General features: G+C 66.6%; 107 protein-coding genes, 1 tRNA gene and 1 pseudogene (2 of these 109 cut by a window edge). 43 read left to right on the top strand and 66 right to left on the bottom strand.

The window, feature by feature from the left end; genetic code table 11:
* From gatB to gatC, 3 genes are all read right to left on the bottom strand, one after another.
* A protein-coding gene (gatB, locus tag D103_RS0105185; RefSeq protein ID WP_018876030.1) for an Asp-tRNA(Asn)/Glu-tRNA(Gln) amidotransferase subunit GatB crosses the window boundary here: on the bottom strand, window positions 1-406 show its start. It extends 1,028 nt beyond the left edge of the window; the window shows 406 of its 1,434 coding nt (coding positions 1-406); its start codon is at window positions 404-406; the stop codon falls past the left edge of the window.
* A 10-nt stretch (window positions 407-416) separates the two neighbouring features.
* The gene (gene gatA / locus D103_RS0105180) at window positions 417-1,871 is read right to left on the bottom strand and encodes an Asp-tRNA(Asn)/Glu-tRNA(Gln) amidotransferase subunit GatA (RefSeq protein WP_018865859.1); all 1,455 of its coding nucleotides are present in this window, start codon (window positions 1,869-1,871) and stop codon (window positions 417-419) included.
* 81 nt (window positions 1,872-1,952) lie between these two features.
* Window positions 1,953-2,240 (bottom strand): Asp-tRNA(Asn)/Glu-tRNA(Gln) amidotransferase subunit GatC, encoded by a 288-nt coding sequence (gatC, locus tag D103_RS0105175; RefSeq protein WP_018865860.1) that lies wholly within the window; start codon window positions 2,238-2,240, stop codon window positions 1,953-1,955.
* Between the two features lie 140 nt (window positions 2,241-2,380).
* Here gatC and D103_RS0105170 point away from each other — a divergent pair, with 140 nt between their 5' ends.
* The 5 genes from D103_RS0105170 to rnd all read left to right on the top strand — a co-directional run bounded on the left by D103_RS0105170 (window position 2,381) and on the right by rnd (window position 6,531).
* Complete coding sequence (locus tag D103_RS0105170) at window positions 2,381-3,427, top strand: rod shape-determining protein (protein WP_018865861.1); 1,047 nt, start codon at window positions 2,381-2,383, stop codon at window positions 3,425-3,427.
* A 222-nt stretch (window positions 3,428-3,649) separates the two neighbouring features.
* Window positions 3,650-4,501 carry a rod shape-determining protein MreC gene (mreC, locus tag D103_RS0105165; protein WP_018876029.1) on the top strand — a complete coding sequence of 284 codons (852 nt, stop codon included), beginning with the start codon at window positions 3,650-3,652 and terminating at the stop codon, window positions 4,499-4,501.
* Window positions 4,498-4,989, top strand: coding sequence for a rod shape-determining protein MreD (mreD, locus tag D103_RS0105160; RefSeq protein ID WP_018876028.1), 492 nt, complete (start codon window positions 4,498-4,500; stop codon window positions 4,987-4,989). The genes mreC and mreD overlap by 4 nt, the downstream gene beginning before the upstream one ends.
* A 98-nt stretch (window positions 4,990-5,087) precedes the next feature.
* Window positions 5,088-5,390 carry a DUF1244 domain-containing protein gene (locus D103_RS0105155; RefSeq protein ID WP_018865864.1) on the top strand — a complete coding sequence of 101 codons (303 nt, stop codon included), beginning with the start codon at window positions 5,088-5,090 and terminating at the stop codon, window positions 5,388-5,390.
* Window positions 5,383-6,531 carry a ribonuclease D gene (rnd, locus tag D103_RS0105150; protein WP_018865865.1) on the top strand — a complete coding sequence of 383 codons (1,149 nt, stop codon included), beginning with the start codon at window positions 5,383-5,385 and terminating at the stop codon, window positions 6,529-6,531. The genes D103_RS0105155 and rnd overlap by 8 nt, the downstream gene beginning before the upstream one ends.
* Window positions 6,532-6,559: 28 nt before the next feature.
* Here the strand turns inward: rnd and D103_RS0105145 are convergent, their stop codons facing one another.
* Entirely contained in the window at window positions 6,560-7,006 is a 447-nt protein-coding gene (locus D103_RS0105145; protein ID WP_018876027.1) for a hypothetical protein, read from the bottom strand.
* Window positions 7,007-7,386: 380 nt separating this feature from the next.
* Between D103_RS0105145 and D103_RS13785 the strand changes: the two genes are divergently transcribed.
* Window positions 7,387-7,950: a SprT-like domain-containing protein gene (locus D103_RS13785; protein ID WP_231366510.1), complete on the top strand. Its 564-nt coding sequence runs from the start codon at window positions 7,387-7,389 to the stop codon at window positions 7,948-7,950.
* Between the two features lie 73 nt (window positions 7,951-8,023).
* On the opposite strand, the gene D103_RS0105135 is transcribed toward D103_RS13785, so the two are convergent.
* Window positions 8,024-9,286, bottom strand: coding sequence for a 3-deoxy-D-manno-octulosonic acid transferase (locus D103_RS0105135; protein ID WP_018876025.1), 1,263 nt, complete (start codon window positions 9,284-9,286; stop codon window positions 8,024-8,026).
* Between the two features lie 20 nt (window positions 9,287-9,306).
* Here D103_RS0105135 and lpxL point away from each other — a divergent pair, with 20 nt between their 5' ends.
* Complete coding sequence (gene lpxL / locus D103_RS0105130; RefSeq protein WP_255349393.1) at window positions 9,307-10,236, top strand: LpxL/LpxP family Kdo(2)-lipid IV(A) lauroyl/palmitoleoyl acyltransferase; 930 nt, start codon at window positions 9,307-9,309, stop codon at window positions 10,234-10,236.
* Between the two features lie 13 nt (window positions 10,237-10,249).
* Here lpxL and D103_RS0105125 read toward each other — a convergent pair whose 3' ends face one another.
* The 3 genes from D103_RS0105125 to D103_RS0105115 form a co-directional block, all read right to left on the bottom strand.
* Entirely contained in the window at window positions 10,250-11,212 is a 963-nt protein-coding gene (locus D103_RS0105125) for a mitochondrial fission ELM1 family protein (RefSeq protein ID WP_018876023.1), read from the bottom strand.
* 142 nt (window positions 11,213-11,354) lie between these two features.
* Window positions 11,355-12,437, bottom strand: a complete 1,083-nt coding sequence (locus D103_RS0105120; RefSeq protein WP_231366580.1) for a glycosyltransferase — start codon at window positions 12,435-12,437, stop codon at window positions 11,355-11,357.
* A 72-nt stretch (window positions 12,438-12,509) separates the two neighbouring features.
* Window positions 12,510-13,181, bottom strand: coding sequence for a 2OG-Fe(II) oxygenase (locus D103_RS0105115; protein WP_018876021.1), 672 nt, complete (start codon window positions 13,179-13,181; stop codon window positions 12,510-12,512).
* A gap of 115 nt (window positions 13,182-13,296) precedes the next feature.
* Between D103_RS0105115 and D103_RS0105110 the strand changes: the two genes are divergently transcribed.
* Window positions 13,297-14,406 carry a glycosyltransferase family 4 protein gene (locus D103_RS0105110; RefSeq protein WP_018876020.1) on the top strand — a complete coding sequence of 370 codons (1,110 nt, stop codon included), beginning with the start codon at window positions 13,297-13,299 and terminating at the stop codon, window positions 14,404-14,406.
* Window positions 14,407-14,414: 8 nt separating this feature from the next.
* Here the strand turns inward: D103_RS0105110 and D103_RS0105105 are convergent, their stop codons facing one another.
* Window positions 14,415-15,674: an O-antigen ligase family protein gene (locus D103_RS0105105; protein WP_018876019.1), complete on the bottom strand. Its 1,260-nt coding sequence runs from the start codon at window positions 15,672-15,674 to the stop codon at window positions 14,415-14,417.
* Window positions 15,675-15,872: 198 nt separating this feature from the next.
* On the opposite strand from D103_RS0105105, the gene D103_RS0105100 reads away from it, so the two are divergent.
* Window positions 15,873-16,700 carry a hypothetical protein gene (locus D103_RS0105100; protein ID WP_231366579.1) on the top strand — a complete coding sequence of 276 codons (828 nt, stop codon included), beginning with the start codon at window positions 15,873-15,875 and terminating at the stop codon, window positions 16,698-16,700.
* Window positions 16,701-16,762: 62 nt separating this feature from the next.
* On the opposite strand, the gene asnB is transcribed toward D103_RS0105100, so the two are convergent.
* The 5 genes from asnB to glnE all read right to left on the bottom strand — a co-directional run bounded on the left by asnB (window position 16,763) and on the right by glnE (window position 23,277).
* On the bottom strand, window positions 16,763-18,604 hold the full coding sequence (asnB, locus tag D103_RS0105095; RefSeq protein ID WP_026280273.1) for an asparagine synthase (glutamine-hydrolyzing): 1,842 nt from the start codon (window positions 18,602-18,604) through the stop codon (window positions 16,763-16,765).
* Complete coding sequence (locus tag D103_RS14280; protein ID WP_018876016.1) at window positions 18,605-18,763, bottom strand: hypothetical protein; 159 nt, start codon at window positions 18,761-18,763, stop codon at window positions 18,605-18,607.
* Between the two features lie 392 nt (window positions 18,764-19,155).
* Window positions 19,156-19,377: a zinc-finger domain-containing protein gene (locus D103_RS0105085; RefSeq protein WP_018876015.1), complete on the bottom strand. Its 222-nt coding sequence runs from the start codon at window positions 19,375-19,377 to the stop codon at window positions 19,156-19,158.
* Window positions 19,378-19,416: 39 nt separating this feature from the next.
* Window positions 19,417-20,337, bottom strand: a complete 921-nt coding sequence (locus tag D103_RS0105080) for a branched-chain amino acid transaminase (RefSeq protein ID WP_018865877.1) — start codon at window positions 20,335-20,337, stop codon at window positions 19,417-19,419.
* A 12-nt stretch (window positions 20,338-20,349) separates the two neighbouring features.
* Window positions 20,350-23,277, bottom strand: coding sequence for a bifunctional [glutamate--ammonia ligase]-adenylyl-L-tyrosine phosphorylase/[glutamate--ammonia-ligase] adenylyltransferase (gene glnE / locus D103_RS0105075; RefSeq protein ID WP_018876014.1), 2,928 nt, complete (start codon window positions 23,275-23,277; stop codon window positions 20,350-20,352).
* Window positions 23,278-23,429: 152 nt separating this feature from the next.
* Here glnE and D103_RS0105070 point away from each other — a divergent pair, with 152 nt between their 5' ends.
* From D103_RS0105070 to D103_RS0105050, 5 genes are all read left to right on the top strand, one after another.
* Window positions 23,430-24,467, top strand: coding sequence for a Fe(3+) ABC transporter substrate-binding protein (locus D103_RS0105070; RefSeq protein WP_018876013.1), 1,038 nt, complete (start codon window positions 23,430-23,432; stop codon window positions 24,465-24,467).
* A 181-nt stretch (window positions 24,468-24,648) separates the two neighbouring features.
* Window positions 24,649-26,415, top strand: coding sequence for an iron ABC transporter permease (locus D103_RS0105065; RefSeq protein WP_038028299.1), 1,767 nt, complete (start codon window positions 24,649-24,651; stop codon window positions 26,413-26,415).
* 11 nt (window positions 26,416-26,426) lie between these two features.
* Window positions 26,427-27,536, top strand: coding sequence for an ABC transporter ATP-binding protein (locus tag D103_RS0105060; RefSeq protein ID WP_038028334.1), 1,110 nt, complete (start codon window positions 26,427-26,429; stop codon window positions 27,534-27,536).
* 62 nt (window positions 27,537-27,598) lie between these two features.
* Complete coding sequence (locus D103_RS0105055) at window positions 27,599-29,431, top strand: autotransporter assembly complex family protein (protein WP_038028332.1); 1,833 nt, start codon at window positions 27,599-27,601, stop codon at window positions 29,429-29,431.
* 8 nt (window positions 29,432-29,439) lie between these two features.
* Window positions 29,440-33,579 (top strand): translocation/assembly module TamB domain-containing protein, encoded by a 4,140-nt coding sequence (locus D103_RS0105050; RefSeq protein ID WP_026280272.1) that lies wholly within the window; start codon window positions 29,440-29,442, stop codon window positions 33,577-33,579.
* Window positions 33,580-33,871: 292 nt separating this feature from the next.
* Here the strand turns inward: D103_RS0105050 and D103_RS0105045 are convergent, their stop codons facing one another.
* From D103_RS0105045 to D103_RS0105025, 5 genes are all read right to left on the bottom strand, one after another.
* On the bottom strand, window positions 33,872-34,372 hold the full coding sequence (locus D103_RS0105045; protein ID WP_018876009.1) for a thioredoxin fold domain-containing protein: 501 nt from the start codon (window positions 34,370-34,372) through the stop codon (window positions 33,872-33,874).
* Window positions 34,373-34,581: 209 nt separating this feature from the next.
* A complete protein-coding gene (locus tag D103_RS0105040; RefSeq protein WP_018865885.1) occupies window positions 34,582-35,223 on the bottom strand; it encodes an OmpA family protein in 642 nt (213 codons plus the stop codon).
* A gap of 427 nt (window positions 35,224-35,650) precedes the next feature.
* Window positions 35,651-37,315, bottom strand: a complete 1,665-nt coding sequence (gene groL / locus D103_RS0105035; RefSeq protein WP_018865886.1) for a chaperonin GroEL — start codon at window positions 37,313-37,315, stop codon at window positions 35,651-35,653.
* Between the two features lie 50 nt (window positions 37,316-37,365).
* Complete coding sequence (groES, locus tag D103_RS0105030; protein ID WP_017942807.1) at window positions 37,366-37,656, bottom strand: co-chaperone GroES; 291 nt, start codon at window positions 37,654-37,656, stop codon at window positions 37,366-37,368.
* A gap of 150 nt (window positions 37,657-37,806) precedes the next feature.
* Window positions 37,807-38,289 carry an FxsA family protein gene (locus D103_RS0105025; protein WP_018865887.1) on the bottom strand — a complete coding sequence of 161 codons (483 nt, stop codon included), beginning with the start codon at window positions 38,287-38,289 and terminating at the stop codon, window positions 37,807-37,809.
* A gap of 217 nt (window positions 38,290-38,506) precedes the next feature.
* On the opposite strand from D103_RS0105025, the gene D103_RS0105020 reads away from it, so the two are divergent.
* From D103_RS0105020 to ubiA, 7 genes are all read left to right on the top strand, one after another.
* Window positions 38,507-39,046, top strand: a complete 540-nt coding sequence (locus D103_RS0105020) for a thioredoxin family protein (RefSeq protein WP_018865888.1) — start codon at window positions 38,507-38,509, stop codon at window positions 39,044-39,046.
* A 35-nt stretch (window positions 39,047-39,081) separates the two neighbouring features.
* Window positions 39,082-40,458, top strand: a complete 1,377-nt coding sequence (locus D103_RS0105015) for a TolC family protein (RefSeq protein WP_018865889.1) — start codon at window positions 39,082-39,084, stop codon at window positions 40,456-40,458.
* 38 nt (window positions 40,459-40,496) lie between these two features.
* The gene (locus D103_RS0105010; RefSeq protein ID WP_018876007.1) at window positions 40,497-41,294 is read left to right on the top strand and encodes an efflux RND transporter periplasmic adaptor subunit; all 798 of its coding nucleotides are present in this window, start codon (window positions 40,497-40,499) and stop codon (window positions 41,292-41,294) included.
* A gap of 3 nt (window positions 41,295-41,297) precedes the next feature.
* The gene (gene cutA / locus D103_RS0105005) at window positions 41,298-41,639 is read left to right on the top strand and encodes a divalent-cation tolerance protein CutA (RefSeq protein ID WP_018876006.1); all 342 of its coding nucleotides are present in this window, start codon (window positions 41,298-41,300) and stop codon (window positions 41,637-41,639) included.
* A complete protein-coding gene (dsbD, locus tag D103_RS0105000) occupies window positions 41,627-43,957 on the top strand; it encodes a protein-disulfide reductase DsbD (protein WP_018876005.1) in 2,331 nt (776 codons plus the stop codon). The genes cutA and dsbD overlap by 13 nt, the downstream gene beginning before the upstream one ends.
* The gene (locus D103_RS0104995; protein WP_018865893.1) at window positions 43,954-44,520 is read left to right on the top strand and encodes a peroxiredoxin; all 567 of its coding nucleotides are present in this window, start codon (window positions 43,954-43,956) and stop codon (window positions 44,518-44,520) included. Before dsbD ends, D103_RS0104995 begins: the two co-directional genes overlap by 4 nt.
* Window positions 44,521-44,870: 350 nt before the next feature.
* Complete coding sequence (gene ubiA, locus D103_RS0104990) at window positions 44,871-45,740, top strand: 4-hydroxybenzoate octaprenyltransferase (protein ID WP_018865894.1); 870 nt, start codon at window positions 44,871-44,873, stop codon at window positions 45,738-45,740.
* Window positions 45,741-45,757: 17 nt separating this feature from the next.
* Here the strand turns inward: ubiA and D103_RS0104985 are convergent, their stop codons facing one another.
* A complete protein-coding gene (locus D103_RS0104985; protein WP_018876003.1) occupies window positions 45,758-46,318 on the bottom strand; it encodes a ComF family protein in 561 nt (186 codons plus the stop codon).
* 246 nt (window positions 46,319-46,564) lie between these two features.
* On the opposite strand from D103_RS0104985, the gene D103_RS0104980 reads away from it, so the two are divergent.
* The 5 genes from D103_RS0104980 (at window position 46,565) to D103_RS0104960 (ending at window position 50,681) form a co-directional block, all read left to right on the top strand.
* Window positions 46,565-47,023, top strand: a complete 459-nt coding sequence (locus D103_RS0104980; protein WP_026279170.1) for a hypothetical protein — start codon at window positions 46,565-46,567, stop codon at window positions 47,021-47,023.
* On the top strand, window positions 47,020-48,015 hold the full coding sequence (gene bioB / locus D103_RS0104975; RefSeq protein ID WP_018865897.1) for a biotin synthase BioB: 996 nt from the start codon (window positions 47,020-47,022) through the stop codon (window positions 48,013-48,015). The genes D103_RS0104980 and bioB overlap by 4 nt, the downstream gene beginning before the upstream one ends.
* 24 nt (window positions 48,016-48,039) lie before the next feature.
* Entirely contained in the window at window positions 48,040-48,792 is a 753-nt protein-coding gene (locus tag D103_RS0104970; protein ID WP_018876002.1) for a methyltransferase domain-containing protein, read from the top strand.
* A 10-nt stretch (window positions 48,793-48,802) separates the two neighbouring features.
* Window positions 48,803-49,981 carry an 8-amino-7-oxononanoate synthase gene (bioF, locus tag D103_RS0104965; RefSeq protein ID WP_018876001.1) on the top strand — a complete coding sequence of 393 codons (1,179 nt, stop codon included), beginning with the start codon at window positions 48,803-48,805 and terminating at the stop codon, window positions 49,979-49,981.
* A gap of 121 nt (window positions 49,982-50,102) precedes the next feature.
* Window positions 50,103-50,681, top strand: coding sequence for a glycine zipper domain-containing protein (locus D103_RS0104960; protein ID WP_018865900.1), 579 nt, complete (start codon window positions 50,103-50,105; stop codon window positions 50,679-50,681).
* Window positions 50,682-50,708: 27 nt separating this feature from the next.
* On the opposite strand, the gene radC is transcribed toward D103_RS0104960, so the two are convergent.
* Window positions 50,709-51,380 carry a DNA repair protein RadC gene (radC, locus tag D103_RS0104955; protein ID WP_018876000.1) on the bottom strand — a complete coding sequence of 224 codons (672 nt, stop codon included), beginning with the start codon at window positions 51,378-51,380 and terminating at the stop codon, window positions 50,709-50,711.
* Window positions 51,381-51,773: 393 nt separating this feature from the next.
* Between radC and D103_RS0104950 the strand changes: the two genes are divergently transcribed.
* Window positions 51,774-53,810: a methyl-accepting chemotaxis protein gene (locus D103_RS0104950; protein ID WP_018875999.1), complete on the top strand. Its 2,037-nt coding sequence runs from the start codon at window positions 51,774-51,776 to the stop codon at window positions 53,808-53,810.
* 112 nt (window positions 53,811-53,922) lie between these two features.
* Here the strand turns inward: D103_RS0104950 and ilvD are convergent, their stop codons facing one another.
* Window positions 53,923-55,776 (bottom strand): dihydroxy-acid dehydratase, encoded by a 1,854-nt coding sequence (gene ilvD, locus D103_RS0104945; protein ID WP_018875998.1) that lies wholly within the window; start codon window positions 55,774-55,776, stop codon window positions 53,923-53,925.
* Window positions 55,777-55,858: 82 nt separating this feature from the next.
* On the opposite strand from ilvD, the gene D103_RS0104940 reads away from it, so the two are divergent.
* The 3 genes from D103_RS0104940 (at window position 55,859) to argA (ending at window position 58,076) form a co-directional block, all read left to right on the top strand.
* Window positions 55,859-56,131: a heavy-metal-associated domain-containing protein gene (locus D103_RS0104940; protein ID WP_018865903.1), complete on the top strand. Its 273-nt coding sequence runs from the start codon at window positions 55,859-55,861 to the stop codon at window positions 56,129-56,131.
* 3 nt (window positions 56,132-56,134) lie between these two features.
* Window positions 56,135-56,608, top strand: coding sequence for a DUF192 domain-containing protein (locus tag D103_RS0104935; RefSeq protein WP_018865904.1), 474 nt, complete (start codon window positions 56,135-56,137; stop codon window positions 56,606-56,608).
* Window positions 56,609-56,708: 100 nt separating this feature from the next.
* Window positions 56,709-58,076 (top strand): amino-acid N-acetyltransferase, encoded by a 1,368-nt coding sequence (gene argA / locus D103_RS0104930; protein ID WP_081618367.1) that lies wholly within the window; start codon window positions 56,709-56,711, stop codon window positions 58,074-58,076.
* A 7-nt stretch (window positions 58,077-58,083) separates the two neighbouring features.
* On the opposite strand, the gene dksA is transcribed toward argA, so the two are convergent.
* A complete protein-coding gene (gene dksA, locus D103_RS0104925; protein WP_018865906.1) occupies window positions 58,084-58,509 on the bottom strand; it encodes an RNA polymerase-binding protein DksA in 426 nt (141 codons plus the stop codon).
* 161 nt (window positions 58,510-58,670) lie between these two features.
* Here dksA and D103_RS0104920 point away from each other — a divergent pair, with 161 nt between their 5' ends.
* The 3 genes from D103_RS0104920 to murU are packed head-to-tail and all read left to right on the top strand — an operon-like array spanning window position 58,671 to window position 61,129.
* Window positions 58,671-59,441 (top strand): phosphodiesterase, encoded by a 771-nt coding sequence (locus D103_RS0104920; RefSeq protein WP_018875996.1) that lies wholly within the window; start codon window positions 58,671-58,673, stop codon window positions 59,439-59,441.
* Window positions 59,438-60,433, top strand: a complete 996-nt coding sequence (locus D103_RS0104915; protein ID WP_018875995.1) for an aminoglycoside phosphotransferase family protein — start codon at window positions 59,438-59,440, stop codon at window positions 60,431-60,433. Before D103_RS0104920 ends, D103_RS0104915 begins: the two co-directional genes overlap by 4 nt.
* A 21-nt stretch (window positions 60,434-60,454) precedes the next feature.
* Window positions 60,455-61,129, top strand: coding sequence for an N-acetylmuramate alpha-1-phosphate uridylyltransferase MurU (gene murU / locus D103_RS0104910; RefSeq protein WP_018875994.1), 675 nt, complete (start codon window positions 60,455-60,457; stop codon window positions 61,127-61,129).
* Between the two features lie 45 nt (window positions 61,130-61,174).
* On the opposite strand, the gene D103_RS0104905 is transcribed toward murU, so the two are convergent.
* From D103_RS0104905 to D103_RS0104895, 3 genes are read right to left on the bottom strand one after another with little or no spacing between them, the layout of a single operon-like run.
* Window positions 61,175-61,663, bottom strand: coding sequence for a DsrE family protein (locus tag D103_RS0104905; RefSeq protein ID WP_018865910.1), 489 nt, complete (start codon window positions 61,661-61,663; stop codon window positions 61,175-61,177).
* A gap of 22 nt (window positions 61,664-61,685) precedes the next feature.
* Complete coding sequence (locus tag D103_RS0104900; protein WP_018875993.1) at window positions 61,686-62,510, bottom strand: hypothetical protein; 825 nt, start codon at window positions 62,508-62,510, stop codon at window positions 61,686-61,688.
* Window positions 62,500-63,063 carry an RNA polymerase sigma factor gene (locus tag D103_RS0104895; RefSeq protein ID WP_017942834.1) on the bottom strand — a complete coding sequence of 188 codons (564 nt, stop codon included), beginning with the start codon at window positions 63,061-63,063 and terminating at the stop codon, window positions 62,500-62,502. Before D103_RS0104895 ends, D103_RS0104900 begins: the two co-directional genes overlap by 11 nt.
* Before the next feature lie 148 nt (window positions 63,064-63,211).
* Here D103_RS0104895 and D103_RS0104890 point away from each other — a divergent pair, with 148 nt between their 5' ends.
* From D103_RS0104890 to D103_RS0104880, 3 genes are read left to right on the top strand one after another with little or no spacing between them, the layout of a single operon-like run.
* Window positions 63,212-63,670 carry a hypothetical protein gene (locus D103_RS0104890; protein WP_018875992.1) on the top strand — a complete coding sequence of 153 codons (459 nt, stop codon included), beginning with the start codon at window positions 63,212-63,214 and terminating at the stop codon, window positions 63,668-63,670.
* 3 nt (window positions 63,671-63,673) lie between these two features.
* Window positions 63,674-65,113, top strand: a complete 1,440-nt coding sequence (locus D103_RS0104885; RefSeq protein WP_018875991.1) for a glutamate-cysteine ligase family protein — start codon at window positions 63,674-63,676, stop codon at window positions 65,111-65,113.
* Between the two features lie 8 nt (window positions 65,114-65,121).
* On the top strand, window positions 65,122-66,135 hold the full coding sequence (locus D103_RS0104880; protein WP_018865914.1) for a M14 family metallopeptidase: 1,014 nt from the start codon (window positions 65,122-65,124) through the stop codon (window positions 66,133-66,135).
* A gap of 36 nt (window positions 66,136-66,171) precedes the next feature.
* Here the strand turns inward: D103_RS0104880 and D103_RS0104875 are convergent, their stop codons facing one another.
* From D103_RS0104875 to yjjJ, 8 genes and pseudogenes are all read right to left on the bottom strand, one after another.
* Complete coding sequence (locus D103_RS0104875; protein WP_018875990.1) at window positions 66,172-68,421, bottom strand: hypothetical protein; 2,250 nt, start codon at window positions 68,419-68,421, stop codon at window positions 66,172-66,174.
* A 211-nt stretch (window positions 68,422-68,632) separates the two neighbouring features.
* Window positions 68,633-68,842, bottom strand: coding sequence for a hypothetical protein (locus D103_RS0104870; RefSeq protein WP_018865916.1), 210 nt, complete (start codon window positions 68,840-68,842; stop codon window positions 68,633-68,635).
* Between the two features lie 589 nt (window positions 68,843-69,431).
* Window positions 69,432-70,346, bottom strand: coding sequence for a nucleotidyl transferase AbiEii/AbiGii toxin family protein (locus D103_RS0104865; RefSeq protein ID WP_018875989.1), 915 nt, complete (start codon window positions 70,344-70,346; stop codon window positions 69,432-69,434).
* A complete protein-coding gene (locus D103_RS0104860) occupies window positions 70,343-71,113 on the bottom strand; it encodes a type IV toxin-antitoxin system AbiEi family antitoxin domain-containing protein (protein WP_231366578.1) in 771 nt (256 codons plus the stop codon). The genes D103_RS0104865 and D103_RS0104860 overlap by 4 nt, the downstream gene beginning before the upstream one ends.
* Window positions 71,114-71,243: 130 nt before the next feature.
* Window positions 71,244-72,370 (bottom strand): annotated as a pseudogene (locus D103_RS13380) (Fic family protein).
* 634 nt (window positions 72,371-73,004) lie between these two features.
* Window positions 73,005-73,259: a type II toxin-antitoxin system RelE/ParE family toxin gene (locus tag D103_RS0104850; RefSeq protein WP_026280270.1), complete on the bottom strand. Its 255-nt coding sequence runs from the start codon at window positions 73,257-73,259 to the stop codon at window positions 73,005-73,007.
* Between the two features lie 26 nt (window positions 73,260-73,285).
* On the bottom strand, window positions 73,286-73,558 hold the full coding sequence (locus D103_RS0104845) for a CopG family ribbon-helix-helix protein (protein ID WP_018875986.1): 273 nt from the start codon (window positions 73,556-73,558) through the stop codon (window positions 73,286-73,288).
* 176 nt (window positions 73,559-73,734) lie between these two features.
* A complete protein-coding gene (gene yjjJ / locus D103_RS13375) occupies window positions 73,735-75,129 on the bottom strand; it encodes a type II toxin-antitoxin system HipA family toxin YjjJ (protein WP_018875985.1) in 1,395 nt (464 codons plus the stop codon).
* Window positions 75,130-75,349: 220 nt separating this feature from the next.
* On the opposite strand from yjjJ, the gene D103_RS0104835 reads away from it, so the two are divergent.
* Window positions 75,350-76,111 (top strand): SprT-like domain-containing protein, encoded by a 762-nt coding sequence (locus tag D103_RS0104835; protein ID WP_018875984.1) that lies wholly within the window; start codon window positions 75,350-75,352, stop codon window positions 76,109-76,111.
* Window positions 76,112-76,127: 16 nt separating this feature from the next.
* Here the strand turns inward: D103_RS0104835 and D103_RS0104830 are convergent, their stop codons facing one another.
* From D103_RS0104830 to D103_RS0104815, 4 genes are all read right to left on the bottom strand, one after another.
* Window positions 76,128-79,394, bottom strand: a complete 3,267-nt coding sequence (locus D103_RS0104830; protein ID WP_026280269.1) for a helicase-related protein — start codon at window positions 79,392-79,394, stop codon at window positions 76,128-76,130.
* A gap of 276 nt (window positions 79,395-79,670) precedes the next feature.
* On the bottom strand, window positions 79,671-80,831 hold the full coding sequence (locus tag D103_RS0104825; protein ID WP_018875982.1) for a Fic family protein: 1,161 nt from the start codon (window positions 80,829-80,831) through the stop codon (window positions 79,671-79,673).
* 1,091 nt (window positions 80,832-81,922) lie between these two features.
* Entirely contained in the window at window positions 81,923-82,171 is a 249-nt protein-coding gene (locus D103_RS0104820; protein WP_018158318.1) for a DUF4282 domain-containing protein, read from the bottom strand.
* A 169-nt stretch (window positions 82,172-82,340) separates the two neighbouring features.
* Window positions 82,341-82,571, bottom strand: a complete 231-nt coding sequence (locus D103_RS0104815; protein ID WP_018875981.1) for an EexN family lipoprotein — start codon at window positions 82,569-82,571, stop codon at window positions 82,341-82,343.
* A gap of 247 nt (window positions 82,572-82,818) precedes the next feature.
* Here D103_RS0104815 and D103_RS0104810 point away from each other — a divergent pair, with 247 nt between their 5' ends.
* Window positions 82,819-83,550 carry a metallophosphoesterase gene (locus D103_RS0104810; protein WP_018875980.1) on the top strand — a complete coding sequence of 244 codons (732 nt, stop codon included), beginning with the start codon at window positions 82,819-82,821 and terminating at the stop codon, window positions 83,548-83,550.
* Window positions 83,551-83,751: 201 nt separating this feature from the next.
* Here the strand turns inward: D103_RS0104810 and D103_RS0104805 are convergent, their stop codons facing one another.
* From D103_RS0104805 to D103_RS0104775, 7 genes are all read right to left on the bottom strand, one after another.
* Window positions 83,752-85,047 (bottom strand): hypothetical protein, encoded by a 1,296-nt coding sequence (locus D103_RS0104805; RefSeq protein WP_018875979.1) that lies wholly within the window; start codon window positions 85,045-85,047, stop codon window positions 83,752-83,754.
* Between the two features lie 256 nt (window positions 85,048-85,303).
* Window positions 85,304-85,654 carry a hypothetical protein gene (locus D103_RS0104800; RefSeq protein ID WP_018158287.1) on the bottom strand — a complete coding sequence of 117 codons (351 nt, stop codon included), beginning with the start codon at window positions 85,652-85,654 and terminating at the stop codon, window positions 85,304-85,306.
* A gap of 169 nt (window positions 85,655-85,823) precedes the next feature.
* On the bottom strand, window positions 85,824-86,822 hold the full coding sequence (locus tag D103_RS0104795; protein WP_018875978.1) for an SPFH domain-containing protein: 999 nt from the start codon (window positions 86,820-86,822) through the stop codon (window positions 85,824-85,826).
* Between the two features lie 18 nt (window positions 86,823-86,840).
* Complete coding sequence (locus D103_RS0104790) at window positions 86,841-87,329, bottom strand: NfeD family protein (protein ID WP_018875977.1); 489 nt, start codon at window positions 87,327-87,329, stop codon at window positions 86,841-86,843.
* 389 nt (window positions 87,330-87,718) lie between these two features.
* Window positions 87,719-87,795: transfer RNA gene (locus D103_RS0104785), tRNA-Met, on the bottom strand.
* A 65-nt stretch (window positions 87,796-87,860) separates the two neighbouring features.
* A complete protein-coding gene (locus D103_RS0104780) occupies window positions 87,861-88,166 on the bottom strand; it encodes a ferredoxin (RefSeq protein WP_018865917.1) in 306 nt (101 codons plus the stop codon).
* Window positions 88,167-88,263: 97 nt separating this feature from the next.
* Window positions 88,264-89,001, bottom strand: a complete 738-nt coding sequence (locus D103_RS0104775; RefSeq protein WP_018875976.1) for a YdiY family protein — start codon at window positions 88,999-89,001, stop codon at window positions 88,264-88,266.
* Here D103_RS0104775 and D103_RS0104770 point away from each other — a divergent pair.
* Window positions 89,000-90,298, top strand: coding sequence for a (Fe-S)-binding protein (locus tag D103_RS0104770; protein ID WP_081618366.1), 1,299 nt, complete (start codon window positions 89,000-89,002; stop codon window positions 90,296-90,298). The two genes, D103_RS0104775 and D103_RS0104770, sit on opposite strands and share 2 nt — an antisense overlap.
* Window positions 90,299-90,361: 63 nt before the next feature.
* Window positions 90,362-91,003 carry a 2-polyprenyl-3-methyl-6-methoxy-1,4-benzoquinone monooxygenase gene (gene coq7 / locus D103_RS0104765; RefSeq protein WP_018865920.1) on the top strand — a complete coding sequence of 214 codons (642 nt, stop codon included), beginning with the start codon at window positions 90,362-90,364 and terminating at the stop codon, window positions 91,001-91,003.
* Between the two features lie 58 nt (window positions 91,004-91,061).
* Here coq7 and speD read toward each other — a convergent pair whose 3' ends face one another.
* A complete protein-coding gene (gene speD / locus D103_RS0104760) occupies window positions 91,062-91,871 on the bottom strand; it encodes an adenosylmethionine decarboxylase (protein WP_017942843.1) in 810 nt (269 codons plus the stop codon).
* An 86-nt stretch (window positions 91,872-91,957) separates the two neighbouring features.
* Window positions 91,958-92,386, bottom strand: a complete 429-nt coding sequence (locus D103_RS0104755) for an OsmC family protein (RefSeq protein ID WP_018865921.1) — start codon at window positions 92,384-92,386, stop codon at window positions 91,958-91,960.
* A 233-nt stretch (window positions 92,387-92,619) separates the two neighbouring features.
* Between D103_RS0104755 and crp the strand changes: the two genes are divergently transcribed.
* Window positions 92,620-93,267, top strand: a complete 648-nt coding sequence (gene crp, locus D103_RS0104750; protein ID WP_018865922.1) for a cAMP-activated global transcriptional regulator CRP — start codon at window positions 92,620-92,622, stop codon at window positions 93,265-93,267.
* A 94-nt stretch (window positions 93,268-93,361) separates the two neighbouring features.
* Here the strand turns inward: crp and trpC are convergent, their stop codons facing one another.
* From trpC to purE, 13 genes are all read right to left on the bottom strand, one after another.
* Window positions 93,362-94,177 carry an indole-3-glycerol phosphate synthase TrpC gene (gene trpC / locus D103_RS0104745; RefSeq protein ID WP_018865923.1) on the bottom strand — a complete coding sequence of 272 codons (816 nt, stop codon included), beginning with the start codon at window positions 94,175-94,177 and terminating at the stop codon, window positions 93,362-93,364.
* Entirely contained in the window at window positions 94,174-95,208 is a 1,035-nt protein-coding gene (gene trpD, locus D103_RS0104740) for an anthranilate phosphoribosyltransferase (RefSeq protein WP_018875974.1), read from the bottom strand. Before trpD ends, trpC begins: the two co-directional genes overlap by 4 nt.
* 28 nt (window positions 95,209-95,236) lie before the next feature.
* A complete protein-coding gene (locus D103_RS0104735; protein ID WP_018875973.1) occupies window positions 95,237-96,415 on the bottom strand; it encodes a multidrug effflux MFS transporter in 1,179 nt (392 codons plus the stop codon).
* 32 nt (window positions 96,416-96,447) lie between these two features.
* Window positions 96,448-97,041 (bottom strand): aminodeoxychorismate/anthranilate synthase component II, encoded by a 594-nt coding sequence (locus tag D103_RS0104730; protein WP_018875972.1) that lies wholly within the window; start codon window positions 97,039-97,041, stop codon window positions 96,448-96,450.
* 142 nt (window positions 97,042-97,183) lie between these two features.
* A complete protein-coding gene (locus tag D103_RS0104725; RefSeq protein WP_018875971.1) occupies window positions 97,184-97,978 on the bottom strand; it encodes a triacylglycerol lipase in 795 nt (264 codons plus the stop codon).
* Between the two features lie 11 nt (window positions 97,979-97,989).
* Window positions 97,990-99,477 (bottom strand): anthranilate synthase component I, encoded by a 1,488-nt coding sequence (gene trpE, locus D103_RS0104720; protein WP_018865928.1) that lies wholly within the window; start codon window positions 99,475-99,477, stop codon window positions 97,990-97,992.
* Window positions 99,478-99,579: 102 nt separating this feature from the next.
* The gene (locus tag D103_RS0104715) at window positions 99,580-100,263 is read right to left on the bottom strand and encodes a phosphoglycolate phosphatase (RefSeq protein WP_018865929.1); all 684 of its coding nucleotides are present in this window, start codon (window positions 100,261-100,263) and stop codon (window positions 99,580-99,582) included.
* A gap of 23 nt (window positions 100,264-100,286) precedes the next feature.
* A complete protein-coding gene (gene rpe / locus D103_RS0104710) occupies window positions 100,287-100,976 on the bottom strand; it encodes a ribulose-phosphate 3-epimerase (RefSeq protein ID WP_018865930.1) in 690 nt (229 codons plus the stop codon).
* A 190-nt stretch (window positions 100,977-101,166) separates the two neighbouring features.
* The gene (locus D103_RS0104705) at window positions 101,167-101,490 is read right to left on the bottom strand and encodes a c-type cytochrome (RefSeq protein WP_026279172.1); all 324 of its coding nucleotides are present in this window, start codon (window positions 101,488-101,490) and stop codon (window positions 101,167-101,169) included.
* Between the two features lie 143 nt (window positions 101,491-101,633).
* Entirely contained in the window at window positions 101,634-102,299 is a 666-nt protein-coding gene (locus D103_RS0104700; protein WP_018875970.1) for an energy-coupling factor ABC transporter permease, read from the bottom strand.
* Window positions 102,300-102,301: 2 nt separating this feature from the next.
* Complete coding sequence (locus D103_RS0104695; RefSeq protein WP_018875969.1) at window positions 102,302-102,919, bottom strand: class I SAM-dependent methyltransferase; 618 nt, start codon at window positions 102,917-102,919, stop codon at window positions 102,302-102,304.
* Window positions 102,916-104,085, bottom strand: a complete 1,170-nt coding sequence (locus D103_RS0104690) for a 5-(carboxyamino)imidazole ribonucleotide synthase (RefSeq protein ID WP_018875968.1) — start codon at window positions 104,083-104,085, stop codon at window positions 102,916-102,918. Before D103_RS0104690 ends, D103_RS0104695 begins: the two co-directional genes overlap by 4 nt.
* Window positions 104,082-104,597 (bottom strand): 5-(carboxyamino)imidazole ribonucleotide mutase, encoded by a 516-nt coding sequence (gene purE / locus D103_RS0104685; RefSeq protein ID WP_026280268.1) that lies wholly within the window; start codon window positions 104,595-104,597, stop codon window positions 104,082-104,084. The genes D103_RS0104690 and purE overlap by 4 nt, the downstream gene beginning before the upstream one ends.
* 266 nt (window positions 104,598-104,863) lie before the next feature.
* Between purE and D103_RS0104680 the strand changes: the two genes are divergently transcribed.
* Together D103_RS0104680 and bioD are read left to right on the top strand one after the other, a co-directional pair.
* Complete coding sequence (locus tag D103_RS0104680) at window positions 104,864-105,760, top strand: phosphoribosylaminoimidazolesuccinocarboxamide synthase (RefSeq protein WP_018875966.1); 897 nt, start codon at window positions 104,864-104,866, stop codon at window positions 105,758-105,760.
* Window positions 105,757-106,461, top strand: coding sequence for a dethiobiotin synthase (gene bioD, locus D103_RS0104675; protein WP_018865937.1), 705 nt, complete (start codon window positions 105,757-105,759; stop codon window positions 106,459-106,461). The genes D103_RS0104680 and bioD overlap by 4 nt, the downstream gene beginning before the upstream one ends.
* Here bioD and D103_RS0104670 read toward each other — a convergent pair.
* The 6 genes from D103_RS0104670 to tkt all read right to left on the bottom strand — a co-directional run.
* A complete protein-coding gene (locus tag D103_RS0104670) occupies window positions 106,401-107,177 on the bottom strand; it encodes a lipid-binding SYLF domain-containing protein (RefSeq protein ID WP_018865938.1) in 777 nt (258 codons plus the stop codon). The two genes, bioD and D103_RS0104670, sit on opposite strands and share 61 nt — an antisense overlap.
* 104 nt (window positions 107,178-107,281) lie before the next feature.
* Window positions 107,282-108,346, bottom strand: coding sequence for a class II fructose-bisphosphate aldolase (fba, locus tag D103_RS0104665; RefSeq protein ID WP_018865939.1), 1,065 nt, complete (start codon window positions 108,344-108,346; stop codon window positions 107,282-107,284).
* Between the two features lie 78 nt (window positions 108,347-108,424).
* Complete coding sequence (pyk, locus tag D103_RS0104660) at window positions 108,425-109,855, bottom strand: pyruvate kinase (RefSeq protein WP_018875965.1); 1,431 nt, start codon at window positions 109,853-109,855, stop codon at window positions 108,425-108,427.
* Between the two features lie 38 nt (window positions 109,856-109,893).
* Window positions 109,894-111,072 (bottom strand): phosphoglycerate kinase, encoded by a 1,179-nt coding sequence (locus D103_RS0104655; RefSeq protein ID WP_018875964.1) that lies wholly within the window; start codon window positions 111,070-111,072, stop codon window positions 109,894-109,896.
* 139 nt (window positions 111,073-111,211) lie between these two features.
* A complete protein-coding gene (gene gap, locus D103_RS0104650; protein ID WP_018865942.1) occupies window positions 111,212-112,210 on the bottom strand; it encodes a type I glyceraldehyde-3-phosphate dehydrogenase in 999 nt (332 codons plus the stop codon).
* Window positions 112,211-112,251: 41 nt separating this feature from the next.
* Window positions 112,252-114,222, bottom strand: the 3' portion of a protein-coding gene (tkt, locus tag D103_RS0104645; RefSeq protein ID WP_018875963.1) for a transketolase. The gene runs 30 nt beyond the window's last position; only the last 1,971 of its 2,001 coding nucleotides appear in the window; its start codon lies beyond the right edge, outside the window; it ends in the stop codon at window positions 112,252-112,254.

The raw sequence follows: 114,222 nt of genomic DNA, 5'->3' as shown, positions 1-114,222 counted from the left end.
AGCCCTCGTGCAGGCTCTTGCCGGCGTCCTCCTCGAGGTGCGCGCGGGTCACCCCGATGCGCTTGGTCGTGCCGTCTTCCAGCTCGATATCCAGGTGCCCCAGGCCCACGATCGGCAGCTCGAACTGCGAGATCTGGTAGCCCTTGGGGAGATCCGGATAAAAGTAGTTCTTGCGCGCGAACACCGAGCGCGGGGTGATCTCGGCGTTGATCGCCAGCCCCAGCATCACGGCCCGTTCGACCGCGCCCTGGTTCAGCACCGGCAGCACGCCCGGCATGCCCAGATCCACCGGGCAGGCCTGGCGGTTGGGCTCGGCGCCGTAGGCGGTGGGCGCCCCGGAAAAGATCTTGGAGACGGTATTGAGCTGGGCATGAATCTCCAGCCCGATGACGGTTTCCCATTCCATGCGGCGATCCTCAGGCGAAGGCCGCCGGCACACGCGTGTGCCAGTCGGTCTCTTGCTGATACTGATGGGCGACGCCCAGAAGGCGCGCCTCGTCGAAGTAGTTGCCGATCAGTTGTAGCCCCACCGGCAGGCCGTCGATCTCGCCGGCCGGCAGCGACATCGCCGGCAGCCCGGCGAGGTTCGCGGCGATGGTGTAGATGTCGGACAGATACATGCTGACCGGGTCGGCCTTGGCACCGAGTGCGAACGGCAGTTCCGGGGTGGTCGGGGCCAGCAGCACGTCCACGTCCGCAAACGCGCGGCGGAAGTCGTCGGCGATGATACGGCGGACCTTCTGCGCCTTCAGGTAGTAGGCGTCGTAGTAGCCGGCGGACAGCACGTAGGTGCCGACCATGATGCGGCGCTTCACCTCGTCGCCGAAGCCCTCCCCGCGCGAGCGGGTGTAGAGGTCCATCAGGTCCTCGGGGTTCTCGCAGCGATAGCCATAGCGCACGCCGTCGAAACGCGCGAGGTTGGAGGAGCATTCGGCCGGGGCGACCACGTAATAGGCCGGCACCGACAGGTGGCTGTTGGGCAGGCCGACCTCGCGCACCTCGGCACCGCGGCCCTTGAGCACCTCGATGGCCGCGTCGATTACGCCGCGCACGCGCTCGTCGAGGCCCGCCTCGCCGAAGAACTCGGTCGGCAGCCCGATGCGCAGGCCCTTGAGGTCCTGGTTCAGACCGGCGGTGAAGTCCTCAGCCGGGCGTTCGACGCTGGTGGAGTCGCGCTCGTCGAAGCCCGCCATCGCGTTCAGCATCCGGCCGCAGTCCTCGGCGGTCGCGGCCATCGGCCCGCCCTGGTCGAGACTGGAGGCGAAGGCGATCATCCCGTAGCGCGAGACGCGGCCGTAGGTCGGCTTAAGCCCGGTAATGCCGCAGAACGCGGCCGGCTGGCGGATCGAGCCGCCGGTGTCGGTGCCGGTGGCCCCCGGCACCAGGCGCGCGCCCACCGCGGCGGCGGAGCCCCCGGAGGAACCACCCGGGACCCGCCCGGTATCCCAGGGATTGCGCACGGGCCCGTAGAAACTGGTCTCGTTGGACGAACCCATCGCGAATTCGTCCATGTTGGTCTTGCCCAGCATCACCGCCCCGGCGGCATTCATGCGCTCGACCACGGTGGCGTTATAGGGCGAGACGAACGGATCCAGCATGCGCGAGCCGCAGGAGGTGCGCACGCCCTCGGTGCAGAAGATGTCCTTCTGCGCGATCGGCACCCCCAGCAACGGCGCTTGCTCGCCCTGGGCCAGACGCGCATCGGCGGCGTCGGCCTGCGCCAGCGCCTGCTCGGCGGTCACGGTGATAAAGCTGTTCAGTTCCGGATCGAGGCGCTCGATCCGGTCCAGATACAGCTGGGTCAGTTCGCGCGAACTGATCTCGCGGGCCTGGAGCTTGCGCACCCAGCCGGACAGGGTTTCCTGGGCCATGGTTTCGGGGACTCTTGCTGGCTAGAAGCGTGACGGATTCAACAGAACGGTGACAACGTGGAGTGGATCACGCGCGGGGGATCACTCGATCACGCGCGGGACCAGATACAGTCCGCCCTCGACGGCCGGGGCGATCGCCTGGTAGGCCTCGCGCCGGTCCGGCTCGGTGACCGCATCCGGACGCAGACGCTGCTCGGCATCCAGCGGGTGGGCCATCGGCTCGACACCCTCGATGGCCGCCCCATCCAGTTGTTCGACAAAGGCAAAGATATCGCTCAGCCCTCCCGCGAAATCCCGGGCCTGATCGTCGTTCATGGCCAGACGGGAGAGATGGGCGATGCGCCGGACTTCGGAGGTATCGACGGACATGGCGGGAAGGGTCCTGTTGCGTTCAGTTCAACGGGCAAAACGGAGCGCAAACTTACCACAAAGCCGTTGTTGCCCAAACCCCGGGCGCTTGCTAGAGTCGACGGCTTTCCCGCCCGCCCACTCAAGCAGGTTTCTTCTTCATGTTCAAACGCCTCCTGGGGTTGTTCTCCAACGACATCTCCATCGACCTCGGCACCGCCAACACCCTTATCTATATGCGCGGCCAGGGCATCGTCCTGAACGAACCCTCCGTGGTCGCCATTCGTCAGGACCGCGGCCCGGGCGGCCCGCGCTCCATCGAGGCCGTGGGGATCGAGGCGAAGAAGATGCTCGGCCGCACGCCGGAGCACGTGGTAACGGTGCGCCCGATGAAGGACGGCGTGATCGCCGACTTCACCACCACTGAGAAGATGCTGCAGTACTTCATCAAGAAGGTGCACGAACGCCGGATCTTCCGGCCCAGCCCGCGCGTGCTGGTCTGCGTGCCCTGCGGCGCGACCCAGGTGGAACGCCGCGCGATCCGCGAATCGGCCTTCGGCGCCGGGGCGCGCAAGGTCTACCTGCTGCAGGAACCGGTGGCCGCGGCCATTGGCGCCGGCATCCCGCTGGACGAGGCGGTGGGCTCGATGGTGCTGGATATCGGCGGTGGCACCTCCGAGGTCGCCGTGCTGTCGATGAACGGCATCGTCTACTCGGAATCCGTGCGCATCGGCGGTGACACCTTCGACGAGGCCATCATGGCCTACGTGCGCCGCAACTACGGCGTGCTGATCGGCGAGGCCACCGCCGAGCGCATCAAGCACGCGGTGGGCTCCGCCTACCCGGGCAAGGAGCTGCTGGAGATCGAGGTCAAGGGCCGCAACCTGGCCGAGGGCGTGCCGCGCTCGTTCACCCTGAACTCCAACGAGATCCTCGAGGCCCTGCAGGACCCGCTGTACGGCATCGTCTCCGCCGTGCGTACCGCGCTGGAGCAGACCCCGCCGGAACTGGGCGCGGACGTTGCCGAGCGCGGCATCGTGCTGACCGGCGGCTCCGCCCTGCTGCAGCAGCTGGACCGCCTGCTGATGGAGGAAACCGGCATTCCGGTGGTCATCGCCGACGACCCGCTGACCTGCGTCGCCCGCGGCGGCGGCCGCGTGCTCGAGATGCTCGACGAAAAGCGGGTCGACTTCCTGGCAATGGAATAACCCCCACTCCGGCCACGGGAGCCCTGGCTCTCCCGCGGCCGGTGACTCGGGTTACACTCCGGACCGCAACTGGTCGGCAGGATCGCGGGTACAACACCCCGCAACCCTGCCTCGTCGACGCGATCCGCAACCGGAGGTCACGCCATCAGCAAGCCGCTGTTCAGACTGGGTGTCTCGCCCACTCTGCGCCTGCTCGCGGTCATCCTGCTGGGCCTGGCGCTGATGGCGCTGGACCACCGCGTCAATGAACTGCAGTTTGTCCGCAGCACCCTGGCCACCGTGACCTACCCGCTGCAGGTCGCGGTGGACGCACCGGTCCGGGCGGTCAGCCGGGTGTTCGAGTCGTTCACCCGCCGCGAGGACCTGATCACCGAGAACCGCATCCTGCGCAGCGAGAACGCCGAACTGCGCGCCCGCCAGCTGCGTTTCGAGGCCCTGCAGCAGGAGAACGACCGCCTGCGGGCCCTGCTCAATACCGCGCAGCAGGCCGAGGAACGCGTCGAGATCGCCAAGCTGCTGGCCGTGGACCTGGACCCCTTCCGCCAGCAGATCGTGCTCAACAAGGGGCGCGCGGACGACGTCTACGCGGGCCAGCCGGTCATCAATGCCGATGGCGTGATCGGTCAGGTCCTGTCCACCCGCCTGACCAGCTCCGTGGCCCTGCTAATCTCCGATCCCAGCCACGCCCTGCCGGTGCTCAGCGCGCGCACGGGCCTGCGGGGGCTGGTGGTCGGGACCGGCAACCCGCAACGCCTCGAAATGCGCCACGTCCCGCTGCAGGAAGACGTCGAACCCGGCGACCTGCTGCTGACCTCCGGGCTGGGCGGCCGTTTCCCGGCCGACTATCCAGTCGCCCGGGTCACCTCCGTCGAGCGCCCGCAGGGCCAGCCCTTTCTGAGCATCCAGGCCGAGCCACTGGCGGCGCTGGACCGTTCCCGGGAGGTCCTGCTGCTGTGGACCGAGGGAATCATGCCGGGCATCGCCCCCCTTGAACTGGATGAGGATGCGGAGGCAAGGCCGGGCGCATTCACGCCGGAACCCGAGCCGGACGACAACGCGCCGGCAACGCCATGACCCGCGCCATCGGCATCCCCTGGCCGGTGGCGCTGACCCTGCTGGCGGCCCTGGCCCTGGCCATCGTGCCAATCCCCGAGACCCTGCGCCCCGCGCGGCCGGAGTGGCTGGCACTGGTCCTGATCTACTGGGCCATGGCGTTTCCGACCCGCGTGGGCATCCTGACCGCCTTTGTCGCCGGCTTACTGCTGGATACCCTGATGGGGCAACTGCTGGGGCAGAACGCCATCGCCCTGGCGGTGATCATCTACATCGTGCTGCAGATCCATCCGCGCCTGCGGGTGTACCCGGTCTGGCAGCAGATGATGGTGGTCGCGATCCTGGTCGCCCTGTACAAGCTGCTGGCCCTGTGGCCCCAGGGGATTACCGGTTTTCCACCGGACCGGATTACGTACTGGGCCCCGGTGATCACCAGCGCCCTGCTCTGGCCGCTGATCTTTTTCCTGCTGCGCGACGTGCGCCGGCGCTGGCTCCTGCACCTGACCTGAGGGAGACGCCGATTCGTGCACATACCCGCGCCCGGCTCGAAGCAGCGTGAACGGTCACGCATACTGTGCCCCGCCAACCCGAAACAAGGAGCCCTGCCATGGACACGAACAAGCAAACCGAGATCGAGGCCGCCGTATTCCGCCGCCTGCTGCAGCATCTGGACGAGCGCAAGGACGTGCAGAACATCGACTTGATGAACCTGGCCGGCTTCTGCCGCAACTGCCTGTCCAAATGGTACGTGGCCGCCGCCGAGGAACGCGGCGAGTCGATCGACTACGAAGGGGCGCGCGAGATCGTCTACGGCATGCCCTACAGCGAATGGAAGGCGCGCTACCAGCAAGAAGCGACCCCCGAGCAGAAGGCGGCATTCGAGGCCAGCCAGAAATCGCACGATGCATGATCATGGCCTGATCGAGACCCCGGAGGCCCTGCAGGGCTTTCTCGACACCATTGCCGGGACCGACTGGATCGCGCTGGACACCGAGTTCATGCGCGAGAAGACCTACTACCCGCGCCTGTGCCTGATCCAGCTGGCCACCCTCGACCAGATCGCCTGTGTCGACCCGCTGCGGCTGGATATGGGCCTGCTTGAGCCCCTGCTGTTCGATGCCGGCGTGACCAAGGTCTTCCATTCGGCATCACAGGATCTCGAGGTCCTGTATCGCGAGCTCGGGCGCGTCCCCGCCCCGGTATTCGATACCCAGATCGCCGCCAGCATGCTCGGCTACGGCGAGCAGATCGGCTATGCCAACCTGGTCAAGGCGATCCTCGACCGCGACCTCGACAAGAGCCAGACCCGCACGGACTGGTCACGCCGCCCGCTGAGCGAACAGCAGATCCACTACGCCGCGGACGACGTGCGCTTTCTGGCCACGGTGTTCATGCGCCTGCTGCATGAACTGGAGAGCCACGACCGCATGCACTGGCTGCGCCCGGAGATGGAGGCGCTGAGCAACCCCGCCCTGTACGAACCGGATCCCGACGGTGCCTGGCAGCGCGTCTCTGGCGTCAAGCGGCTCAAGCCGCGCGAGCGCGGCGTGCTGAAGGCCGTGGCGGCCTGGCGCGAACGCGCCGCACAGGCGAGTGATCGCCCGCGACGCTGGATCCTGGCCGACGATATCCTGATCGACATCGCCCGGCGCACCCCTCAGGACACCGCGGCCCTGCACCAGCTGCGGGGCTTTCCCGACGGCATGAAGCCGCCGCGTCAGGAAGAACTGCTGGAGGCGATCCGCGAGGGCCAGGCCCTGCCGCGTGAGGAATGGCCACAGCTCCCGGAGAAGGCGAAGCTCACCGAGGCCGAGGAGGTCCTGGCCGACATCGGCATGGCCCTGCTGCGCGAATGCGCGCGACGCAACCAGATCACCGCCGCCGCGATCGCCCAGCGCAAGGATGTCATCGAGTTGCTGAAGGGGGACGGCACAACCGGCCGCCTGGGCAGCGGCTGGCGCCACGAGATCGCCGGAAAGACCATCGCCCGCTGGTTTGCGGGCGATGGCGAACTGGCACGTACGGAGGAGGGCTTGCAGATCCGCCCGTGAGCATCGAACGGGCGGATCTGCGGGGCGGTCAGGCCGCCTTGTAGATCCCGCGACGCGGCGAGCTCAGCCGGCCCTGGCGCTTCAGGTAGGCCAGGGTCTGGCTGATGTTCTTGGTATCCAGGCCGATCTTCTCGGCCTCGGCCTTGATCTCCTTGATACCCATCTCCGGCTTTTTCGCGACAATCTCGCACAGCTTCTGGCTGATCGACTCGCCTCCGGCGCGCCGCCCGCGACGACCACCGCCGGTGCTGGCGGCTCGGCCCACACGGCCGCCCAGTTCGCGGATCTGGCGCTCCAGCTCGTTGAGCTCCTTGCGGTGGCGCGCCAGCATCTCCTTGCGCTTTTCCATCAGCTTCTCGCGCTTCTGGCGGCGCTCGGCCTCCTTGCGCTCGGCCTCTTCCTTTTCCCGCTGGCGCGCGAGGGCGTAGAGTTCTTCGGCTGAAAGATCGGAGGCCTTCTTGTTATCCATGCTCATGCAACACTCCCGGATTCTGAAAATCGATTCAATGACAGGTCTGGGCCACAGGGGGTTCATAACCCCGCCCCATTCTCTAAAACTAGGGAAACACTGGTTAATGTACACGCTCACGTTGGCTCCCCAGGTTTTCCGAGCCAAGGCGCGGTGTGCAGCCGGTAGTGGTTCTACCGGCAAGGGCGGCAACGCAGGATTGGGGAACCTGGGGTGCCAACCCCGAAGGGGCTCGGCCGCTTTTGTGCGTGAACGGCGTTGCGGCTCCCTTGTGCAGAATGACTGCACGGCAGTCACCGCGCCTTGTTCGCACACAAAAGCGACTCGAGCGTGAGCGTGTACATTAACCAGTGTTTCCCTTGGCCACGGCAGAATAATACGAACCCATGGAACGATGCCAGAAAGATTATAAGAATACGCAGGAAATACAAGCGTCCGCTCGCACTCTTTCTCCTGAAAAGAGAAAGCAGATATGTGACGAGGTGGCACGGCTGTATCATTTGATCGAAGGCACACCGGGCAAAGACCTCCCGGCCATTCGATTTGATCTGAAAGGCCGGGCAGCCGGGCAATGGCGCCTGAGCAAGAATGCGGAAACCCTGCGCTTCAATCCGGAAGCCTTCAGCCTGGAATGGGATCAGCATTTTCCCGAGACGGTGGCGCACGAGGTGGCCCACTCGCTGGTCTACCGCGCCCACGGCATACGAAGGGTTCGGCCCCATGGCCCCGAATGGAAAGGGCTGATGCGGGCGCTGGGTTTCCCCAATCCGAGTGTCACGCATGCGACGGCGCTGACCACTCGCACGATGCGCCAGTACGACTATGTATGCGGATGCGGTCCCCAGCCCCTGAGCGCCCGCCGACACTTTCTCATTAACAAGCGCGGCTATCGGTACCAATGCCGCCAATGCGGCCAGTGGCTGCGACGCTCCGGCAGGAGTTGCAGCTGATACCGCGCGCACCCACGATCAAGCACACGCATCCGGGCGCGCCGGGATCATATGAAAACCCGGCACCCCGCCGTCATCGTCCCGGGAAGGAATGTCGGTTCAGATACTCCAGTAAACGCGCCGTTGCACCCTGATTCTCTGCAATAAAAGCGGTTGCGCGCTGCCGAGTAATCTCGCGTCGGGACTCATCCTCCCCCAGCCACGCAGCCATCCGCGCGACCGCCTCCTCGGCATTCCTTGAACGCCATAGCAGATCCGCGGCCTCCATGCGTTCCACCAGAAGTTCAAAGTTGTCGACATGCGGCCCCATGACGACCGGACAATTCCACAATGCGGCCTCCAGCGGGTTGTGGCCACCAACACCGACCAGTGACCCCCCAATAAAGGCGACATCGGCCAGGCCAAAGAAACGTTTCAACTCCCCCAGCGTGTCCAGCAGCCAGAAATGCGTGGCGGCATCCGGCACCCCTTCGCTGCGGCGAATGAAGCTTTGCCCGGAACGTTCCAGCAGGTCTGCCACTTCGGGAAACCGCTGCGGATGGCGTGGTGCCACGATCACCAGAAGGCGTGGATACTCAGCGCGCAAGGCGTGCAGCCCCGGCAGCAATTGGGCCTCTTCGTCGGCATGGGTACTGGCGAGAATCACCACCGGGCGCCCGTCAACCACCGGACGCAGAGACCGGACCTCCTGGCGATCGTCCTCCTCGATGTGGATGTCGAACTTGATATCGCCATTGACCGTCACGCGATCGGGCACGGCCCCAAGGGCGACGAAGCGCTCCCGGTCCAGCGCATTGCGACAGGCAATCCAGTCAAATCCGCTCATGGCCGGCGCGATCAGCCGCGGGATCCGGGCATAGCGTCGGGCCGAACGTCCGGACATCCGGGCGTTCGCCAGCACGACCGGCACCGCGGCACGCCGCGCCTCCGCCAGCATGTTCGGCCAGATCTCGGTCTCCATGACCACGATGGCGCGCGGTCGCACGGCACGCAGGAATCGGCGCTGCAGCCAGGGCAGGTCCAGTGGCAGGAAACGATGCATGACCTGACCGCCGAGCCGCTCCGTCAGCATGGCGGCACCGGTCGGCGTCGTGGTCGTCACCAGAATGCGCCGCGGGCCGGCGTCCAGCAGCCGGCGAATCAGGGCTTCCGCCGCCAGCACCTCGCCGACCGATACCGCATGAATCCAGATCTCGGCCGGCTCCGGCGCGCGCGCCCAGCCCATGACCTCGCCCAGCCGGACACGCACCGAAGCCCGACGGCTGCGCAAGCCGTGGCGGATCAGCAACAAGGGGGTCAGCAACGCAAGCAGCGCCGTGTAGACTACGCGGGTCATTCGCAGGGAGACTCCGATCCGTGACGGCACGGCCCGAACCATCGAGCGCGACCGAACGCCCACCCCGCGGTCCCGCCACCTGGCCCATGTGGGCGGTCATCGGCCTGGCACGGCTGGTCATCCAGCTGCCCATCCGCTGGCAGCAGGCGCTCGGCCGCGGCATCGGGCGACTGTTCTACCGTTTCGGCCGCGAGCGCCGTGCGATCGCCCGCACCAACCTCGAACTGTGCTTTCCCGACCAGCCCGGCGAACAGCGCGAACAGTGGCTGCGCGAGCACTTCGAGGCGGCCGGCATGGGGATCCTGGAGATGGCCATGGCCTGGTGGGGACGCGACACGCAACTCAAGGGGCATTACACAATCCACGGACTGGAGCATCTGGACAAGGCGCTGGAACAGGGCAAGGGTGCCCTGCTGGTGAGCGCCCATTTCACCACACTCGAGCTTTGCGGGCGCCTGCTGGGCCTGCACCGCCGCTTTGCCGCGATGTACCGGCCCAGCGAACGCCCGCTGATCAACCACCTTTTCAAGGTGAATCGCGACCGCCACACGGCAGGCGTAATCGCACGCGACGACGTCAAGGGACTGCTACGCACCCTGCGCAACAACATGCCCGTGTGGTACGCGCCCGACCAGGCCACCAGCGGGCGCCAGACCGAACTGGTCCCGTTCTTCGGCGAACCCGCCAACACGCAAACGGCCACCCATCGCATCGCCCGGGTCAGCGGCGCCCCGGTCCTGCCCTTTTTCGGCTACCGCCGGGAAGACGGCCACTATGTCGTGACCATCCACCCCCCGGTGGAAGACTTCCCCACCGAGGACGCCTACGCCGACACCCTGCGCATCAACCACATCATCGAAGAAGCCGTGATGGACGCCCCGGGCCAGTACTTCTGGACCCACAAGCGCTTCAAGAAGCGCGCGGGCATGCCCGATCCTTACGCGGGCTGAGGCTCGCGCGCGATCAGTCTTCCAGATCCAATTCGCGGCGGATATGCGCAGCCACTTTCGGCGTGTCATTCACCGGCGCGTAGGACCACTGATCGAGCGCCCCGGTAAACGGTCGGGTCACGCCTTCCGCCTCCAGGGCAGAGTGAAAGGCCTGCAGGCGACGGCCGAGCGGCCCCAGGGCCACCGTGTATACGGGGACACCGGTCGCCGCCGCCTCCGAGACCATGGACACGGAATCGGCACTGACCACGATATGGTCGGCTGTTGCCAGCATTGCCATAAAGGGGTTCTCGCCCTGCCCGTCCCAGACAAACCCGGGAACATCCGCCAACCCCTCGACCAGTCGTCGCGTGCTGGCCGCGCCCGTCCGCCGCGAGGGCGTGACCAGCACACTTCCCCCGGAGGCTTCTGCGGCCGAACGCAGGTCACGGATCAGGGCATCCAGTCGTTCCTGCCCCAGATCACCGCGCTGGGTAGCACCCCCGATCAGCACCGCGACCCAGGGCCGGGGAAACGCCGCCCAGGCGCCCCCCAGATCCGCGCGCGCCGACTCCAGCCGCTCGATCGTCACCCGGTGCAGGGCGCCACGCGTCGCAATCACGTTGGGGCCGGCCAGCCCATCGTGACGCGGCGGCACCACCCAGTCGAAATGGCGCGGAGAGATCTGCGGGTCCTGCACATGCACAGTCATGATGGCGCCACGACTGGCGCGCTTGAGGGCGACGGCAACCGTGGCGCTCCGCCGCCCGCAAGAGATCAGCAGGCGTGGCCAGGGTGGCTCCAGGGCATCACTGTCAGCGGTCAGTCCCCGCAGCACGCCCGGGGCAAAGGAGCCGGGCATCCAGCGCCAAGGGCGTCGCAGACCCACCGTCTTGTGCTCGTAGGGCAGTCCGACGGCCTCGGCCAGGCCACGGACCTGACTGGTCATCCCGGCCTCGCCAGTGGTCAGGGTCCAGCAATGCGGCGCGTCGATCATGGGGCAAAGTTCTGAAGCGAATCAGCCATTATCGATCCCCCTATGGGCACTCATCTCTTGCGCTAGCCTGCGGCTTTTCCGACCCAGCCTATCAACGCGGGCGAGACCACTTTTCCGCTCCATCTAGCGAGCCGAATCGGGTTCACGGATGCGAGGGCTCTTTGACACCATCGCGCCCGACGCTCGAAGCCTCCAGCATATCGGCGTACAAGCCGACAACTCGCGGCAGCACGGATCCCTCGAAATAGTTCTCGCGGTATCGGGCCAGTGCAGACTGGGCACGTTCTCTGGATTCAGCCGGCGACCCAGCTGCACTTCGCATTGCCCGCAACAGATCTTCCATGCTGTCGACTTCACACATAAAGGCATACGGTTCACCGAGAATCTCGACCGGCCCCTTCGTTTTCGTCGAGACGATCGGGACGCCGCACGCCATGGCCTCCAGGATGGCAATGCCGAATGGCTCGTCACGAGATGGCAATACGAAAACATCCGCCTGTTCAAGAAAGCTCCTGATGTCAGTCACCCACCCCGGGAACTCGACAGACCCTTCGATACCCAGATCCAGAGCCAGCGCTTTGAGCCGTTCTGCCTCTTCGCCGTCTCCAGCCAGCACTAATCGTGCGTCGGGATACTCGGTGAGCAAACAGGCAAAGGCCCGCAATAGCAGGTCAAACCCCTTCTTGGGTACAAAACGCCCAAAACTTGCCCAAACCTTTAGCCGAGAATCCGTCTTACCTTCTACACAATCCTTTGGTGGAAACGACGAGAAGTTCGGAATCACCCGAATGCGGTCCGGTTCGATCCCATGGCTCAGGAGGTAGTCACGCTGGCTGCAGGTGGTCACGTTGAACCAGTCGACGTATCGATAGTACTTGAGTTTCACATAGTTATGAAGCTTCGTGACGACAGGAAGTCCCAGCTGTCGTGCCGCACTTCCACCCAGCCAGGCACCCCGAGCCATATGGGTGTGCACCAACTCCGGCCCAAAGCGGCCGACCGCACGCCGAATCACTCGCCGGGCCAGTGGGTCCCAGGCCCCCAGAACACGAACGGGTTCGACGGCGATAGCCGCGTGCTTCGTCAGTTCGCCATGGGCGACCGATCCGTGCCTGCAGACAGCCAGCACGGAATAGCCGCGATCGGCGAGAGCGCGGCAAAGGTCCACGTAGTACCGCTCCGCTCCACCAAACCCCTGACTCAGCATAATCTGAGCGATCTTCATCGGCGCCCCCAACAAGACAGGCGTCGACGTAGAAGAAATCGCCGCCTTGAGCCATCCAGTCTTAAAAAGCGATCAAGCTGGTACACCCCGCTGAACGGGAGTATCCGGCGAGGCCAGCTCGTGGCGATTGCGCCACTCTTCGGTCACGTAGTTGATGATCAACGAGCGTCGCACGCCTTTCAGGGGACGAAGGTGGTAGCCATGCCAGGTGTTGTCCGCTGGCACGAATACCAGCGCGCTGTTGTAGGTGCCGGGCGCCGTCTCGTAATGCGTGTCTGCGTCCACGTACACGTCCGTGCCCCAGGCCTCGTAACCGGGGTCGGTCGACAGGTACAGCAGCATGGTGAATTTCTTCACGCCCAGGTCCGTGTGTGGTGCCAGCCAGAAACCCTCGGTATCCAGACAGTGCTCAATGCGCAGGTAATTGCCACTCACGTCCACGCCGCACACCTCAAAGATCGCATCCAGCACCTGCGGACTCTCGAAGGCCGCCGCAACGCTCTCGCAGACCTCGAAGGCCTTCCGATTCTCGGCGTCGAAGAAGCGCCGGGAGCTGTTGTGCGTCTCGCGCTTGCCCTCGGTATCGCCGATCGCCGGCGCTTCGAACGGCAGTGCCTCCACCGCTCGCGCCGCCGCCTCGGGCAGCACCGCCTGCGGATACCACCGCCGATACGGATACGGCTCGGACAGCGCCCCGCGCAACGACGCCTCAACCTGCTCTGCCACTTCGACCGCTGAATTCATTCAAGACACCTGAGGTTCCACTGGGATCATTGTATGCCCTTCGGAAGAGACGCCCAACCGCACCCATCCCTCGGCCGCCTGATAGACTCACTGTTTTTCTCCACCCGCGTGCGCCATGGCTACCGTCCTTCAGATCGTGCCCGCTCTGGAATCCGGCGGCGTGGAACGCGGCACCCTCGAGGTCGCGCAGGCCCTGGTCGAAAACGGGCATCGCTCTCTGGTGATCTCGGCGGGCGGCCGCATGGTGACCGAACTCGAGTCCCGGGGCAGCGAGCACTTCGCCTGGCCGATCGGGCAGAAGTCCCCCTGGACTTTCCGGCTCGTGCGCCCACTACGCCGTTTTCTGCAACAACAACGCGTGGATGTGATTGATGTTCGCTCGCGCATGCCGGCCTGGGTCGTCTGGCGGGCCTGGTCGCGGATGCCCGCAGTAACCCGGCCAAGGCTGGTGACCTCGGTACACGGATTCAATTCCGTTAACCGCTACAGCGAGATCCTCACCCGGGGCGAACGGGTGGTGACGGTATCCGAGACCCTCAGGAATTTTTTGATCGCCCGGTATCCACGGCTTGATCCTGAGCGCATTGAAGTGATCCATCGCGGAATCGACACACGCGACTATAACCCCGATTTCCAGCCCTCAACTTCCTGGGTCACCCAGTGGCAAACCGCCTTCCCGCAGCTTCAGGGGCAGTACATCCTCACGCTTCCGGGCCGCATTACCCGACTGAAGGGGCACTTCGACGCCCTGGACATACTGCAGGGCCTGCTACAGCGGGGAATCCCCGCGCACCTGCTGATGGCAGGCGGCACCGATCCGCGCAAGCAGGCCTATCATCGCGAACTGGAAGACCGCCTCTCGCAGCTCGGCCTGGAATCCCACGTGACCTTCACCGGGCAGCGTTCCGATCTGCGTGAAATCCTGGCGGTTTCGGATGCCGTGTTATCAATCTCCACCCAACCCGAGTCTTTCGGCCGCACGACTCTGGAGGCGCTCAGCCTGGGGCGGCCCGTGCTCGGTTACGATCACGGCGGCGTGGGCGAACAGCTCGCCGAACTGCTGCCCGAAGGACTCATACCCTCAGGACAAACCTCGGCCGCTGTTGAGCGTCTTGCCCACTGGGCGGGGGGCAACGCCCCGACCCCTCGATGGCCGCACGCGTGGGACCTGGACACCATGCGTCGCCGGACAATCGATCTCTACGAGGCACTCGCCGGCCGCTGACCGGCTGGTCAGCCCTGGCAACCGGCCGCCTCCCCTCGCACCAGGGGTACCAGCGCCAGCGCGACCACCAGCCACAACACCGCTGTCGTGTAGGAACTGTAGATCGTCCAGTGGACATTGACTGGATTCAGTGCCACGAAGATCGCCACGCCTCCAACGACGTAGAGCGGAAGAAGGTCTCGCTCGCTTCTCCTCGCGCGTCGCCACAATGCCAGGAGGATCGCCAGCAACACCCCCATGTAGGCCACCAGCCCGACGATCCCGGTCGAAACCAGCACATCGAGGAAATACAAATGGATGTGGGCAAAGGCCATATCCGTATAGCCGCGGGCTTCGGCCACAGGCTCAACACCGCGCACCCCCACACCCAGGATCGGCTCGTCCATCGCCACGCGCCAGGAAGCAAACCAGATCGTCCCGCGCTTCGCCGTCGCCTCATCAATGGCCTCGATGCTGAGCTCAGAGGCCTTCGAGACGACCGCCAGACGATCCCGAGTCTCGGGCGACACCCACAGCGCCACGACAATCCCCAGTACGAGGATGCTCAGGAACGCGCTCACCGTACGCATACGCAGCTGGTAATACCCGACGAGGAAGAGACCGTAGACGAACAGTACGATCAAGGTCGCCACCATGGCCGCCCGGGAACCCGAGAGGAGTATCGCGACGATCACGATCAGAGGCAGCAGGGCCGCCAGCCGATTGGTATAGGTCAGGCGCCGCGACGCCTCCAGAACAAACGGCAGGAAATGCGCCAGCACGATGCCTAACCGCAGGTTCGGATGAAACAGCCCGTCAATACGGCGTCCGTTGTACGGGTACCCCAATACGTTCGCGCCGGTGACAAACTGAAAGATCCCGTCCAGCGACCAGAAAACGGCCAGCGCGAGGACTCCATAGAGCAACGGCGTCGCTACATCACGATGCCGGGCGAACCAGAGCAAGGGAAGTATTGCCGCCGCAAAGAGCGGGTAGGTCAGGGCTGTACGCAGAGCGCGATCAAAGTCCACCGCCACGCTCAATGCCAGTAACTGGGGAAGCCATAATGCGAGCAAGAGCAACAATACCCACCTGATCCAGACCTCGGACCACAGCGCAGGCAAGCGAAAGGCCACAAGAGCGAGCCCCCCCAGGGCAAGCAGCGCCAGAGGAAGAAAGACCCCCGTGCCAAACGGCAGCACAAACAAGGCGAGCGCGGCCACCCCCACCACCAGCCAGTAGCCCTGGTGGCCGACAGATCTCCCTCTGACACCCCCGTTCGGAACCATCCTCAACTCCGACAATCGTCCAATAAGCGCGGAATATTACCGGACCGAGGCGACCTGCGGGGTGAGCTGCGTCGGATTCGACCTGACAGCAGTCCGACTTTGGGCGACAATCCAGCCGCCCAACAGTGGTCGTTGCAGGCACTCCGGAAGGTCAGGCTGGTCCTGGCTCTTCAACGCAATCGAAGAGGAAGAACCGCCATGGAACAGAGCGCGCAAACACCTGCCCACGGAGTCCGCCGCAAACAAGTTATCTGCATGAAATGGGGTTCGCTCTACGGTCCGGAGTACGTGAACCGGCTGTACGCTGCCGTTCGACGCCAAACGACAGGACCTCTTCGGTTCGTATGCCTCACGGACGACGCGACGGGCCTGCGACCGGAAATCGAATCGCATCCCTGTCCAGAGATCGATCTTCCGGAACCCTGGTGCAACACCGGCTGGCGCAAGATGACGCTCTACCTCGATCCAGCCTCGCTCTCCGGGCTGGAGGGCGACTGGCTCTTCCTGGATCTGGACGTGGTCGTCACGGACTGCCTGGACTCATTCTTCGAGTTCGAACCCGAGCATCCCTTCGTCGTCATGCAGAACTGGACCCAACCCGGGAAAGGAATCGGCAACACCTCGGTGTTTCGATTCCGCATGGGCGTGCACGGCTACCTGCTGGAACGGCTGCTCGGCGACTTCGACCACTTCCGCGAGCAATACCGCAACGAGCAAACCTTCATCAGCCGCGAGATCGACGCGCTGCAGTTCTGGCCGGATGCTTGGTGTGTGCTATTCAAGGTGCATTGCGTACCGGCCTGGCCCATGCGCCTTTGGCGCACTCCCGCGATCCCCGAAGGCGCAAGGGTGGTTGCATTCCCCGGCTCTCCGAACCCGCCGGACGCGCTCCAGGGCAAGTGGCCAGAAAAGCGCTGGAGGAAAAGGCTCTACAAGAAGATCCGGCCAGCCAGCTGGATTGATACCTACTGGACCCGCTCAGAAGAGTTTCTGGCCCAAGAATCCAGGGAATCGGCTGAAGACTGACCACCAACCAAGGTGCGATCTGGGTTTATAGCGAGCATTCACTCAAGGTGAATCGCCCGCCCTCATTCCAGCAGCCAGGCGAGTGGATCAACCTGCCTGGGCGGGGCTTCGCCCGCGCGCTCGATGAACAACCTGGACCATATCGCGAACTGCACGAGTGCAGCCAGGGGCTCAACCAGTCGTCTGTTGAGCGGCCCCGGGGCTTTCAGGCTGGATGCCAAGGCCTCCGGATCCAGTAGCGGCTGCAGAGCGGCTGACCGGGTCAGGGCCCGCAGTAGCTGCTTACGATCCAGGGACTGCACCCAATCCACGACGGGCACCGAGAACCCCCGCTTGCGACCCATCGCGTTCACGCCTGCTTGCGCCTGTAGCCAGGTACGGGGCACCTGCTTACCGGTCCGCCCCTGAATCTTCATAGAGGCCGGCAGGGACAAACCGAACAAGACCAGCTCGTGGTCCAGGAAAGGCACGCGGCCCTCGACACCCTGCGCCATCAACATCCGGTCGGTCTTGGTCATCAGGTCGTCGGCCAGCCACGTCTGCATATCGGTGATCTGCCGCTTTTGCAGGTCATCAAACCCCGGCGTCTCCCGCCAGGTTTGCCGAAAAGGCACTCGCCAGGCGTTGTTCATCTGCCGCCGCCAGCCCTGTCTCAACAAGGCCGCTGGCAGCGCCTTGTCAAATCGCCCGCGTGTGCGAAAGCCGCCGCTTCCCGGGGCGCGAAGCGAATACAGCCAGCGCTGCAAGCGCGGCATCCGGTAGCGCCCATAGCCTGCGAAGACTTCATCCCCGCCTTCTCCTGCCAGCACAACCTTGTGTGACGCCGAAGCCGCTTCCGCCGCCAGAAGCAGTGTCGGCAGGGAGGCAAAATCACCCATCAGCTCGTCTGCCGCCCAGGTCGCGTACACCAGATGATCAAACAGGGCGACCGGGTTCGCCCGGACCAGATTCAGCTCGATGCCGCAGGTCTGCGCGACTTCCGTCGCGGCCACTGCCTCATCCTGTACCGACTGGGTCTCGAACCCCATGCTCCAGGCCTTCGGCTGACCCGCCTGAGCGGGCTGCCGCGCCAGCTGCATCGCCAGGATGCTGGAATCGACGCCCCCTGACAGAAACAGGCCGACGGGAACGTCTGCGCGTAAGTGCTCGGTCACAGCACGATGCATCAACTGGTCAAAGCACTCGACGGCATCGGTCAGTTGCCCGGTGAATGCAGGCTGGCGAGCAACCTCGTCCGCCAGGCGCCACCAGGCCGAGAGCATAACCTTGCCGTGGGAATCGACAGTCAGGCGCCCACCCGGGGGGACGCGCTTGATCCTTCGGAATGCGGTCTGGTCCCCGCTTGCGAAGTTGACCTGAAGAAACCGCCCAACCGCGGCATCCTCGACTTCCGGAGCGCCCCCCAGCAGCGGCAAGAGGGCTTTCGTTTCCGAAGCAAACGCGATGCCGCCCGGCACCTCCATGTAGTACAAAGGCTTGATACCGAAACGGTCCCTCACCAGCGTCAGGCAGCGGGTTGTTTGATCAAACAACGCCAGCGCAAACATGCCTTTCAGGTGAGTGGCGAAGCCCTCCGGGTCTCGCTCGGCCAGCGGCAGGATCACCTCACAATCGGACTGGGTGGAAAACCTCACCCCTTGGGAACACAGGGACTGTCGCAGCTCCGGGTGGTTGTAGACCTCACCATTGGCCACCAGGATGCGCTCACGGCCCTGGCTGAAAAGTGGTTGGCTACCCCGTGCCAGGTCGATGATCGACAGGCGCGCATGCAACAGCGCTACATCCTGGTCGACAAAGTGGCCTTGCCCGTCGGGGCCTCGGTGCGCCAGCGCCTGCAACATCGGCATGACACCAGGCAACGAGACTGGACGACCTGGCGTATACACCCCGGCGATGCCACACATTCAGCGAAACCTCTCCAATAACTGCTGGTACAGGCCCTGATAGGCCTGCACAACCGCCCGCTCGCTAAAGCGCACATCCAGCGCGCGCAGGCCCTTCACGATCAGCAGCTCACGCTGGGAAGGCGCAGCCTGCAAGGTGGCCTGCATTTGCGCGGTCATCTGTCCGGAACCTCGATATCGCACAGCAAGCTCGAAACCCCATCCACGATGAGCTCTAGCGCACCAAGGGTACGGATTGAAGCGATCGGGCCACGATGCGCTCAGGCCTCAAGCAGAACATTGCCCAGCGGCTCATGCCGCGAGGGGCACACCAAAAGGTCCGCCAGATAAAAGCTGGGGCTCGGATTGTGTTACCAGCCCAGGCAATGGATCCGGCCGGCCGCTTCAGAATCTCTGGCCTGGGCCTGCAACTCGGTCTTCGATGGCCCATCTCCAGTCAGCAACAGGTGAACCGGCCGCCCCCTGATCAGAACGGGCGCTCACAGACGGTATCAGAGTGTGACGGCCTGGAGTCTGCCGCGGACAAACCACACGCAACAGCGACTGACTGTTTAATCGTCCTTCAGGATGAACTGGGTGCCGCAGTAGGGGCACTGGAAGCGGCCGTCCGGAGTCTCGTCGATCGGGAGGAAGACACGCGGGTGCGAGGCCCACAGGGCCATCTTGGGCGTGGGGCAGTGCAGCGGCAGGTCCTTGCGCGTGACCGTGATCTCGGTCTGCGCGTTCGGTGTCTGGTACTGGTCCTGATGGTGGGCGGTATCGGGATTCACCATGATTCTTCTCGCTTCCGGTTGACGGAAAATTCGGGCGCCTCAGACGAAGGTCAGCCAGCCCTCGTGGCGGCTGTCGCGCCCCTGCACCACGTCGAAGTAGCGTGACTGCAGGCGCTCGGTGATCGGGCCGCGGGTGCCGGTGCCGATCGGGCGATCGTCGACCTCGCGGATCGGGGTCACCTCGGCGGCGGTGCCAGTGAAAAAGGCCTCGTCGGCAATGTACACCTCGTCGCGGGTGATGCGCTTCTCAATGACCTCCAGCCCCTCCTCACGCGCCAGCTCGATCACCGTGCGGCGGGTGATGCCGTCCAGCGCGGAGGTCAGGTCCGGGGTAAACAGCACGCCGTCGTGCACGATGAAGATGTTCTCGCCACTGCCCTCGGCCACGAAGCCCTCGGTATCCAGCAGCATGGCCTCGTCGTAGCCGCAGCGGGTGGCCTCCTGCAGGGCCATCATGGAGTTCATGTAGTTGCCGTTGGCCTTGGCCTTGCACATGGTCACGTTCACGTGGTGGCGGCTGTAGGAAGAGGTGCGGATGCGGATTCCCTTCTCGATCCCCTCGTCGCCCAGGTAGCTGCCCCAGTGCCAGGCCGCGACCATCGCGTGCACCAGCAGGTTGTCGGCGCGCAGCCCCATGCCCTCGGAGCCGAGAAAACACATCGGCCGCAGGTAGGCGCTTTCCAGTCCGTTGTCGCGCACGGACGCGATCTGCGCCTCGTTCAGCGCCTCGGCGGTGTAGGGGATGGTCATCCCGACGATCTTGGCCGAGTTGAACAGCCGTCGGGTGTGATCCTGCAGGCGGAAGATCGCCGGGCCCCGCGCGGTCTTGTAGGCGCGCACGCCCTCGAACACCCCCATGCCGTAGTGCAGGGTGTGGGTCAGTACGTGGGTCTGCGCCTCGCGCCAGGGCACCATCTGCCCGTCCAGCCAGATCACCCCGTCGCGGTCGGCCATCGACATCGTCTTGTTCCTCTATGCGTTCTGGTTCGCGGCCGTTTGCGGCTCGCCGAACAGGTCATTCCAGGCTTCGATCACGCGATCGCGCACGGCGCAGAGCGCGTCGTCGGGCGCCTCGACTCGGGCATCCGACCCCGCCAGCGTGAGGCGGTGGATGCGATTGCGCAGATCCCGGTAGGCATCCGCCAGCGCCGCGCTCAGGCTCGCGTCGATCACACCCTCGCGCCCGAGCGCCTCCAGCGTGCGGATCTTGTCCGGCCAGTCGCAGACGGCGGGGTGCTCGTGCGCGGATACCAAAACCCAGTATTGAACCATGAATTCAATATCAGTGATACCGCCACGGTCGCGCTTGAGATGGAAGCCCTGGCCCTTCTTCGAGGCGTGTTCCGCCAGCATGCGATCGCGCATCTCGACGACCTCGGCCCGCAGCGCCCCGGCGTCGCGCTCGCGGGTCAGGACCTCGCGGCGCAGGGCGTGAAAGCGCTCGCCCAGCTCGGCATCGCCGGTCACGAAGCGGGCCCGCACCAGCGCCTGGTGTTCCCAGGTCCAGGCGGACTCGTCCTGGTAGCGCCGGAACGCCTGCAGGCCACTGACCAGCAATCCCGCCGTGCCACTGGGCCGCAGCCGGGTATCCACCTCGTACAGGCGGCCCGCCGGGGTAAAGGCCCCCAGCAGGTGCACCACCCGCTGGGCCACCCGCGCGAAGAACTCGGTGTTGTCGATCACCTTCGGGCCCGCCGTCTGCGCTTCGTCCCCTTCACTGTCGTGCAGGAACACCACGTCCAGATCCGAACCGTAGCCCAGCTCGAAGCCGCCCAGCTTGCCGTAGCCAATCACCGCGAAGCGCGCCACCCGCCGCGCGTCCGACGCCCCGCACTGCGGCTCGCCGTGGCGCTCGACCATCTTCTCCCACGCCAGTTGCAGCACCCGCTCCAGCAGGACCTCGGCAAGCCAGGTCAGGTGATCGGAGACCTTCATCAGCGGCAGGAAGCCCATGATGTCGGCGGCCGCCACGCGCAGCGTCTGCACCTGCTTGAACTGCCGCAGGCGGTCCAGCATCTGTTCGTGGTCCTGCTCGGGAAACTGCGCCAGTTCGGCCTCCAGCTCCTCGCGCAGCCCGTCGCGATCCGGCGGTGCGTAGAGCGCACGCGGATCCAGCAGCTCGTCCAGCAGCACCGGATGCCGGGTCAGCTGTTCGTTGATCCACGGGCTGGCGGCCACCAGCTTCACCAACCGGGACAGCGCCAGCGGGTTTTCCACCAGCAGCGACAGGTAGACCGAACGCCGGGCAATGGTGCGCACCATCTGCAGGGCCCGGGGCAGCACCGCATCCGGGGCCTCCATCTCCGCGATGGCCCCGATCAGCAGCGGCATCAGGCGGTCCAGCCGCTGGCGCCCGGTCACGCTCATCGCACGCACGCCCGGGCTCTCGCGTAGATCGGCGATGCCGCGCAGGGCCTCGTCCGCATGCTGGAAGTCCATCGTCTCCAGTACCGCGCGGGCGTCATCCTCCGGGAGCGCGCCCTGCCAGAGACGATTCAGCTGCTGCTCGCGATCCGCCTCCGGCGAGGCCTCCATGGCCGCCCCGTCCGCGCGCTGCGGGGCGCTGAAGACCTGCTCGAAGTGGGCATGCACCCGCCGCTGCTCGCGCAGCAGCGCCATCTCGAACGCGGCCTCGTCGTCGAAACCCAGCGACAGCGCCAGGCGGTGGCGGTCATCCCCGTTGGAGGGCAGGCGGTGCGTCTGCTGATCATTCAGCATCTGCAGGCGATTCTCCACGCGGCGCAGGAAGCGATAGGAACGCTCCAGCTGCTCGACCGCGTAGGCCGGCAGGAGCTCGCGCTCGCGCAGCACCCCCATCACGCCCAGCAGGTCGCGACGCTGCAGCGCCTGGTCGCGTCCGCCCCGGATCAGCTGGAACGACTGCGCGATGAACTCGACCTCACGGATCCCGCCCTCGCCGTGCTTCACGTCCTCGAACCGGCCGCGCCGCGCCGACTCGTCGTTGATCATCTGCTTCAGCTCGCGCAGGTTGGCGAGGGTGCCGTAGTCCAGGTAACGCCGATAGATGAACGGGCGCAGCCGCCGCATCAGCCGCGCGCCGGCCTCGGGGTCGCCCGCCAGCGGGCTGGCCTTGATCAGGGCGTAGCGCTCCCACTCGCGCCCGTGTGCCTGGTAGTAGTCCTCCATGGCGTCGAAGTGCATCACCAGCGGGCCGGAATCGCCGAAGGGACGCAGGCGCATGTCCACGCGATAGCAGAAGCCATCCGCGGTCACATCCGACAGCACCGCGATCAACTGCCGCCCCAGGCGCTGGAAAAACGCCTGGTTCTCGATCACCCGTTCGCCATCGGTCTCGCCCGCCTCCTCGAAGGCGAAGATCAGATCGATGTCGGAGGAGAAATTGAGCTCGCCGCCCCCCAGCTTGCCCAGCCCCAGGACCACCATGGACTGGGCCTCGCCCGCCGGCCCGCGGGGCTGGCCGTAACGCTCCTGCAAGTGCCGGTCCAGCCACTGCAGCCCGCCCTCGATCAGGGATCGGGCCAGCCGGCTCAGGTCGTGCATCACCTCGTCGAGGCCTGCCTGGCCCGACAGATCGCGCCAGGCCACGCGGATCATCTCGCGATGCCGGGTCTCGCGCAGCACATGCCGCAGCGCGGCCTCGTCGGCGGCACCCTCCAGTCGCGCCTGGAGGGTGCGTTCGAAAGCGGCATCGTCACAGGCCGCCACCCGGCCCTCCGGGTCCAGGGCCTCGAGCAGGTATTCCGGGTGCTGGCGCACCGTCTGCGCCAGGTAATGGCTGAAGGCCAGCGCCACGGGCGTCGCCGCGAGGAAGGTATCCGGCCAGGCGCATTTCTCATCCAGCTCGGCCAGCAGGTCGCGAACCTCCTGCTGCAACGACGCGGGCAGGGACGCGGGGGATTCGGGCAGAGGCTTGTCCATGTGCCAAGCCTATCAGCGTTGCACCCGATTGGGTGCCCGGCCCAGCGCGCCGCCGACCCAATGGGTATTGACACGGGATGAGAACACAAATAACAATCGTTCTCGTCTACTAGATACCAATACCTGACCATTGTTCAATGAGGAACCGCACCATGACGCTTCGTCCACTTGCCTGGCTGATCGGCACCGCCGCGGCCATCGCCGTCAGCATGCCGCTGGTCGGCTGCAGCCCCGCCGATCAGGACGAGGTCAACCTCTATTCGGCGCGCCAGGAGAACCTGATCAAGCCGCTGCTCGACGACTTCACCGATCAGACCGGCATTCAGGTCAACCTGGTGACCGGCGGTGCGGACAGCCTGCTCCAGCGCCTGCGCCACGAGGGCCGCAACTCCCCGGCCGATGTCTTCATCACCGTGGATGCGGCGCGCCTGCATCAGGCCCGCGAGGCCGGCGTGCTGCAGGGAATCGAGTCCGAGGTGCTGCACGAGAACATCCCCGAACGTTATCGCGACCCCGACGGGCTGTGGTTCGGCCTGTCCTCGCGGGCCCGCCCGATCCTTTATCACAAGGATCGCGTCGACCCCTCCGAGCTGTCGACCTACGAGGCCCTGACCGATAGCCAATGGGAAGGCCGCATCTGCATCCGTTCCTCCAGCAACGTCTACAACCAGTCGCTGGTGGCCGCGATGATCGCGACCGAGGGCACCGACGCCGCCCAGGAGTGGGCCAACGGAATCGTCGCCAACATGGCGCGCCAGCCGCAGGGCGGAGATCGCGACCAGATCCGCGCGGTGGCCGACGGGGTCTGCGACATCGCGATCGCCAACACCTACTACCTGGGCCTGATGCTGGACGGCGAAGGGCGTGACCGCGAAGTCGCCGAACAGATCGGCGTCTTCTGGCCCAACCAGGACGACCGCGGTACGCACGTCAACATCAGCGGCGCCGGTGTCACCGCGCACGCCCCGAACCGGGACAACGCGATCCGCCTGCTGGAGTTCCTCTCCGCCACCGAGGCCCAGGAGTGGTACGCCGAGGTCAACCAGGAGTACCCGATCCGCGACGACGTCCCGGCGAGCGAGATCCTTCAGGGATTCGGCGACTTCAAGGCCGACAACATCGAGCTCTACCGGCTGGGCAACCACAACGCCGAGGCCGTGCGCGTGATGGATCGGGCCCGCTGGCGCTGAGTCTGCCCCATCACACTATGTACCCCCACTCGCCCCCGGCCCTCCGGGGGCGTTTTGTTTGCACTCCGGAAGACATCGGAGACTCGGATGCAAAGAGCCCGCCATCGCGCCGGCGTTAATCCGCCAGTCCTGAAGCGGCCATAGTGGTATTCGAAACAAGAACCTTTACTATTCGCACTCCATGAGCGCACAGACGACCAGTACGGCCGCCCCAGCGGCACCCCACGCGACCCGCCGGCGCCTGCCGTCGAGTCCGTGGACGGCGATTGCCCTCGTCGTGGCGCTGACCCTCGCCCTGCCGATCCTGGTCATCTTCGGGCACGTATTCATCCCCGCCGGGGAGGTCTGGACCCATCTGCGCGAGACTGTCCTCGCGGATTACGTGTTCAATTCCCTGGCGCTGCTGATCGGGGTCGGTATCGGGGTCCTGCTGATCGGGGTGCCGGTGGCCTGGCTGGTCAGCGTCTGCGACTTTCCCGGGCGCGGCATCTTCCAGTGGGCGCTGATGCTGCCGCTGGCCATGCCGGCCTACATCATTGCCTATACCTATACCGGCATGCTGGATTTCAGCGGCCCGGTACAGGTGCTGATCCGCGACCTGACCGGCCTGGGCTACGGCGAATACTGGTTCCCCGAGATCCGCTCGCTCGGCGGCGCCATGGCCATGCTCACACTGGTGCTGTACCCCTATGTCTACCTGCTCAGCCGGGCCGCCTTCCTGGAACAGTCGGTGTGCGTTCTGGAGGTCTCCCGCACCCTGGGCGCCGGCCCGTTCGGCGGTTTTCGCCGGGTCGCCCTGCCGCTCGCGCGCCCGGCCATCATCGCCGGACTGACCCTCGCCCTGATGGAGGTCCTGGCCGACTACGGCACGGTCGCCTACTTCGGCGTCAGCACCTTCACCACCGGGATCTTCCGCACCTGGTACGGCCTGGGCGACCCGGCCGCCGCCGCCCAGCTGTCGGCCGTACTGCTGACCTTCGTCTTCGTGCTGATCGTGCTGGAACGCTGGTCCCGGGCTCGGGCACGCTTCCATCACACCAGCCGCCGCTACTCCACCCTTCCGCGCTATCAACTGCGCGGCTGGAAGGGGGCCGCGGCCTTCGTCGGCTGCCTGCTGCCAGTGCTGCTGGGCTTCCTGCTGCCGGCCCTCCAGCTCGGCCTGTGGACCATGCAGACCACCGACCACTGGATGAACCCGGCCTTCGGGCGCCTGGTCTTCAACAGCTTCTGGCTGGCGATCGCGGCTGCCGTGATCGCCGTCGCCCTGGCCCTGCTCCTTGCCTATGCCCGGCGCATGGAAGGCGGTCGTTTCACGAACGCCGCTGTACGCGTCGCCGGGATGGGCTATGCGGTGCCCGGCATCGTGATCGCGATCGGCGTGATGATCCCGTTTGCCGCCTTCGACAACGCCCTGGACGGCTTCATGCGCGACACCTTCGGGCTGTCCACCGGCTTGCTGCTGTCCGGCACGGTGTTCGCCCTGCTGTTCGCCTACACCGTGCGCTTCCTGGCGGTCTCGCTGCAGACGGTCGAGGCGGGGCTGGGCAAGATCCAGCCGAGCATGGATGACGCCGCCCGCTCGCTCGGGATGCGCCCCCTGCAGACCCTGACGCGGGTGCACCTGCCGATCATGCGCGGCACCCTGCTGACCGCGCTGCTGCTGGTGTTCGTCGACGTACTCAAGGAGCTGCCCGCCACGCTGATCCTGCGCCCGTTCGACTTCAACACCCTCGCGGTGCGCGCCTTCGAGCTGGCCGGCGACGAACGCCTGGCCGAATCCTCCTCCGCCGCACTGGCGATCGTGCTGGTGGGCCTGGTTCCCGTTATCCTGCTGTCCGTGACCATCGGCCGCTCGCGCCCCGGCCAGCAGGGCCCGACCCGCGCGGCGGACGAACAGCCGCCGCAGAAACCCCTCGCCATGCCCGCAGGCACGACGAATTCCCCATGACCCAGCCCGCCATGACCCAGCCCATCGACACCAGCCTGCAGGTGCCTCACACGCCGCTGATCGCCCTCGATCAGGTGGACATCGGCTACGACGGCACCGCCGTGGTACACCAAGTATCGCTGGCCCTGCCCAAGGGCCAGATCGGGTGCCTGCTGGGCCCCTCCGGCTGCGGCAAGACCACGCTCCTGCGCGCCATCGCCGGGTTCGAGCCGCTGATGGCCGGCAGCATCCAGCTGGACGGGCGCAGCGTCAGCGACGCCCGGGGCACGGTGCCGCCGGAGAAGCGCGGGGTCGGCATGGTGTTCCAGGACTTCGCCCTGTTCCCGCACTTGAGCGTGGCCGACAACATCGCCTTCGGCATTCGCCACTGGGGCCGCGAGGATCGCGACGAGCGCATCCGCTCGCTGCTCAAGCTGGTGGGCCTGTCGGGCTATGGCGAGTCCTTCCCGCATGCCCTGTCCGGCGGCCAGCAGCAGCGCATCGCGCTGGCCCGGGCCCTGGCCCCGCGGCCCAAACTGCTGTTGCTGGACGAGCCCTTCTCCAGCATGGACGTGGAGCTGCGCAGCGAGCTCGCGCGCGAAGTGCGGCGTATCCTGCGCGCGGAGAACACCACCGCCATCCTGGTCACCCATGACCAGCACGAGGCCTTCGCCTTCGCCGACCGCATCGCGGTCATCCACCAGGGCCGCGTGGCCCAGTGGGATACCGCCTACAACCTCTACCACCGCCCGGCGGATCGCTTCGTCGCCGACTTCGTCGGCGAGGGCACGCTGATCCCCGGCATGGTCTGCGCCGAGCATGTGGTGGATACCGCCTTCGGCGAGATCGAGGGCACCCTGTCGGAGCAGCTGCCGCCCGGCACGGCCGTGGATGTCCTGGTCCGCCCGGACGACATCGCGATCGACAACGAGGCCGGCACCATCCGCACCGAGATCCTCGACAAGGCCTTCCGCGGAGCGGACTTCCTCTACACCCTGCGTCTGCCGGACGGGCTCAGCGTGCTGTGCATGGCCCCATCCCACGACAACTTCGTGATCGGCGAACACGTACGCCTGCGTCTCGATTTCACCCACCTGGTGGTGTTCTCGCGGGGTAGCGGGGTGGACTGCCCGGCGACCTGATCCGCCGCCGGCGTAACGCAACGGCCGGTCGGGCGGGAACTCGCGTGAGTTGGCGCGTTCCGATCCTCACACGCGCCCCGCTTCGCAACCGCTATCATCGTTCCATGACCCGTCTCCGCGCCCTGTTCATTCGCCGGTTAGCCCTGTCGCGCGTCGGCGGGGTCGCACTGGTAATGCTGGCGCTCGCGGGCCTGGCGGGCCTGGCAAGCCCAGCCGCCGCCGAGAATGGCGCCACCCCGGGTCTGCAGATCGAGGGCGGAACCGACGCCCAGCGCGAGAACATCCGCAACAGCATCAACCTGGCGCGGCACCCCTGCGACCTGCCGGGGTTTCGCGAACGCCGGGTCCTGCGCGACACCGAGGAACGCGCCCGCAACGCCCTGCGCGCCATCGGCTTCTACGACGCCGAGCTGGAGCTGGACTTCGAGCGCGGCGAGGACTGCTGGGACGTCCGTATCACCCTGGACCCCGGGCCACCCACCACGGTCGAGCGGATCGATATCCAGATCACTGGCGAGGGGGCCGACGACCTGGGCTTCGAGGCCGTGCGCAGCCAGACCGAGATCCGCGTGGGTGACACCCTGCGCCACGACCGCTACGAGGCCCTGCGTAACCGCATGACGCGGATCGCCGCCGATCGCGGCTACTTCGACGCCGATCTCCACACCCGGCGCCTCGAGATAGACCGCGACGCGCGCGCCGCCACCATCCGCCTGCACATGGAGACCGGGGATCGCTACCGCATGGGCCAGGTCCGTATCGACCAGGACATCCTCGCCGACGACTTCGTCCAGCGCATGGTGCCCTTCGAGGCCGGCGACCCATACAGCTCGGCGCAGATCATCGCACTGCAACGCAACCTGAACGACAGCGGCTACTTCGGCGGCGTCCGCGTGCGCCCGCAGCGCGATGCGGCGGACGGGCTGGAAGTCCCGATCCTCGCGGAGCTGGAACCACGCAAACGCCACAGCTACGAGGCCGGCATCGGCTACTCCACCGATATCGGACCGCGCATCCGCCTGCGCTACGAACATCGCTACGTCAACACCCGGGGCCACCGCTACCAGGCCGAGATCGAGGCGTCCCCGGTGCGATCCGGCATCGGCTACAACTACGAGATCCCGCTGCGCGACCCGCTGCGTGAACGCCTGAACCTGTTCACCACCTACCGCACGGAAAAGACGGACACCCAGGAATCCGACCGCTTCCAGATCGGGGCCAACCGTATCCTGCAGCGCCGCAGTGGCTGGCAGACCACCGAGGGGCTGCGCTACGAATACGAGGACTACACCGCCGGCGAGGACGACAGCGGCCGCAGCCAGCTGCTGATCCCGTCCTACCGCATCAGCCGCATGGATGCGGACGATCCGATGACCCCGCGGCGCGGCTACCGCTTCGAGGCCACCGTGCAGGGCGCGCGCGAGGAGATCCTGTCCAGTACCTCGTTTGCGCAGGTACTGGCCAGCGGCAAGATCGTCCGCGGCCTCGGCCCCGGACGGGTACTGGCGCGCGCGGACGCCGGTTTCACCGAGGTCGACGCGGTGCAGGAGCTCCCCAGCTCCCTGCGCTTCTACGCCGGCGGTGACGCCAGTATCCGCGGCTACGGCTATCAGCGGGTCGGCCCGCGCAACGAGGACGGCGATGTGATCGGCGGGCGCCACAAGGTGGTTGGAAGCCTGGAGTACGACTACCCGGTCGTCGGCAACTGGAGCGCCGCGGCCTTCGTGGACGCCGGCAACGTGGTCAACGAGTGGGATGAATTCGACCCGGTCTACGGGGTCGGGATCGGCGTGCGCTGGCGCTCCCCGGTCGGTCCCATCCGCGTGGACCTGGCCCACGGCCCGGATTCGGAAGACGACTTCCGCATCCACTTCTCCATGGGGCCGGACCTTTGAAGTCCGTTCTGCGCGCCAGCCTGTGGGGGCTGTCCACGCTCCTGACCCTGGTGATCGTCCTGCTGGGGACCCTCGGCGCCCTGCTCGCCACCGAGTCCGGTACCCGCTGGCTGGCCGCCCAGGGCGAGCGCCTGGCCCCGGTCGAGCTGCGCATCGACCGGGTCGAGGGAACGCTGTTTACCGAACTGCGGCTGCACGGCCTGTACCTGGCGCTCCCCGACGGGCCGGAGATCGATCTGCCCGCGGGCCGCATCGGCGTCAGTGCCCGCAGCCTGCTGCGCGGGGAACTGAACATCCAGGTGCTGGCCGCCACGGGCATGCGCGTCGATCTCCCGCCGCCCGACCCCGAGGCGGTCTCCGACGATGAACCCTTCGCACTGCCCGAATCCATCCAGCTACCCCTGGCAGTGCGCCTGGGCCAGCTACTCGTCGAGGATCTGGAGATCCTTCAGACCGGCGAGCCACTGGCTACCATCACCCGCCTGACGGCCGGCGCCCGGGCGCGCGGTTCGCGGGTCGAGCTGCAGGCGCTGGAACTGGATATGCCGGAGATCCGCGCCCGACTGAGCGGGGCGATCGAGACCGACGGGGACTATCCGCTCGAGCTGCGCGGCCAGTGGCAGGCCCCCCTGCCCGAGACGGCCGCCGAGGGCCTGGGAACCGACGAGGCACACGGCGAGCTGCGGGTCACGGGGGCCCTGCGGGAACGCGTACAGGTGGACCATGACCTGCGCGCCGGCATCGAGCTGAGCCTGCATGCCAGCGCCCGCGAACTGTTCGCCACGCCAGAGCTGGAACTGACCGCGCAGTGGCAGCCCTTCGCCTACCACCTCGATCCGGAACAGCACGTCGACATAGAGGCCGGGCGCCTTGAGGTGCACGGCACACCGGAGGCCTGGGCCCTGGAGATCGATACGGCCGCCACCCTCGCAACCTGGCCGCGCATCGCCGTGAGCACCCGTGCACGGGGAGACCTCGAATCGCTGGAGCTTGACGGCCTCGAGATCGCTTCCGAAGCCGGTCGGATCGCCCTGTCCGGCCCGGTCCGCTTCGACGACGCCCTGGACTGGGACCTGGCCCTGGAGGCCCATCAGCTGACGCCGACGCCGCTGGGTCTGGACGTGGATGCCGGGATCGAGCATCTGAAGGCGCAGCTGCAGGGTCACCTGCCGCTGGGGACCGACGCCCCGCCCCTGGCCGCCCTGGAGGCACGCGCGAGCGTCACCGAACTGGAAGGACATTTCGAGGATCATCCGCTCAGCGGGCGCCTGAACGCGTGGGTGGCCGATGGCGAGGCCGGCATCGAGGACACCCGCTTGGCCATCCGCGACCTCGCGCGGCTGGATCTGGCGGGTGCGGCCACGGGCCTGGCCGGCGACCTGACCGATCCCGATCACCGCATCGCCTTCGACCTCGGGCTGGACCTCGCGGCCCCGGAACTGGCACGCCTGCACCCAGAGCTGGACGGCCACATCGAACAACTGCGCGTGGCACTGGACGGCGACTACGCACCCGCCAGCGGTGGCCTCGCCGCGCAGCTCAAGCTGGCCCCGCTGCAGGCCGGCCTGCGCGGGATCGACATCACGGGTGACGCCCGGGTCGCGCTGAGCGAGACCGGTGGCCAGATCGAACGGCTGCAGCTCGCTGCCGACACAGGTGCCCGGCTGGCCCTGAGCGGCGACCTCGACTGGACCGAAGGCCTGGCGTGGGATCTCGCGCTGGACGGCGAGAGGCTGGACCCGTCACTGGTGGCCGCCGAGCTCCCCGGCCAGCTCGCGCTGGCCCTGACCAGCGAGGGACACCTGGACGCCGACGGCCGCCCGCGCCTCCAGGCCCGACTACAGCGCCTGGAGGGCCGCCTGCGCGAACAGCCCGTTTCCGGTCAGGCGGAACTCGCGCTGGAGGGCGAACACCTGCGCGTGGACCGCCTGGACCTGGCGCTGGGTCGGAACACGCTGAGCGCCCGCGGCGAGTGGACCGACGCCCTCGACTTCGAACTGCAACTGGATGCACCGGAGCTGGACCGGGCCTGGCCCGACCTTGGCGGCCGACTGGAACTGGATGCGCGTATCGCGGGGGACCCCGAGCGTCCGCGCGTTGCGGCGCGCGGCAGCGGCGCCGGCCTGCGACTGGCGGACATCACCCTGGAACGGCTGGAATTGCAGGCCGATGCGGGCCTCGAGGTGGCCGCACCCGCCGAGATCGAGCTGCGCCTGACCGGGCTCGAACCGGGCGACGGTACGCGGGTGGAGTCTTTGCGGCTGGACGCCTCCGGCCGCGTGGATGAACACCGCGTCACCCTCGCCGCAGATGCGGCAGACCTGGGTTCGCTGGAACTGGCGCTGCGCGGCGGCCTGGACCCCGAGACCCTGCACTGGCGCGGACAGCTCGCACGACTGGACCTGGACCAGCCCGCCGCCGGGGCCTGGAGCCTGGCCGAGCCGGTCGCGCTGGAGGGCGGGCCCGAGCAGGCGCGGCTGGGGCGCCTGTGCCTGGCTCGGGACGACGCACGCCTGTGTACCGAGGCCCGCTGGAGCGCCACCGCAGGGGCGGAATTCGATGCCGACATCCGGGCCCTGGACCTGGCGTGGCTGGAACCCTTCCTGCCGCCGGAACTGGCCATCGCCGGCGAGTTGAACGCCGACGCCAGCGGCCGCCTCGACCCCGACGGCACCCTGGCGGCCGACCTGGCCGTGACCCCGACCGACGGCCACCTGATCGTGCGGGACGAGGACGGGGATCTCGAAGAGGTCCCCTATCGCGATGGGCGCCTGACCGCCCGGATACGCGACCGCGACGTGGACGCCGCCCTGCGCCTCGACTTCCTGGAGGGCGGAACCGCCCGCAGCGACATCCGCCTGCGCCCGGACGGCGAGGACCTGCGCCTGGACGGTGACTTTGTCGCGCGGCTCGAGGACCTGGCCTGGCTGGCCGCCCTGAGCCCCGAGATCCAGCGCCTGAGAGGGTCGCTGGACGCCCGCCTGGACTTTGGTGGCCGCCTCGACGCACCGCTGGTGGAGGGTGAGGTGGCCTTCCGCGACGGGGGCGTGCTGATCCCGGAGGCGGGTATCGACGTCGTGATCCCCGAGATCACGGCCCGCGTGGTGTCGGCCGAGGAGCTGACGCTCGCCGGGCGGCTGGAGTCGGGCGATGGCGGCATCGACCTCGACGGCCGGGTCGATCTCGGGGGCGACGGCCCGCGCGCCGAACTGAATCTGGCCGGCACGGACTTCCTGGTGGTCAATCGGGTGGACGCGGAGGCCCGCATCACACCGGACCTGCAGCTGGTCTTCACCCCCGCCGACGGCATTCGCGTGCGCGGCGAGGTGTTCCTGCCCTGGGCGCGCATCCGCCCGCCGGACCTGCCGCCGGGCGCGATCCGGGTCTCCGGCGACGAGATCATCCTCGGCGAGGAGATCCAGGAGGCCCAGGGGCTGAAGACCGACATCCGGATCCGGATCCGGCTGGGCAACGACGTGCGCTTCGACGGCTTCGGCCTGACCGCGCGCTTCGCCGGCGAGGTGGATGTCGAGGAGATCACCGGGCAGCCCACCCAGCTCTTCGGCGAGATCACCATCCCCGAGGGGCAGTACAGCGACTATGGCCAGGATCTGCGGGTGGAACGCGGCAGCCTCGTCTTCCAGGGGCCGGCGGAAACCCCGGAACTGGACCTGCGCGCGGTGCGCACCGTGCGGGAATACAACGTGACAGTCGGCCTGGAGATCCGCGGCACGCCGGACAACCTGCGCTCGCGGGTGGTCTCCGACCCGCCGATGGACGAGACCGAGGCAATGTCGTTCCTGCTGACCGGTCGCCCCCTGTCGGGCGCATCACAATCGGACGGCAACATGATCGCCGCCGCCGCGGCGGCCTACGGCCTGGAACAGGGTGCGGTCATCACCGAGCGCATCGGCCGCGAACTGGGCCTGGACGAGGTGGAACTGGATACCGAGGGCGGGCTGGACGAGAGCGCGCTGACGCTGGGTCTGTACCTCTCGCCAAGACTCCTGCTGCGCTACTCCATCGGGTTGTTCGACAACACCTCGAAGGTCCTGCTGCGCTATGAACTGACCCGCAACCTGAGCGTGGAAACCGCCTCCGGCACCACGGAACAGTCCGTCGACCTGATCTACCGCATCGAACGCTAGGAGACGCTGCGCCCTGTAAACCCGTTTTTTTCACCACGAAGCGCACGAAGGCACGAAGAAAAAGCGGTTCGGATGCAGGCATTAGCACACCAAGCTCACCGAAACACCGCGCTTTCTCGCAACGGCTGACCGACACTCGAATCACGACTACTCCCCGAGAATCTTCTCGAGGCCGGCGCTGACCGACCGGTCATCGCGAGGAGCGAAGCGACGTGGCGATCGGTGAGGCATCCACTCCAACGCGCCCACGTCACCACGCCGAACCGACACGGTGGGCGTCCAGAGTTCCCTGTTAGCTCGAGGCGTCGCGGGCCCCGTTGCGGGCGGCCTCGATGCGGGTGCGGATCTGGCTGCGGTACAGCTGCTCGTTGGGGATGCCCACCAGCGGCGTCCCGGCCGGACGACCCTCGGCATCGAAGGCCATGATGGTCGGCACGACGCGCACCCCGTAGTTCCGGCCGAGGCGATTCCCGGGCAGCGTCTCGCCATCAAAGTCGCGGACCTCGTCCCGGTCCAGCATCACCTTACGGATATGCACTCCGGCAAAGGCCGGATCCTCGGCCATCGGGCCCAAGTGCTGTTGTTCCGCCCGGTCACAGTAGGGGCAGCTACTGGAGGCGAACATGATCACGGTCGGCCGACCATCACCGTTACCGGCCAGGGCCCGCAGATCGGTCGCGCGTTCCACGCCGCCGGCGGCCGCGGGGGTCGTCAGCAGCAAGCCCGCCATCAGGGTAACGCCCCCCAGCAGGGCCGCGAACGGATTGCGTCTCGGGATTCGATGGATCGTCATGATGATCGGCCTCTCCAGATATCTGGTCCCAGTCTAGGGGCACAAGATTAACGCAGACTGAAGGGGGTTTCGCGCCAACCCGGCCAGCCCGGGAGCGGAGAGGGGTTCATCGGCGACCTGGCGGGGAAACTCGCACAAAAAAGCCCCGCTGGAGCGGGGCCTTGCACCGGCTCGCCGGCGAACCGGCGACCGGGGTGTTGCGAGCGACCTTAGTTGGCGCGCTGGCGCACGTCGGAGGTCACTTCCACGCGGCGGTTGGCCTCACGACCAGCCTGGGTGGAGTTGTCGGCGGTCGGGCGGTCTTCGCCGTAGCCGACGGTGCGGATGTCGCTTTCACGCACGCCTTCGCTGGCCAGGAAGTCGGCGACGGCCTGGGCACGACGCTCGGACAGACCCTGGTTGTAGTCGGCCGGGCCGATGGTGCAGGTGTGACCTTCGACCAGCACCGAGCTGTACTCGGCGTCGTCGGCGGTCAGGCTGCGGGCCAGGTCACGCAGGGCGGAACGGCCTTCGGAGCGCAGCTCGGCGCTGTCGAAGTCGAACAGCGCCTGGGCGCTCAGCGTGGTAGTGGTGAATTCCGGCTCCGGCTCCGGCTGCGGGGCAGCGGCGGGCTCGGGCTCGGGGGCTTCGGCGGTTTCCTGGATGTAGCCCGCGCACTGTTCGAACTTCACGTTTTCCGGGGCCCAGGAACGCGTGCGCACGCACTCGCCAGAGCGATCGACCACGACCTTGCCGCTGCGGTCAGTGACGTTCGCGGCCGGCGGTTCCTGCGCAACGACCTGCCCGGCGGCGCCCAGCACCAGCGAAGCCACGGACGCGGCCAGAAGATTCTTAACGAGCTTATGATTCATTGCATAGCCTCCTTGTAAAAACAATCGACGTCGGACCCCGTTTGCGGTCGTGCGGAAATCAGTAGTCGCACGCGCATCCGCAATCCAAAGCAGCGAGCTCCTTGCGCCAAGCCCTCTACAGTACCCTGATACTGGCACACAAGTTCTGGTTTTGCACGCAACGAGACGCAATTTTTGTGTCGGCATCACAACGCCGTCACATTCCGCAAACTGGCCGGGATCCAGCCACTTTCGGCCGGACTGTCACGTCATTGCAACAGCCCCTGCGGGGATCCCGCGTATCTCAAGGGACACACAGTCGCATTAAGGGTTCCCTGACGCGGCGCCGACCCACGAGACCACACTGGGGCCGATCGTCTCGCCAGACAAAAAGACCCCGCCGAAGCGGGGTCCCGGGTACATCGGCGATGTACGGAGAAGGCGCGGCTTACATCATGCCGCCCATGCCTCCCATACCGCCCATGCCTCCCATACCGCCCATGTCGTCGCCACCGGCGCCGCCACCGTCATCCTTCTTCGGGATGTCGGCGATCATGGCCTCGGTGGTGATCAGCAGGGCTGCCACGGACGCGGCGTTCTGCAGTGCGGAACGGGTCACCTTGGTCGGATCCAGGATGCCCATGTCGATCATGTCGCCGAACTCGCCAGTGGCGGCGTTGTAGCCGTAGTTGCCTTTGCCTTCGAGGACCTGGTTCAGGACCACGGACGGCTCGTCACCGGAGTTGTAGACGATTTGGCGCAGCGGCTCTTCCATCGCACGGCGGCAGATGTTGATACCCGCGGTCTGCTCTTCGTTGTCGCCCTTGAGCTTGGTGATCGCGGCGCAGGCACGCAGCAGGGCCACGCCACCGCCGGGGACCACGCCTTCTTCCACCGCCGCACGCGTGGCGTGCAGGGCGTCCTCGACGCGGGCCTTCTTCTCTTTCATCTCGACCTCGGTGGCAGCACCGACCTTGATCACCGCAACACCGCCGGCCAGCTTGGCCACGCGTTCCTGCAGCTTTTCCTTGTCGTAGTCGGAGGTCGCTTCCTCGATCTGCGCACGGATCTGGTCAACACGGCCCTTGATGTCCTTGTTGGTGCCCATGCCGTCGATGATCGTGGTGTTTTCCTTGGTCACCTGCACCTTCTTGGCGCGGCCCAGGTCTTCCACCGTGGTCTTCTCCAGCGACAGGCCGACCTCTTCCGAGATCACCTGGCCACCGGTCAGCACGGCGATGTCCTGCAGCATGGCCTTGCGGCGATCGCCGAAGCCCGGGGCCTTCACGGCGGCGACCTTCACGATGCCGCGCATGGAGTTCACCACCAGCGTGGCCAGGGCCTCGCCCTCGATGTCCTCGGCGATGATCAGCAGCGGCTTGTTGGCCTTGGCGACGCCTTCCAGGATCGGCAGCAGATCACGGATGTTCGAGATCTTCTTGTCGAACAGCAGGATGTAGGCATCCTCCAGCTCGGCGCTCATGTTCTGCTGGTTGTTGATGAAGTAGGGCGACAGGTAGCCGCGATCGAACTGCATGCCTTCCACGACATCCAGCTCGTTTTCCAGCGAGGAACCTTCCTCGACGGTGATCACGCCTTCCTTGCCGACCTTGTCCATCGCATCGGCAATGATCTCGCCGATGGCGGTATCGGAGTTCGCGGAGATCGAACCGACCTGCGCGATCGCCTTGTGCTCGGTGCACGGCTTGGACAGCTTCTTCAGCTCTTCGGTCGCGGACTTGACGGCCTTGTCGATACCGCGCTTGAGGTCCATCGGGTTCATGCCGGCGGTGACCGCCTTCATGCCTTCGCGGACGATGGACTGGGCCAGCACGGTCGCGGTGGTGGTGCCGTCACCGGCGGCGTCGGAGGTCTGCGAGGAGACTTCCTTGACCAGCTGCGCGCCCATGTTCTCGAACTTGTCTTCCAGTTCGATCTCCTTGGCCACGGACACACCGTCCTTGGTCACGGTCGGGGCGCCGAAGGCCTTGTCCAGGACCACGTTGCGGCCCTTGGGACCGAGGGTGACCTTCACGGCGTTGGCCAGGGTGTTCACGCCCTTGGCCATGCGGGTACGGGCGTCGGTACCAAAGCGTACTTCTTTAGCGCTCATGATTCGTTCTACTCCTGAAAATTCGTGTTAGACGGACGCGGGGCGGGGGCTCAGCCCTCGATGACGGCCATGATGTCGTCTTCGCGCATCACCAGGACGTCTTCGCCCTCGACCTTGACCTCGGTGCCGGAATACTTGCCGAACAGGACCTTGTCACCGGCCTTCACGTCCAGCGGACGAGACTCGCCGTTATCCAGGATCTTGCCGTTGCCCACCGCCAGGACCTCGCCGCGGATCGGCTTTTCGGCCGCGGAATCCGGGATCACGATGCCGCCGGGGGTGGTGCGCTCTTCTTCCATACGCTTCACGATGACTCGATCGTGCAAAGGCCGCAGGTTCATGGTGCGAACTCCTTATAAAGTGTCTGCAACAGGAAAGTTGGGGTGTCGGACGGGCACCCTGTTAGCACCCGCCCCTGACGAGTGCTAATAATAGGGGCACACAAAGGCGAGTCAAGGGCGCGCGTTACAAATCCGGAGACCGCGGGGAGATCAGCGACGGTCGTCGTGATCGAGCCGGTCGTCAGGCGGCTCGCCACCGTCCTCGTGACGGCGGAACTCGCCCTCGATGGTGTCGCTGCCCTGTGCGCCGCCAGGGCCAGCCCCACGCGCGCGGACCATGCCGCGACGCAGGATGCCGTCCGCCGCCCAGCGCCGCAGCGGCGGGATCAACAGCACGAAGCCGGCGGCATCGGTGAAAAAACCCGGCAGCAACAGCAACACGGCGGCGCTCATCAGCAGCCAGCCTTCGACCAGACCCCGCGCCGGCACCTCCCCGCGCGCCAGGCTCTGCTGCAGACGGCGCCAGTGGTAGAAACCCTGCAACCGGAACAGCAGCAGCCCGGCCGCGGCCGTGATAATCACCAGCGCCACCGTCATCAGGGCGCCCACGGCGTCACCTACCCAGGCAAAGCCGAAGATCTCGAGCAGTACCAGACCAAGAAAGACAAACAGGGGAAAGAGGGGGTTGCGCATCGAGGGGGTTCCGCAGATCAGGCCCGATTATTGGAACATGCCCCCCGGGTGCTGTCGATTGGAACCCCGGTGCGACGCGGATACTCCAAAAACCATTGACACCGGAACGCGCTGGCCGCGACCCGTTTTGTCCTTGCAAGGGGAAGGGAATTAAGCCAGTCTTCCGCACGTCTTTGGTGCATACGCCTGACGAGATATTCCGGAGAGCAAACGAACCATGCTGCGCACACCGATCCTGATGCTGGCCCTGCTGGCCTTCCTCGTCCCGGCCCTGACGACCGCCGCCGTGGAAGACCCGCGCGATCCGGAACACCACTTCTTCGACCCGACCTTCGGCGAGTTCCCCGAGGAGCTGGAGGAGGCGCGCGCGGCCGGCAAGAAGGGCATCCTGATCTTCTTCGAGATGGCCGACTGCCCGTTCTGCCACCGCATGAAGAACCAGGTGCTGAACCAGCCCGAGGTTCAGGAATACTTCAGCGAGCACTTTCTCGTATTCAGCGTCGACGTCGAGGGCGCCATCGAGATCGTCACCTTCGAGGGCGAGACCAAGACCCAAATGGACTGGGCCACCCGTGACTACCGGGTGCGCGCCACGCCCGTGTTCCAGTTCTTCAACCTCGAGGGCGAACCCATCGCCCGGTTCACCGGGGCCACGCGCGACGTCCGCGAGTTCCTCCAGCTGGGCGAGTTCGTAGCCGAGGGGCATTACAAGGACCAGAACTTCACGCGCTTCAAGCGCGAACAAGACGGCCGCTGAGCCCCATCCGCTCAACCCGCGAGGATCGACGCCTGATGTCGCCGATGCACCCCCGCTCGTCCGGCCCCCACCACCGGCGCCGACTGGCCCGCCTGCTGCTGGCCGGCCTGCTCCTGTGGCCGCTGGCCGGAGCGGTAATGGCACAGGACAGCGTCGGCGCGGCCGATGCCGGGCCCTTGCCCAACCCCATGCGGGTCGGTGACGCACTGGAACGCGTCGACGCCCTGCACCCACGGGTGCGCGCAGCACGCGCCGAACGCGAGCAGGCCCGCGCGGAGCTGGAAGCGACCCGTGCCGAACGCGACGTCAGCGTAAACGCCCGGCTCGAGGCCCGCTGGATCGAACCCAACGACCAGATCGAGGACCGCAGCCGCAACGACTCACGCGCCGCCATCGTGGCGCGCAAGCTGCTGAGCGACTTCGGCCAGTCCCACGCGCGCGAATCGGCCAGCGAGCAGCGTCTGGTTGCCGCCCGCCAGCACGAGGAACTGGCCCACGCCCGCCACCGCATCCACGTCCTCGAGCGCTACTTCGATGTGCTGCTGGCCGATCTGGCCTTTGCCCGCGACACCGAGGCAATGGCCGCGGCCTACGTCTCCAAGGAACGCGCCGAGGAGCGCAACCAGCGCGGTCAGGTGTCGGATATCGAGGTCTTTCGCCTTGAATCCGAATATCAGACCCTGCGCGTTCAGCGCACCCGCGCCCTGCAGAACCAGGCCCGCACCCGCGCCGCCCTGGCCGAGGCCCTGAACCGCCCGGACCGGCGTGTGCGCACCGTGCTCGCCCCCATGCTTCCGCTGGACCTGCCGGAACTGCCGGATCTGGACACCCTGCTGGCCGAGCTCGACAACACCAGCCCGCGCCTGCTGGCCGAACGCCGCCAGGTCGAGGCCGCCAGCCGCGAGGTGGCCGCCTCGCGCGCCCAGCGCCGTCCGCGCCTGTATGCGGAGGCCGAATCCGGCTGGTGGAACCGCGACCTCGGCGGCGGAGACCGCAACCCGTTCGCCGCCGGCCTGGTGCTGGAGATCCCGCTGTACGAAGGCCGTCGCCACGACAGCCGCGTCGGCCAGGCCGTCGCCGCCCGTCACCGCGCCGAGGCCGAACTGGGCCAGGCACGCATCGAGGCCCGCAACCGCCTGCGCGAACTGCACGACGAGATCCGTGCCCTGCGCACCCAGCGCGACGAGGCCGCCTGGCGCATGGACTACCGCGAGCTCTACATCGACCGCGCGCGCTACCTCTACGACATCGAGGACCAGGCCGATCTGGGCGACTCGATGGTGCAGCAAAGTGCCGCGGCGCATTTCAATGCCAGCACCGAATACCAACTGGCCCTGGCCTACGAGCGCCTGGCCCTGCTAAGCGGCCGTGACGAGTTGAGCCCGTTCCGCGCCACCCAGGAAACCCCTTGAGCCGCCGGCCCACTGGCGACCGGACGGGAGAACTGCCCATGTCCCGCGTATTCACGAGCCCATCCCTGCTGACCACGGCCAGCCTGCTGGCCCTGCTCGCCGTCACCCCGGCGCCCGTGCTGGCCGAGGACGGCTTCGCGGCCCAGCTCGACTGGGGCGAGCGCTACCGCATCACCGCCCCGGTTGCCGGCCGCATCGAATCCATCGAGGCGAGCGCCGGCGATCGGGTCGAGGCCGATGCCGTCCTGTTCCGCCTGGACACTCGACGCACCGATGCCGACCTGCGGGCCGCCCGGGCCACGCTGGAGCGCCTGCAGATGGAACTGGACGAGGCCGAACGCGAACGCGACAAGGCCGAGGACCTCTACGACCAGACCCTGATCGCCGCGCGCGAGCTGGAACTGGCCCGCATCGACTACGCGACGGTCGCCGCGCGCCTGGCCGAGGCCCGCGCCCAGCGTGACCGCATCCGCGCCGATCTTGACGACGCCACCATCCGCGCCCCGGCCAGCGGGCGCCTGGTGCGCGTCGAGGCCAACCCCGGCCAGTACGTGAACCCGGCCCTGCTGCCGCCGGTGCTCGCGATCCTCGGCACCACCGACCCGATGCGTGCCACGGCGACCGTCCCGGCCGACACGGCCACGACCCTGGAACCCGGGACCGCGGTTACGGTCGTAGTCGGCGACCAGCGCCTGCCCGGCACCATCGCGCGCGTGGGCTGGGAGCCGACCGGCGAGGAGCCCGAACGCGGCTACCGCGTCGAGGTCGAGTTCTCCCCGGCGGACGGTGTGCCGCTGCGGCCGGGCCAGACAGCGCGCATCGAACGGGATTCCTGAACCATGACTACCACCCGGCAAGCCACCGAAGCCCGCGCCTGGCTGGTGATCACCACCCTGGATGACCCGGCCGCGGCCGACACCCTGGCCGGCACCCTGGTGGAACAGGGCCTGGCGGCCTGCGTGCACATCCTGCCGCCCGGACGCTCGGTCTACCTGTGGAAAGGGAATATCGAGATCGACGCGGAAGTCACTCTACTGATCAAGACCTCGCCCGCACGTCTCGACGAACTCCAGACGCGCCTGGCGGACCAACACCCCTACGAGACACCCGAGATCATCGCCCTGCCGATCGAACACGGGCTGCCCGATTACCTGGACTGGATTACACAATGCACCTCCTGAACCCGCGCACCTGGCTGGCGAGCCTGCTCCTCGCCTTGACGCTGCTGCCCGCCCTGGCCCAGGCCGTCTTCGAGGACGACCTGCTGGACCCGGACGACGCCTTCGCCCTCAGTGCCGAAGCGATCGACGCCGACACTGTGCGCCTCACCTGGGACATCGCGGACGAGTACTACATGTACCGCGAGCAATTCGAGTTCATGCCGGAGAGCGACGGACTCGAACTGGGCGAAGCCCGGATCCCGGACGGCGAGGTCAAGGAAGACGAGTTCTTCGGCCGGGTCGAGACCTATCGTGGCCAGGTGCAGGTCGAGCTGCCGATCGTGGCGGCCGAGAGCACAACCATCGAACTGACCGCGCGCTCGCAGGGCTGCGCGGATCTCGGCGTGTGCTATCCGCCGCATTTCCAGACCGTCTCCATCGAGCTGCCCGGCCTGCCGGGCGGGAACGGCGAGGCCGACGCGGACGAAGAACCCCGCGACGAGCCCGCGGAGGAACGCAGCGCGCTGGGCGACCTTGGCGAACTGTCCGGTGATCTGGGCGCCGCCGATGACCTGCTGGAACCGGAAAAGGCCTTCGCCGCATCGCTGGAGGCCATCAGCCAGAACGCGGTGATCCTGCGCTTCGATATCGCCGAGGGCTACTACCTCTACCGCGAACAGCTGGATGTGCGCATCGCCGAGGGCGACGGCATCGAACTGGGCCCGGTCAACCCGCCGGACGGCGAGCTGCAGGAAGACGAATTCTTCGGCGAGAGCCAGGTGTTTCGCGACCAGGTCGAGATCCTCGTCCCGGTGCTGCGTGACGCGGACGACGTCGCCGACATCACCCTGGCGATCGATTACCAGGGCTGCGCCGACGCCGGCGTGTGCTACCCGCCGCTGACCCAGGAGGTGTCGGTCACCTTCGCCTCCGACCTGGCCGCCGAGGCCGACACCGATGCCCTGCCGGAGACCGGCGACGAGCCGCGCGAGGACGACGAGGCCGCCGCGCCCGTCACCCAGCAGGACCGCATCGCGGCCCAGCTGGCCGACGGCCAGATCTGGCTGGTGGCGCTGGCGTTCTTCGGCTTCGGGCTGCTGCTGACGTTCACGCCCTGCGTGTTCCCGATGATCCCTATCCTGTCGAACATCATCATCGGGCAGAAGAACCTGACCACGCGCAAGGCGTTCCTGATCTCGCTGGTGTTCGTGCTGGCGATGGCGGTGACCTACACCGTGGCCGGGGTGTTCGCGGGCCTGGCGGGTGCCAACCTGCAGGCCGCGTTCCAGAACCCCTGGATCATCGGCACCTTCGTCGCCATCTTCATCGCGCTGGCGATGTCGATGTTCGGCTTCTACGACCTGCAGATGCCGGCCGGGGTACAGAGCAAGCTGTCGCAGATCAGCAACAAGCAGGAAGGCGGCACCTACGTCGGCGCCGGGATCATGGGCTTTCTCTCCGCCCTGATCGTCGGCCCCTGCGTGACCGCGCCGCTGATCGGGGCCCTGCTCTATATCAGCCACACCGGTGACGCGGTGCTGGGCGGTATCGCCCTGTTCTCGCTGAGCATGGGCATGGGCGCCCCGCTGCTGGCCATCGGCACCTCCGCCGGACGCCTGCTGCCGAAGGCCGGCCCGTGGATGGACACCATCAAGGCGGCCTTCGGGGTCGGCCTGCTGGCCATCGGCATCTGGCTGCTCGAACGGGTCATCCCGGGCGAGATCGCGATGTTCCTGTGGGCCATCCTGCTGATCGTGACCGCGGTCTATATGGGTGCACTCAAGACCCTGCCGGAGGGCACCTCCGGCTGGCACACCCTGTGGAAAGGCCTGGGCGTGGTGCTCCTGATCTACGGCGTGCTGCTGATGCTGGGCGCGGCCACCGGCGGCAAGGACATCTTCCGCCCGCTGGCCACGCTCAATCAGCCCGCGGTGACCGCCAGCGGCGAACAGGCCGGGCCGACGGAGATGCAGTTCACCTACATCGACAGCCTCGAAGATCTCGAACGCGAGCTGGAGCAGGCACAGGGCAATAACCAGCCGGTGTTTCTGGACTTCTACGCCGACTGGTGCGTGGACTGCGTGCGCCTGGACCGCACCACCTTCCAGGACCAGCGCGTCATCAACGCGATGGCGGACGTGCACCTGCTCAAGGCCGATGTCACCGACAACACCTCGGAGCACCGCAACCTGATGCGCGAGTTCAACCTGTTCGGGCCCCCGGCCATGATCTTCTGGGACGCTGACGGCAATGAACTGCGCAACTACCGCAACGTCGGGTACCTGAATGCCGACCGTTTCCTGGCGCATGTGGAAAGCGCCATCGGGGTGACACCATGAGGCATCACACGCACGCGCTCCCCGGGCTGGCACTCGCCACGGCCGGCGCCTTCATGCTGGCCGCCTGCGGCGATCCGGAACCGGAGATGGATACCGCTGGCGCCACCACCGACGCGGCCCCCGAGGTCGCAGCCGAGGAGGCCTCGGGTAACCAGCGCATCGACTTCACCCTGCCCGATCTCGCGGGGGACGAACGCCAGCTCAGCGAATGGGACGGCGACCTGATCGTGCTGAACTTCTGGGCCACCTGGTGTCCGCCCTGCAAGAAGGAAATGCCGCTGTTCCAGGACACCTACGAGGCGCACCGGGACGACGGCTTCACCATCGTCGCGGTGGCGGTGGACGAACAGACAGCCACCCAGCACTTCGTGGACGACTTCGGGATCGAATTCCCGGTCCTGATCGGTCAGGACGAGGCGGTCGCCGTGGGCCGCGAATACGGCAACCGCATTGGCGCCCTGCCCTACACCGTGCTGATCGCCCGCGATGGCACCATCCTCGACACCCATCGCGGCGAGGTGGAACCGGAAGACCTGGACGGGTGGCTGGAGGCGCACCTGTAGCATCCCCAAGTGCCGGAGTGGCGCGCCCGGCGCCCTTGCGCCACAAGGCTGGTAAGTTAGGGAGACACTGATTGGATTGCACGCTCGCGTTGGTACCCCCTGTTTCTCGAGACAAGGCGCGGTGCGCAGCCGGTAGTGGTTCTACCGGCAAGGGCCGCAACGCAGGATCGGGGAACAGGGGGTGCCACCCCCACAATTTATTTCACGAAGGGGCTCGGCCGCTTTTGCGTGGGAACGGCGTTACGGTTCCCTTGTGCAGAATGACTGCACGGCAGTCACCGTGCCTTGTTCGCACGCAAAAGCGACTCGAGCGCGAGCGTGCAATCCAATCAGTGTCTCCCTAAGCCGCCATGACCGAGCGCGAACGCCTGTGGGAACTCGCCCGCCTGATCCGACTGGATCGCCCGGTGGGCATCTACCTGCTGCTATGGCCCACCTTCTGGGCCCTGTGGGTAGCGGCCGACGGCTGGCCGCCCGCCTATCTGATCTTCATCTTCACCGCCGGCGTGGTCCTGATGCGCTCGGCCGGCTGCGCGATCAACGACTACGCCGACCGTGACTTCGACGCCCACGTGGCCCGTACCCGCGACCGTCCGCTGGCGATCGGCACGATCACCCCGCGCGAGGCCCTGGGCACCTTCGTGGCGCTCAGCGTGGTCGCCTTCGTGCTGGTGCTGTTCACCAATGTGCTGACCATCCTGTATTCCCTGGTGGCCGTTGCGCTGGCCGGCACCTATCCGTTCTCCAAGCGCTTCCACCACTTCCCGCAGGTCCATCTGGGCGCGGCCTTTGCCTGGGCCGTGCCAATGGCTTTCACCGCGGTCACCGGCGAGCATCCACCGCCCGTCGCCTGGCTGCTGTTCGTGACGGTTCTGGCCTGGACCGTGGTGTACGACACCTTCTACGGCATGGTGGATCGCGAGGACGATCTGAAGATCGGCGTGAAGTCCACCGCGATCGCCTTCGGCGAGCTGGACCGCCTGATCACCGCCGGGCTGCAGGTCCTGGTCTGGTACGGGCTCTACCTGGTCGGCCAGCACGCCGGGTTCGGGGGCTACTACACGGCCGGGCTGGTGATCGTGGCGATGCTGATGTTCTACCAGCAGTTCCTGATCTTCGAGCGCGAGCCTGCCGACTGCCTGCGGGCCTTCAAGAACAACCACTACCTGGGCGCCGTGGTCCTGCTAGCGATGATCGCCGACCATCACCTCGGCGCCTGACGCGCCCCCTGGGCGGCTCAGGCACGCGCCAGTACCAGCCCCTCCACCCGCTCGGCACCCGCCCGCCGCAGCACGCCGGCCAGCGCCGACAGCGTCGCCCCGGTGGTGGCCACATCATCCACCAGCAGCACATGCCGCCCCGCGAGATCCTCGCCGCGCCAGGCAAAGGCCCCCTTCACATTGCTCCGGCGGGCCTTGCGGCCCAGCGCCTGTTGCGACGCGGTGGCCCGAATGCGCCGCAACGCCCGGGTCTCCAGCGCCGCCCCCAATTCCGCCGCCACGCGCCGGGCCAGGACATCCGACTGATTGAAACCGCGCTCGCGCAGCCGCCGCCCGTGCAGCGGCACCGGCAGCACCGTATCGGGCGAGGACCGACGTCCCTGGCCGCCACCGTCAAAGGCCACCCGGGCGACATGGCCCGCCAGCGCCGCCAGGGCCCGCTCGGCCCGAACATTGCCGCCATGCTTGTAGGCGAGGATCAACTGGTCCAGCGGCCAGGCATAGGCCCATCCGGCGTGCAGCGCGTCCAGCGCCGGGGGCTGGCGCACGCAGGCCGGGCACACCCCGGCCGTCGGCAAGGGGAGCGCACAGGTGGGACACGGGCGCTCCAGTGGTGGCAGATCGCCCCGGCAGCCCGTGCAGACCGCCGGTCCGGGCGCCAGGCACAGGCCGCAATGGGACGGGTACAGGGCCTCCGCCAGCCACTCGGCGCAGGCAGCGGACCAGGCCGTCCAGCGCGCGGCCACGGCATGCACAGGGCCCGGTTGCGATGAAGGGGTCAGGGGCATGATGGTATGCTCTGCGTTTTGCATGCAGGGTAGACCATGGCCACCAGGACCGTCTCCGGGCGCAGCTCTCGGCGCGCCGCGTCGATGTTCGACATCGGCAACCTGATCAGCGTGTCGATCGCCGGCATCCCGCTGTTCGTGGTCAGCAGCGAGGGCGTCGGGGTCGGTTTCATCATCGCCGCGATCATGGGGATCGTCCCGCTGGTCCTGTGGTTCGGCGGCTCCATGCTGGTCTACGCCCTGAACAAACACCACCCCGATCCGCGCGTCGGCCATCACACCCAGTGGGCCGCGTACCGCTACTACGCCCTGATGGGCGCGCTGATCGTGGTCGCCACCTTCTTCCCCCCGGATCTCGACTACTACCGCGCCTACTGGGCGATCGCCGCGGCCATCCTGCTGCCCTGGACGATCTACGCGCTGTTCACCATCTACCGCGAGCCCTGGGCGGATGTCGAGATCCCCGCCGAATCCGACGAGGACCACCACCTATGAGCACGCCCCGCCACGACTGGAATACCGACGAGGTCGAGGCCCTGCTCGACCTGCCGCTGAACGACCTGATCTTTCGCGCGCAGACGGTGCATCGGGAGCACTTCGACCCCAATGCGGTGCAGGTGAGCACGCTGCTGTCGATCAAGACCGGGGCCTGCCCGGAGGACTGCGCCTACTGCCCGCAGAGCGCGCACCACGACGTGGAGCTGGAGCGCGAGCGCCTGCTGCCGCTGGAGGAAGTGCTCGAGGCCGCGCGCAATGCCCGCGCCCAGGGCGCGACCCGCTTCTGCATGGGGGCCGCCTGGCGCAACCCCACCGACAAGAACCTGGAGCGCGTGATCGAGATGGTGCGCGCCGTCAAGGACGAGGGGCTGGAGACCTGCATGACCCTCGGCATGCTGAAGGCCGAGCAGGCGAAACGCCTGTCCGAGGCGGGGCTGGACTACTACAACCACAACCTCGACACCTCGCCGGAGTTCTACGGGCACATCATCTCCACGCGCACCTACGAGGACCGCCTGGAGACCCTGGAGCATGTGCGCGAGGCCGGCATGAACGTCTGTTGCGGCGGCATCCTCGGCATGGGCGAGTCGCGGCGCGACCGCGCGCGCCTGCTGCAGCAGATGGCCAACCTGCCGAAGCACCCGGAATCGGTCCCCATCAATCAGCTGATCCAGGTCGAGGGCACGCCGCTGCACGGGATCGAGGACCTCGACCCGCTGGAGTTCGTGCGCACCATCGCCGCGACCCGCATCCTGATGCCGGCCTCCTACGTGCGCCTGTCCGCCGGGCGCACCGAGATGTCCGACGAGATGCAGGCCCTGTGCTTCCTGGCCGGCGCCAACTCGCTGTTCTACGGCGACACCCTGCTGACCACACCAAACCCCGGCGAGAACCACGACCTCGCGCTGTTCGAACGCCTGGGCCTGCGCCCGGAGACCGGACCAGAGGCCCCTGCGGAATCGGATCGGCCCGCCTCCGCATCGGCCTGAGCCAGACGAGAGGAGGGCACAACAGTGGGCGGCGGATTCCCCGATCATTTTTCCGCCGTGGCGGGGGACTATGCCCGCCACCGTCCGGACTACCCCGCCGAGCTGTTTGACTGGCTGGCCGCGCACACCCCGCGCCACGAACGGGCCTGGGACTGCGCCAGCGGCAACGGCCAGGCCGCGCAGGGCCTGCAGCCGCACTTCCCGCAGGTCGTGGCGACGGATGCCGCCCCGGCCCTGCTGGCCGCCCTGCCGGCGACCACCGGCATCGACCGCATCGCCTGCGCCGCCGAGGCCTGCGCGCTGGCCGACGCCTCGATAGATCTCGCCTGTGTCGCCCAGGCCGCGCACTGGTTCCGCCATGCCGACTTCCATCACGAGGTTGCACGCGTCCTGCGCCCGGGCGGCCTGCTGGCGATCTGGGGCTACGGCATCCTGCGCGCCGAGGACCCGGCGCTGGACCGCCTGCTGACCGACTTCCACGACACCACCCTGGCGCCCTGGTGGCCGGAAGAGCGCAGCCACATCCGCAGCCACTACAGCGACCTGCCGTTCCCCTGGCCGGAGATCGAAACGCCCGAGTTTCGGATCGACCGCGACTGGGACCGCGACACCCTGCTCGGCTACCTCGGCACCTGGTCGGCCATCCGCCGCGCGCAGGCCGTCGGGCAGGATCCACTGGCCGTGCTGGAGCCGGCCCTGCGCGCGCTGTGGCCGAATACGGACATCACCGCCCGCGTGCACTGGCCGATCTTCCTGCGCGCCGGGCTGCGGCCGTGAGCGATTCACCATGAGCGAGTCGCTGCAGGCCTTTCTGCAGGCCCGCCTCGACCGCGTGCGCACGGACGGTCGCTGGCGCCGTCTGCGCACGCTGGACGGGCCGCAGCAGCCGGAGCAGGTCATCGACGGTAAATCTATCGTCGCCTTTTGCTCCAACGACTACCTGGGTCTGGCGGCCGATCCGGCCGTCGCCGCCGCCGCCCGCGAGGCCCTCGACCGCTACGGGGTCGGGGCCGGGGCCGCCCATCTGATCAACGGCCACACCCGCGCCCATGTGGAACTGGAGCAGGCGCTGGCGCGCTTCACCGGGCGCGAGCGCGCGCTGCTGTTCTCGACCGGCTACATGGCCAACCTGGCGCTGGTACAGACGCTGGCCGGCCGCCACGACACGGTATTCGAGGACCGCTGGAACCATGCCTCGCTGATCGACGCCGTGCGCCTGGCCGGCGCGCGCAGCCAGCGCTATCACCATGCCGATCCCGGGCACCTGCGCGAACGTCTGGAGCAGGCTCCCGATCGCGGTCACCGTCTGATCGTGACCGACGGGGTGTTCTCCATGGACGGCGACATCGCCCCGCTGCCGGAACTGGCCGCGCTGGCGCGCGAGTTCGACGCCTGGCTGATGGTGGACGACGCCCACGGCCTGTCGGTGCTGGGCGCGACCGGCGGCGGCAGCTGCCAGCACCACGGCCTCGGCGCGGACGACGTCCCGATCCTGATGGGCACGCTGGGCAAGGGCTTCGGCACCGCCGGGGCCTTCGTCGCCGGCTCCGAGGCCCTGATCGAGACCCTGATCCAGACCGCGCGCCCCTACATCTACACCACCGCGATGCCGGCCGCCCTGGCCGCCGCCACGCTCGCCTCCGTGCGCATTGCCGAGGCCGCCGAGGATCGCCGTGCGCACCTGCAGGGCCTGCTGCAACGCCTGGGGGCAGGCCTGGACCGGCTCGGCCTGCAGCACCCGCCGCCCCTGACCCCGATCCAGCCGGTCCACATCGGTGACGCCCGCCGCGCCAGTGCCGTAGCCGAGAGACTGCTGGCCGCCGGCTTCCTGGTCCCGGCCATCCGCCCGCCGACGGTCCCCGAGGGCCAGGCGCGGCTGCGCATCACGCTGTCCGCCAGCCACACCGAGTCTCAAGTGGATACGCTGCTACGGGCGCTGGAGCACGCGCTCGCCACCACCACGTGAAACCGCGCACAGTCCCGACACGCAGCCGTTCACGCTTCCGCAAAACACCCCGCCACGTTAAACAACCGTTCAGCGAAACAACGCCAAGCTGGGCCCGTATCCGATCAAAAGGAGACGGACCATGGCACGGAAACGCACCCAATCCCGTCGCGGCCTGCCCGCGCACCTGAAGGTACTGGCCGCCGCACTGCTGTTCGGATTTGCCGCCGATACCCTGGCCTCGCCACCGCCCTGGGCACCGGCCCACGGCTGGCGCGCGCAGAACGACCCGGGCTATCACGGCTACCACGGTCACAGTTATGACCGCTGGGAGCGGGATTACGGCGTGATGGACGGGCGCTGCAACCGCGACGCGATCGGGGCCGCGATCGGTGGCGGCGCGGGGGCTGTGATCGGCCATCGGGTTGGCGATGGCGACCCGGTCGCGATCCTGATTGGCGCGGCCGGCGGCGCGGTGCTGGGCGGCATGATCGGCCGCCAGATGGATCGCAACGACCAGGCCTGCATGGGACACGCCCTGGAACTGGCCGAGACCGGCCAGACCGTGCACTGGCGCAATGCCCATGACCAGCCGGTACAGCTGACCCCGCGCCGCAACCGCGACAGTGGCTGCCGCGACTTCGAGATGACCATCGACGGCCAGCGTCACACCGGCACCGCCTGTCCGTCGGAGCCCGGGCACTGGGAGATCCGCGGCTGACCGGCGGGGCCAGCCAGGGACAAGGCGCTACAACTCGCCGCGCTCGGCCAGGGACACGCTCTCGTCGGCGACGATCACATGATCGAGGACCCGGACGTCCACGAGCCCAAGGGCATCGGCCAGGCGGCGGGTGATGGCGACATCCGAGCGCGACGGCTCGGCCACGCCCGAGGGGTGGTTGTGCGCCAGGATCACCGCCGCCGCGTTGTGCCGCAGGGCACGCCGCACCACCTCGCGCGGGTGTACGGAGGCACCGTCGATGGTGCCGCGAAAGAGCTCCTCGAAGGCGATCACCCGGTGGCGGTTGTCCAGGAACAGGACCGCAAAGACCTCGAAGGGATAGTCGCGCAGGCGCGCCGCGAGGAACTGGCGGGTCGCGGTCGGCGAGGTCAGCGCATCGCCACGCTCCAGATCGGCGGCCAGGTGCCGCCGCCCCATCTCGAGCACCGCCTGGAGCTGGGCGTACTTGGCATCGCCCAGCCCCGGCGCCGCGCAGAACCCCGCCTGATCGGCCTGTAAAAGCGGCCGCAGCCCGCCGAAGCGGCCGAGCAGGTCGCGCGCGACATCGACCGCGCTCTTGCCGGCCACGCCGGTGCGCAGAAAGATCGCCAGCAGCTCCGCATCGGAAAGCGCGGCCGCGCCGCGCTCGATCAGCTTCTCCCGCGGACGCTCGGCCGCGGGCCAGTCGGTAATCGCCATAGCCACCTCCCTGTGGCCGAGATTGGGGCACGCAGCGCGAGCGCTCTTGTGCCTTCTGCTTCGTTCATCGTAACGGCGGGCACCGTATCGGAAGAAGCTGTCCTGGGTGCCTCCGCCCACACGGGCGTCATTCACAAACAGTCCCGGGGCCGGAGCTGTTCAAGCCTCGCATCTTGCCACAAATGCCGCGAGGCGGCGGGCACAGCCGTTCCCGGGCCCAGGCCGGGCCTCCCTCGCCGCGCCGGAAAATACGCAGCGGCGCCCCCTCCTGCCCCCCGCCAGGCCTGACACAGGCCTAAAGAACCGCTGTTTGCGACCGTTAAGGCTGGGGCAGGGACGGGGCTCGCGCTCCAGACTCCCAAGGGCTGGACGTGCACCACTAAGGAGAATTCCATGGACGCCATCTTCCACCCAGCCACCTGGCTGATGAATCGCTTCCGGTATCCGATCAAGTTCGGGCTGATCTTCGTCGTCGTCTTGTTGCCATTGCTGATGCTCAGCGGCATCACGCTGGTCAACCTGAACGACAACATCCGGTTCGTAAGCAATGAACGCCAGGGGTTGGCTTATATTGAGGCCGCGCGCGAACCAGTGGAATATATTCAGCAGCACCGCGGCATGATGGCCGCCCTGCTGGGCGGCGATGACGGCGCGCGTGCCCGGCTACGCGAGATCGGTCGCCAGGTCGACCGGGCGCTGGAGGATCTTGCAGCGGTCGACCGGGGCCTTGGCGCTACCCTGGGAACTCGGAGCCAGTTCGATCGCATTCGTCAGACCTGGGGAGGGATCCAGGCGGACGGAGATTCGATGACACCGTCGGAGAGCCTGCAACGCCATACCGATCTGGTCGCCGACCTGCTCGACCTGATCGGCAATGTCGCCGATGCCTCCGAGATCACCCTGGACCCATACCTCGACAGCTATTACCTCGGCGATGCCCTTGTGAACCGCCTGCCGAACCTGACCGAGACCATGGGACAGGCCCGGGCGGTGGGCTCCGGCGCCGCAGCGGCAGGCGAACTGGATGGGGACACCCGCGTCCGGCTTGCCGTGCTGTCCGCCAACATGGAATCCATCACTGGAGACCTCGAGTCGGGCCTGGAGGCCGCGTTCTCGGCCAACCCGGAACTTGCAGACCGGCTCCGCGAACATGTCGAACGTAACGAAGCTGCGGTTGAAGAATTCTCCCTCATCGTGCAGTCGCAACTACTGAACACCGACACCATCGACATCGCCGCCCGCGAGGTGTTCGACGCCGCCACGCGCTCCATTGACACCACCTTTGCGCTGTACGACGCAACCGTCCCTGAACTGGACGCCATTTTCGCCGACCGGATTCGCAGCGACACGCTTGTGCGCAACCTGGCGATCACCGTTGTTGTGGGCGTACTCCTGCTGCTCGCGTATCTCTTCGTCGGGCTGTATCGCTCGATCAAGGCCAGCGTTGAACAGTTCAATGACGCCACCCAGCGCATGGCGGGCGGCGATCTCACGACCCGGGTCGCCATCCAGACCCAGGACGAGATGCACGATGTCGGGGAACGCTTTAACAGTATGGCCACCCAGTTCGAAGGGCTGATCCAGCAGATCATCGGGGCCACCGCCCAACTCGCCTCGGCCTCCGAGGAACTGGCCACCGTCTCCCGCGAGAGCGCCGCCAATGTGGAACGCCAGCGCCAGGAGACCGATCAGGTCGCCACCGCCATGAACGAGATGACGGCCACCGTGCAGGATGTCGCCGGCAATGCCGCAAGCGCGGCCGACACCACCCGCAATACCGACCGCGAGGCAAACAACGGCCTGGAGGTGGTCGCCTCCAACTCGAAATCCATCGCACAACTGGCCCGCGAACTCGAAAGCGCCGCCGAGGTGATCCAGCGCGTGTCAGCCGACAGCGAAACGATCGGCAGCGTGCTTGACGTCATCAAGGGCATCGCGGAACAGACCAACCTGCTCGCCCTGAACGCCGCAATCGAGGCCGCGCGAGCCGGCGAGACCGGCCGCGGTTTCGCGGTGGTCGCCGACGAGGTCCGCACCCTGGCCTCGCGCACGCAGGACTCGACCCAGGAGATCGAGGAGATGATCGAACGCCTGCAAGGCGGCGCCCGCGAGGCGGTCAAGGTGATGAACCAAAGCCGCGAGCAGGCCCAGACGGGTGTCGAACAGGCCGACCAGGCCGCGCAGGCCCTGCAGGCCATTACGCAAGCGGTGGGCAACATCAGCGAGATGAACACCCAGATTGCCTCGGCGGCCGAACAGCAGAGCGCCACCACCGAGGAGATGAACCGCAGCATCGTCAGCATCCGCGAGATAGCGGAGCAGACGGCCAGCGGCTCCGAGCAGACCACCTCGGCCAGCGACGAGCTGGCACGCCTGGCGGCCGAGCTTCAGGACCAGACCAGCTCGTTCACCATCTCGCAGCGCGGGTGACACCCACAACAGGGGACGCCCACCCCGGTGCCAGTGATGGCTGCCCCCGGGGCCGGCCCTGGTGTGCACGATGGCCCCGGCCCGCCTGCCTGGTAGCGGGCCCAGCCGCAGGCTAGTCCTCGAAGCGGGAGATGTCGCGCACCGCGCCGAAGGCGGCGGAGGTCGTCATCAGGGCGTAGGCGCGCAGGGCCTGGGTGACCGGACGGGTCCGCGACTCGGGCTTCCAGGCCTTCGCGCCGCGGGCCTCCATCGCCTCGCGCCGGGCCGCCAGGGTGGCGTCGTCGACGTCGATGCGGATCTCGCGCCCGGGGATGTCGATCACGATGGTGTCGCCCTCCTCGATCAGGCCGATCGCGCCGCCCTGCGCGGCCTCCGGCGAGACGTGCCCGATGGACAGCCCGGAGGTGCCGCCGGAGAAGCGCCCGTCGGTGATCAGCGCGCATTCCTTGCCCAGCCCCTTGGACTTCAGATACGAGGTCGGGTAGAGCATCTCCTGCATGCCGGGGCCGCCCTTCGGGCCCTCGTAGCGGATGATCACGACGTCACCCGCCTGGATGCGGTCGCCGAGGATTGCCTCGACGGCCGCGTCCTGGCTCTCGAACACCCGCGCGGGGCCGGAGAACTTCAGGATGCTCTCGTCGACCCCCGCGGTCTTCACGATGCAGCCGTCCGGGGCCATGTTGCCGTAGAGCACGGCCAGGCCGCCGTCGGTCGAGTAGGCATGTTCGATATCGCGGATACAGCCGTTCTCGCGGTCGATATCCAGGCTGTCCCAGGTCTTGTCCTGGCTGAACGCGACTTGGGTGGGCACGCCGCCCGGCGCGGCCTTGTACAGAGTCTCGGATTCGGCGGCGTGGCGCATCACGTCCCACTGTTCCAGGGCCTGGCCCATGGTGTCGGCGTGGACCGTCGGGATGTCGCGGTGGATCAGCCCGCCACGATCCAGCTCGGCGAGGATGCCGACCACGCCACCGGCGCGATGCACGTCCTCCATGTGGTAGAGCTGGGTGGCCGGGGCCACCTTGCACAGGTTCGGGACCTTGCGCGACAGGCGGTCGATGTCCGCCATGGTGAAGTCGACCTCGCCCTCGCGCGCGGCCGCCAGCAGATGGAGCACGGTGTTGGTGGAGCCGCCCATGGCGATGTCCAGGCTCATCGCATTCTCGAAGGCCTCGAAGGTAGCGATCGAACGCGGCAGCACGGATGCGTCGTCCTGCTCGTAATAGCGCTTCGCAAGCTCGACCACGCGCCGGCCGGCCTGTTCGAACAGCGACTTGCGGCCGGCATGGGTGGCCAGCAGCGAGCCGTTGCCCGGCAGCGACAGGCCCAGGGCCTCGGTCAGGCAGTTCATCGAGTTGGCGGTGAACATGCCGGAGCAGGAGCCGCAGGTCGGGCAGGCGGAGCGCTCGATGGACTCCACCTCCTCGTCGCTGGCGCTGGAGTCGGCGGCCTTGACCATCGCGTCCACCAAGTCCAGATGGATGACCTTGTCGCTACCCGGGGCCTGCACCTTGCCGGCCTCCATCGGGCCGCCGGAGACGAACACCACCGGGATGTTCAGGCGCATCGCGGCCATCAGCATCCCGGGGGTGATCTTGTCGCAGTTGGAGATGCACACCAGCGCGTCGGCGCAGTGGGCATTGACCATGTACTCGACCGAGTCGGCGATGATCTCGCGCGAGGGCAGCGAATAGAGCATCCCGCCGTGACCCATCGCGATGCCGTCATCCACCGCAATGGTGTTGAACTCCTTGGCCACACCACCGGCCTTCTCCACCTCGCCGGCGACCAGCTGGCCCAGATCCTTCAGGTGCACGTGCCCGGGCACGAACTGGGTGAAGGAGTTGGCAATGGCGATGATCGGCTTGCCGAAGTCGCCATCCTTCATGCCGGTGGCGCGCCACAGGGCGCGGGCACCGGCCATGTTGCGGCCGTGGGTGGTGGTGCGGGAGCGATAGGCGGGCATGGTCGGGTCTCGTGAACGTTTACGCAGAAGCGGAATCGTACATAATGAGTCGTACAAACCCCAGTATCCCGAGGTCCCGGCAATGAAAATCGAGGTCGAGAACATCAAGTGCGGCGGCTGCGCCAGCTCCATCCGCAAGGGCCTGCTGCAGGTCGAAGGCGTCACTGAGGCCGAGGTCGACGTGGAAGGCGGCGCCGTCGAGGTCCAGGCCCCGGACAGCGCCCGCGAAGCGGTCGCCGCCAAGCTCGCCAGCATGGGCTACCCCGAGGTGGGATCGGTCTCCGGCTGGCGTTCCACCAGTGCCAAGGCCAAGTCCTTCGCCAGCTGCGCTGTGGGGCGCATGAGCGGCGATTAGGCCGTGCCACTCCGATCGCCGGGCCGGGCCTGGGCCGGGCTGGCCTGGCTGATCCTGTTCGTCGGCTTTGGCGCGGGGTGCGCGCAGGCCGAAAACGGGCTCCCGACGGCCGACCTGGACATCGGTGAACAGACCCTTACCGTCGAGATCGCCGCGACGGACCGCGCCCGCCGGATCGGCCTGATGCACCGCGACCACCTGCCGGACGACCACGGCATGCTGTTCATATGGCCGCGTCCGGCGCAGTACGGCATGTGGATGCATAACACCCGCATCCCGCTGGATGTGGCCTTTATCGATGCCGATTTCACCATCACCAACATCGCATCCATGACACCCCACTCCACCCGCATCCATGAGGCGAAACGCCCCGTGCGCTACGCGCTGGAGGTCAATGCCGGCTGGTTCGAGCGGCACGGCGTCGCGGCCGGCGATCGCGTACCCGACCTGGAGCGAATCGTCGGCGGGAACGACTGACACCTTTCCAGCACAACGCGGCCCGGGCTGCCGACGCGCAAATTGATCCGTGTTTCCCTAGACTGTCGGCTCAGGACATCCGAAGGAAACGGAACGCGCCGTGGCTACCGCCCCCCCAACACCCGCAGGCCAGCACACACCGTCGCGGCGAGCCCCGCAGCCCGGGGAACTCGCGTGGTTCCGCGATGCCGTGCCCTATATCGCGGCCCACCGCGGACGCACCATGGTGATCGCGCTGGCGGGCGAGGCGGCCCTGGCGCCGGAGTTTCCGGCGCTGATGCGCGACATCGCCAAGCTCAATGCCCTCGGCATCCGGGTGGTGCTGGTCTATGGCGCGCGCCCGCAGATCGAGGCCCGCATGACCGAGCGCGGGCTGACGCCGGCGTACGCCAACGGGCTGCGCGTAACCGATGCCCCGGCGCTGGAGGCCGTGCTGGACGCGGTCGGCCGGCTGCGCCTGCAGATCGAGGGGCTGTTGTCCCGCAGCCTGGGCCAACCCGGCACCGGGAACGCGCGGCTGCGCGTGGCCAGCGGCAATTTCGTGACCGCCCGACCGCTGGGTGTGCGCGACGGGGTGGACTTCCATTACACCGGCGAGGTCCGCGGGGTGGATACCAACGGGCTCGCGGCCTTGCTGGAGCGCGAGCAGGTCGCCCTGGTGTCACCGCTGGGCTACTCCCCCACCGGCGAGGTCTTCAATCTCTCCGGGGAAGACGTCGCCACCCAGGTGGCGATCGCACTGAATGCCGACAAGCTGATCTTCCTGACCGAGGCCGGCGTGCTGCGTGACCCGGAACACGGCGTGCTCGACCAGCTCACCGTGCCGGCCGCGCAGGAGTTGCTGGAGACCAGCCCCGACCTGCCGGAGGAACTGGCGAACCATTTGAGGAGCGCGATCGATGCCTGCCACCAGCGCGCGATGCGGGTGCACCTGGTGGATCGGCACGACGACGGCGGGCTGCTGACCGAACTCTTCACCCGTCAGGGGATCGGGACCCTGGTCTCGCGCGAGCCGCTGGAACGCCTGCGCCCGGCCACGCTCGACGACGTGGGCGGCATCCACGCGCTGCTGGAACCGCTGGAGGCCGAAGGCATCCTGGTGCACCGCGCGCGTGAACACCTGGAGCTGGAGATCGACCGCTTTCAGGTGCTGGAGGCGGACGGCCTGATCATTGGCACGGCCGCGCTGTATCCGTTCGAGGCGGATGCGGCGGAGATCGCCTGCCTGGCCCTGCATGGCGACTACCGCGGCAGCGGGCGCGGCGACCGACTACTGCAGGCGATGGAACAGCTGGCGCGGGAGCAGGGGATCCGGCGGGTGTTCGTGCTGACCACGCGCACCGCGCAGTGGTTCCAGGAGCGTGGCTACACCCCGGGCCAGGTGGATGACCTCCCCGCGAGCCGCCAGACCCGGTACAACCAGGCGCGCAACTCGCGGGTCTTCACCCGCAACCTGACCGAAGCATAGCCAGGGACTACTGCGCGTAGCGGGCCTCGTCGCGCTCGTGGGCCTCCTGGGCGGCAACGCTCAGGGTGGCGATGGGCCGCGCCTCCAGTCGGGCAATCCCGATCGGCTCGCCGGTCTCCTCGCAGTAGCCGTATTCGCCGCGGTCGATGCGCGCCAGCGCCGCGTCGATCTTGTTCAGCAGCTTGCGGTAGCGATCCCGCGTGCGCAGCTCCAAGCCGGCATCCGTTTCGTGACTCGCCCGGTCGTTGGGGTCAGGCTCCTGCCAGCTCTCGCTGCGCAGGTGCTCCAGGGTCTGTTCCGATTCCTCGATCAGCTCGGCACGCCAGGCCTCGAGCTTGGCGCGAAAGTAGTCCAGCTGACGCGGATTCATGTAGGGTTCGTCCTCGGACGGGCGGTACCCGGAATCCGGGCGGGTCTTGGCATCTTGGCTCATCTCGGGCCCCTCGCCAGGCCCCTTTCCGCCCCATGCGGAAAGGCCCCGGCGCGATACGCGGTACACCCGATCGAGTATAGGGCAATCCCCCCGTCGGGCGGCAAACAGAAAAACCCGCCCCGATGCACATCCCTGGAACCACGGACACCGACACAGCCCGCATGCAGCGCATCCTCCAGATCAGCGACACCCACCTGGGACGGGAGCCAGGCCCGATCCGGGCCGGCTACCCCGACAGCGACCGCCAGCTCGCACGGGTCCTCGAGGCACTGGCCCGGAACGAGGATCGCCCGGGCCTGCTCTGGCTGACCGGCGACCTGGCCGAGGATCCGGCGCCGGCCGCCTATGCGCGTCTGCTGCACCTGCTCGACCAGCACGTAAAGGGCTGGCCCGTCGCCGGGCTGGCCGGCAATCACGACGACTGGCACACCCTGCACCGCGCGTTCGACGCGGCCGGGTACCCCCTGGACGGCCATCGCATACTGGGCGGCTGGCTCCTGATCGGCGTCAATTCGGCGGTCGCGGGCCAGGCGGCCGGCCGTATCGAACCCGCCGAGCTGGATCGACTGGATCAGGTGCTGACCACCCATCCGGACCACTGGGGCCTGATCGCGATTCATCACCCGGTCGTCCCGATTGGCAGCGCATGGATGGACCGGATCGGCCTGTCGAATCCGGACGACCTGTTCGCGGTGCTGGATCGCCACCCGCGTGTGCGCGCCTGCCTGTTCGGCCACATCCACCAGGACTTCCGCGGCAAACGCCAGGGCATCGAGCTGCTCGGCTGCCCCTCCACCTGTATCCAGTTCGCCCCCGAATCCGAACGCTTCGCGCTGGATACCGAGGCCGCCGGCTATCGGGTGCTGGACCTGCACCCGGACGGGCGGATCGACACCCGCATCCAGCGCGTGAGCGAGGAGGCTCGCACATGATCCCGGATGACGCCCGCAGCCATCAGCTCCAGGCCTGGCTCGCGCGCCAACCAGGCGATTTCACGGACCTTGCCCTGTTGCGTGCGGATGCCAGTTTCCGCCGTTATTTCCGCCTGCACCGCGATGGCGAGCCGGTGGTGCTGATGGACGCCCCGCCGGAGCGCGAGGCCACCGAACCGTTCGTGCAGATCGCGGGGCTGCTGGAGTCGCTGGGTCTGCGCCCGCCGCGCGTGCTGGCGCACGACCCGGCAGCCGGATTCGTCCTGCTCGAGGATCTGGGTGACCGGACCTTTACCCGGGCACTGGCCGAGGGGTCCACAGAAGGCCCGCTGTACGACCGCGCCATCGACACCCTGCTCCAGCTCCACAGCGCCTGGCCGGCCAGGGCCGCGACGGCCCCGGCCCTGCCCGCCTACGACATGCCGCGTCTGCTCGACGAGGTCGCCCTGTTTGTCGACTGGTACTGGCCGGAACAGCGGGGAGCGCCGCTGGCGACGGCCCGGCGCGACGCCTTCCTGCAGGCCTGGCGATCGGCGCTGGACGGGCGCCCGAGCCTGGACGGGACCCTGGTCCTGCGCGATTTCCACGTTGACAACCTGATGCTGCCCCCCGGCGAGGACCGGGCCTGCGCCGTGCTGGATTTTCAGGACGCAGTCATCGGCAGCCCGGCCTACGATGTCGTCTCGCTGCTGGAGGATGCCCGCCGCGAGGTGTCCCCGGACACCGTGGCGCAGGGCCTGGAGCGCTACCTCGCGGCTGCATCCTGGGACCGCGCGGCATTCATGCACCACTACCGGGTCCTCGGCGTCCAGCGCACCACCAAGATCCTCGGGATCTTCGTGCGCCTCGCGCGGCGCGATGCCAAGCCCCGCTACCTGGAGCACCTGCCCCGCCTGCACCGCTTGCTGGCGCAGGGGCTGATGCATCCGGAGCTGGGGCCGGTCGCTGCCTGGTTCCGTACCGACATGCCCGAACGCTTGCAGGACAACTAGACCATGGGGACACACGGATCCATGCGCGCGATGATCCTGGCCGCCGGCCGCGGCGAACGCATGCGCCCGCTGACCGACCACTGCCCGAAACCCCTGCTGCCAGTCGGCGGGCGCCCACTGATCACCTACACCCTGGACCGCCTGGCGGCCGCGGGCTACCGCGAGGTGGTGATCAACCTGGCGCACCTGGGCGAGCAGATCCGCACGACGCTGGGCGCGCAGCACGCCGGTCTGGCGATCCACTACTCACCAGAGCCCGAGGGGGCCCTGGAGACCGCGGGCGGCATCCGCAAGGCGCTGCCGCTGCTGGGCGACGCGCCGTTCCTGGTCGTCAACGGCGATGTCTGGTGCGACCATCCGCTGACCCCGCCGGAGACCCTGCGCCGGTCCACCAACCGGCCCCTCGCGCACCTTGTGCTGGTGGACAACCCGGAGCATCACCCGCAGGGCGACTTCACCCTGAAGGACGCACAGATCGGACTCGACGACGGCGAGGCCCTGACCTTCAGCGGCATCGGCTGGTACGACCCGACCCTGTTCCGCGATCTGCCGCCCGGCCGCCATGCGCTCGCCCCCCTGCTGCGCCCGGCCATCGCCGCCGGCCGTGTCACCGGGGAGTACCACACCGGAGACTGGCGCGACATCGGTACCCCGGAGCGCCTGGCGGCTCTGGACGCCGAGCTGGGGAAACGCTGAGCGCCCGCCGTCACGAAGTGAACGGCACCCGCGCCATCGCCCCGATCAGGGCTTGATGTAGGTATACCCGGCGCGCTGCAACCGGGTCAGTTCCACGATGCCGCTGGGCACCACATCCTGCTCCGCCACCTCGTGCAGATCCTCGCGCTCCAGCCCGCGCGAGGCCATCGTGTTGCCGCACACCAGAAAACGGACATCCTGCAGTTTCAGGGTATTCACCGTACTGCGCAGATCCGGATCGCTGCGCGCGTGCTGCAGCAGGGTGATGCCACTGCCATGCATCAGCACCTTGATCTCCAGCGGTGAGCCATCAGGGCTGCCATCGATGTGATTCTGCAGATTACGCAGGGCATTCAGGTGGAGCTCCGGGTCATCGGAATTGATGTGATAAACCACCCGGAGCGGCTCGTCGGCGGCCGGGGCGTCGGCGACCGTGCCAAACAACAATGCCGTCGCGCCGCCCGCGATCAGCATCAACAGAAACGCCCCGGCCAGAAACCAGCCGGGGCGTCTTGTGCGGTTCGCGGGCGACATGCGGGGTGCCGGCAAGGCCGGATCAGACCTTGATGTAGATCCAGCCCTCGGCCTGACGGCGGGCCGCCTCGGCGACGCCAGAATCGATCAGCTCGGCCTGCGGCAGGATGTCGACCGTCTTGCCCTCCTCGCGCGCCAGGCGGTTCAGGGTCTGGGCACAGGCGGTGAAGCGCAGCGTGGGGTAATCCTGCGCCATGCTGGCAACCCGCTCCGGATACGGGGCGCTGTCGGTACGCAGCAGGTCCATCGCATTGTTGTGCACCACGACCTGCACGTTCAGATCGCGCCCGACGGTGGCCGCCTCGCGGTACATGCTCTCGATGTCATCCAGGAGCTCCGCCATCGCGCGGCGATCGGCTTCATTGATATGCAGCAGGATCTGGTCGGTCTCGGTGGCGGAAAACACCTGCTGTGGCGCCGCCGCGCCGCCCGCGACGTCATCGCTGGCGGCCATCTGCGCCATGGCCCCGGCGTCCTGATCGATCGCGGCCGACGGCTCGCCGCCGAAGAAACCAGCATCCCGGGTGATCTCGTAGCCGCCCAGCGAACCCACGACCAGCGCGAGCACTCCGGCGGCGACCGAAGGGAACCAGGCCGAACGACCGCCGCGCGACAACCGGCAGCGCCCGCCGGGGGCCCCGGTGCGACCAGCCGGCACATCCTCGTACGCCATGTTCACCAGCTCCTTGAGCTGGTGCATGTCGCAGACTTCGCGGCTCAGGTGCTCGCTGGAGGCAATCGTCTTCAGGGTGTGGAGACGATCCTCGGGAGAAAACTCGCCATCCACGAAGGCGTTGAGGATCTCCTCGCTGGGGCGGTTCCTTGCACTCAGTCGTTCATTCGACATGCCGATTCCTCACTACCTTGAGATAGGGTGTATCGGCCGCTTTCCCCGTGTCGGCCTGCTGCTCCAGCAGCACCTTCTTCAACTGTGCCCGAGCCCGGCTCAGGCGACTCATCACGGTGCCGATGGGTACATCCAGCACCTCCGAGACCTCGGAGTAGGCAAAGCCTTCGAGGTCCACCAGCGCGACCACCTGCCGGTGATCGGTGCTCAGTTCGGCCATCGCCCGGTGAACGTCCGCCACCATGCGGTTGCGTTCGGTCTGCTGCTCCGGGCAGTCCTCGCAGGGCAGCTCCATGCTGTCCACGTCCACCGTGTCCTTCTGCCGCCGTCCCCAGTCGCGGTAGCAGTTGGTCATGATCCGGAACACCCACGCCTTCAGGGCGCTCTCGTCCTGCAGCGACTTCAGCCGGGTCAGGGCCTTCATCATCGCCTCCTGCACCAGATCATCCGCCAGCGCGGCATCGTGACACCACGCAAAGGCCATGCGGTACATCTGGGGCCGCAGGTCGCATACCTTCTGGCGCAGCCTGCGCTGCGCGAACCAGGTTGCCATGTTGTGTTTCCTCCATCCGCAGGCCGTACATGCGGCCTTGCTTGTTCTTGTACCCTGTAGGACGCTACCGGGCGCGGGGCTATTCCGATACTCCGGCCTTGCGACCGCACAAATCGCGCATCCCCGATTCCGTCGATCAGGATACCCAATGCCATTCGATCCGCAACAACTGGAGCGCGCGTTCGCGTTCGACCCCGACACCGTGCAGGACCTGCGCGAGCGCTGGTCACGGCTGATCACCGACGCGGTCTGGGGCGAACTCAAGACCGGCACCATCGGGGCCGTCCCGCGCCTGCGCAAGCGCCTGCTGGAGCTGGGCGAGAACCTGCGCTCCATGCTGTCGGACCGCGCCTGGATCCCGCACGAACGCGAACGCGTGAAGGGCGCGATGGCCGCCAGCCTCAACCTGCGCGACAGCCTGCAGCAGACCGACCGCGCCGCCAAGCTGCTGAACGGTGGTGCCGATTTCGAGACCTTCGAGGCCGACTACCTCGCCTTCCGCAAGCACCTGCTGGCCTTCATCGAGCACCACGAACAGATCTGGGGCGACCTCCTGGAGAGCCTCTACGACGAGGCCCCGGACACCGACGACCGGGACGAGGACTAGATCTTGGGCCGGGAAATCCGCGAAGAGCACTTCGGCGCGGCGGATTTCGACCGTTTCCACGAGGCCCTGGCCGACGAGACGGCCCGGCTGCTGGACTGGCTGCGCACACAGCCGGCGACCGACTCCGCGCCGCCGCCGCGGCTCGGCTTCGAGATCGAGGCCTGGCTGTGCGACGCGCAAGGGCGCCCGCTGCCGGTCAACGAGGCCTTTCTCGCGGCGATGGACAGCCCGCTGGCCACCCGGGAGCTGGCCCAGTTCAATGTCGAACTGAACAGTAGCGTCTTCCGCGCCGGCCCCGGCTGCTTCGGCGCGATCCTCGAGGAGCTGCGCGAGACCCTGCGCCAGGCGCGGCGAGCCGCCCGTCATGCCGGAGCCGACCTGCTGATGGCCGGGAGCCTGCCGACCCTGGAGCCAGCCGATCTCGGGCTCCACCACATGTCCCGGCAGGCCCGCTACCGGGCGCTGAACAGCGCCATCCTGGAACAGCGCGCCCAGCGCCCGCTGGAGGTGGATATCGTCGGCCACGAACACCTGCAGCACCGCCACGCGGATGTGATGCTGGAGGCGGCGGCGACCTCCTTCCAGGTGCATATCGAGACCCGGCCCGATCGCGCCCATCGGGCCTACAACGCCTCGCTGGTGGCGGCCGCTCCGGTCCTCGCCGCCGCCGGGAACACGCCCTACATCTTCGGCCACGACCTGTGGGCCGAGAGCCGCATCCCGCTGTTCGAGCAGTCCGTGGAGGTAGGCGGATTCGCCAACTCGGCACGCGGCCCGATCCGGCGCGTGACCTTCGGCACCGGCTATCTGCATGACTCGATCGGCGAGCTGTTCACCGAGAACCTGGAGCACTTTCCGGTCCTGTTGCCGGTGGCACTGGACGAACCGGCCGACCAGCTGGCTCACCTCGCCTTCCACAACGGGACCATCTGGCGCTGGAACCGCCCCATCGTCGGCTGCGACGCCGATGGCCACCGCAGTCTGCGCCTGGAGTTCCGCTGCCTGCCCGCAGGCCCCTCACTGATCGACATGCTGGCCAACACGGCCTTCGCCCTGGGCCTGATCGAGCACCTGGTCGCCGAATCGCCGGACGGCACGCTGGAGACCCCGTTTTCCGAGGCCCGCGACAACTTCTACAATGCAGCCCGGCACGGACTGGACGCTCGCCTGCGCTGGGGCCACCGCGAACCGGCCCCGGCGCCCCGCCTGATCACCCGCGACCTGCTGCCCCGAGCAGCCGAAGGCCTGGAGCGCCTGGGCATCGAGCGCAGCGAACGCGACGCCCTGCTCGGGATCATCGCCGCGCGCGTGGCCAGCCGCCAGACCGGCGCACGCTGGCAGCGGGACTGGGTCGCACGCCACGGGCGCGACTGGCCCGGGCTGGTTCGCGCCTATCGTGGCTGGCAGAACACCGGCGCGCCGGTCCACACCTGGGGACTCTGAGGAAACCCGTGACGCAATCCATCATCGAACACTTCGAACTCCCCGACGGCTTCCTCGAAGCCACGCCCGAGACGTTGCACCAGTGCGTGCCCGGCCCGGCCCTGATCCACCTGGAAGGCCAGCGCGAACCCGCGGTGGCCGTGGTCCTGTTGCTGCACGGCAACGAACCGGTGGGCCTGCACGCGGTACAGCAGCTCCTGCGTCATTACACCGGGCGGCCGCTGCCACGCGCCCTGACGCTGATCGTGGGCAACCCGCAGGCGGCGGCCGTCAATCAGCGCCACCTGGACGACCAGCCGGACTTCAATCGCATCTGGCCGGGCACCGAACAGGCCGGTTCGCGCGAGGCCGATGTCTTTGCCGAGCTCTGCCGCCGCCTGGAGGGACGCGGCCTGTTCGCCGCGATCGACCTGCACAACAACACCGGGCGCAACCCCCATTACGCCTGCATCAATCGCCTGGAGTCCCCGTTTCTGAACCTGGCCGCGCTGTTCGGGCGCACCGTGGTCTACTTCACCCGGCCGCGCGGGGTTGCCTCCATGGCCCTGGCACGCATCGCGCCGGCCGTCACTCTGGAGTGCGGCCACCCCGGTGACGCCGCCGGCGTGGACCACGCCCGGGAGATGATCGACGCGGTGCTGCACCTGGACCACTTCGTGCCCGAGCCGCCACGCGAGGGCGCCATCGAGCTCTTCCACACCGTCGCGCAGGTCCGGGTGCGCCCCGGCTTGCAGGCCGGGCTGGAGGCACAGCACGACGTGCGCCTGGAACCCGATCTCGACGGCCTGAACTTCCAGCTGCTGCCCGCCGGTTCCCGTCTGGTACAGGTGCACGAAGATGCCGACGAGCCGCTGGTCGCGATCGCCGAGGACGGCTCCGAGGTCACCGGGGATTATCTGGAGCGCGCCGGCCAGGAGATCCGGCTCAAGCGCCCGGCCATGCCGTCCATGCTCACACTGGACACCCGGGTCATCGCCCAGGACTGCCTGTGCTACCTGATGGAGCCGCTGTCCCTTCCCTGACGCGCCCCAGCGGCTGCCGTTGCGGCGGCCGCCACCCTACTTCTTGCTGCTGGCGCGGCGCTTCGACGCCGCCGTAGCCGCCTTGCCGCCGTCGTTCAGGCTGATGATCTGCGTCTTGCTCGTGCGGTGACGGTAGATCTCGCGCAGGTAACGGATCGCCTGCTTGACGTTCTCGCGGCTCAGACGGATGTCGTTAATCGAGACAAAGCTCTTCTCGTTGCTGCACATCTCGCGGTATTTCTTCTCGTACATCGGCTTGATCGCGTACCAGTTGGTATCGAGGATGCGCGTGGGGTTCTCGTGTTCGTTCAGCATCTCGTCGATGCGCGCCTCGTCGAACTCCTCGGCCCGGATGAGATCCAGCACCGCATGGTCCAGGGTGTCGTCGAAGCGCGTCTTGTCGTTGGCAAAGCAGCGCTTGATGTAGGCGACGAACAGGGTCAGGAAGTCGTCCGACAGGCACGGGCTCTTCACCACCAGGGTGGTCAGCGACAGATTGGCCGAGGCGCCAATAACCAGGGCGTAGCGCTTGAGTGTGGTATTCGGGAACAGGCCGTTCAGGTGGGACTTCAGGCGATTCAGGTCCATGTAGGACAGCTTGTAGTCCTTCGGCAGGGACAGAATCGTGACAATGGACGAGCAGTTCTTGAAGAAATGCAGATCGCGCAGGTGCGTCGCGTCCATGTCCGATTCCTTGTACCCCTTCAGTGCCTCGCGGTAGCGCGGGGCGTCGATCGGCAGCAGGCTGATCCCTTCGATGGCCTCGGTCTGCTTGTTGAAGTGGGGCAGGTCGATCGAGCGGAAGAACAAGTCGTCGATATCCAGCGCAGAGCTCTTGGAGGAAGCCTCCTCGCCAGTAGTCACCTCCGATTCCGCGTAGGCGACCGCAACCGGACCGGCCAGACTCATGAACAGGTCGTTGGCATCCAGGCGAATGGTTTCGCCGATATCCACCCCGGCACGCCGGAAGTAGTCCTCGTCGTAGTCGGTGGTCACCGCCTGCGCGGTCAGGATGTTGAAGATCTGCTGGGAGATGTACTGGTTGGCGTAACGCTCCATCGCGTTCACGTCGACGTGGCGGATGTTGCCGTCGTCGGTCTCCTCCGCGTAGCGCATGATGTCGTTGGATATCAGCATCATCGCGTTCCACGGCCGGATGCGATGCATCATGTCCTCGTCACGCGTCTCTTCGGCCTCGAAGTTGTAGGAGAAGTCCCATTCCTCCGCCAGGTACTTGCACAGCAGACGCCCCGCGTTGATGTGCAGCGCCTCGGACATCTCGACGCGGTTGTCCTGGATGTTCGGCAGGATGCAGATCCCCGCCGCGAAGATCGGCTCGAACACGAAGGAATGGTCGCGATTCGCGGCCTCGCGCTTCTCCAGCTTGGGATCGAAGGTCTTGCGCATATAGGAGTACTGCTGCGCGAGGCCGAATTCGGAGGCCATCCCGGAGCCGGTGCCGCCGCCGGCACTGAAGATATAGAAGTACAGTCGTGACTGATTCGCCTTAATACCGCAGGAATCGATCAGATAGGAATGGATGAACTTCCAGTCCTCGTTGGCGAACTGGTCGGTGTCCTTGTTCAGAATGATGCGCGCAAGGTACTGGCCCAGGATGGGGGCATTGCCCGCGCCACCCGCGTGCACCTCGGACAGGTCCATGATCTTCATCTTGTTGTAGTTGTCGATGAAGTTGTTCTGCCCCGCCCGGTTGGAGAAGCGGATGCGGCCCTCGATGTCCTTGTCGAGGTCGCCCAGCATCACCATCGGCTCGATCAGGAAGACGGGCTTCACCGCGTTGGCTGGCGGCAGATTCAGGCTCTTGCGAATCCAGCGCAGCGGACGGCCTTCCTTCTCGCGCCCACCGGCCTCCTCGTTATCCAGTTCGCGCAGATAGTTGGAGCGCGCACTGTGCACCAGCGCCGCCACGTCCAGCGCGATGTTCGAACCGCAGCGGCCAACGCCAATAAGACACACCGACGGGAAGAACTGCTGCTTTTGTTCCTCGGTCGGGCTGCCCTTGGTCAGGCGCGGGAAGACCGAATTGCGCAGGTGGTCCAGATTCTCGAGGATCCGGTCCAGATCGCGTTCGGTGAAGTAGTGGGGCTCGCCGCCGCGCTCGACCTGACCCTCCAGGACATTCGACCGCGCCGCGTTGCGCGGCTGGGTCGCCCGGGCCGCCCGCGATGGATTGCGGATCGAGGTCTCGGTATCGGCAGTCCGGGTCGCCTCCGGCTCGGTCTGCACTGCGTGGTCCATGTTCTCGCTGGTGTCTTCTGTCGGCATGGTCAACGACTCCTGCAGTCCGAGCGGCCGGAATAGGCCCCAAAAATGTGATGCAATTCCGTTTGTGCCCCGCACTAAAGCACGCAGGGGGGCATGTTTCAACCACGAGGAGGCACAAAGATGCGAAGGACGCCGTTCGCGGCATCCAGTCGGTCAGGATGACGTGATCATGCGAGCACCGGTCGGGCGACCGGCGGACAGACGGAGGCGGTCAGGCGTCGCGTTCGACGCGCTCGAGGACCTGGGCGACGTGATCACCCTTGCGGTAGTTGGGGAGGTCGCGCTGCATGTCGGCCAGCGCCTTCTCGCGCGCCTGTTCGCTGTCGTACCAGCGATAGGATTCCCAGTCCGGCCCCAGCAGGTGCGGCATGGCCATGGTGCTGCCTTCCGGCAGGCGGATGCGGATTCCGTAGCGTTTCATGGATTCGTCCGAGGTTGCTCCCTTGAGGGGCCGCCCGCGCGCAGGCACGCGACCCGGCGCGCAGTCTATCCGAGCCCCTGCATACCGGCAATACAACACCGCCCCACCCGGGGCCCCAAACAAAACAGGGGCTGCCATATCGCTGACAGCCCCTGTCCGGGATTCGATGGTGGCTACGCCCTGATTCGAACAGGGGACCCCATCATTATGAGTGCGCACCCTCAGATGGTTTCCCAACACCCTGGATCGGCCTTAAACGGCTCTATGAAGCGATTCCAAAGGGCCGCAACCCCATCCACCAAAAAACCAATTCGCGCCGATTGCGCCCTCCAAGCGCGCATAAAACTGTACCGCGGTGGCACAGAATGTGTGCCAGCCTGACCATCAGATGATCTTCCACATTGAGCTCGATGAACTCTCCAAGCCGGGCCCCAACCGTCGTTTCGCGGGCGCGAAACGGGCGCCAATGAAGCCGTCAGCGCGTGCCTGACGAGCCCCGCTCATGACATTCAACACTCGGCATCCGGGACAAAGATGGCTCCCCGATGTCTGTTCCAGCATCGTGGGGAAACAGCGACCCTAGGCACCCTCAAAGGTTGAGGAGTTGCCGCAGCGCGTCGGCCTGCTCGACAAATTGCTGCGGGCTGTTCTCCCGGAGGCGACCCAGGTTCTGAAGCTTCCAGCGGATGGCCGGCAACTGCTCGACATGCGCGATATCCATGAGGCTCCAGTCGGGCGCTCCCTCGACCAGAGAGAGTAGAAACCTTCGCTCGCGGTCTTCCAGCCCTTGGTGGAGACCCTGGATAAGTCGATCGCGTGTCGTCAGCAAGTCGCTTATTGGCACCGGCTCGGCTGTCATGCCTTGGAAGTTATGCCGGTAGTCCCGCTCAATGTTCCGTAGCGCCGGAGACAGCACTTCATGTACGGGGCGATTATGGCTGGCTAGGTAAACGACAGCGGCTTGGCGAATGCCCGGTGTGATCCCCTCATGCTCAAAGAGCTGCATGACGTCGAAGAGATCCCGTGGGTGCTGCCGGTCTAGGGCCGCAACAAGCTTGCCGCCATAGAGGTCCTCGAGTGACACCACTGGAATGTCGAGGTCGGCCATAAGGCTGTCGCGGGCTAGAGGGCTCAACGAAGCCGAACGGACCGGCTGAACGGTACCGCGCAGGACGTAGTTCGCTTCGATCTTGACCTCGACATGACCGCGCCGAACCAGAAGCTTGGTGGCTCCGGCTTCGGTTGTGGGGGCAAACGTCTGGAAGCCACGCTCGGCCAACTGCCTCCCCATACGCTCAATGGCGGCGTTGATGCGAGCCAGTGCTTCGTCTCGCGATGCCGCGTGATCGGGAAACACCAGATCGAGATCCACGGACAACCGCGGCATGTCGCGGACGAAGAGGTTGATGGCCGTTCCACCTTTCAACGCGAAGGTATCGTCCGCGAACACGAAGGGAGCGACCTGCGTCAGCAGGCGCGCCGTTTCAAGGTAGGCCGAGTTCATGGCTTGAGGACCAGCAGATCATCGCCGGTGCCGGATACCCAGGGCCGGTCACTGCCGGTTGGGAGCTCGACGGGATCCAATTGAGCCGCCCAGGGGAGCGAGAACTCGCGTCCCAACTGCAGAGCCAGACGAACAGTCTTGATGCTCTTCGTCTTGCACAGGAGCTCGCGAAGGACATTGGCTCGCAGACTGTAGGTCCCTTGGACGATCTCGCGTACCTCCTGCAACGGTTGCCGTACACCCACTTCACTGAGGAGCTCAAGGAGCGCCCGTTCCGGCGCCGCAACATCAGGTGCCCCCGCCTGATGTTCGAAGGGGCCGACATGCAGCATGGCCTCCGGCGTCTCGTTGAATAGGCGCTTGCGATGATATTCGGCCGGAAACCGCTCGAAAAACCAGCCCGGAAGCCGCCCAGAGGCCCAGCCATACAACTGCAGCGTGGGTTGGCGCATGACGTAGTGCCGAATGCCGTACCACTCCAGGGCTGACTTGCCCCCCACGTGCATGCCCGGAAACTTTCGCTGCAACATGACAAGACTGGGCTCCAACCCCAGATCCTCACCCGGGCGGCAATAGACACCCCGCGCGAGGCGTTCCAGCCACCCCGACCGGACGTAATAGACCGCCAGGTCGGCCGAAATGCCCAGCTCATTGAGGTCGGCCGTGGTCAGCGGCGTTCCCGGAGGCACTCTGGTATAGAGCGCCTTTAGATTGGATCTCGTTATCGTAGCCACACTACGAATAAACCACACAATTTCGCCCAACATCAACCAAGACGACTGGTTTAACCAGTAGCCTGACTACGATTACAGCGAATATCTCAAATACTCTCGATCGCTCCGCGACTCGAAATTCGTAGACGGCAGCACGTATGGCACGAGAAACCGCTCATGTAGATTAAAACGAGAAGAAACCGCGCGTGTCCGGCAAGGAATAGCTCGTACTGCGTCCACCGCCCGGGTTCTTTTTCAATGCACCTCGATCCACCAGGTCCGCAATGTCACGCTGCGCCGTGTCCTGCGAACACTTGGCCATCCGGGCCCAACGCGAAGAGGTCATCCGACCCTCGAAGGCGTCCAGCAGACGATTGAGCACCTTGATCTGTCGGGCATTGAGCGGCTCCGTGGCGAACCGCTCCCAGAATTGCGCCTTGAACGGCACGTGCTCGAGTGCATCCTGAGCGCTGGCCAGCGAACGCTGCAGGCAGCCCAGGAACCATTCCAGCCACAGGGTGATGTCCAGCCCCCCCCCTGGTTTTGGGTCCGCTCCAGGATCGCGTAATAGTCGCTGCGTTCCCGAAGGATCTGCCCGGACATGCTGTAGAAACGTTCCGCCGAACCATCCGCTCGTGCCAGCGCCATATCGGCGATCGCCCGCGCGATACGCCCGTTTCCATCCGCGAAGGGGTGAATCGTCACGAACCAGAGATGAGCCAGCCCCGCCACCAATAGCGGATCCAGCGGGCCGGGTGTCTTAAACCAGGCGAAGAAAGCGTCGACCTCCCCCGGGATTCGTTCGGCCGGTGGCGCGGAGAAGTGCACCGTCTCCCGGCCAACGGGACCCGACACCACACCCATCGGCCCTTCTTCGGCATCCCGCCAGCGCGCGACCGGAATCCACGTCATTCCGCTACGCCCCGTCGGAAACAGGGCCGCATGCCAGTCGAACAGCCGATCCACTGTCAGCTCACGATCAAAGGCCTTCGTGGCATCCAGCATCAGTTCGACCATGCCGTCGACATCTCGCCCTGAAGCGACCGGTCCCCCGGCCTCCAGGCCGAGGCGACGTGCCAGGGAAGAGCGCACCTGATCCATGGGGAGACGTTCGCCCTCGATCGCGCCGGAGTCCACGATATCCTCCGACAGCACCCGCAGCGACGCTTCCTCGCGCAACGCGAAACCCAACCCCTGCATCCGCCCGAGCAGCCTGCCCTGCTCGCGCGCGGCCGCGGCCAGCATCGGCGCGATATGTTCCGCGTCCCACTGCCAGTGGGGCCAGCCGGTCAGTTCCCAGATATATCGCACGCCAATCTCCGCATTTCCAATGCGTAGACGGGTTCTACCCCACTTCAATCATGCATGGGCGATAAACGAAAAAACCAAGGAGATCGCAATGATTCCCGTGTTGCAAAGCCGATTCGTCGGCCCTCTGGGAAGAGTCACCGGATCATGCACCTGGATGCGGGACGAAACCCGCGGATGGAGTTTCCTCGTGGACTGAGGCATGCAGCAAGGCGGACTCACCACTTATCAGTGGAGTGCCGGTGTGAAGTGGTCCAATGACAGCGGACACCCCAGTTAAGCCACACGGATGGGTACCTGGAGATGAATGTGAGCAAGCAGAGACGGCAGCACGTGTAGCAGGAACAACCGCACATGCAGGCTAAGACGGCCAAAACGGTCGGAGCGGTTCCACCGTCTTCAATCAGGCCGATGCGGGCTCGCCTATCGGAGGAAGGGCAGCACCAGCGCCCGATTGGCACAGCACGACCAGCGATCAGGGTGCGACGAGTGCCTGGCGACTTTGCTACAAGCTGAAAGGTGTCCGCAGAAGCGGTTCAATGGCACCCCAGCCATGCGCAACATTCCTGAAACGAAGCACTCTGATCGAAGTTCCGTGGTACGGAGCCGTCCCGACAACCGGTGCGTGCGGTCCTTATCAGTAGCCCGCCTCTTTCTGATGTCGGAAGGCCAGCACGTAAACCGTGTCCTCGGCCGGATCGTGTCGATAGAGGGCTACGAATCCGGAATCACCGAAATCGATCAGCAACTCGCGCAGTTCGGGTACTTCGGCATCGGGGCGCCCCATATGCGGTGACGTTTCCAGCAGCAGGAGCTGCCGTTCGATCACCTGGGCTGCTCGCCGGGCGGCATCCGGCGATTTGGTGGAAAGAAAACGCCGGCATCGGTCCAGACCATCCAGCGCTCCTTCGGTGACGATTACTTGTGGCACTCCGGAGCAGCCTTTTCCTCATCCGTGCCCCAGGTGTTCAACCAGGCGCGTGCTTCCTGCCCGGTCACGTGTCGGCCGGTTTCCTGATAAGCAGCCCAGCTCGCGAGGGCTTCCTGCCTGAAGCCCTCGCGAGCTTCTTCGCGCTCGACATATTGCCGAATCGCTTCGAGCATGATCCAGTGAGACGAGCGCCGACGCTGGCTGGCGAGATGCTGGACCCGACTTTTCAACACGTCGTCAATCTTCAGGGAGGTTGCCATAGCGGCCTCTTATCACATGGTAATACCTTTCGATACTCTATCGTCTCTTTCCCCTGCGAGTCCACTATCAGATCTCTGTATACACAGGCTGTATACAGGCTTGCGACTCAACCGGGCTGAAACCAACCCGAAGCAGGGTAGACGCCAGCGGTCGGTTGGCACAGCACGACCGGCGATCAGGGCGCAACAAGTGCCAGGCGCCTTTGCATTTCGAGGGCGTTTTCGGATGCAATCCTGCGAAACGTGGAACTGACGCGGGTGTCATCCGCCACGGTTTGCCAGTAGCCGATCGCGGCGTGACAAGTGGTGACCCACACGCCATGTTCACGAGGCAATGGTAGGGCAGGCTCAAACGTCACGCGCGGCAGTTCCCCACCCGGGAGCGGCGCGTACGCCATCGGGAGCATGTCGTAGACCGGGCACAGGAGGAGCCGGCCGCCCTCCGGTCGAAAGGCGAGGTTGCCCGGGTGCATGTCGTTATTGGCAATCAGTCTTCCGAACCAGGTGATGTGACGGATGGCTGCAACCGCCTCCGGCGCCAGCAGACGCTTGTCGGCGAGCCCCTGGGCGAGGGCGTCCCATGCCGAAGGCGCATGACCGAGCAAGGCCGCGTTCACGGTCTCCAGCGTCACCACCGCGCTGCGGCCGAACAGTCCGTGGCGATCGAAGCGCTCGATCTCCAGGAACGTGCGGCCCTGTTGCTGGAGGATTCGGCTGGGCGGACTCTGCACACCGGGCAGCCCTGCGACCGCCTCCAGTGCCAGATGCTCCGCCACCAGCAGATCGGACCAGCGCTGCACGGTCGCGGACTCGTCCGCACCCGAAAACTTCACGATGACGTGCGGACTATGACTGCCCTGCAGGTCCCGAAGGGCGGTGAACTTCGGGAACTCACCCGCGGCACTGGAGCCCGCAAGGCCCAGCGAGATGGCCTCCTCCGCTGCCTTCACATACATCCCTTCGAGTTCATCCGCCCCGAGAATCGGAGGGGGATCCAGGCGGGCCTTCTGCCAGCCCTTGAATGCGGCATCACCAACGACCAGGTTGCCCGGGAGATCGAAGCCCACACGACTCAGAACCCACAGAAGATCGTCGTCACTCCAGGCCTCTGGATTAGGTGACACCTGGAGCGTGTCTTGCAAGCGATGCGCCAGCTGGCGCCCGAGGTAGCCCTGGGGGCGCATATCGTACAAAGGGTATGGCAGACCGGCCCACCATCCTTCGGGGTTCTCGTCGTCATCCTCCAAAGGCCAATCCGAGCCACCGAAGTCGGCATGGCAGCCCTGCGGCTGGATGGGCGAGAGCTCCGTGAACTCGTGCGGCTGGCCGGCTTCATCAATCACACGGATGGGAGTGGGCGCGAAGTCGCCTCGCAGCGCTCTGCGCAGAGCGTAGCGAGTGCGCCGGGCCCGCCCGGCCGCAAGCACGGGCTCGGGCGTCTCCTGCAGCAGTCGGTGAAGGGTGGGGACCGACAGCCCCAGTTCGCGGGCAAGATCGGCTGCGCGCGCCGGGGCGAGCCTGGCAAGCGCCTGGCCGAGCCGCTGATGCGCTGCCTCTCGCTTGCTCCTCATCCGAACCTGCCTATTGAAATGATTATTGAGAAGATACTACCTCATTAAGGGTTTGATATATAACCCTTCAATTTCTCTCCAAGCATTTAGTGAAACGATCCTATGGACGACCTCGATCCTGGACGGGACAGGTCTCGGCTCGCCAGGTTTGTGACCGGATTTGTGACAAAAACGGGGCGATACAATCTCGGGACTCAAGACTCGATGCCGGAAACGCACCATGACCGACTCCCCCACCCTGTCGATGTACTCCGCCCTGCAGCGGGCCTTCGATCATTTCAACGAACGGCTGTTCGACAACGAATTGCCTCCCTGTCTGATCACGCTGCGCAGCTCCCGCCGGCAGCGAGGTTACCACCACGCCGAACGCTTCATCTCCTCGGATGGCACGATCGTCCATGAGCTGGGTGTTCATCCGGGGTACTTCACCCTGAATCCGCTGGAGGTCGCGCTGTCCACGCTGGTACACGAGATGGTGCATCACTGGCAGGAGTGCTTCGGCCGGCCGAGCCGATCAAACCACCATAACCGGGAGTGGGTCGGCAAGATGGAAGCAATCGGTCTGGTGCCGAGCGATACCGGCCTGCCGGATGGCAAACAGACCGGACGCCGGGTCACGCACTACATCCAGCCCGACGGTCCGTTCGCCCGGGCCTGCTCGGACCTGCTGGCCACCGGGTTCGAACTGCCCTGGTTCGACCGGCATGCTCCCACCGATCCGGAATCGCTTGCCCAAGTGCAGGAGATGCTGGCCCACCAGGGTCTGGCCGTCGCCAGCGCCCCCGCGCCGGCCGAGACGATCGCAATGCGCGACGATGCCGACAAACCGGCGGTGTTCGCGCCGCCCACGCCACGCCCGGATCCCCGTCTGCGCATGAACTGCCCGACCTGCGAGGCGCGCGTCTGGGCGCGACCAGAAACCGAGGTTATCTGTGGATCGTGCATGGAGCCCATGAGCCATCTATCCGAAGACGCAGGGTGATCCGACCGGCGCCGGATCACCGAACGGGCATGCCGAGAATGGCCGCGACTACCCGCTCCTCGGCGGAGCTGTGAAGCGGGAGGGTGGAAAACGCCTCCAGCACCTCGGGTCCCAGTTCGGCTTCCGCCTCAATGAGCTCCTTGCGCAGATCCCGCAGGCGGAGAAACCCCCGGCGCTGCTGGGTCAGACGGCGATACCAGTAGGGACGGATGAGCTCCAGCCAGCGATTGGCCAGTGCCTCCCAATCCGGCTCGCCGCCCGTCAGAGTCTCCGGCTTCCGCTCCAGCAGATTGCGCAGATCGAGATAGGCGTCGAGTCGTGTCTGCTCCCTCTGGCGAGCCGCCGCCTCGCAAAAGCCCTTGAGGACCTCGGCCATCTCCTGCAGGGCACGTTGCTTGCGCAGCGGCAACTGCGCCCGCTCGGCCTCCGGGAGGCGTTCGGAAAAGTGCGCCAGCCATCTCGCGGCCGGCTCGTCGATTTCACCGTTGGGTGGATCCGGCGCCAGTCGCTCGCGAAGGGCGGCGGCCACCTTGTCCAGTGAAGTCGTGGCTTCGGCATCCGGGCCGGAGAAGAAGAACCAGCGCGGTGCGCGGTCCGCACTGCCGGCCAGGCAGAAGAAGGCCCAGACGGTGTCGCTGGCCACCACGCTGACTCTTGAGAGCACTCGCACGGAGCGCTGACGGTAATACTCATAAATGTCGGGCTCGACCAGCGCACCCGCGCCTTCCACCAGTCCGCGCACTGCGGCAAAGGCATCATGCGGTTCGGCTTCCTCGATGGAGCGAGCGGTACGCTCGTATTCGCGGATCAGGGTGTCAGCGTCAACGCTATCCCGTGACCGCTGCTGCAGGTCTTCCGGCAACGGGAGATTGGTCCCGAGAAGCTCCGTCACCGCATCGGCCCGGTCCAGGAAGCGAGCATCGGCGCTGAGAGCGAACTCCTCGGCATCCCGAGGCCACCAGACCTCGACCTCGGCATGGGGGCTGTCGAGACGATCGACGCGTCCGGTTCGCTGTTCGGCCACGCGTATCACCGAGGGCATGTCGAGATGGACCAGCGCCGAGGCCGCCTGCAGGTTCACCCCCTCGGACAGACTGTCCGAACACAGCGCCACGCCGGCCTGCTCGCCGTCGCCCGGCCGAAATGCGCGGAGTACCGCCTGGCGGCTTCGCTCGTCGCTGCCCGTGGCCTGCCAGATCTCGACGCCCGGCAGCCGCTCTTCGAGCTGCGCGCTCAGGGCCGCGATGGTAATCAGACGGCTGTCGAAAGCCAGCACCCGTTCGTGGCGCGCCGCCAGTCTAGCCAGATGGGCGACCTTGGCGTGCTCCCGCGCCGGACTCATGGCGCGCACCTCGTCCAGGACCTGCGAGAGGATCCGGTGATCGTGCGCGTGGGCTGATGCCCAGGCGTCCGCATCGGTAAGCCACGCAGGCAAGGGCACGCCCAGCCGGTTCTCGGGCACACGCCCGGGTTGCTTGAGCTTGCCCAAGACATCTCCTGTGTCGGCGGACTTGGCGTAATGCTCCAACCCGAACTCGGCCCGAGCCACCGCCGTTCCGCACAGGTGCTCAACCAATGCCGCACGCGAAGACCGCAGGGCCGCCATGACCCGGTAGCGGACCAGCTTGTGCGCCCCGAGCAGCAGGTTGTCGCGATACTGGTCCTCGGTGAGCCCCTGCTGCCTTTGTACGGCGCTCAGTTCCAGGACCACCGGAATCTGGACCACACCGTAGAGTTCGTCCAGGAGCCCCCGGATTCGGCTGGCGCGTTCACGGTCGGCAGCCGGTTCCCCCAGGGAATAGCTGTACGAGCGGTGCTCCGGATACCGGCAGGGCCGTCCCGAGTGATCCCGATAGGCTTCGGGCTCGCGATCAATCAGGGCATTGAACATGCGCTTGGTACGGCGAATCGTAAATGTGCGGATCTCGTCCCGCAGCCGGGCGGCCTCATCGTCGCCCAGTCCGTGCCAACGACCGGGGCGATTGACCCGCTCCAGGGCCTTCAGCGTGCTCGGCTGCAGGTTGTCGGCGCCGAGGAGATCCGCGATCCGGACTAGGTCATCGACATTCCGGTTGATCGGCGTAGCGGTAAACAGCAGCACGTCATCGGCAAGATGGTTGGTAAACAGTCGGCGTGTCCGGCGCGAGCGGCGATTGTGGAAGTTGTGGCACTCGTCCACGGCGAGCAGGCGCGCCCGCCTCAGGGCATCATCCAGCTGCCATGCCTTGCGGCTGCCGTGACTGAGCAGGCCAACCGAAAAGACATCCAGCGCGGTGTCGGCCCGGGAGGCCTCCCGCTCCCACTCCTCCACGACCGTCGAGGGTGCAATCATGACCGAGCGGGGCATCCCGCCTGCCCCCTGGATCCGCGCCTGCTGCGCCCGCAGGAGATGCGCACCCATGCGCGTCTTGCCGGAACCCGTCGCATCTGCAATCAGCACCGCCCCCTGACGATCCAGCAGATACAGCGCCTGTGCGATCCCCTGACGCTGGGCCGGCCACAGCGCACGGAAAGCCTCGCGGTCGACCTGCTGCAGAAAACCCTTCGCCCAGTCACCCTCCAGCAGCTCCCCACAGGCGCGGGCCAGCGCATCGCGCCACCCGACGACATGCAGCAGACGCTCGAGCAGCGCGAGCAACGCATCGGTGTAGTCATGCCCAAGCGACCAGAACTGCTCGGCCAGCGCCGCCGCCTCGCGGTAACGCCTCGGTTCACCCGTTGCAGTGAACCGCGCATTCGCCTCATGCTGACGCTCCAGCCCATTCTTGCTGAAATTGCTCGAACCGAGCGTTACAGCCCCCTCCCCGAGATAGATCTTGGCGTGCAGTGGCCGCTGCGTGTCGGGCCAGTACCGCGCCTCGACGGCGCCCTCCCGGAGTCGCTCCCGAAAATGAATCAGCCGGGCCGACAGACGCAGGGAGATCCCTCGATCCAGCCAGTACTGCTCGACCTCTTCGGGAAAACTCGACGCCTTCAGACTGCGGTGACCGCCCTCCCCCGCACTCGGCTCGTTACCAAAGAGAACGCGAAGCGGCCGAACCTCCCCCAGATCCGCCTCCAGACGAATGAGCTCTTCCAGCGCCCCGTAGCCTGTCACCACCAACGGCGAGTCCGCAGACACCAGGTCCGCAATCACCCGCTCGCGCACCGTCCGCCCGTCGACGTTTAGCGGGAAACGATCCGGCGGTGGCCAAACACCCTGCCCCTCGCACGACTCTTCCGGGAAGTCGCTAAAGAGATCAGCAGTGTGCGCCGTATCCGGGAAGGGATCTTCTTGACTCATGAGGCCACCCGACGACCCAAAACAGGTATTTGACCGACACAGTGCCGGATCTGCGGATGGGAAGGCCACACGCAATGCCTCCCTCCCGTCCATTCGGTCAATGTAGACGCCCACCGAATTCGGGAAGCACACAGATCACTGCGAGGATTCGAATGCCGGTCCAAGATTGGGCGCTACACCCGGAAACCTCCAGTGATGCGTGGACCTAATCGGGGGAAGTGGACAAGTCGGTAACGTTTCCTAATGAGGCAACACAGCCGGCCAGAGTAATGGTCGCTAGATATCGGTTCCTTGCCGCAAGTGCGCAAGGTAGTCCTCGAACAGGACGGCCCTATTTTTCTTGCGCTCGTCGAGCGCGTGTACGATTTCCGCCGCCTCAAGGACGCGCATGGCCTTGGCCGCCGCAGGCCGCGAGCAGTCGAGGAGCTCCATGGCCCGGTTCACCGTGAGAATTGGGTGGTCTGGAAGTAGTTCGAACAAACGGAGGCTCAACACAGTCGCGTCGTCGCGGGCGAGGAGGCGATTTCGGTTCTCGCCAATGATGACGTGAAGCCGGCGCGCGGTGGCGACGGCCTCGTCAGCGACCTCCGCCACGCCTTCCAGGAAGAACGACAGCCACCCCTCCCAGTCGCCCTCGTCACGTATCGCTCTGAGCCGCCGGTAATATTCCTGACGCTGCCTTTTGAGGAACAGGCTCAGATAGAGAAGAGGCCGGGTGAGTAGATCCCAGTGCCGCAGTAGTAGCGTGATGAGCAGGCGTCCGATGCGGCCGTTGCCGTCGAGATACGGATGCAGCGTCTCGAGCTGCGCATGGAGGAGTCCTACCCGGATGAGTGGCGGAAGCTCACTCTCGTCGTGGATTGCCCGCTCGAACTCGCTGAGCAGCGCGCCGAGTCGATGCGGGGGTGGAGGCACGAACGCAGCGTTGCCCGGGCGTGTCCCGCCGATCCAGTTCTGCGAGCGCCGTACTTCGCCCGGCTGTTTTTGCGCGCCGCGCGCACCACTAAGCAGCCGTGCGTGCGCCTGCGACAGGAGGCGCATCGAGAGGGGCAGGCCGTCTGCTCGCCCGACCTCGTCCCAGGTGAAGTTGAGCGCATCGACGTAACCGCAGACCTCCTCAACGTCTGCGTCGGCCGGCGCCTCCCCGGAGGCCTCGATCTCGAGCAGATCCATCAGCGTTGCCTGCGTCCCTTCGATCTGCGCCGAGAGCACCGCTTCCTTACGAACGAACGCGTATACGAACCACTCGACCGACGGGATCAGGTCGCCCGCCAATTCGAGCAACCGCAGACTCTCGTTCGCCAGGCCGAGCAGCGAACTGAGCTCGCCGCCGAGGTCAAGAGGGGGATCCTTGGGCGGCAGCGGATGGGGAATGAAGGCCTCGACTGACTCCCCAGCCACGGTGCTGCGCTCAAAGGTGCCGGTTACGCGTTTCATGGGTCCTCAAAAATAAGCGATCGCTTCCTCTGAAAGGGACACGCTAAACGATCGCTTATTCTTGGTCAACGCGACAATGCGAGAGTTTCTTTTTCAGCACAGGGAAGCGGCCCGCCGCTCTAACCGAAGGTCCAGGTGTGGAGATTCTCGGGTTTCTGTGGGCGATGACGGGTTGGATGCGGGGTAAGGCACAGATGGAATAACCCGAAACGAGTTCCTCAACGAAATGGGCGCAGCGATCTCTGGCGCAATTGACGAGCTTTTAGAGGAGCTCGAGGGATACTAATGGTCAACGGTCTGTATTTATCGACCCAACAGCAAGAAGGGGTGGCCCCACACGTAGGCTCCACCCCTCCTTTGCCCGTTAATTGTCGGCTACGAGCCTCGCCCCCGTCCACTCATCAGTAGCGTGTCGCGCCTGAGAAGAAACCTGATGTCGCAGGCGGATCCTCATAACGTTACCCGCACCCCCAGACATCTCAGAACTCCATCCCCACTCCGTGGGGCCGAACAGTTCCAACGCATCACGATACTCTCCAGACATGCTGCTCAGGCTTTCCCCGAAAATCGCTGCGTTGAGCGTGAAGTGATCGTCTCGATTCGGAAGGCGCCAGTTCTGTTTGCCGCACAGACCATCCTCGTTAACTGTTGGGTAACGGATGATTCTATACCGCACGAGAAGACACCCCTATTTCGTCCGGTCTCGATCGTACTGCGCCTGGTCTGGGGCTGGAGCTGGGCTTGGGAAGCCTTGCGCACATCCGCGTACTGGCGCGCACCAATTTCACTCGATAGGCCGATGAATGCGGTAGAGAAACCGATCGCAAAGCAGGTCACCACTCACCGACCGGCCATGCGAGTGCCAACCCGACAGAGTAGATGACGCCAGACACGCACGGATCTCTAGCGAGAGGGCATTTACCGCGGACGGTCCATAGAGGTTAGAGCTGCGTGACCGAGGATCGGGATAGGCAAGTCTGCCCAGCGGCTTTAAGCAGATGACGCCGGTCAAAGGTTCCCGGATCCCTCGGCCAGCGCAACGATTTCGATGCGGGTCGAGGGGTCCGGGACTACCGTCGCAAGAAGCCTGATCAGGCCTTGTCAGCCATCTTCTTTGTGTTCTCGTTGATCTTGAAAATCACGATCAGAAGCTCGGACCAGACCCGGGCACCAATCGCTCCGAACACGAGAATCGCGAGCCCAATGAGGAGGCCCATAAGCCCGCTCCCGGAGAACATCGCGCCCAGACCACTCACCACCACCACAAGCAGCAATAGCCAGTAGACGATGGTGATGATCTTCGGGGTAAGCATCGTGTCAAAGAACAGAAAATCGCGCATAGATACATCCTTGTTATTAGAGGACGAGGCCAAATGACCTCGGAGGGGGTGGTACAGCCACGGCAAACCATGACCAGCGCGCCCGAAAACCGGAAATCATGGAAGATGCGTACGCAAGGAACAGAGGGCACCGCACCTTGGCAGACGATTCGCCGGTGTATTTGAGGAATTAAAGCTGATCCAGAAGGCCCCGCATGACATTTTCGGCCATACGGCTTTGCGCTTCGGCCGCGTTGTTGCAGGCCGCAGTATCAACGTCCTTGCCCTGCGCCATCATTTCCATGCATTCGACAGTAACCTGCTGAAGCTTCTCGGGGTTTTCCATCAGATGCTCCACCGAAGGGGCACCGCAGGCGCCGAGGAAGAAAGCAAGCGGGGCGGCGAATAGCAGTTTTTTCATGGTGTACGTCCTTGTGCGAAGTTTGACCGAATAGATCCTTTCCTGGAGCCACTCGCTGCGCTGGTGGCCGGTCGAGCATAAACACCCCACTTCGGATAGGTCAATCGATCAGAGACCCGTGTAGCGAACGTTCCGGACGCGCGGCCCACCCCAAGTTACCGGCAAGGCTCGGTTACCCCAATGTGGAGTGGCTCCATAAAGCCAACATCAGCGACAATCTCCGCCGGCACCCCCCGGAGTACCACGCGTGCGAAATCGAGACTTCCTTTTTGTCGGCGATCCCCATGGCCGTCTTCCGGAAATCCTGGCCTATATCGCACGTGAGCATGCCGACGCCGGGGTGGTGGTCCTGCTAGGGGACCTGGATCTCGCCGGGCCTTTGGACACCGCGATCCAGACACTCCCGGACTCCATGGAAGTCGCGTACATCCCCGGCAATCACGACTACGACCAGACCCGGTTCTACGATCACCTGCTGGGCTCTCCTGGGCGGGCCATCAATCTCGACGGCCGCACCCACACCCTCCAGGGGGTTCGTGTCGGCGGGCTCGGGGGGCATTTCCGGAAGAAAGTGTGGATGCCGCCCGCGCCCGCCAAGTTCAATTCGAGGATCGAGTACGAACGTGTGCTGGCCTCACAGAAGAAATCCGGCATCCCGCAGGATTGGCGACAAGGCATGCCCCGGCATGCACTGGCCGCGATCTGGCCAGAGGATATCGAACAGCTAAAGACGCTGGGCGCCGACCTGCTCATCACGCACGAGGCACCCTCGACCCACCGGCACGGGTTCCCGGTTCTGGACGAGATCGCCAGAACCATGGGTGCCACGATGATCGTCCACGGTCACCACCACGAGCGGTACGATAGCCGGCTCGAGTGCGGCACTCAGGTGCTGGGCGTAGGCGAAGCAGGCGTCGTCCGCTGGAACGAAAAGGACGGAGTACTGGACGAAGCCAGCCTTCTGAAAGGACACATCTAGCAACGATCCCAGCCCGGCGTGTTACTGCACCCACTCTGCGGGAACTGCGGACTTCGCATCCCTGAAAAGCCCCTGAAATCCTGCAACAGGTCCAAGTAATGCGAGCCCGGCGTATCGGCGAGGATTACTACGTTGACGTCGAAAAACATGCCCCGGCTGTTCTGCGAATGCTCGATCACAGGATCACGGTGGACTCGGGTGTTACCTGCGAACCACTGCCGCAGCCCACCCGGCTCGCTCACGACCTGGAGCGGTCCCGGGTTGCTCATCCCAGCCCAGCGCACCCACAACCCCATCGATCATCACCTTGCCCTGACGGGCCGAGCCGTCGGCCTGGCGGGTGCGCACAACACACCGGCGCCGCGGGACCACGCACCAAAGTAACTCCGGTGGCACATTCAGTCCGGCTGAGACGGCGTCGACCGCCTCGCGGTCGTAGTCCCCCAGCAGTACGTGTGCCCCGAGCGTTGCACGCAACTCGTCGCCCAGCATGGGGTGGGGGTCATAGGCAGACATCAACACCTCCAAGCCGACCGCAGGCCCGAAACGCATCATGGCCTCAACGGCTCCCCGGCGGGTATAGAGATGTTCTTCAACACCGTCCAGGACCACTAGCGTGCGCCGGTCATTCGCTGCATGCGCTTCGGCCTCCAAAAGAATATCCCGCAAGCAACACTGAACCAGAACGGCGCGTTCCGGGCGCCCGAGAGCCGACACGTCATAGCGCCGCACTACGGCATCAGGATCCCACCGCGGCGAATCACCAACCAACATGGATGACGAGCAGACAGGATCCAGTTGCTCGATCAACCCTTCCAGAAGGGAAACCGGGAACACCTGATGATCCGGCCCCTGCAAGGGATCCACTGCAAGGCTCCGGAGATACTCGCTGTACGCCCCAATAGCATTGGGATCCATGCCCATAGTTCCAGCAAGGTCCGGGCCACCGTCCACACCGGCGATCTCGCGCACCGCTGCAAGATCCACCGCATCCCAACGCTGCTCCGCAGCGCGCACTTTCTTGTCGCGGCTGGCGCGCAGCCGAGCCAATGCCAGCTGCCGCACACCCTCCAGTGTCGGCGCATCCTCAGCCGCAACGGACCCATGGGGACGCGACTCCCGAATCGGGCGATCCGGAAGCAATCCTCTTTCCGCATAGGCTTCGCGCAGCAGAGCCCGCAAAGCCGCGCCCAAACGCGCCCGAAACGCCCCGTAACCCACACTCAATGCCCGCGCCACAAACTCCGCTCGATCCGCCGGAGTCGACTCCGGATGTTCCGCGGAAAGCTGCAACGGGTTGTAGCCCCAAGGCCCACCCCCACCCACCGGGAAAGTCTGGTCCGCCAGATCCTCGTGGGCTCCGTCGGAATCCAGGATGTAGATTCGTCGGGATGGCCCATCTTTCTCGACCGGCCGAGCCAGCTCCGCTCGCACAAGCCGCTGGATCATCCAGGTCTTTCCCGAATACCGGATGCCCTGAACCATGACGTGCGCCATACCCAACCCCCTCTGCACCGCTGTTCGACCGCGCTGCGCCGCGCGATGCGCCACGTCTGCTCCCACACTGTGTAATGCACAACCCGAGGAGAACACGGGTTAGCACACGAGATCACAGTCGAATCGTTTTCGCGTGCGACCAGGGAACGGTGCCTGCCTGACCAACGCCAGGAGAAGTGGATTAAGGCCGCAGCTTCAAGTCCATCCCGCCCGGAAGTGCAGGTCGGTTCGATAGGACACAAGCGCCGGCCGCTACTCAGTGGCGAGACGCATCAGACCCCTGCCCCAGATCGGTCGAAAAGGCCCCTTCCGCGTCTGCGACACCCATCCAGCAGAGGAAGTCCTGCACATCCACCCACGTGTCGTTTTCATTGACGTTTTCAAGTGTAACGACGCGAGGTTTCTCGCCGAACGCCATGGCAAGGAGATGGGCCAGGGCATCGACTTCTTTCACGGACAGAATGCACGCACCACAGGAGTCCGGACGATCCTCAGTTCCGGGTTCAATTCCGTCGGAGTAAGCAATCATGACTCCCCGCACCAAAACAGCCGCAAGTTCGGGTGAGCCAGGCTGCGACTGTATCAACGTAACGATCGGTGTAGACATCAAGCCTCCATGCCGCCAACCACAAAATTCACTATGAGCCCGGAAATTCGCTTTGAGACATCTTCACCACAACCCGGAAACGCACTTTGAGACCCCCTCATCATAACCCGGCACAAGAAAACCCACCCGAATCGGAACCCGGGCGGGCTTTCTCGGACGAGATGGGCGGTTAGCTCTGGCCTGATCCAGTCGCCGTTGGGGCCGAACCACCAACGGCGTCCACCGCCCCCATCGCACCGGGCCCGAACAGATCGCGCATGCCACCCAGGCTCGACAGCAGGGCGGTGCCCTCCATCGGCACGAACACGCGGTCGCCATCCTTCGCCAGCTCCGGCAGCATGCCGATGTAGCGCTGGGCGATCAGGTAGTTCACGCCGGCCTTGGCGCCTTCGGGGTGGTCGCGCAGGCTGCCCACGATGAGTTCGATGGCCTCGCGTTCACCCTGGGCACGCAGCACGGCCTCCTGCTTGTCACCCTCGGCGCGCGCGATGGCAGCATCACGGTCGCCTTCGGCGCGACGGATTTCCGCCTCCTTGTAGCCCTCGGCCTCGCGCACGGTGGCGCGACGGGTGCGTTCCGCGACCATCTGCTGGTTCATCGCCTGCACGATGTCCTCCGGCATGGAGATGTCGCGGATCTCGACCCGGTTCACCTTGAGGCCCCACTTCTGTCCGGCCTCGTCCATCACCGCCTCCATCTGCTTGTTGATGGTCTCGCGGTTCTCGAAGATGTCGTCCAGCTCCATCTTGCCGATCTCCGAGCGCAGGGTGGTCTGGGCTAGGGTCTGGATCGCGAGGACAAGGTTCTCGGCGCCGTACAATGCCGATTGCGGATCCATGATCTGGTAGTAGATCACGCCGTCGATGGTCACGCCGACGTTGTCCTTGGTAACCACCGCCTGCTGCGGGAAGTCGAGCAGGATCTCGCGCATGTCGATCTTGGTCTCGGTGCGCACCAGCTTATCCGCCCCCTTGAACTGGAGGATGGTGATCGGCCGCGGCTGATCGATGAACGGGATGATCAGGTTCAGGCCCGGGTTCAGCACTCGGTGAAACTTGCCCAGGCGCTCGATCACCATCGCCCGGCGCTGCGGGATCATGGTGATCCCCATACTGAGGAATACGCCGACCAGAACGGCCAGCACGAGAAACATCACAAGTCCTTCCATTGTTGCCTTCCTTTGCGGTTATGCGTGGTCTTGTGCTTCAGGGCTCACGATCGCCGTGACCCCTTCGAAACGAACGAGGTGCACGCGCTCACCTTCGCTCAAGGCGTAGTCCGCCGACTCGGGGCGCGCAGGATAGAAATCCCCGAGCAGGGTCACGCCCAGTCGCCCGTCGCGATCCTCGACCTGCAGGATCTCGCGACCGGCACGAATGTCCTGCCCGGCCAGGTTGCGGTCATCCCCGCGCACCCACCGCCTGCCGATCCAGAAGACGAAAATCCCCATTACGATCATGCCGGCGATCCCGCCGAGGATCTGGCCCGCCATATCGGCTCCGAAGGCGGCCGGGATGATCGCCCCGAAGGCACCACCGGCCAGGATCAGCGTAACCCCGCCCCCGCCGGACATCAGGCCGCCGAACAAGAGCAGATCCAGCACGAGAATGGTGACGGCCAGGACCAGCCAGTACTGCCAGGGGTCCAGTGAGAGAATCCAGGGGGTTGCTTCCATAGCATCAGTCTCCTTGAGGCGCGCCGTTCAAGGCCCGTCCAGCGACCCGGGCGTGATCGACCCTGCAGTTTTCGCGCTCACCCTCTCACATTCCGCCCCGCTGCAATACCCGACAAGGCAACGCGCCCAACTCCATTGGAGAGGCGAACACGGGAACCGAACAACGCAAAAAAGCCAGGACCTGGTAGAACGCCGAGACCAGGAAATGGGCCCGGCAAGGGATACGCCGTGGCAACAGAGAGTGCTGACCAGAAAGACGACTGATGGGACAAGGGAAACCGGGCGGCTTCACCGAGAATGGGGACTTCGAGAAATGGTCCCCGCTTGGTCCCCATGTGGTCCCCAGGGACCAAGGGCACAACCAAGCGGGGCCTGAGTACTGGAATTGGTGGTGGCTACGCCCTGATTCGAACAGGGGACCCCATCATTATGAGTGATGTGCTCTAACCAGCTGAGCTACGTAGCCACGCGGGCTGCGAATTCTCCGGAGGCGGGCGCATAAAGTCAAGCCAGCGGGGCACGGGGCAGGGTTCAGATCTGCAGGCGCTCGACCACGCGTCCGTTCTTGAGGTGCTCTTCCAGGATCTCGTCGATGTCGCGCTCGTCCTGGTAGGTGTACCAGACGCCCTCCGGGTAGACCACCGCGACCGGACCCTCGTTGCAGCGATCCAGGCAACCGGCGGTGTTCACGCGTACCTGGCCCTTGCCGTGGATGCCCATGGCCTTGGCCTGGGTCTTGGCGTAGGCGCGCATCTCGGTCGCCCCGTGGTCCTCGCAGCAGTTGCCGTCCTCGCGGCAGTTGGTGCAGAAGAAGATATGGCGCTGGTAGTAGCCCATGGAAGTCTCCAGTGATCCCTGCGGCTTATGATAACGCTGCCGCCCGCAACACGACGGATGGCAATGTTCGCGTCGGTGCCTTCAGCGCGCCGACGCTTCAGCGAAAGCGATAAACCAGACTGACGTCCGTGATGGTGTCGGTATTTTCCACGCCGGGCTCGACGTCGGTGTTGTGCTTGACGGTAAAGCTGGTGCGCAGGGACATCCGACTGGTGACGTCAGCGGTCAGGGCGAGGATGTTCTCGATCTCGGTGTTGTCGCTGCCGGTCAGGACCAGCAGCTCGTCGGTAAGACGTGCGTTCTCGCTGATCTCCCAGCGGAAATTGCCGGCCAGGCGACCGACCGGCTCGCTCTCGGTCTCGCCAGTGGTGCGGATGCGCACCTGGCGCATACCGGCACCGATCTCGCCGTCCAGCCGCACGCGTTCGCCGTCGATCAGGCGACGACCGTAACCGGCCGTGGCCGAGCCCTGGTAGTCGTAGTTGCTGAAGCGATCCCGCTCGTAGCGCAGCGCTCCGAACAGATAGTCGTGTTCGCCCAGCTTGCGGTCCGCCTGGTAGCCGGCGACGTAACGCTCGCCGGTAGTCTCGTCATCCTCCTCGTGGAAGTAGGCATCCAGCCGGATGCGATTCCGCCAGTCGATGGTGGTGTGCTCCGCGCGGAAGCGCCCCGAGGCCGTGGTGGATTCGGTATTCCCGGTGGTCATGGAAGCCCCCAGCTCGATGGTCGACTGCCAGCCTTCGGCCTCCCAGGCCAGGCCCTGCGAGACTGGTATGCTCAGCAGGATGAGCGAGGCAAACGCGGACCCGACGGGCCGAAACGAACGCACGAGCATGGGAAACCTCCCGGAATCAAATGAAGGCGAAACCCTAGCAAAGCCGCTGGGGGCATCGGACCAGCCCCTGAGATTCTCGGGGCTTTCCGCCGCCGACCAGTGCGTACACTGCGGGCTGTGCCTGCCGCACTGCCCGACCTATGGCTGGCACGGCGTCGAGGGCGACTCTCCGCGTGGACGACTGACCCTGATGCAGGGTCTGGCGCAGGGCCGGCTTGCGCCCGAATCCGAGCGCCTGCGCGGGCACCTCGAGGGGTGCCTGGGCTGTCGTTCCTGCGAGGCGGTGTGCCCGGCACGGGTACCCTTCGGGGCGCTGATCGATCGCGCCCGCGAGATCCTCGACGAGCACCCGGCCACCCCCTCGCGGGCGGACCGCTGGCGGCGCAGCGTCCAGCACCAGGCCCTGATGCATCCGCCCCTGCGCGGTCTCGGCGCCCTGGCGGCGCGGGCCGGGGCCCGTTTGGGGCTGGAGCGCGTGCTCCCGCACGGCAGCTGGGAGCGCAGCCTCGCCCATACCCGGGACTCCCTGGTCCCCGCCCCCCGGCTGCGCCCAACCGCGAGGCCGGACGACGCCGACGTCCTGCTGTTCACCGGCTGTATGGACCGCTTCTTTACCGGGCCCGACCTGGACGCGGCGCTGCACGTCCTCGAGGCCCTCGGTCTGCGCGTGGCGATCCCGCAGCGGCAGGTCTGCTGCGGCGCGCTGGATCAGCACACCGGCCATCGCGCGGCCGCGCAGGCCCTGCAGACACGAAACCTCGAGGCCTTCGGCAGCGGAGATCAGCCAGTCATCGCCCTCGACAGTGGCTGCGAGGCCACGCTGCGCGAATACCCCGAGGGCACCCTGGGCCGGCGCAGCCTGAGCCTCACGCGCTTCCTGGCGCAGCACCTGGAAGCGGACACCACCGCGGACCTCTGGGATGACACCCCCGTCCGGATCGCGCTGCATCTGCCCTGCACCCAGCGCAACGTCACCCGCGAGGCGCGCGAACTGCCCGCTTTGCTGGAGCGCCTGCCCGGGGTCGCGCTGACACCGGTCTCGGGCGCACCGAATTGCTGCGGCGCGGGTGGCACTGCGATGCTGACCCAGCCGGCCATGGCGGACGGCCTGGGCACCGAGACGCTGCAGGCGCTCTGCGATGGCACGCCGGACGTGATCATCAGTCCAAATGTCGGGTGCAGCGTGCACCTGCGCGCCCTGGCCGGCGACCAGGCGGATATGCCGGCCATCCTGTCGCCCGCGCGATTCCTGGCGCGGCGCCTGAAAAACCCTGCTCACGACCCCGCTGGGCGCTGATCCCGGGCCCCGCTTGCGGTACTCTTGAGGGGTACGCCTTGATGCCCCAACCGGACCGGAACCATGCGCCGACTCTCCCCGCTGGATCACCTGATCAACCAGGCCGATGCCTTCGTCAAGGTCATCTCCGGCCAGGCCCGTTCCACCGGCCGCCCGTCGCCGGGCGGGGACGATATCGGCCCGCATCTGGAGGATCATGAGCGCGACCTGTCCACCCGTCTGATGCGCGTGAACCACGCCGGGGAAGTCGCGGCGCAGGGGCTTTACCAGGGCCAGATGCTGACCGCCCGCACCCCCGCGATCCGCGACCACCTGGACCAGGCTTCGCGCGAGGAGGGCGACCACCTGCACTGGTGCGCGCGCCGGGTGCACGACCTGGGCGGGCGCACCAGCCTGCTGGGGCCGTTCTGGTATGTCGGCTCGTTCGGGATGGGTGCCCTGGCCGGCCTGACCGGCGACGCCTACAGCTTGGGCTTTATCGACGAGACCGAGCGCCAGGTGGAACGCCACCTGGACCGCCACCTGGAGCGGCTGCCGGCACAGGACGAGGTCTCGGCGCGCATCCTGGCGCAGATGAAGCAGGACGAGGTGGAACACGGCGCGCATGCCATGGCGCTGGGCGGCAAGGCGCCACCGTGGCCGGTCCGGAACCTGCTGATGCCCCTGACCTCCAGCGTGATGACGCGCACTGCCTACTGGATCTGACTCGCCAGGCGAGAGGACGGGCGTCAGGTGCCGCGCGCAATGCGCGGCGCATGCCGTCTCAGCTCGGGCGGCTCATGTTCTTGCCGTAGAAGATCTCCATCATCTCGTGCTTGAGCAGCTTGGAGATGCGCTTGGCCTCCTTGGCCGAGTAGTCATCCTTGCCCAGCCCGAACAGGTAGCTGTCCAGGTCAAAGTCCTTCAGCACCATCTTGGTGTGGAACAGGTACTCCTGGTACACGTTCACGTCCACCATCTGGTACTTCTCCTTGGTATCGCGCGAGAGGAAGTCCTGGATGGAATTGATCTTGTGATCGATGAAGTGCTTCTTGCCGCGCACGTCGCGGGTAAAACCGCGCACGCGGTAGTCCATGATCACAATGTCCGACTCGAAGCTGTGGATCAGGTAGTTCAGGGCGCGCAGCGGCGAGATGCGCCCACAGGTGGACACATCGATATCGGCACGGAAGGTTGCAATCCCGCCCTCCGGGTGCGCCTCCGGATAGGTGTGCACGGTGATGTGGCTCTTGTCGAGGTGACCGACCACCGTCTCCGGCAGCGGGCCGGGGCCCTCGGTGTAGCCGATCTTCTCGGTGGCAACCGGCTCCTCCGAGATCAGCATGGTCACCGACGCGCCCTGCGGATCGTAGTCCTGGCGCGAGATATCGAGGATATTGGCCCCGATCAGATGGGCCACATCGGAGAGGATCTGCGTCAGCCGCTGGGCGTTGTACGCCTCGTCGATGTACGCGATGTATTCGTCGCGATGCCGGTCACCCGAGGCATAGCAGATATCGTAGATGTTGAAGCTCAGGCTCTTGGTCAGGTTGTTGAAACCGTGGAGCTTGATCTGCTTCTTGTGACGAGGCATGGCGTGTCCTCTTGCCCGGGCCGCAGCGAGCGGCGAATTGTAGACGCCTCGGCCTCCGAGTCCAAGGAAAGAACCCGGGTTCCCGTTCAGCGCGGGGCCGGCCCCTCGACGATCTCGAAGTCGTGGGTCACCTTCGCCGAGGCCCCCAGCATCAGCGAAGCCGAGCAGTACTTCTCGGCCGAGAGCCCGACCGCGCGCCCCACCTGCTTCTCCGACAGGTCATGGCCGTACACCCGAAAATGCACGTGGATATCGGTAAAGACCTTGGGCACGGTCTCCGCCCGGGTGCCTGCGACCGTCACCTCGCAGTCCAGCACCTGCTGGCGCGCCTTCTTCAGCATCGCAATCACGTCGAAGCTGGTACAACCGCCCATCCCCAGCAGCAGCATCTCCATCGGCCGCGCCCCCAGGTTGCGGCCGCCCGCGTCCGGCGCGCCGTCCATCACCACCGCATGACCGCTGTCGGTCTCGCCGACAAAGGCCACCTGGTCCAGCCATTTCACTTTCACCTGCATCGCGCTCGTCCTTTAAAGAGGTGCCGATCAATGAACCAGTGCTCCCTTCCTGCTGTTGGATGAAGGGATCCATGCCTATACTTCAGTGGGACTCTACTCAGGGCGGACCTGCTGCACAAAATCAGTGGCCTGTCGGCGGATTTTGTGAACGGTTCCAGCCACCCCGGCGTGCGGGGGCCAGATGCTGCATTACACTGGCGCACATCCACAGGAAGCTGCTATCGGACGTGACCATGGAAGCCTTGAACAACCCGTTCGTCTACCGCCCGGCCCAGCCGTCGCCCGCGCTGGAGCGTTTTCTCGGCTACTGCCACCGCCGCCAGTACCGCAAGCGCACCACCATCATCCATTCGGGCACGGTTCCCGACACGCTGTACTACGTCGTCAGCGGGTCGGTCTCGGTACTGGGCGAGAACAACGGGCACGAGCTGGTGCTGGCCTATCTGAACAAGGGCGAGTTCTTCGGTGAGCTGGGCATGTTCGAGGACGACCCGCGCAGCGCGACCGTCACCACCCGCGAGGACACCGAGACCGCGGAGATCCCCTACACCCAGTTCCGCGAGATCGTCCAGCGCGACCCCGAGATCCTGATGCTGCTGACCAGCCAGATCGCCACCCGCCTGCGTCAGACCTCGCGCAAGGTGATGGACCTCGCGTTCGTCGACGTCACCGGCCGTATCGCCCACACCCTGCTGGATCTCGCCCGCCAGCCCGACGCGATGACCCACCCGGACGGCATGCAGCTGCGCATCACCCGCCAGGAGATCGCGCGCATTGTCGGCTGCTCGCGCGAGATGGCCGGTCGCGTGCTGAAGGATCTGGAAGAGCGCGGCCTGATCACCGCGCACGGCAAGACCATCGTGGTGTTCGGCACGCGCTGACGCCCGTGCCGCCGCCCCGGGCCCTGCGGCCGGAAAGGGCGTAGTACCTGGCCACCGCCTCCAGCCTGAAGGCACGACGCCCCGCTGGAGGCGGTTACGATTCGCCGCGGAACAACTGCCCCAGGGCCTTGCCCGGATCCTCGGTCCGCATAAAGGCCTCGCCCACCAGGAAGGCATGGATCCCGGCGGCCTGCATGCGCGCGACGTCCTCGCGGGTGTGGATGCCGCTCTCGGTTACCAGCAGCGCGCCCTCGGGCGCCTGATCCTTCAGCTCCAGCGTGGTTTCCAGCCGGGTCTCGAAGCTGTGCAGGTCGCGGTTGTTGATGCCGATCAGGTCCGCGCCAATCTTCTTCGCCCGTTCCAGCTCCTCGGCGTCGTGGACCTCCACCAGGGCGTCCATGCCCAGCTCGCGGGTCAGGAAGTACAGCTCGTGCAGGGCCGTATCGTCCAGCGCCGCGGCGATCAGCAGCACGCAGTCCGCCCCCAGCACCCGCGCCTCGTAGACCTGATAGAGGTCGATCACGAAGTCCTTGCGCAGGATCGGCAGCTTGCAGGCCACGCGCGCATCGCGCAGGTCGCCATCGCGCCCCTTGAAGAAGTCCACGTCGGTCAGCACCGACAGGCAGGTGGCCCCGTGTTCCTCGTAGCTGCGGGCGAAGGCCTCCGGGTTGAAGTTGGGGCTGATCTGGCCCTGACTCGGGCTGGCCTTCTTGATCTCCGCGATCACCGCGGCGCGGCCGGCGTCGATGTCGCGCTGCAACGCCGCGCGGAACCCCCGCGGCGCAGGCGCCGAGCCCATCCAGCCGCGCAGCTCGCGCAGCGGCCAGAACGCCTCGCGCTCCTTCAGCTCCTCGCGCTTGCGCTCCAGGATGCGCTGCAGGATATCGGGTACTGCGTTGGCTTCGGTCATTGTGCTTCCTTGTTTGCCAGTCGTGCGCTGGTCGCCTGCAGGCGCTCCAGCCGTTCGCGGGCCGCGCCGGAGTCGATGGCCCGGGCGGCGGCCTCGACGCCCGCGGCCAGCGTGTCCGCGCCACCGCCGGCGTAGATCGCCGCCCCGGCGTTCAGCAGCACGATGTCACGCGCCGCGCCCGCCTGGCCGTCCAGCACACCGCGCAGCATGTCGGCCGAGGCCTCCACGCTGTCGACGCGCACGGCATCCAGTGCGGTGGTCGCCAGCCCGAAGTCCTCCGGACGGATGGTGTATTCGCGGATCTCGCCGTCCCTGAGCTCGGCCACCCGGGTGGGCGACGCGATGCTGATCTCGTCCAGGCCGTCCTCGGCATGCACCACCAGCACATGCTCGCTGCCCAGGCCCTTCAGGGCCTCGGCCAGCGGCCGCACCCAGGCATCCGAGAACACGCCGAGCACCTGGTTCGGCGCCCCGGCCGGGTTGGTCAGAGGCCCCAGCACATTGAACAGCGTGCGCACGCCGAGTTCCTTGCGCGGCCCGATCGCGTGTTTCATCGCGCCATGATGGGCCGGGGCAAACAGGAAGCCGACGCCGACCTCCTCGATGCAGGACCCGACCGCCTCCGGCGACAGCCCGAGATGGATCCCCAGGTGCTCCAGAACATCGGCGGAGCCGGATTTCGACGACACCGAACGGTTGCCGTGCTTGGCCACCCGCACCCCGCCGGCCGCCGCCACCAGCGCCGAGGCGGTGGAGATGTTGAAGGTGCCGGAGGCGTCGCCGCCGGTCCCGCAGGTATCCACCAGTCCGGTTCGCGGCACATCCACCCGAGTGGCCAGCGAGCGCATCACGCCGGCCGCCGCGCGGATCTCCTCGATCGTCTCGCCCTTCATGCGCAGGGCCACCAGGAACCCCCCGATCTGGGCATCGGTGGCCTCGCCGGTCATCACCGCCTGCATCACCGCGGTCATGGTTGCCGCGTCCAGGTCCTGGCGCTCGATGAGAGCCGCTATCGCTTGTTGCACCGTCACGGGTTGCTCCTGCGGAAAATCGAAGCCGCTAGTTTAACGTCCGCGCCGGGGCGCGACGACCGCGCGCCTCCGGCCCGCTCCACCACAGCAGCGCCGCGGCGGCCCAGATTACCAGCGACCCGCCGATCAGCCACGGCAGGTGGTCGTCCAGTCGGTCCACCAGGAACAGCGCCAGCAGGGCACTGAACCCCAGTTGCAGGAAGGCCTGCATGGCCGAGGCCATGCCACGGGCGCCCGGATAGCAGTCCAGCGCCAGCAGGTTCAGCGACGGAACGGCCGTGGCCAGGGAAAAGCTGTACAGCGCGAACGGGAGCGTCACCGCGACCACCGAACCCTCGGTGAGGATCCCCAGCGCCACCAGCGCCAGCGAGATCCCGGCCAGCCCCACGCCGATACTGATCGCCAGCGGCGGACTCAGCAGACTGGCGGTGCGCCCGGCCACAAAACCGCCCACCACCAGGCCGCCCACCAGCGGCAGAAACAGCCACCAGAAGTCCTGTTCCTGTCCGCCCAGGTGGACATAGATCACCGTTGGCGAGGCGGCGACGAACAGGAACATCGCCCCGAACAGCCCGGCATGTACCAGGGCCGGGCGCAGAAACGGCGGGTTGCGCAGGGTCCCGAGATACCCCCGCAGGATCAGGGCCGGCTTGCCGGAGGCGCGGCCGACCGGTGGCAGGGTCTCCGGCAGCCAGGCCCGGATCGCCAGTAACAGGATCACGCCGTACAGGGTCAGGAACAGGAATACCGAGCGCCAGCCGAACCCCGCCTGCAAATAGCCGCCGACAATCGGGGCGGCCGCCGGGCCAATCGCGAACATCATGGTGATCAGCGCCAGGACACGGCGCGCATCGGTGGCCTCGAAGCGATCGCGCACCACTGCACGCCCGACCACAATCCCGGCCGCCGCGGACAGCCCCTGGGCCACCCGCAACCCGATCACCTGCCAGTACTCCACCGCCAGCACCAGCAGCAGCGAGCTGAGCACGTATCCGGCGAGCGCCCACAGAACGACCGGGCGCCGACCGAAGGTATCCGACAGCGGACCAGCCACCAGGGTGGCGAGCGCAAAGGCGACCAGGTACGCCGACAGGGTCGCCTGCATCGCGCCGGAGTCGACCCGCAGGGCCTCCGCCATCGCCGGGAACGAGGGCAGATAGGTGTCCAGCGAGAACGGCGCCAGCATCGACAGCGGCGCCACCAGCAACGCGAAGCGCCACCGGGTGCGTCGAGTCTGGGTCACGCCGGCTGGGGCAGGCGACGGAGGAAGTTGTCGAGCAGTTCGTGGCCCTGGCGGGTCAGGATGGATTCCGGGTGGAACTGCACGCCCTCGACGTCCAGTTCGCGGTGGCGCAGGCCCATGATCTCGTCGCGCGCACCGTCCTCGCGCTGGGTCCAGGCGGTGACCTCCAGGCACTCCGGCAGCGAGGACGACTCGACCACCAGCGAGTGGTAGCGCGTGGCCTCCAGTGGATTCTCGAGCCCGGCGAACACCCCCACCCCGGTGTGATACACCGGCGAGGTCTTGCCGTGCATGATCTCGCGGGCGCGCACCACGCGCCCGCCGAAGACCTGCCCGATCGCCTGGTGCCCGAGACAGACTCCGAGGATCGGGATCGCGCCGGCGAAGCGCCGGATCACCTCCAGCGATACCCCGGCCTCGTTCGGCGTGCAGGGTCCCGGCGAGATCACGATCCCCACGGGGGCGAGTTCCGCGATCCCGTCCGGGGTGATGCAGTCGTTGCGGTGGACCACCACCTCGGCCCCCAGCTCGCCCAGATACTGGACCAGGTTGAAGGTGAACGAATCGTAGTTGTCGAGCATCAGGATCATGTCGAACGTCCCTGCAGAACGGAGGAAACAGGACCGCTACGCGAATCGATGTTCACGCGCGTAGAGCGGACAGGGCCCAGCATAACCCGGCCCCGGGTCCGCCGGCCCGCAACCGCATGGGCGCTGGCGAAACCCGGCACGCTCATCGCGGCAACAGCAGCGCGGCCAGCAGGGTGCCGTCGGCGGCCTCCAGCCGGTGCCCGCCGGGGCTCGGCAGGGTATGCGCCCGGCCGCGCAGGGCCGGGAGACGATTCATGTCCTGACTGGCCGCATCCACCCACGGGTCGGCCAGGCGCACCACCGACACGTAGCGGATGGGCGGGTGTTCCCGCGTATTCAGCCACTCGAGGTGGGCCGCATCCGGCGAGGTGCCCTCCGGCCCCCAGAGACCCTCGCGCCGGTGCATACCCTCGATCCCGATAAACGGGGCATACAACCCCAGGGCCGAATCGGCCAGCGCATCCGTCACCGAACGCGCCAGGGCGGACCAGCCGCTCCCCGCATGCGGAGCGGAAAACGTCACCAGAGTGGAGATTGCCGGGTGCGGCTGGCGCACCAGCAGCTCGCGCGCCACAACACCGCCACTGGAATGCCCGACCAGCACCAGTTCCTGCCCCGGATGGCGCCGCGCCAGGGCCTCGACGACCTGACCCAGCGCCCGCGCGCGCTCGGGCGGCACTCCGCCCGCCGGCAGGTCCACGGTATAGAACTGGCGCGGGGCCGGGTCGGGAGCACGATCGAACCAGGGGGCCTCCGGCCGAGCCCGGCCTCCATCGGCATACCCGGCGGCGTTCAGGGCCGCGGTGACGCCGGCATGGCGAAAGCCGTCGCCGCGATCCCAGCCACCGGGCACCAGCACCACGATCTGCGCCGCCGCCAGCCCCGGTAGCAGCCATACCAGCAGCGCCAGCAACAAGATGCGAAGGCGGCCGCGCATAGTTGGCCCTCTCAGTCGCGGTGGCGCCGGGGCCCCAGGCCACCCAGGGCGGTCTCGGCCGCGCGCACCACCGCACGTCCCTTGTTCAGGGTCTCCTGCCACTCGCTCTCGGGTACCGAGTCGTGCACCACGCCGGCCCCGGCCTGGATATGCAGCTCGCCGTCGTGCAGCACGGCCGTGCGGATGGCGATCGCGGTGTCCATGTTGCCGGACCAGGAGAGGTAGCCGACCGCGCCGGAGTACGGGCCGCGCTTGACCGGTTCCAACTCGTCGATGATCTCCAGTGCCCGGATCTTCGGCGCACCGGAGACCGTCCCGGCGGGGAAGGTCGCGCGCAGCACATCCATCGGCGAGTGCCCCGGGGCCAGTCGGCCCTCCACGTTGGAGACGATGTGCATCACGTGCGAATAGCGCTCGATGCTCATGGTGTCGGTCACCTCCACCGAGCCGATCTCGCAGACCCGGCCAACGTCGTTGCGTCCGAGGTCGATCAGCATCAGGTGCTCGGCGCGCTCCTTCGGGTCGGCCAGCAGTTCGGCCTCCAGCGCGCGGTCCTCCTCTTCGGTGCGCCCGCGCGGGCGGGTGCCGGCGATCGGGCGCACGGTCACGCGGTCGTCCTCCAGGCGCACCAGAATCTCCGGCGAGGCCCCGACCACGTGGTGGTCGTCCAGGTCCAGGTAGTACATGTACGGCGAGGGGTTCAGCGCGCGCAGGGCGCGGTACAGGTCCAGCGGCGGCGCGGAGAATGGCACGCTCATGCGCTGCGCCAGCACCACCTGCATCACGTCGCCGTCCATGATGTATTCCTGCGCCCGCGCGACCGCGGTCTGGAAGCCCTCGGCCGACCAGCCCGGCACGTACTCCGGCACCGCATGCGGATGCGGCGGATCCTCCGGGGGCACCAGGGGCTCGCCCAGACGGGTCTCCAGCTCATCCAGACGCGTGGCCGCCACGGCCTGGCCATCGGCCTGGGTCGCATCGGCGTGCACCACCAGGTACAGCCGGCCGGAGAGGTTGTCGTAGACCACGACCTCCTCCGAGACCATCAGCAGGATGTCCGGCAGCCCCAGGGCATCGGGCTTTTCCGGGCCTTCCAGGCGCGGCTCGATCAGGCGCACGGTCTCGAACCCGAAATAGCCGACCAGACCACCGGTGAAGCGCGGCAGGCCCGGCAGTTCGGCCACCTTGAAGCGCGCCTGGTAGGCCTCGACCCAGGCCAGCGGGTCGGTCTCCGTGGTCTGTTCGACCACCTCGCCATCGGTCTCCACCGTGATGTCATGGCCGTGCACCCGCACGCGGGTGCGTGCCGGCAGCCCGATAAAGGAATACCGACCCCAGCGCTCCCCGCCCTGCACCGACTCGAACAGGTAGGAGTACGGCCGGTTGGCCAGCTTCAGGAAGATGGACAGCGGGGTTTCGAGATCCGCCAGGACCTCGCGCACCAGCGGGATGCGGTTATAGCCCTCGCGGGCCAGCTGATCGAACTGTTCGGGGGTCATCACAACGGTTCCTGACAAGGGGGACGGACGGCGCGGCGGATCATTCGCCGTCTCGCCATCGCTCCGTTGTCCGGTCCGTTGCAATCATGGGTCCGTGTTTCCCTAGGCCGCCCGAGCGGGCAGCAGTCCGGGCAGCTCGTCCAGCCGGTCGAGAACCGCGTCCGGGTTCTCGTCGCGGATGTCGTCGCCGTGATTGTAGCCGTAGGTCATGCAGACGATCTGGAAGCCGGCCGCGCGTGCCGCCTTCACGTCGCTCTTCGAGTCCCCGACCATCAGCGCCTCGGAGGGGTCTACACCCAACTCCTTCGCCGCATGCAGCAGCGGCGCCGGGTCCGGTTTCTTCTGCGGCAGGGCGTCGCCGGCGACCACGATCTCGAAGTCGTCGAGGATGCCCTTCTCGCGCAGCAGCGGCACCGTGAAGCGCTCGGCCTTGTTGGTCACGCAGCCCAGGCGGAAGCCCGCGGCCTTCAGCTGGTCCAGCCCCTCGCGCACGCCCGGGTACAGTGGCGAGCGCCCGGCGGTGTTCTCCTGGTAGATGCGCATGAAGACGGGCAGCGCCCGCTCGAAGGCCTCCGGGTCCGGCTCGCCCTCGAGGTCGTTCACCAACGCCCGCTTGACCAGCCGTTCCACCCCGTTGCCGACCCAGTTGCGCACGGCCGGCTCGCCACGTTCGGGCAGCCCCAGTTCGCGCATCATCGCGTCCACGCTGTAGGCCAGGTCCGGCACGCTGTCGATCAGCGTGCCGTCCAGGTCGATCAGGATCATGCGGGGGCGTTTCAGGGACATCCCGGTCTCCAGTGGCCGTCGATTCAGGCCTTGGCCAGCTCGTCGCGCATCTGCTGGATGATGCTGTCGTAGCGGTTCGGATCGGAGTCGCTGCCGGCACCGAAGATCGCGGACCCGGCGACGAAGGTGTCGGCCCCGGCGGCCTTGATCTCGCGGATGTTGTCGGCCTTCACGCCGCCGTCGATCTCGAGGCGGATGTCACGCCCGGAGTCGTCGATCATCTTGCGCGCGGCGCGCAGCTTGTCGAGGGTGTTCGGGATGAACTTCTGGCCACCAAAGCCCGGGTTCACCGACATCAGCAGGATCATGTCGACCTTGTCCATCACGTACTCGAGATAGGACAGCGGCGTGGCCGGGTTGAACACCAGTCCGGCCTTGCAGCCCTCGGAGTGGATCAGCTGCAGGGTGCGGTCGATGTGGTCGGAGGCCTCCGGGTGGAAGGTGATGTAGCTGGCACCGGCCTGGGCGAAGTCCGGGATGATGCGATCCACCGGCTTGACCATCAGGTGCACGTCGATCGGCGCGGTCACGCCGTGCTTGCGCAGGGCATCGCAGACCAGCGGGCCAATGGTCAGGTTCGGCACGTAGTGGTTGTCCATCACGTCGAAGTGGACGGTGTCGGCCCCGGCGGCCAGGACGTTGTCGACTTCCTCGCCCAGACGGGCGAAATCGGCGGACAGGATGGACGGGGCGATAAAATCGGGTTGTGCCATGGAAAGCCTCGCAGGAATCTCTGGGATAGCGGGGCCGACCATCGGCCACGCTCTCGGAACCGCGAAACTTTACCGGATGCCGCCATGCCAGGCAAAAGGCGACGCATGTGACGCGCCCTCCAACGCAAACGGGCCGGGGGAAAACCCCCGGCCCGTCGCGGTCTCGCCTGCCAGCGGCAGTGCGCCCGGATCAGTTGAACTCGGCCGCCATGTAGCTGGACAGATTGGCGATGTCGTCATCGCTCAACCCCTGGGCCTGAGGACGCATCAGGGCCGTGTGGTCACCCACCTCCTCGCCGGCGCGATAGCGCTCCAGCTTGTCGGTCAGGTAGTCGGCGTCCTTGCCGGCCAGCGCCGGGAAGATCGCCTGGCCCTGACCCTGCGCGCCGTGGCAGCTGGCGCAGGTGTTCTGGTACTTGGACTGACCGGCCTGGATGTCGGCGGCCTGCGCCATGGTGGACAGCATCAGGACACTGCCGGCGATACCGGCCAGCACGAACAGCTTGGTTTTCATTGTTGTGGTCTCCTCGTTCACGATCCTGGACAGGGTCATCGCCCTGTCTTGAAGCGAACGGTAGCAGGGTGTTCCTGAATGCTGCATTAACACAGAATCAAACAGGGGCATCCCTGCAGCGCGGCACCAGGCCATTCTCGGCCTCAGCGGCCGTGGATGTAGCGCTCGTCCGACCAGGTCGCCAGCCACTCGGGGCGCACCATCACCAGCCCGGTAATCACGATCCCGTTGACCACCGCCTCGGGCAGCACCAGCAATGCCAGGTAGCGAAGGTAGTCGCGATAGATGTCGACCCAGGCCAGCTCGGTGAACAGGCCGTAGATCGCCGCTGAGGCCAGCACGGTCGCCACCACCGAAAGCGCGCCGCCGAGGAAGCCCACGGCATACAGGTAGATGAACATGTGCGCGGGCAGGTAGTTCTGGGACAGCCGCAGCAACCCCCAGGTGACCGCGACCGGCAGGATGCCGGCCAGCAGGACCGTCAGCGGGAAGGCCGCCAGCGGCAGGGCGCCGAACAGGCCCAGGGTCGCCACCACCAGAAACACCATCAGGATCGCCAGCTGCCAGCCGAACATCAGGGTCACGGTGGTCATGCCAAGGAAGTGCAGGGCGAGGCCATCGAGCGTCTGCGCCCGCAGGCTCCAGATCAGCAGCAGGCACAGCGTGGCGATCACGAACAGCTGCGCGCGACCGGGCACGAAGAAGGCCTCCCAGGGCATGCGCCGGAGCATCACCAGCATGCCGAGGCCCAGCAGCACGGCGGACAGCACGCGGAGCGCGACCGGGAGTTCGCCCGCCCCCTCGACCATGGTCAGTCGGGCTCGCGCACGGCGGCCGCGACAGTGTACTCGCGGCCCTGCTTGACCTTGTCGTAGTTGCCGAACACGTCCTTGAACCCCTTCTCGATGAACCGCCGCAGTCCGGTAATGGTTACGACATAGATGCGTCCGCCGGGGTTCATCTGCTCGTGGGCGTCCAGCAGATAGGTCTGCAGCATCTCGCGCCCGACCTTGGCCGGCAGATTGGAGGTCACCAGATCGAACCGCCGATCGCGGATGCGCGAGAAGCCGTTGCTGGTCAGACACTCCACATTGGCGATGCCGTTGAGCTCGGCGTTGCGCTGGCTGTACTCCACCGCCAGATAGTTGGTATCGACCAGGGTCGTCAGCCCCTGCGGGGCCTTGCGCGCGAGCGTCAGGCCGATCGGGCCGTAGCCGCAGCCGAGGTCCAGGCAGGCGTCCGCCGGATGCACCTCGATGCGCTCCAGCAGCATGCGGGTGCCGTCGTCGATTCGCCGCGGGGAGAACAGCCCCCAGGTGGTGCGAAACCGCAGATGCTCGCCCGCAAGGGTGTCCTCGAACTCAAGGTCGCGCTTGAGCTCCGCCTGTCGGGCGCGCCGCGCCTGGGTGTTGGGGAATGCCGCGGTCATGCCTCGCCCTCCCCGCCGGCACTGGCCAGGCCCTGCCACAGGGTCTCGGCGGTGGAGGCCACGGCGGTGGCATCATCCTCGCCGGGCAGGCCGAGTACGTTCACATGCCCCATCTTGCGCCCCGGACGCGCTTCGGCCTTGCCGTACAGGTGCAGTCGCGCCCGGCCGGCGGCCAGCACGCCCCGCCAGTCGGGCGAGCCGCCCGCGGGCCACAGGTCGCCCAGCAGATTCACCATCGCCACCGGCGCGGTCAGCAGGGCCGGCGCCAGCCCCAGGGCGCAGACCGCGCGCACCTGCTGCTCGAACTGGCTGACAGTGCAGGCATCCAGGCTGTAATGCCCGGAATTGTGGGGACGCGGCGCGATCTCGTTGACCAGCAGTTCGCCGTCCGCCGTGAGGAAGAACTCGACCGCCAGCACCCCCTGATAGTCGAGCCGCTCGGCGACGTGCCGGGCGATGGCCGTGGCGCGCTCGCGCACCTCGTCCCCGGCCCGTGCCGGGACGCGCGTCAGGTGCAGGATGCCGTCGCGATGGGTGTTCTCCGCGACCGGAAAGGCCTCGGTGGCGCCATCGGCGGTACGCGCAACCAGCACCGACAGCTCGCGCTCCAGCTCCACCCGGGACTCCAGCACGCAGTCCACCTGGCCCAGCTCAGCATGCGCTGCCGGCAGTTCGCCGGCCGCGGCCAGCCGCACCTGCCCCTTGCCGTCATAACCCAGGCGCGCGGTCTTCAGGATCGCCGGGAAATCCGGGGCTCCGGCATCGGTTTGCACCTCGGGCGTCAGGCCCGCCGGCACCGCCTGCCACGGGGCCACCGCCACGCCGATCTCGCCGAGAAAGGCCTTCTCCTCGAGGCGGTCCTGGGCAACCGTCAGGGCGCGTGGCCCGGGGCGCAGACAGGCGTGGGCATCCAGCCACTCCACCGCGGCGCGCGGGATGTTCTCGAACTCGGTGGTAATCACCTCGCAGGCCCCGGCCAGCGCCTGCAAGGCATCGGGGTCGTCAAAGGCCTGGCACACATGGCGCGCCGCCACCCGCCCGGCCGGGCTGGCCGGGTCCGGGTCGAGCACCCAGACGGCATAACCCATGCCCTGCGCGGCCTCCACGAAATAGCGGCCGAGCTGCCCCCCACCGAGCAGCCCGAGAGTCGCAGGTGGCTGGATCATGACGGGTCCGGCGGCAGGGTCTGCCCGAGCACGGCCTGGCTCTGGGACTGGCGGAAGGCATCCAGACGCTCGCGCAGTTCGGGATCGGTATTGGCCAGCATCGCGGCGGCAAAGAGCGCCGCGTTGGCGGCCCCCGCCTCGCCGATCGCGAAGGTCGCCACCGGGATCCCGCGCGGCATCTGGACGATGGAGAGCAGCGAGTCCTGGCCCTTCAGGTGACGCGAGGCCACCGGTACGCCCAGCACCGGTACCGGGGTCTTGGAGGCGAGCATCCCCGGCAGGTGCGCGGCCCCGCCCGCCCCGGCGATGATCGCCTGCAGCCCGCGCCCGCGCGCCTGTTCGGCGTACTCGAACAGCAGATCCGGCGTGCGATGGGCGGAGACCACCCGGGCCTCGAACGGAATGCCGAGTTCATCCAGCACATCCACCGCCCGCTCCATCGTGGCCCAGTCGGAGGTGCTCCCCATTACCACGCCCACGCGCGGCGCCCTATTGCCAGCCGTCTCAGTCATGGCCCGAACGATAGCGACCCCGGCCCCACCCGACAAGCCGTGTTCACCACGAAGCACACGAAGGCACGAAGAAAACCCCGGTCGGAGCTACAGAGACATGATGCGATTCGCTTTGCTCTGCACATCTCTGCACATCCTGCCGCCCCCGATACCATTACGGCCTTCTCTGTGCTCTCTGTGTCCTCCGTAGTGCAACCGCCGTTGACCTTCTTCGTGTCTTCGTGAGCTTCGTGGTGCATCAAGCCCGCGCCCGGTAGAATCGCCGCATGACCGATACCCTGCTCGAAAGCCATATCCCCGACCTGGAACTCGTCCATCGCGGCAAGGTGCGCGACCTTTACGCGGTGGATGCCGATCACTGGCTGATGGTCACCACCGACCGCCTGTCCGCGTTCGACGTGATCCTGCCGACCGGCGTGCCCGGCAAGGGCCGGGTGCTGACCGAGATCACCCGGTTCTGGATGGACAAGATCCAGCGCGAGCTGGGCATCCCCAACCAGCTGACCGATATCCCGCTGGAGCTGGTCATCCCGGACCCGGCGATTCGTGCCCCACTGGAAGGACGCAGCCTGGTGATCCGCCGGCTGGAGGCCCTGCCGGTGGAGGCCGTGGTGCGCGGGTACCTGATCGGCTCCGGCTGGAAGGACTACCAGGCGAGCGGCGCGGTCTGCGGCATTCCGCTGCCGGACGGGCTGGAACTCGCCTCGCAGCTCCCGGAGGCGATCTTCACGCCCAGCACCAAGGCGGACGTCGGTGACCACGACGCCAATATCGACTTCGATGCGGTGGTCGCCACCATCGGCGCGGAACGGGCCCGCCAGGTCCGCGATGCGGCGCTGGCGATCTACGCGATGGCACGGGACTACGCGGCCGGGCGCGGGATCATCATCGCCGACACCAAGTTCGAGTTCGGCGTCGACGCCAACGGCACGCTGCACCTGATCGACGAAGTGCTGACCCCGGACTCCTCGCGCTTCTGGCCGGCCGACCAGTACGCGCCGGGGCGCAGCCCCGAGTCCTTCGACAAGCAGTACGTGCGCGATTACCTCGAGACCCTGGACTGGGACAAGCAGCCGCCGGGCCCCGAACTGCCCGCGGCGGTGGTGGAACAGACCGCCGCGCGCTACCGCGAGGCCCTGGAGCGCCTGACCCGCGCCGCATGAGCGAGACCCTGCAGGGCCTGTTCGTCACCGGCACCGATACCGGGGTCGGCAAGACCTTCGTCGGCTGCGCGCTGCTGGAGTGCTGGCGGCAGCAGGGCCTGGCGCCGCAGCCGCGCAAACCGGTGGAGTCGGGCTGCCCGCCGGGCCCCGACGGCCTGCTGCCCGAGGACGGGCTGAACCTGACCCGCGCGGCCGGCCTGCCGGACACCGCGATCGCACAGGTCACCCCCTGGCGCTTCCCCGATGCCATCGCCCCCGACCAGGCCGCCGCGAACCAGGGCGTGCACCTGACGCTCGCGGAACTGGCGGCGGCCTGCGCCGGCGAAGGCACGGGGCCACGGCTGGTGGAGGGCGCGGGGGGCTTCTACTCGCCGCTTTGTGCCGACGGCCTGAACGCGGACCTCGCCGAGCACCTCGGGTTGCCGGTGCTGCTGGTCGCGGAGGACCGGCTGGGCACGCTGAATACCTGCCTGCTGACCCTGGAGGCGCTCGAACGGCGCGGCCTGAGTCTGGCCGGGATTGTGCTCAACCGCCGCCGAGCGGACTGCGACCCGCGGCTCGACAACGCCACGGCCCTGCGCGCCCGGACCCGCGCCCCGGTCATCACGTCACCGGAAGGCATCACCCGCGCAGCGCTGGTTCAGAAGCTCTCGACCTCGAAGTTGTCCGGGCGCACCCCGCCGGAGGACTCGCGCTCCTGACCACGGGCTTCGGAGTCGGCCGGGGCCGGCTCCTCGTCGGCGGCATCGGCACGGAAACCGGCCAGCGTCTCGCGCAGGGCGCGGGTCCCTTCGCGGTCGACCCGGCGGGTCTCGATGATATGCACCGGGCGCTGCGATTCGCCGTAGTAGGCCTCGTTGAAGTCGTCACGCACGGTCATACGCGAACCGGAGAGACTCATCCCCAGGTAGGCGCCGCGGGCGCGGGAATACGACAGGAAGTCGGCCGTGGGGGTCGCACTGCGACCGGCCCCCACCGGGCCCGCGGCCACCGACGCATCCGCCCCGAGACGGATGGCAGAGCCGAACATGGAGTCGACCGCATCCTGGGTGCGCGCGACCATCACCACCTCGGCGGCATCGCCGCCGAACTGCATGCCGAAGCTGACCGAGCCGAGCGAGTAGAAGGCCACCGGGGAATAGTCGCCGCGCTCGTCGTCCCACGCGAGGAACACCCCGATTCCGCCAGACCCCCCAATCAGGAAGGCACCGCGTGCCACGCGCGGGAAAATAACCACGCCGCGCGCGTCGCGCAGGTCCTCCTTCAGGGACTCGTACTCGGGATGGGTGGCCATGTTCTCCACCGTCGCCTGGGCGCGGTCGATAATGTCCTGCGGATCGATCTCGCGGCTGAACGGGTTGGCCTGAGCCGCTCCGGCGAACGCCACGAACAGCAGAAGAGCAAGAATCTGGGGCATCCTTCGGTGCATCGAGGAATCCTCCATAACGGTGTTCCGATGGCGGCATCATGGCACAAAAAAAGGGGGCCGAAGCCCCCTTTTTCGTGCTGCAATCCGCAGGATCAGTTGACCTTGGGATCCAGCTCGCCGGACAGGTAGCGCTTGACCATGTCGTCCAGGGAGATCGGCTTGATCTTGGACGCCATGCCGGCGCAACCGAAGGCCTCGTAACGGGCCTGGCAGATGTCCTTCATGGCCGCGGTGGAGGCCTTCAGGAATTTGCGCGGGTCGAATTCCTTCGGATTCTCGGCCAGGAACTTGCGCACCGCACCGGTGGAGGCCATACGCAGGTCGGTGTCGATGTTGACCTTGCGCACGCCGTGCTTGATGCCTTCCTGGATCTCTTCAACCGGCACGCCATAGGTCTCGCCCATGTCGCCGCCGTACTTGTTGATGATGTCCAGCCACTCCTGCGGAACGGAGGAGGACCCGTGCATGACCAGATGGGTATCCGGGATGCGCTTGTGGATCTCCTTGATGCGCTCGATGGCGAGGATGTCACCGGTCGGCGGACGGGTGAACTTGTAGGCGCCGTGGGAGGTACCGATGGCGATCGCCAGGGCGTCGCACTTGGTGTTCTTCACGAAGTCGGCCGCCTCGTCCGGGTCGGTCAGCAGCTGGTCGTGGGACAAGGTGCCCTCGGCCCCGGAGCCGTCTTCCTCGCCGGCCTGACCGGTTTCCAGAGAGCCCAGGCAACCCAGCTCGCCTTCCACGGAGACACCGCAGGAGTGCGCCATCTCGGAGACCTTGGCGGTTACGTCACGGTTGTACTCGTAGGTGGCCGGGGTCTTCATGTCGGGCATCAGGGAGCCGTCCATCATCACCGAGCTGAAACCGGACTGGATGGAACGCAGGCAGACCGCCGGCTCGGAGCCGTGGTCCTGGTGCAGCACGACCGGGATGTCCGGGTACTGCTCGATCGCGGCGATGATGTTGTGACGCAGGAAGGGCTCGCCGGCGTACTTGCGGGCTCCGGCGGAGGCCTGAATGATCACCGGGGAGTCGACCGCAGCGGCCGCTTCCATGATCGAGTGGACCTGTTCCATGTTGTTGGCGTTATACGCCGGCATGCCATAGCCATGCTCGGCGGCATGGTCCAGAAGCTGGCGAAGTGAGATCAGTGCCATGGATTCCTCCTTACGGGATTCGGACTGAGGTAGTAGATAAACCGATTCTTGACTGCTCGACCACGGGCGGTGCGCGGGTCAGGCCAGTTCGCCGACGCGCACGATCTTCATGGCGTTGGTACCGCCATGCTCGCCCTGCAGGTCGCCCTTCGTAATGATAACCAGCCCGCCATCCTGCACGACGCCCTCGGCCTTGAGCAAGTTCACCGCTTCACGGTTCACACTTTCGTGGCTCTCGGGGATCGGGTTCAGGGTCACCGGGTAGACGCCGCGATATAGCGTCATGCGGCGGCTGGTGGACTCGTGCTGGGTGAGCGCGTAGATCGGGATGCCCGAACTGATGCGCGACATCCACAGTGCGGTGGAGCCGGACTCGGTCAGCGCGGCGATCGCGGCGACATCCAGATGGTTCGCCGTGTACATGGTGGCCATCGCGATGGCCTCGTCGACCCGGCCGAAGGTCGAATCCATGCGGTGGTCGGACTGACGCGCGGCGCGCTGACGCTCCGCGGCCTCGCAGATCCGGTCCATGCTGGTGACCACGCGCGCCGGGTAGCGCCCGGTGGCGGTCTCGCCGGAGAGCATCACCGCGTCGGTGCCGTCGAGCACCGCATTCGCCACGTCGAACACCTCGGCGCGGGTCGGGATCGGGTTCTGGATCATGGTCTCCATCATCTGGGTCGCGGTGATGACCAGACGATTGAGGGTCCGTGCCCGGGTGATCAGGGTCTTCTGCACGCCCGGCAGCTCGGCGTCACCAATCTCCACACCCAGATCGCCGCGCGCGATCATGATCACCTCGGAGGCGGCGATGATCTCGTCGATCACCTCCAGGGCCTCGGAGCGCTCGATCTTGGCGCAGATCCCGGCCTCCCAGCCGGCATCCTTCAGCAGGCTGCGCGCCAGGTGCAGGTCCTGCGCGGAACGCGGGAAGGACACGGCGAGGTAGTCCACCTGCAGCTCGGCGGCCAGGCGGATGTCTTCGCGGTCCTTGTCCGTGATCGCCGGAGCGGAGAGTCCGCCGCCCTGGCGATTGATGCCCTTGTTGTTGGACAGCTCCCCGCCGACCTGCACCGTGGTCTCGATCCGGCTGCCCTTCACTGCCTTGACCTTCAGCACGATGCGGCCGTCGTCCAGCAGCAGGATATCCTCCGGCACCACATCGGCCGGCAGGTCCTTGTAGGTCAGCCCCACCTGGGTGGCATCCCCGGCATCCCGATCCAGCTCGGCATCCAGCGCGAAGGGCGCGCCCTCTTCCAGATGCACCTTGCCCTGCTGGAACCGGTCGATCCGGATCTTCGGCCCCTGCAGGTCACCGAGGACCCCGACACAGCGTCCGGCGCGCTCGGAGGCCGCGCGCAACCGAGCCAGGCGCTGACGATGGTCGTCCGGGTCGCCATGCGAAAAGTTCAGCCGGACCACATCCACACCCGCCCGGATGATGGCCTCCATGGCATCGTCGCTGTCCGTGGCCGGCCCGAGGGTGGCCACGATCTTGGTACGTCTCATCCGCGTCGATCTCCGTCAGCGGTGGACGCGCCCGGGCGTCAGCCCTTGGCGCGTTCTTCCAGGATGGCGACGGCCGGCAGGGTCTTGCCTTCCAGGAACTCGAGGAAGGCGCCACCGCCGGTGGAGATATAGCTGATGCGATCGGCCAGGTTGTACTTGTCGATCGCGGCCAGGGTGTCGCCCCCGCCGGCGATGGAGAACGCGTTGCTCTCGGCGATGGCCTCGCCCAGGGCCTTGGTGCCACCGGCGAACTGGTCGAACTCGAACACGCCCACCGGGCCGTTCCAGACGATGGTGCCGGCGTTGCGCAGGGCCTCGGCGTAGGTCGCCGCGGTCTCGGGGCCGACGTCGAAGATCATGTCGTCATCGGCTACCGCGTCGACCGACTTGGTCTCGGCCGGGGTCGATTCGGAGAATTCCTTGCCCACGGTCACGTCGGTGGGGACCGGGATCTCGCCGCCCTTGGCGCGGGCCGCCTCCATCAGGCGCTTGGACTCGTCCACCAGGTCGGATTCAAACAGCGACTTGCCCACGCTGTGGCCCTGGGCGGCGATGAAGGTGTTGGCGATCCCGCCGCCGACGATCAGCTGATCCACCACGTTGGACAGCGACTCCAGCACGGTCAGCTTGGTCGAGACCTTGGAGCCGCCGACGATGGCCACCAGCGGGCGCTTCGGGGTCTCCAGGGCATGGCCGAGGGCCTCCAGCTCCTTGGCCAGCAGCGGGCCGGCACACGCCTGCGGGGCGAACTTCGCCACGCCGTGGGTCGAGGCCTGGGCGCGGTGGGCGGTGCCGAAGGCGTCCATCACGAACACGTCGCACAGGGCCGCGTACTTCTTCGCCAGGGCCTCGTCGTCCTTCTTCTCGCCGGCGTTGAAACGCACGTTCTCAAGCAGGATCACCTCGCCCGGCTGGGCGTCCACACCGTCGAGGTAGTCGCGCACCAGACGCACCTCTCGGCCCAGCAGACCGGCCATGTGCTCGGCGACCGGGGCCAGGGAATCCTCCTCGGAGAACTCGCCCTCGGTGGGGCGGCCCAGGTGCGACATCAGCATCACGGCGGCGCCACCGTCCAGCGCCTTCTGCACGGTCTCGAGGCTCGCACGGATGCGGGCGTCGGAGGTGACCTTGCCGTCCTTCACCGGGACGTTCAGATCCTGACGCACCAGTACGCGGCGACCCTGCAGGTCGAGATCGGTCATCTTGATGACAGACATGGGAGTACCTCTCGAAATACGGTTGAAAAGAAAGATAAAGGAAAAAGGCTTCGGGCTAGCCCCCGAAGGGGCTGGCCCCAGGCCTCTGGACCCGGGAAGAGAAACGGCCGGACCCCGGAGAGGGCCCGGCCATCCGCCATTACTTGGCGACGTGCTCCACCATGCGCAGCATGTTGCAGGTGTAGCCGTACTCGTTGTCGTACCAGGCGACGACCTTCACGAAGGTCGGGTCCAGCTGGATGCCGGCGCCGGCGTCGAACACGGACGGGGCGGTGTAGCCACGGAAGTCGGTGGAGACCACCAGCTCGTCGGTGTAACCCAGCACGCCCTTCAGCTCGCCTTCGGCCGCCTTCTTCATGGCCGCGCAGACGTCGTCGTACTTGGCGTCGCCGTTCAGTTCCACGGTCAGGTCGACCACGGAGACGTCGGAGGTCGGCACACGGAAGGCCATGCCGGTCAGCTTGCCGTTCAGTTCCGGCAGCACCTTGCCCACAGCCTTGGCGGCACCGGTGGAGGACGGAATGATGTTCTCCAGGATGCCGCGGCCGCCGCGCCAGTCCTTCATGGACGGGCCGTCGACGGTCTTCTGGGTCGCGGTGGCGGCGTGCACGGTGGTCATCAGGCCACGCTTGATGCCCCAGGTGTCGTTCAGCACCTTGGCCACCGGGGCCAGGGCGTTGGTGGTGCAGGAGGCGGCGGAGACCATGTTCTGGCCCGCGTAGTCACCGTGGTTCACGCCGTAGACGAACATCGGAGTGTCGTCCTTGGACGGCGCGGACATCACCACCTTCTTGGCGCCGGCGTCCAGGTGCTTCTGGGCGGTCTCGGCGGTCAGGAACAGGCCGGTGGACTCGATCACGATGTCGGCGTTGATGTCGCCCCACTTCAGCGCGGCCGGATCCTTCTCGGCGGTCAGGCGAATGCGGTTGCCGTTCACCACCAGGTGGTCGCCGTCGACGCTGATGTCGCCGTCGAAGCGGCCGTGCACGGAGTCGTAGCGCAGCATGTAGGCCAGGTATTCCGGGTCCAGCAGGTCGTTGATGCCGACCACCTGCAGGTTCGGGAAGTCCTTGGCAATGGCGCGGAAGGCCATGCGACCGATACGACCGAAGCCGTTGATACCAACCTTGATAGACATGGGAGTCTCCTCTCTATTGCTTATGCGAAATCGTTGCGGACTCAGCCGTTCAGCACGTCACGCGCGACCTGGGCGACGTTCGCCGGCTTGAAGCCGAAGTAGTCGAACAGGGCGCCCCCCGGCGCGGACTCGCCGAAGCGGTCCAGCCCGAACACCGCGCCGTCGAGGCCGGTGAACTTGTACCAGGTGGTCGTTGCGCCGGCCTCGATGGCCACCCGGGCGCGCACCGCGTTCGGCAGCACGGCCTCGCGGTAGGCCGGGTCCTGCTGTTCGAACAGCTCGACGCAGGGCATGGAGACCACGCGCACCTTCTTGCCCTCGCCGGCCAGTTCGTCGGCGGCCTGGACGGCCAGCTCGACCTCGGAACCGGTGGCGATGAAGATCAGGTCGGGGGTGCCGTCGCAGTCCTTCAGCACGTAGCCGCCGCGGGCGATGTTGGCGAGCTGCTCGCCATCACGTTCCATGTGCGGCAGGCCCTGACGCGACAGGATGAAGGCGGACGGGCCGTCGGTGCGCTCGATCCCGGCCTTCCAGGCCACCGCGGTCTCGACCGCGTCGCAGGGACGCCACACATTGAGGTTCGGGATCAGGCGCAGGCTCGGGGTCTGCTCGACCGGCTGGTGGGTCGGGCCGTCTTCGCCGAGACCGATGGAGTCATGGGTCAGCACGTACATCACGCGCTGCTTCATCAGCGCGGACATGCGGATGCCGTTGCGGGCGTAGTCGGAGAAGATCAGGAAGGTGCCGCCGTACGGGATGAAGCCGCCGTGCAGGGCGATGCCGTTCATGATCGCGGCCATGCCGAACTCGCGCACGCCGTAGAACACGTAGTTGCCGGCGGCGTCGTCCTTGCTGACGCCCTTGGAACCGCTGTACATGGTCAGGTTGGACCCGGCCAGGTCGGCGGAGCCGCCCAGCAGTTCCGGCAGCGCCGGGGCGTAACCGCCGATGGTGTTCTGCGAGGCCTTGCGCGAGGCAACCTTCTCGGCCTTCTCGACGGTCTCCTTGATGAAGGCACTGGCCTTCTCGCTCCAGTCGGCGGGCAGATCACCGGCGATGCGGCGCTCGAACTCGGCGGCCAGCTCCGGGTGCGCCTGCTTGTACGCGGCAAAGCGCTCCTTCCACTCGGACTCGGCCTTGGCGCCCTTGTCCTTCGCGCTCCAGCCGGCGTAGATATCGTCCGGAATCTCGAACGGGCCGTGGTTCCAGCCCAGCTCCTTGCGGGTCAGGGCCACTTCGTCGTCGCCGAGGGCGGCGCCGTGGCACTCTTCCTTGCCGGACTTGTTCGGCGAACCGAAGCCGATCACGGTGCGGCAGCAGATCAGGCTCGGCTTGTCGCTGTGCTTGCGGGCCTCTTCGATCGCGGCCTTGACCGCATCGGCGTCGTGGCCGTCCACGCCGCGCACCACGTGCCAGCCGTAGGCCTCGAAGCGGCCCGGGGTGTCGTCGGTGAACCAGCCCTCGACTTCGCCGTCGATGGAGATGCCGTTGTCATCCCAGAAGGCGATCAGCTTGCCCAGGCCCAGGGTGCCGGCCAGCGCGCAGGTCTCGTGGGAGATCCCTTCCATCATGCAGCCGTCGCCGAGGAAGGCGTAGGTGTTGTGGTCGACGATGTCGTGCCCGGGCTGATTGAAGTGGGCGGCCATCATCTTCTCGGCCAGCGCCATGCCCACCGCGTTGGAGATCCCCTGGCCCAGCGGCCCGGTGGTGGTCTCGACGCCGGCGGTGTAACCGTATTCGGGGTGACCCGGGGTCTTGGAGTGCAGCTGACGGAACTGCTTGATCTCGTCCATCGGCAGGTCGTAGCCGGTCAGGTGCAGCAGGGAGTAGACCAGCATGGAGCCGTGGCCGTTGGACATCACGAAGCGGTCGCGATCCGGCCAGCTCGGGTTCGCCGGGTTGTGCTGCATGTAATCGTTCCACAGCACCTCGGCGATGTCTGCCATCCCCATCGGCGCACCCGGGTGACCGGAATTGGCCTTCTGAACCGCGTCCATCGACAGGGCGCGGAT

Origin of the sequence: Thioalkalivibrio sp. ALE31 (genome assembly GCF_000377405.1) — a bacterium.
Lineage (GTDB): Bacteria > Pseudomonadota > Gammaproteobacteria > Ectothiorhodospirales > Ectothiorhodospiraceae > Thioalkalivibrio.
The sequence above is the reverse complement of the archived record's forward strand: the minus strand, read 5'-3'. Positions and strand labels throughout refer to the sequence as shown.

Coding starts and splice junctions, on each gene's coding strand:
- D103_RS0104905 (WP_018865910.1), bottom strand. CDS start 61,663: ATGTCGCCCGCGAACCGCACAAGACGCCCCGGCTGGTTTCTGGCCGGG.
- D103_RS0105120 (WP_231366580.1), bottom strand. CDS start 12,437: ATGAAGATCGCTCAGATTATGCTGAGTCAGGGGTTTGGTGGAGCGGAG.
- rnd (WP_018865865.1), top strand. CDS start 5,383: ATGCATGATCATGGCCTGATCGAGACCCCGGAGGCCCTGCAGGGCTTT.
- glnE (WP_018876014.1), bottom strand. CDS start 23,277: ATGGACAAGCCTCTGCCCGAATCCCCCGCGTCCCTGCCCGCGTCGTTG.
- D103_RS0104715 (WP_018865929.1), bottom strand. CDS start 100,263: ATGTCCCTGAAACGCCCCCGCATGATCCTGATCGACCTGGACGGCACG.
- D103_RS0104695 (WP_018875969.1), bottom strand. CDS start 102,919: ATGACCGCGGCATTCCCCAACACCCAGGCGCGGCGCGCCCGACAGGCG.
- gatA (WP_018865859.1), bottom strand. CDS start 1,871: ATGGCCCAGGAAACCCTGTCCGGCTGGGTGCGCAAGCTCCAGGCCCGC.
- D103_RS0105115 (WP_018876021.1), bottom strand. CDS start 13,181: ATGAATTCAGCGGTCGAAGTGGCAGAGCAGGTTGAGGCGTCGTTGCGC.
- gap (WP_018865942.1), bottom strand. CDS start 112,210: ATGTCTATCAAGGTTGGTATCAACGGCTTCGGTCGTATCGGTCGCATG.
- purE (WP_026280268.1), bottom strand. CDS start 104,597: ATGACTGAGACGGCTGGCAATAGGGCGCCGCGCGTGGGCGTGGTAATG.
- D103_RS0104820 (WP_018158318.1), bottom strand. CDS start 82,171: ATGCGCGATTTTCTGTTCTTTGACACGATGCTTACCCCGAAGATCATC.
- D103_RS0105135 (WP_018876025.1), bottom strand. CDS start 9,286: ATGACCCGCGTAGTCTACACGGCGCTGCTTGCGTTGCTGACCCCCTTG.
- D103_RS0104950 (WP_018875999.1), top strand. CDS start 51,774: ATGGACGCCATCTTCCACCCAGCCACCTGGCTGATGAATCGCTTCCGG.
- crp (WP_018865922.1), top strand. CDS start 92,620: ATGGAAGCCTTGAACAACCCGTTCGTCTACCGCCCGGCCCAGCCGTCG.
- D103_RS0104845 (WP_018875986.1), bottom strand. CDS start 73,558: ATGGCAACCTCCCTGAAGATTGACGACGTGTTGAAAAGTCGGGTCCAG.
- D103_RS0105105 (WP_018876019.1), bottom strand. CDS start 15,674: ATGGTTCCGAACGGGGGTGTCAGAGGGAGATCTGTCGGCCACCAGGGC.
- D103_RS0104730 (WP_018875972.1), bottom strand. CDS start 97,041: ATGATCCTGATGCTCGACAACTACGATTCGTTCACCTTCAACCTGGTC.
- D103_RS0104775 (WP_018875976.1), bottom strand. CDS start 89,001: ATGCTCGTGCGTTCGTTTCGGCCCGTCGGGTCCGCGTTTGCCTCGCTC.
- yjjJ (WP_018875985.1), bottom strand. CDS start 75,129: ATGAGGAGCAAGCGAGAGGCAGCGCATCAGCGGCTCGGCCAGGCGCTT.
- gatC (WP_018865860.1), bottom strand. CDS start 2,240: ATGTCCGTCGATACCTCCGAAGTCCGGCGCATCGCCCATCTCTCCCGT.
- D103_RS0105040 (WP_018865885.1), bottom strand. CDS start 35,223: ATGAATCATAAGCTCGTTAAGAATCTTCTGGCCGCGTCCGTGGCTTCG.
- D103_RS0104700 (WP_018875970.1), bottom strand. CDS start 102,299: ATGGTCGAGGGGGCGGGCGAACTCCCGGTCGCGCTCCGCGTGCTGTCC.
- D103_RS0104830 (WP_026280269.1), bottom strand. CDS start 79,394: ATGAGTCAAGAAGATCCCTTCCCGGATACGGCGCACACTGCTGATCTC.
- D103_RS0104870 (WP_018865916.1), bottom strand. CDS start 68,842: ATGAAACGCTACGGAATCCGCATCCGCCTGCCGGAAGGCAGCACCATG.
- D103_RS0105070 (WP_018876013.1), top strand. CDS start 23,430: ATGACGCTTCGTCCACTTGCCTGGCTGATCGGCACCGCCGCGGCCATC.
- asnB (WP_026280273.1), bottom strand. CDS start 18,604: ATGTGTGGCATCGCCGGGGTGTATACGCCAGGTCGTCCAGTCTCGTTG.
- dsbD (WP_018876005.1), top strand. CDS start 41,627: ATGCACCTCCTGAACCCGCGCACCTGGCTGGCGAGCCTGCTCCTCGCC.
- D103_RS0105080 (WP_018865877.1), bottom strand. CDS start 20,337: ATGTCGATGGCCGACCGCGACGGGGTGATCTGGCTGGACGGGCAGATG.
- cutA (WP_018876006.1), top strand. CDS start 41,298: ATGACTACCACCCGGCAAGCCACCGAAGCCCGCGCCTGGCTGGTGATC.
- D103_RS0105085 (WP_018876015.1), bottom strand. CDS start 19,377: ATGGTGAATCCCGATACCGCCCACCATCAGGACCAGTACCAGACACCG.
- dksA (WP_018865906.1), bottom strand. CDS start 58,509: ATGAGCCAAGATGCCAAGACCCGCCCGGATTCCGGGTACCGCCCGTCC.
- D103_RS0104915 (WP_018875995.1), top strand. CDS start 59,438: ATGATCCCGGATGACGCCCGCAGCCATCAGCTCCAGGCCTGGCTCGCG.
- D103_RS0104805 (WP_018875979.1), bottom strand. CDS start 85,047: ATGGCGCACGTCATGGTTCAGGGCATCCGGTATTCGGGAAAGACCTGG.
- bioD (WP_018865937.1), top strand. CDS start 105,757: ATGAGCGAGACCCTGCAGGGCCTGTTCGTCACCGGCACCGATACCGGG.
- D103_RS0104890 (WP_018875992.1), top strand. CDS start 63,212: ATGCCATTCGATCCGCAACAACTGGAGCGCGCGTTCGCGTTCGACCCC.
- D103_RS0104875 (WP_018875990.1), bottom strand. CDS start 68,421: ATGCCGACAGAAGACACCAGCGAGAACATGGACCACGCAGTGCAGACC.
- D103_RS0104670 (WP_018865938.1), bottom strand. CDS start 107,177: ATGCCCCAGATTCTTGCTCTTCTGCTGTTCGTGGCGTTCGCCGGAGCG.
- D103_RS0105100 (WP_231366579.1), top strand. CDS start 15,873: ATGGAACAGAGCGCGCAAACACCTGCCCACGGAGTCCGCCGCAAACAA.
- D103_RS0104655 (WP_018875964.1), bottom strand. CDS start 111,072: ATGTCTGTCATCAAGATGACCGATCTCGACCTGCAGGGTCGCCGCGTA.
- bioF (WP_018876001.1), top strand. CDS start 48,803: ATGAGCGAGTCGCTGCAGGCCTTTCTGCAGGCCCGCCTCGACCGCGTG.
- D103_RS0104865 (WP_018875989.1), bottom strand. CDS start 70,346: ATGAACTCGGCCTACCTTGAAACGGCGCGCCTGCTGACGCAGGTCGCT.
- D103_RS0104705 (WP_026279172.1), bottom strand. CDS start 101,490: ATGAAAACCAAGCTGTTCGTGCTGGCCGGTATCGCCGGCAGTGTCCTG.
- radC (WP_018876000.1), bottom strand. CDS start 51,380: ATGGCGATTACCGACTGGCCCGCGGCCGAGCGTCCGCGGGAGAAGCTG.
- coq7 (WP_018865920.1), top strand. CDS start 90,362: ATGCGCCGACTCTCCCCGCTGGATCACCTGATCAACCAGGCCGATGCC.
- D103_RS0104800 (WP_018158287.1), bottom strand. CDS start 85,654: ATGTCTACACCGATCGTTACGTTGATACAGTCGCAGCCTGGCTCACCC.
- D103_RS0105045 (WP_018876009.1), bottom strand. CDS start 34,372: ATGACGATCCATCGAATCCCGAGACGCAATCCGTTCGCGGCCCTGCTG.
- D103_RS0104860 (WP_231366578.1), bottom strand. CDS start 71,113: ATGTTGGGCGAAATTGTGTGGTTTATTCGTAGTGTGGCTACGATAACG.
- D103_RS0104755 (WP_018865921.1), bottom strand. CDS start 92,386: ATGCAGGTGAAAGTGAAATGGCTGGACCAGGTGGCCTTTGTCGGCGAG.
- D103_RS0104960 (WP_018865900.1), top strand. CDS start 50,103: ATGGCACGGAAACGCACCCAATCCCGTCGCGGCCTGCCCGCGCACCTG.
- D103_RS0105145 (WP_018876027.1), bottom strand. CDS start 7,006: ATGAGCATGGATAACAAGAAGGCCTCCGATCTTTCAGCCGAAGAACTC.
- D103_RS0105125 (WP_018876023.1), bottom strand. CDS start 11,212: ATGATCGACGCGCCGCATTGCTGGACCCTGACCACTGGCGAGGCCGGG.
- D103_RS0105060 (WP_038028334.1), top strand. CDS start 26,427: ATGACCCAGCCCATCGACACCAGCCTGCAGGTGCCTCACACGCCGCTG.
- D103_RS0105025 (WP_018865887.1), bottom strand. CDS start 38,289: ATGCGCAACCCCCTCTTTCCCCTGTTTGTCTTTCTTGGTCTGGTACTG.
- D103_RS0104815 (WP_018875981.1), bottom strand. CDS start 82,571: ATGAAAAAACTGCTATTCGCCGCCCCGCTTGCTTTCTTCCTCGGCGCC.
- D103_RS0104895 (WP_017942834.1), bottom strand. CDS start 63,063: ATGGCAACCTGGTTCGCGCAGCGCAGGCTGCGCCAGAAGGTATGCGAC.
- D103_RS0105110 (WP_018876020.1), top strand. CDS start 13,297: ATGGCTACCGTCCTTCAGATCGTGCCCGCTCTGGAATCCGGCGGCGTG.
- D103_RS0105010 (WP_018876007.1), top strand. CDS start 40,497: ATGTCCCGCGTATTCACGAGCCCATCCCTGCTGACCACGGCCAGCCTG.
- trpC (WP_018865923.1), bottom strand. CDS start 94,177: ATGACCGAAGCCAACGCAGTACCCGATATCCTGCAGCGCATCCTGGAG.
- D103_RS0104825 (WP_018875982.1), bottom strand. CDS start 80,831: ATGAAACGCGTAACCGGCACCTTTGAGCGCAGCACCGTGGCTGGGGAG.
- trpE (WP_018865928.1), bottom strand. CDS start 99,477: ATGACCCCCGAACAGTTCGATCAGCTGGCCCGCGAGGGCTATAACCGC.
- D103_RS0105015 (WP_018865889.1), top strand. CDS start 39,082: ATGTCGCCGATGCACCCCCGCTCGTCCGGCCCCCACCACCGGCGCCGA.
- D103_RS0105020 (WP_018865888.1), top strand. CDS start 38,507: ATGCTGCGCACACCGATCCTGATGCTGGCCCTGCTGGCCTTCCTCGTC.
- D103_RS0104770 (WP_081618366.1), top strand. CDS start 89,000: ATGGGAAACCTCCCGGAATCAAATGAAGGCGAAACCCTAGCAAAGCCG.
- D103_RS0104835 (WP_018875984.1), top strand. CDS start 75,350: ATGACCGACTCCCCCACCCTGTCGATGTACTCCGCCCTGCAGCGGGCC.
- D103_RS0105170 (WP_018865861.1), top strand. CDS start 2,381: ATGTTCAAACGCCTCCTGGGGTTGTTCTCCAACGACATCTCCATCGAC.
- D103_RS0104795 (WP_018875978.1), bottom strand. CDS start 86,822: ATGGAAGGACTTGTGATGTTTCTCGTGCTGGCCGTTCTGGTCGGCGTA.
- groES (WP_017942807.1), bottom strand. CDS start 37,656: ATGAACCTGCGGCCTTTGCACGATCGAGTCATCGTGAAGCGTATGGAA.
- D103_RS13785 (WP_231366510.1), top strand. CDS start 7,387: ATGGAACGATGCCAGAAAGATTATAAGAATACGCAGGAAATACAAGCG.
- D103_RS0104725 (WP_018875971.1), bottom strand. CDS start 97,978: ATGCGCGGCCGCCTTCGCATCTTGTTGCTGGCGCTGCTGGTATGGCTG.
- murU (WP_018875994.1), top strand. CDS start 60,455: ATGCGCGCGATGATCCTGGCCGCCGGCCGCGGCGAACGCATGCGCCCG.
- groL (WP_018865886.1), bottom strand. CDS start 37,315: ATGAGCGCTAAAGAAGTACGCTTTGGTACCGACGCCCGTACCCGCATG.
- D103_RS0104790 (WP_018875977.1), bottom strand. CDS start 87,329: ATGGAAGCAACCCCCTGGATTCTCTCACTGGACCCCTGGCAGTACTGG.
- mreD (WP_018876028.1), top strand. CDS start 4,498: ATGACCCGCGCCATCGGCATCCCCTGGCCGGTGGCGCTGACCCTGCTG.
- D103_RS0104690 (WP_018875968.1), bottom strand. CDS start 104,085: ATGATCCAGCCACCTGCGACTCTCGGGCTGCTCGGTGGGGGGCAGCTC.
- rpe (WP_018865930.1), bottom strand. CDS start 100,976: ATGGCACAACCCGATTTTATCGCCCCGTCCATCCTGTCCGCCGATTTC.
- ubiA (WP_018865894.1), top strand. CDS start 44,871: ATGACCGAGCGCGAACGCCTGTGGGAACTCGCCCGCCTGATCCGACTG.
- D103_RS0104920 (WP_018875996.1), top strand. CDS start 58,671: ATGCAGCGCATCCTCCAGATCAGCGACACCCACCTGGGACGGGAGCCA.
- D103_RS0104940 (WP_018865903.1), top strand. CDS start 55,859: ATGAAAATCGAGGTCGAGAACATCAAGTGCGGCGGCTGCGCCAGCTCC.
- D103_RS14280 (WP_018876016.1), bottom strand. CDS start 18,763: ATGACCGCGCAAATGCAGGCCACCTTGCAGGCTGCGCCTTCCCAGCGT.
- bioB (WP_018865897.1), top strand. CDS start 47,020: ATGAGCACGCCCCGCCACGACTGGAATACCGACGAGGTCGAGGCCCTG.
- ilvD (WP_018875998.1), bottom strand. CDS start 55,776: ATGCCCGCCTATCGCTCCCGCACCACCACCCACGGCCGCAACATGGCC.
- pyk (WP_018875965.1), bottom strand. CDS start 109,855: ATGAGACGTACCAAGATCGTGGCCACCCTCGGGCCGGCCACGGACAGC.
- D103_RS0104680 (WP_018875966.1), top strand. CDS start 104,864: ATGACCGATACCCTGCTCGAAAGCCATATCCCCGACCTGGAACTCGTC.
- fba (WP_018865939.1), bottom strand. CDS start 108,346: ATGGCACTGATCTCACTTCGCCAGCTTCTGGACCATGCCGCCGAGCAT.
- D103_RS0104980 (WP_026279170.1), top strand. CDS start 46,565: ATGGCCACCAGGACCGTCTCCGGGCGCAGCTCTCGGCGCGCCGCGTCG.
- D103_RS0105065 (WP_038028299.1), top strand. CDS start 24,649: ATGAGCGCACAGACGACCAGTACGGCCGCCCCAGCGGCACCCCACGCG.
- D103_RS0104900 (WP_018875993.1), bottom strand. CDS start 62,510: ATGTCGAATGAACGACTGAGTGCAAGGAACCGCCCCAGCGAGGAGATC.
- speD (WP_017942843.1), bottom strand. CDS start 91,871: ATGCCTCGTCACAAGAAGCAGATCAAGCTCCACGGTTTCAACAACCTG.
- D103_RS0105155 (WP_018865864.1), top strand. CDS start 5,088: ATGGACACGAACAAGCAAACCGAGATCGAGGCCGCCGTATTCCGCCGC.
- mreC (WP_018876029.1), top strand. CDS start 3,650: ATGGCGCTGGACCACCGCGTCAATGAACTGCAGTTTGTCCGCAGCACC.
- D103_RS0104780 (WP_018865917.1), bottom strand. CDS start 88,166: ATGGGCTACTACCAGCGCCATATCTTCTTCTGCACCAACTGCCGCGAG.
- D103_RS0104995 (WP_018865893.1), top strand. CDS start 43,954: ATGAGGCATCACACGCACGCGCTCCCCGGGCTGGCACTCGCCACGGCC.